Annotated in this window: 105 protein-coding genes and 3 tRNA genes (1 of these 108 running past the window's edge); 58 read left to right on the plus strand and 50 right to left on the minus strand. The window is 36.8% G+C overall.

Annotation, left to right across the window (positions count from 1 at the left end):
• On the plus strand, positions 1 to 592 hold a 592-nt coding region (locus EGI26_RS07495), incomplete at its 5' end, for a transposase (protein WP_255077453.1).
• Positions 593 to 639: 47 nt separating this feature from the next.
• Here the strand turns inward: EGI26_RS07495 and EGI26_RS07500 are convergent.
• A complete protein-coding gene (locus tag EGI26_RS07500; protein WP_255077455.1) occupies positions 640 to 1,260 on the minus strand; it encodes an inorganic pyrophosphatase in 621 nt (206 codons plus the stop codon).
• A 232-nt stretch (positions 1,261 to 1,492) separates the two neighbouring features.
• On the opposite strand from EGI26_RS07500, the gene EGI26_RS07505 reads away from it, so the two are divergent.
• From EGI26_RS07505 to EGI26_RS07515, 3 genes are all read left to right on the plus strand, one after another.
• Positions 1,493 to 1,837 carry a hypothetical protein gene (locus EGI26_RS07505; protein ID WP_255077456.1) on the plus strand — a complete coding sequence of 115 codons (345 nt, stop codon included), beginning with the start codon at positions 1,493 to 1,495 and terminating at the stop codon, positions 1,835 to 1,837.
• A gap of 83 nt (positions 1,838 to 1,920) precedes the next feature.
• On the plus strand, positions 1,921 to 2,349 hold the full coding sequence (locus EGI26_RS07510; protein ID WP_255077459.1) for a thioredoxin fold domain-containing protein: 429 nt from the start codon (positions 1,921 to 1,923) through the stop codon (positions 2,347 to 2,349).
• 165 nt (positions 2,350 to 2,514) lie between these two features.
• Complete coding sequence (locus tag EGI26_RS07515) at positions 2,515 to 3,699, plus strand: thiolase family protein (protein ID WP_255077460.1); 1,185 nt, start codon at positions 2,515 to 2,517, stop codon at positions 3,697 to 3,699.
• On the opposite strand, the gene hisD is transcribed toward EGI26_RS07515, so the two are convergent.
• Together hisD and hisG are read right to left on the minus strand one after the other, a co-directional pair.
• The gene (gene hisD / locus EGI26_RS07520) at positions 3,688 to 4,950 is read right to left on the minus strand and encodes a histidinol dehydrogenase (protein WP_255077461.1); all 1,263 of its coding nucleotides are present in this window, start codon (positions 4,948 to 4,950) and stop codon (positions 3,688 to 3,690) included. The genes EGI26_RS07515 and hisD overlap by 12 nt on opposite strands.
• A gap of 3 nt (positions 4,951 to 4,953) precedes the next feature.
• Positions 4,954 to 5,811: an ATP phosphoribosyltransferase gene (gene hisG, locus EGI26_RS07525; protein WP_255077462.1), complete on the minus strand. Its 858-nt coding sequence runs from the start codon at positions 5,809 to 5,811 to the stop codon at positions 4,954 to 4,956.
• 391 nt (positions 5,812 to 6,202) lie between these two features.
• Here hisG and EGI26_RS07530 point away from each other — a divergent pair, with 391 nt between their 5' ends.
• On the plus strand, positions 6,203 to 7,831 hold the full coding sequence (locus EGI26_RS07530; protein WP_255077463.1) for a S8 family peptidase: 1,629 nt from the start codon (positions 6,203 to 6,205) through the stop codon (positions 7,829 to 7,831).
• Positions 7,832 to 7,900: 69 nt separating this feature from the next.
• Here EGI26_RS07530 and gldC read toward each other — a convergent pair whose 3' ends face one another.
• Positions 7,901 to 8,251, minus strand: coding sequence for a gliding motility protein GldC (gene gldC, locus EGI26_RS07535; RefSeq protein ID WP_255077465.1), 351 nt, complete (start codon positions 8,249 to 8,251; stop codon positions 7,901 to 7,903).
• Positions 8,252 to 8,281: 30 nt separating this feature from the next.
• Positions 8,282 to 8,998, minus strand: coding sequence for a DUF4197 domain-containing protein (locus EGI26_RS07540; RefSeq protein ID WP_255077467.1), 717 nt, complete (start codon positions 8,996 to 8,998; stop codon positions 8,282 to 8,284).
• Positions 8,999 to 9,112: 114 nt separating this feature from the next.
• Here EGI26_RS07540 and EGI26_RS07545 point away from each other — a divergent pair, with 114 nt between their 5' ends.
• The 4 genes from EGI26_RS07545 to EGI26_RS07560 are packed head-to-tail and all read left to right on the plus strand — an operon-like array spanning position 9,113 to position 14,072.
• Positions 9,113 to 10,363, plus strand: a complete 1,251-nt coding sequence (locus EGI26_RS07545) for a competence/damage-inducible protein A (protein ID WP_255077469.1) — start codon at positions 9,113 to 9,115, stop codon at positions 10,361 to 10,363.
• Positions 10,364 to 10,371: 8 nt separating this feature from the next.
• Positions 10,372 to 11,634, plus strand: coding sequence for a dihydrolipoamide acetyltransferase family protein (locus EGI26_RS07550; RefSeq protein WP_255077471.1), 1,263 nt, complete (start codon positions 10,372 to 10,374; stop codon positions 11,632 to 11,634).
• 5 nt (positions 11,635 to 11,639) lie between these two features.
• Positions 11,640 to 13,070 carry an MBOAT family protein gene (locus EGI26_RS07555; protein ID WP_255077473.1) on the plus strand — a complete coding sequence of 477 codons (1,431 nt, stop codon included), beginning with the start codon at positions 11,640 to 11,642 and terminating at the stop codon, positions 13,068 to 13,070.
• Positions 13,071 to 13,073: 3 nt separating this feature from the next.
• Positions 13,074 to 14,072: a hypothetical protein gene (locus tag EGI26_RS07560; protein ID WP_255077475.1), complete on the plus strand. Its 999-nt coding sequence runs from the start codon at positions 13,074 to 13,076 to the stop codon at positions 14,070 to 14,072.
• On the opposite strand, the gene EGI26_RS07565 is transcribed toward EGI26_RS07560, so the two are convergent.
• From EGI26_RS07565 to EGI26_RS07580, 4 genes are read right to left on the minus strand one after another with little or no spacing between them, the layout of a single operon-like run.
• Entirely contained in the window at positions 14,066 to 14,728 is a 663-nt protein-coding gene (locus tag EGI26_RS07565) for a DUF4159 domain-containing protein (protein WP_255077477.1), read from the minus strand. The genes EGI26_RS07560 and EGI26_RS07565 overlap by 7 nt on opposite strands.
• Entirely contained in the window at positions 14,725 to 15,432 is a 708-nt protein-coding gene (locus EGI26_RS07570) for a 16S rRNA (uracil(1498)-N(3))-methyltransferase (protein WP_255077478.1), read from the minus strand. The genes EGI26_RS07565 and EGI26_RS07570 overlap by 4 nt, the downstream gene beginning before the upstream one ends.
• On the minus strand, positions 15,413 to 15,949 hold the full coding sequence (locus EGI26_RS07575; protein WP_255077481.1) for a hypothetical protein: 537 nt from the start codon (positions 15,947 to 15,949) through the stop codon (positions 15,413 to 15,415). Before EGI26_RS07575 ends, EGI26_RS07570 begins: the two co-directional genes overlap by 20 nt.
• A complete protein-coding gene (locus EGI26_RS07580) occupies positions 15,949 to 18,141 on the minus strand; it encodes a glutamine synthetase III (RefSeq protein ID WP_255077483.1) in 2,193 nt (730 codons plus the stop codon). Before EGI26_RS07580 ends, EGI26_RS07575 begins: the two co-directional genes overlap by 1 nt.
• Positions 18,142 to 18,226: 85 nt before the next feature.
• Here EGI26_RS07580 and EGI26_RS07585 point away from each other — a divergent pair, with 85 nt between their 5' ends.
• The 3 genes from EGI26_RS07585 to mtaB all read left to right on the plus strand — a co-directional run bounded on the left by EGI26_RS07585 (position 18,227) and on the right by mtaB (position 22,970).
• Positions 18,227 to 20,065, plus strand: coding sequence for an LTA synthase family protein (locus EGI26_RS07585; protein ID WP_255077485.1), 1,839 nt, complete (start codon positions 18,227 to 18,229; stop codon positions 20,063 to 20,065).
• A 444-nt stretch (positions 20,066 to 20,509) separates the two neighbouring features.
• Complete coding sequence (locus EGI26_RS07590) at positions 20,510 to 21,535, plus strand: glutamine synthetase beta-grasp domain-containing protein (protein ID WP_255048086.1); 1,026 nt, start codon at positions 20,510 to 20,512, stop codon at positions 21,533 to 21,535.
• A 103-nt stretch (positions 21,536 to 21,638) separates the two neighbouring features.
• A complete protein-coding gene (gene mtaB / locus EGI26_RS07595; protein ID WP_255077486.1) occupies positions 21,639 to 22,970 on the plus strand; it encodes a tRNA (N(6)-L-threonylcarbamoyladenosine(37)-C(2))-methylthiotransferase MtaB in 1,332 nt (443 codons plus the stop codon).
• Between the two features lie 162 nt (positions 22,971 to 23,132).
• On the opposite strand, the gene EGI26_RS07600 is transcribed toward mtaB, so the two are convergent.
• The 3 genes from EGI26_RS07600 to EGI26_RS07610 form a co-directional block, all read right to left on the minus strand.
• Positions 23,133 to 24,467, minus strand: a complete 1,335-nt coding sequence (locus EGI26_RS07600) for an ammonium transporter (protein WP_255077488.1) — start codon at positions 24,465 to 24,467, stop codon at positions 23,133 to 23,135.
• A gap of 39 nt (positions 24,468 to 24,506) precedes the next feature.
• Positions 24,507 to 25,679 carry a porin gene (locus EGI26_RS07605; protein ID WP_255077489.1) on the minus strand — a complete coding sequence of 391 codons (1,173 nt, stop codon included), beginning with the start codon at positions 25,677 to 25,679 and terminating at the stop codon, positions 24,507 to 24,509.
• A 570-nt stretch (positions 25,680 to 26,249) separates the two neighbouring features.
• Positions 26,250 to 26,597: a 4Fe-4S binding protein gene (locus tag EGI26_RS07610; RefSeq protein WP_255048090.1), complete on the minus strand. Its 348-nt coding sequence runs from the start codon at positions 26,595 to 26,597 to the stop codon at positions 26,250 to 26,252.
• Positions 26,598 to 26,711: 114 nt separating this feature from the next.
• Here EGI26_RS07610 and EGI26_RS07615 point away from each other — a divergent pair, with 114 nt between their 5' ends.
• Entirely contained in the window at positions 26,712 to 27,737 is a 1,026-nt protein-coding gene (locus EGI26_RS07615; protein ID WP_255077490.1) for an acyl-CoA reductase, read from the plus strand.
• Here EGI26_RS07615 and EGI26_RS07620 read toward each other — a convergent pair.
• Positions 27,730 to 28,533: an esterase family protein gene (locus EGI26_RS07620; protein WP_255077492.1), complete on the minus strand. Its 804-nt coding sequence runs from the start codon at positions 28,531 to 28,533 to the stop codon at positions 27,730 to 27,732. The two genes, EGI26_RS07615 and EGI26_RS07620, sit on opposite strands and share 8 nt — an antisense overlap.
• Positions 28,534 to 28,639: 106 nt before the next feature.
• On the opposite strand from EGI26_RS07620, the gene EGI26_RS07625 reads away from it, so the two are divergent.
• Genes EGI26_RS07625 through EGI26_RS07650 form a run of 6 tightly spaced genes read left to right on the plus strand, consistent with a single transcriptional unit; the run spans position 28,640 to position 34,735 of the window.
• Positions 28,640 to 29,353 (plus strand): alpha/beta hydrolase-fold protein, encoded by a 714-nt coding sequence (locus EGI26_RS07625; protein WP_255077493.1) that lies wholly within the window; start codon positions 28,640 to 28,642, stop codon positions 29,351 to 29,353.
• A gap of 4 nt (positions 29,354 to 29,357) precedes the next feature.
• Entirely contained in the window at positions 29,358 to 30,368 is a 1,011-nt protein-coding gene (locus EGI26_RS07630; protein ID WP_255077494.1) for a RimK family alpha-L-glutamate ligase, read from the plus strand.
• Entirely contained in the window at positions 30,368 to 31,465 is a 1,098-nt protein-coding gene (locus EGI26_RS07635; RefSeq protein ID WP_255077495.1) for a carboxylate-amine ligase, read from the plus strand. Before EGI26_RS07630 ends, EGI26_RS07635 begins: the two co-directional genes overlap by 1 nt.
• A 41-nt stretch (positions 31,466 to 31,506) precedes the next feature.
• Positions 31,507 to 32,337: a type 1 glutamine amidotransferase gene (locus EGI26_RS07640; RefSeq protein ID WP_255077496.1), complete on the plus strand. Its 831-nt coding sequence runs from the start codon at positions 31,507 to 31,509 to the stop codon at positions 32,335 to 32,337.
• Positions 32,338 to 32,341: 4 nt separating this feature from the next.
• Positions 32,342 to 33,541, plus strand: a complete 1,200-nt coding sequence (locus EGI26_RS07645) for a hypothetical protein (RefSeq protein WP_255077497.1) — start codon at positions 32,342 to 32,344, stop codon at positions 33,539 to 33,541.
• Between the two features lie 6 nt (positions 33,542 to 33,547).
• Entirely contained in the window at positions 33,548 to 34,735 is a 1,188-nt protein-coding gene (locus EGI26_RS07650; protein ID WP_255077498.1) for an aspartate aminotransferase family protein, read from the plus strand.
• 52 nt (positions 34,736 to 34,787) lie between these two features.
• Here the strand turns inward: EGI26_RS07650 and trxA are convergent, their stop codons facing one another.
• The 6 genes from trxA to ispG form a co-directional block, all read right to left on the minus strand.
• A complete protein-coding gene (trxA, locus tag EGI26_RS07655) occupies positions 34,788 to 35,111 on the minus strand; it encodes a thioredoxin (protein ID WP_255077500.1) in 324 nt (107 codons plus the stop codon).
• Positions 35,112 to 35,287: 176 nt separating this feature from the next.
• On the minus strand, positions 35,288 to 36,199 hold the full coding sequence (locus tag EGI26_RS07660; protein WP_255077502.1) for an OmpA family protein: 912 nt from the start codon (positions 36,197 to 36,199) through the stop codon (positions 35,288 to 35,290).
• An 83-nt stretch (positions 36,200 to 36,282) separates the two neighbouring features.
• Positions 36,283 to 36,684, minus strand: a complete 402-nt coding sequence (locus EGI26_RS07665; protein ID WP_255077503.1) for a gamma-glutamylcyclotransferase — start codon at positions 36,682 to 36,684, stop codon at positions 36,283 to 36,285.
• Positions 36,685 to 36,702: 18 nt separating this feature from the next.
• Positions 36,703 to 37,059 carry an MmcQ/YjbR family DNA-binding protein gene (locus EGI26_RS07670; RefSeq protein ID WP_255077504.1) on the minus strand — a complete coding sequence of 119 codons (357 nt, stop codon included), beginning with the start codon at positions 37,057 to 37,059 and terminating at the stop codon, positions 36,703 to 36,705.
• A complete protein-coding gene (locus tag EGI26_RS07675; RefSeq protein ID WP_255077506.1) occupies positions 37,056 to 37,250 on the minus strand; it encodes a DUF6728 family protein in 195 nt (64 codons plus the stop codon). The genes EGI26_RS07670 and EGI26_RS07675 overlap by 4 nt, the downstream gene beginning before the upstream one ends.
• A gap of 1 nt (position 37,251) precedes the next feature.
• Positions 37,252 to 39,195, minus strand: coding sequence for a (E)-4-hydroxy-3-methylbut-2-enyl-diphosphate synthase (ispG, locus tag EGI26_RS07680; protein WP_255077507.1), 1,944 nt, complete (start codon positions 39,193 to 39,195; stop codon positions 37,252 to 37,254).
• A 116-nt stretch (positions 39,196 to 39,311) separates the two neighbouring features.
• On the opposite strand from ispG, the gene EGI26_RS07685 reads away from it, so the two are divergent.
• Genes EGI26_RS07685 through EGI26_RS07695 form a run of 3 tightly spaced genes read left to right on the plus strand, consistent with a single transcriptional unit; the run spans position 39,312 to position 41,207 of the window.
• The gene (locus tag EGI26_RS07685; protein WP_255077509.1) at positions 39,312 to 39,935 is read left to right on the plus strand and encodes a 7-carboxy-7-deazaguanine synthase QueE; all 624 of its coding nucleotides are present in this window, start codon (positions 39,312 to 39,314) and stop codon (positions 39,933 to 39,935) included.
• A gap of 19 nt (positions 39,936 to 39,954) precedes the next feature.
• Positions 39,955 to 40,446: a GNAT family N-acetyltransferase gene (locus EGI26_RS07690; RefSeq protein ID WP_255077510.1), complete on the plus strand. Its 492-nt coding sequence runs from the start codon at positions 39,955 to 39,957 to the stop codon at positions 40,444 to 40,446.
• Positions 40,447 to 40,499: 53 nt separating this feature from the next.
• Positions 40,500 to 41,207, plus strand: coding sequence for an endonuclease/exonuclease/phosphatase family protein (locus EGI26_RS07695; protein WP_255077511.1), 708 nt, complete (start codon positions 40,500 to 40,502; stop codon positions 41,205 to 41,207).
• 131 nt (positions 41,208 to 41,338) lie between these two features.
• On the opposite strand, the gene EGI26_RS07700 is transcribed toward EGI26_RS07695, so the two are convergent.
• Positions 41,339 to 42,271 (minus strand): NAD(P)-dependent oxidoreductase, encoded by a 933-nt coding sequence (locus tag EGI26_RS07700; protein WP_255077515.1) that lies wholly within the window; start codon positions 42,269 to 42,271, stop codon positions 41,339 to 41,341.
• A gap of 248 nt (positions 42,272 to 42,519) precedes the next feature.
• Entirely contained in the window at positions 42,520 to 43,737 is a 1,218-nt protein-coding gene (locus tag EGI26_RS07705; protein ID WP_255077517.1) for an RsmB/NOP family class I SAM-dependent RNA methyltransferase, read from the minus strand.
• A 112-nt stretch (positions 43,738 to 43,849) separates the two neighbouring features.
• On the opposite strand from EGI26_RS07705, the gene EGI26_RS07710 reads away from it, so the two are divergent.
• From EGI26_RS07710 to corA, 5 genes are all read left to right on the plus strand, one after another.
• Positions 43,850 to 44,269 carry an Rrf2 family transcriptional regulator gene (locus EGI26_RS07710; protein WP_255077519.1) on the plus strand — a complete coding sequence of 140 codons (420 nt, stop codon included), beginning with the start codon at positions 43,850 to 43,852 and terminating at the stop codon, positions 44,267 to 44,269.
• Positions 44,259 to 45,611, plus strand: coding sequence for an aldehyde dehydrogenase family protein (locus EGI26_RS07715; RefSeq protein WP_255077521.1), 1,353 nt, complete (start codon positions 44,259 to 44,261; stop codon positions 45,609 to 45,611). The genes EGI26_RS07710 and EGI26_RS07715 overlap by 11 nt, the downstream gene beginning before the upstream one ends.
• 65 nt (positions 45,612 to 45,676) lie before the next feature.
• Positions 45,677 to 46,156 carry a hypothetical protein gene (locus EGI26_RS07720; RefSeq protein ID WP_255077522.1) on the plus strand — a complete coding sequence of 160 codons (480 nt, stop codon included), beginning with the start codon at positions 45,677 to 45,679 and terminating at the stop codon, positions 46,154 to 46,156.
• 60 nt (positions 46,157 to 46,216) lie between these two features.
• Positions 46,217 to 47,638, plus strand: coding sequence for an ATP-dependent RecD-like DNA helicase (locus tag EGI26_RS07725; RefSeq protein ID WP_255077523.1), 1,422 nt, complete (start codon positions 46,217 to 46,219; stop codon positions 47,636 to 47,638).
• A 10-nt stretch (positions 47,639 to 47,648) separates the two neighbouring features.
• Complete coding sequence (gene corA / locus EGI26_RS07730; protein ID WP_255077528.1) at positions 47,649 to 48,737, plus strand: magnesium/cobalt transporter CorA; 1,089 nt, start codon at positions 47,649 to 47,651, stop codon at positions 48,735 to 48,737.
• Positions 48,738 to 48,846: 109 nt separating this feature from the next.
• Here the strand turns inward: corA and EGI26_RS07735 are convergent, their stop codons facing one another.
• Together EGI26_RS07735 and EGI26_RS07740 are read right to left on the minus strand one after the other, a co-directional pair.
• Positions 48,847 to 50,208: a hypothetical protein gene (locus EGI26_RS07735; RefSeq protein ID WP_255077530.1), complete on the minus strand. Its 1,362-nt coding sequence runs from the start codon at positions 50,206 to 50,208 to the stop codon at positions 48,847 to 48,849.
• A gap of 28 nt (positions 50,209 to 50,236) precedes the next feature.
• Positions 50,237 to 51,742 carry a hypothetical protein gene (locus EGI26_RS07740; RefSeq protein ID WP_255077531.1) on the minus strand — a complete coding sequence of 502 codons (1,506 nt, stop codon included), beginning with the start codon at positions 51,740 to 51,742 and terminating at the stop codon, positions 50,237 to 50,239.
• A 268-nt stretch (positions 51,743 to 52,010) separates the two neighbouring features.
• On the opposite strand from EGI26_RS07740, the gene EGI26_RS07745 reads away from it, so the two are divergent.
• Positions 52,011 to 52,802, plus strand: coding sequence for a response regulator transcription factor (locus EGI26_RS07745; protein WP_255077532.1), 792 nt, complete (start codon positions 52,011 to 52,013; stop codon positions 52,800 to 52,802).
• A gap of 47 nt (positions 52,803 to 52,849) precedes the next feature.
• Here the strand turns inward: EGI26_RS07745 and EGI26_RS07750 are convergent, their stop codons facing one another.
• From EGI26_RS07750 to EGI26_RS07775, 6 genes are all read right to left on the minus strand, one after another.
• Positions 52,850 to 53,185, minus strand: coding sequence for a LytTR family DNA-binding domain-containing protein (locus EGI26_RS07750; protein WP_255077533.1), 336 nt, complete (start codon positions 53,183 to 53,185; stop codon positions 52,850 to 52,852).
• A gap of 10 nt (positions 53,186 to 53,195) precedes the next feature.
• Positions 53,196 to 54,452 carry a hypothetical protein gene (locus EGI26_RS07755; protein WP_255077534.1) on the minus strand — a complete coding sequence of 419 codons (1,257 nt, stop codon included), beginning with the start codon at positions 54,450 to 54,452 and terminating at the stop codon, positions 53,196 to 53,198.
• Between the two features lie 313 nt (positions 54,453 to 54,765).
• Positions 54,766 to 55,398: a response regulator transcription factor gene (locus EGI26_RS07760; protein WP_255077536.1), complete on the minus strand. Its 633-nt coding sequence runs from the start codon at positions 55,396 to 55,398 to the stop codon at positions 54,766 to 54,768.
• A gap of 58 nt (positions 55,399 to 55,456) precedes the next feature.
• Positions 55,457 to 56,527, minus strand: a complete 1,071-nt coding sequence (locus tag EGI26_RS07765) for a histidine kinase (protein WP_255077538.1) — start codon at positions 56,525 to 56,527, stop codon at positions 55,457 to 55,459.
• 40 nt (positions 56,528 to 56,567) lie between these two features.
• The gene (locus tag EGI26_RS07770; protein ID WP_255077540.1) at positions 56,568 to 57,221 is read right to left on the minus strand and encodes a hypothetical protein; all 654 of its coding nucleotides are present in this window, start codon (positions 57,219 to 57,221) and stop codon (positions 56,568 to 56,570) included.
• Positions 57,218 to 58,045, minus strand: a complete 828-nt coding sequence (locus EGI26_RS07775) for a hypothetical protein (RefSeq protein WP_255077541.1) — start codon at positions 58,043 to 58,045, stop codon at positions 57,218 to 57,220. Before EGI26_RS07775 ends, EGI26_RS07770 begins: the two co-directional genes overlap by 4 nt.
• Positions 58,046 to 58,250: 205 nt before the next feature.
• On the opposite strand from EGI26_RS07775, the gene dapA reads away from it, so the two are divergent.
• From dapA to EGI26_RS07795, 4 genes are all read left to right on the plus strand, one after another.
• Positions 58,251 to 59,138: a 4-hydroxy-tetrahydrodipicolinate synthase gene (dapA, locus tag EGI26_RS07780; protein WP_255077543.1), complete on the plus strand. Its 888-nt coding sequence runs from the start codon at positions 58,251 to 58,253 to the stop codon at positions 59,136 to 59,138.
• 8 nt (positions 59,139 to 59,146) lie between these two features.
• Positions 59,147 to 59,755, plus strand: a complete 609-nt coding sequence (locus tag EGI26_RS07785) for a phosphatase PAP2 family protein (RefSeq protein WP_255077546.1) — start codon at positions 59,147 to 59,149, stop codon at positions 59,753 to 59,755.
• 178 nt (positions 59,756 to 59,933) lie between these two features.
• Positions 59,934 to 62,264: a cation-translocating P-type ATPase gene (locus EGI26_RS07790; RefSeq protein ID WP_255077547.1), complete on the plus strand. Its 2,331-nt coding sequence runs from the start codon at positions 59,934 to 59,936 to the stop codon at positions 62,262 to 62,264.
• Between the two features lie 179 nt (positions 62,265 to 62,443).
• Positions 62,444 to 62,647, plus strand: coding sequence for a heavy-metal-associated domain-containing protein (locus EGI26_RS07795; RefSeq protein WP_255077549.1), 204 nt, complete (start codon positions 62,444 to 62,446; stop codon positions 62,645 to 62,647).
• 14 nt (positions 62,648 to 62,661) lie between these two features.
• Here the strand turns inward: EGI26_RS07795 and ispF are convergent, their stop codons facing one another.
• On the minus strand, positions 62,662 to 63,141 hold the full coding sequence (gene ispF / locus EGI26_RS07800) for a 2-C-methyl-D-erythritol 2,4-cyclodiphosphate synthase (protein ID WP_255077551.1): 480 nt from the start codon (positions 63,139 to 63,141) through the stop codon (positions 62,662 to 62,664).
• 134 nt (positions 63,142 to 63,275) lie between these two features.
• Between ispF and EGI26_RS07805 the strand changes: the two genes are divergently transcribed.
• Both EGI26_RS07805 and EGI26_RS07810 read left to right on the plus strand, forming a co-directional pair.
• Positions 63,276 to 64,511, plus strand: coding sequence for a pitrilysin family protein (locus EGI26_RS07805; protein ID WP_255077552.1), 1,236 nt, complete (start codon positions 63,276 to 63,278; stop codon positions 64,509 to 64,511).
• A 137-nt stretch (positions 64,512 to 64,648) separates the two neighbouring features.
• On the plus strand, positions 64,649 to 65,041 hold the full coding sequence (locus tag EGI26_RS07810) for a hypothetical protein (protein WP_255077554.1): 393 nt from the start codon (positions 64,649 to 64,651) through the stop codon (positions 65,039 to 65,041).
• Between the two features lie 65 nt (positions 65,042 to 65,106).
• Here EGI26_RS07810 and EGI26_RS07815 read toward each other — a convergent pair whose 3' ends face one another.
• A complete protein-coding gene (locus tag EGI26_RS07815; protein ID WP_255077559.1) occupies positions 65,107 to 66,147 on the minus strand; it encodes a N(4)-(beta-N-acetylglucosaminyl)-L-asparaginase in 1,041 nt (346 codons plus the stop codon).
• A gap of 4 nt (positions 66,148 to 66,151) precedes the next feature.
• Entirely contained in the window at positions 66,152 to 67,567 is a 1,416-nt protein-coding gene (locus EGI26_RS07820; RefSeq protein WP_255077560.1) for a sulfatase, read from the minus strand.
• Between the two features lie 212 nt (positions 67,568 to 67,779).
• On the opposite strand from EGI26_RS07820, the gene gpmI reads away from it, so the two are divergent.
• Entirely contained in the window at positions 67,780 to 69,315 is a 1,536-nt protein-coding gene (gene gpmI, locus EGI26_RS07825) for a 2,3-bisphosphoglycerate-independent phosphoglycerate mutase (protein ID WP_255077561.1), read from the plus strand.
• Between the two features lie 503 nt (positions 69,316 to 69,818).
• Here gpmI and EGI26_RS07830 read toward each other — a convergent pair.
• From EGI26_RS07830 to EGI26_RS07840, 3 genes are all read right to left on the minus strand, one after another.
• Positions 69,819 to 70,724, minus strand: coding sequence for a prohibitin family protein (locus tag EGI26_RS07830; protein WP_255077562.1), 906 nt, complete (start codon positions 70,722 to 70,724; stop codon positions 69,819 to 69,821).
• 178 nt (positions 70,725 to 70,902) lie between these two features.
• Positions 70,903 to 72,669, minus strand: a complete 1,767-nt coding sequence (locus EGI26_RS07835) for a RagB/SusD family nutrient uptake outer membrane protein (RefSeq protein WP_255077564.1) — start codon at positions 72,667 to 72,669, stop codon at positions 70,903 to 70,905.
• 26 nt (positions 72,670 to 72,695) lie between these two features.
• Positions 72,696 to 75,953: a TonB-dependent receptor gene (locus tag EGI26_RS07840; protein WP_255077565.1), complete on the minus strand. Its 3,258-nt coding sequence runs from the start codon at positions 75,951 to 75,953 to the stop codon at positions 72,696 to 72,698.
• A gap of 148 nt (positions 75,954 to 76,101) precedes the next feature.
• Here EGI26_RS07840 and EGI26_RS07845 point away from each other — a divergent pair, with 148 nt between their 5' ends.
• Both EGI26_RS07845 and EGI26_RS07850 read left to right on the plus strand, forming a co-directional pair.
• Complete coding sequence (locus EGI26_RS07845) at positions 76,102 to 77,787, plus strand: GMC oxidoreductase (protein WP_255077566.1); 1,686 nt, start codon at positions 76,102 to 76,104, stop codon at positions 77,785 to 77,787.
• Between the two features lie 3 nt (positions 77,788 to 77,790).
• On the plus strand, positions 77,791 to 78,912 hold the full coding sequence (locus tag EGI26_RS07850; RefSeq protein ID WP_255077568.1) for an FAD-binding oxidoreductase: 1,122 nt from the start codon (positions 77,791 to 77,793) through the stop codon (positions 78,910 to 78,912).
• Between the two features lie 2 nt (positions 78,913 to 78,914).
• On the opposite strand, the gene EGI26_RS07855 is transcribed toward EGI26_RS07850, so the two are convergent.
• The 4 genes from EGI26_RS07855 to EGI26_RS07870 all read right to left on the minus strand — a co-directional run bounded on the left by EGI26_RS07855 (position 78,915) and on the right by EGI26_RS07870 (position 81,660).
• Positions 78,915 to 79,397 (minus strand): DUF3575 domain-containing protein, encoded by a 483-nt coding sequence (locus EGI26_RS07855; protein WP_255077569.1) that lies wholly within the window; start codon positions 79,395 to 79,397, stop codon positions 78,915 to 78,917.
• A gap of 105 nt (positions 79,398 to 79,502) precedes the next feature.
• Positions 79,503 to 79,838, minus strand: a complete 336-nt coding sequence (locus EGI26_RS07860; protein WP_255077571.1) for a DUF5615 family PIN-like protein — start codon at positions 79,836 to 79,838, stop codon at positions 79,503 to 79,505.
• A gap of 1 nt (position 79,839) precedes the next feature.
• Complete coding sequence (locus EGI26_RS07865) at positions 79,840 to 80,067, minus strand: DUF433 domain-containing protein (RefSeq protein WP_255077572.1); 228 nt, start codon at positions 80,065 to 80,067, stop codon at positions 79,840 to 79,842.
• A 75-nt stretch (positions 80,068 to 80,142) separates the two neighbouring features.
• On the minus strand, positions 80,143 to 81,660 hold the full coding sequence (locus tag EGI26_RS07870) for an aldehyde dehydrogenase family protein (RefSeq protein WP_255077573.1): 1,518 nt from the start codon (positions 81,658 to 81,660) through the stop codon (positions 80,143 to 80,145).
• A gap of 92 nt (positions 81,661 to 81,752) precedes the next feature.
• Between EGI26_RS07870 and EGI26_RS07875 the strand changes: the two genes are divergently transcribed.
• The 3 genes from EGI26_RS07875 to EGI26_RS07885 are packed head-to-tail and all read left to right on the plus strand — an operon-like array spanning position 81,753 to position 84,344.
• A complete protein-coding gene (locus EGI26_RS07875) occupies positions 81,753 to 82,730 on the plus strand; it encodes a zinc dependent phospholipase C family protein (RefSeq protein ID WP_255077575.1) in 978 nt (325 codons plus the stop codon).
• A gap of 1 nt (position 82,731) precedes the next feature.
• Positions 82,732 to 83,814, plus strand: a complete 1,083-nt coding sequence (locus EGI26_RS07880) for a hypothetical protein (RefSeq protein WP_255077576.1) — start codon at positions 82,732 to 82,734, stop codon at positions 83,812 to 83,814.
• 29 nt (positions 83,815 to 83,843) lie between these two features.
• Entirely contained in the window at positions 83,844 to 84,344 is a 501-nt protein-coding gene (locus EGI26_RS07885) for a nicotinamide mononucleotide transporter (protein ID WP_255077577.1), read from the plus strand.
• Here EGI26_RS07885 and EGI26_RS07890 read toward each other — a convergent pair.
• Genes EGI26_RS07890 through EGI26_RS07900 form a run of 3 tightly spaced genes read right to left on the minus strand, consistent with a single transcriptional unit; the run spans position 84,331 to position 86,959 of the window.
• Positions 84,331 to 84,948: a polysaccharide deacetylase family protein gene (locus tag EGI26_RS07890; protein ID WP_255077579.1), complete on the minus strand. Its 618-nt coding sequence runs from the start codon at positions 84,946 to 84,948 to the stop codon at positions 84,331 to 84,333. The genes EGI26_RS07885 and EGI26_RS07890 overlap by 14 nt on opposite strands.
• Positions 84,945 to 86,057: a glycosyltransferase gene (locus EGI26_RS07895; RefSeq protein ID WP_255077580.1), complete on the minus strand. Its 1,113-nt coding sequence runs from the start codon at positions 86,055 to 86,057 to the stop codon at positions 84,945 to 84,947. Before EGI26_RS07895 ends, EGI26_RS07890 begins: the two co-directional genes overlap by 4 nt.
• Positions 86,054 to 86,959 carry a lysylphosphatidylglycerol synthase domain-containing protein gene (locus tag EGI26_RS07900; protein WP_255077674.1) on the minus strand — a complete coding sequence of 302 codons (906 nt, stop codon included), beginning with the start codon at positions 86,957 to 86,959 and terminating at the stop codon, positions 86,054 to 86,056. The genes EGI26_RS07895 and EGI26_RS07900 overlap by 4 nt, the downstream gene beginning before the upstream one ends.
• Positions 86,960 to 87,040: 81 nt before the next feature.
• Here EGI26_RS07900 and ruvC point away from each other — a divergent pair, with 81 nt between their 5' ends.
• The 12 genes from ruvC to deoD all read left to right on the plus strand — a co-directional run bounded on the left by ruvC (position 87,041) and on the right by deoD (position 102,573).
• Positions 87,041 to 87,613: a crossover junction endodeoxyribonuclease RuvC gene (gene ruvC / locus EGI26_RS07905; protein WP_255077581.1), complete on the plus strand. Its 573-nt coding sequence runs from the start codon at positions 87,041 to 87,043 to the stop codon at positions 87,611 to 87,613.
• Positions 87,614 to 87,971: 358 nt separating this feature from the next.
• A tRNA-Ser gene (locus tag EGI26_RS07910) sits at positions 87,972 to 88,058 on the plus strand.
• A gap of 21 nt (positions 88,059 to 88,079) precedes the next feature.
• A tRNA-Pro gene (locus tag EGI26_RS07915) sits at positions 88,080 to 88,154 on the plus strand.
• 83 nt (positions 88,155 to 88,237) lie between these two features.
• Positions 88,238 to 88,311: transfer RNA gene (locus EGI26_RS07920), tRNA-Arg, on the plus strand.
• A 127-nt stretch (positions 88,312 to 88,438) separates the two neighbouring features.
• Positions 88,439 to 89,344: a phosphatase gene (locus EGI26_RS07925; RefSeq protein WP_255077582.1), complete on the plus strand. Its 906-nt coding sequence runs from the start codon at positions 88,439 to 88,441 to the stop codon at positions 89,342 to 89,344.
• 165 nt (positions 89,345 to 89,509) lie between these two features.
• Positions 89,510 to 91,060, plus strand: coding sequence for an NFACT RNA binding domain-containing protein (locus tag EGI26_RS07930; protein WP_255077583.1), 1,551 nt, complete (start codon positions 89,510 to 89,512; stop codon positions 91,058 to 91,060).
• A 415-nt stretch (positions 91,061 to 91,475) separates the two neighbouring features.
• Positions 91,476 to 94,316 carry a carbamoyl-phosphate synthase large subunit gene (carB, locus tag EGI26_RS07935; protein WP_255077584.1) on the plus strand — a complete coding sequence of 947 codons (2,841 nt, stop codon included), beginning with the start codon at positions 91,476 to 91,478 and terminating at the stop codon, positions 94,314 to 94,316.
• 140 nt (positions 94,317 to 94,456) lie between these two features.
• Positions 94,457 to 96,865 (plus strand): hypothetical protein, encoded by a 2,409-nt coding sequence (locus EGI26_RS07940; protein WP_255077585.1) that lies wholly within the window; start codon positions 94,457 to 94,459, stop codon positions 96,863 to 96,865.
• A 126-nt stretch (positions 96,866 to 96,991) separates the two neighbouring features.
• Positions 96,992 to 98,161: a phosphopentomutase gene (locus EGI26_RS07945; RefSeq protein WP_255077586.1), complete on the plus strand. Its 1,170-nt coding sequence runs from the start codon at positions 96,992 to 96,994 to the stop codon at positions 98,159 to 98,161.
• A 118-nt stretch (positions 98,162 to 98,279) separates the two neighbouring features.
• Positions 98,280 to 99,233 carry a deoxyribose-phosphate aldolase gene (gene deoC, locus EGI26_RS07950; protein WP_255077590.1) on the plus strand — a complete coding sequence of 318 codons (954 nt, stop codon included), beginning with the start codon at positions 98,280 to 98,282 and terminating at the stop codon, positions 99,231 to 99,233.
• 203 nt (positions 99,234 to 99,436) lie between these two features.
• Positions 99,437 to 101,806, plus strand: coding sequence for an aldehyde dehydrogenase family protein (locus tag EGI26_RS07955; protein ID WP_255077592.1), 2,370 nt, complete (start codon positions 99,437 to 99,439; stop codon positions 101,804 to 101,806).
• A 65-nt stretch (positions 101,807 to 101,871) separates the two neighbouring features.
• Positions 101,872 to 102,573, plus strand: coding sequence for a purine-nucleoside phosphorylase (deoD, locus tag EGI26_RS07960; RefSeq protein WP_255077593.1), 702 nt, complete (start codon positions 101,872 to 101,874; stop codon positions 102,571 to 102,573).
• A gap of 33 nt (positions 102,574 to 102,606) precedes the next feature.
• Here deoD and EGI26_RS07965 read toward each other — a convergent pair whose 3' ends face one another.
• The 7 genes from EGI26_RS07965 to EGI26_RS07995 all read right to left on the minus strand — a co-directional run bounded on the left by EGI26_RS07965 (position 102,607) and on the right by EGI26_RS07995 (position 110,408).
• Positions 102,607 to 104,283, minus strand: a complete 1,677-nt coding sequence (locus tag EGI26_RS07965) for a DUF885 family protein (RefSeq protein WP_255077595.1) — start codon at positions 104,281 to 104,283, stop codon at positions 102,607 to 102,609.
• An 18-nt stretch (positions 104,284 to 104,301) separates the two neighbouring features.
• Complete coding sequence (locus tag EGI26_RS07970) at positions 104,302 to 105,063, minus strand: cupin domain-containing protein (protein WP_255077597.1); 762 nt, start codon at positions 105,061 to 105,063, stop codon at positions 104,302 to 104,304.
• A 92-nt stretch (positions 105,064 to 105,155) separates the two neighbouring features.
• Positions 105,156 to 106,127 (minus strand): UDP-glucuronic acid decarboxylase family protein, encoded by a 972-nt coding sequence (locus tag EGI26_RS07975; RefSeq protein ID WP_255077599.1) that lies wholly within the window; start codon positions 106,125 to 106,127, stop codon positions 105,156 to 105,158.
• A gap of 6 nt (positions 106,128 to 106,133) precedes the next feature.
• Entirely contained in the window at positions 106,134 to 107,450 is a 1,317-nt protein-coding gene (locus EGI26_RS07980) for a UDP-glucose/GDP-mannose dehydrogenase family protein (RefSeq protein ID WP_255077601.1), read from the minus strand.
• Between the two features lie 279 nt (positions 107,451 to 107,729).
• On the minus strand, positions 107,730 to 108,515 hold the full coding sequence (locus EGI26_RS07985) for a DUF3108 domain-containing protein (RefSeq protein ID WP_255077602.1): 786 nt from the start codon (positions 108,513 to 108,515) through the stop codon (positions 107,730 to 107,732).
• 140 nt (positions 108,516 to 108,655) lie between these two features.
• Complete coding sequence (recA, locus tag EGI26_RS07990) at positions 108,656 to 109,705, minus strand: recombinase RecA (protein WP_255077605.1); 1,050 nt, start codon at positions 109,703 to 109,705, stop codon at positions 108,656 to 108,658.
• A 115-nt stretch (positions 109,706 to 109,820) separates the two neighbouring features.
• Positions 109,821 to 110,408: a DUF1080 domain-containing protein gene (locus EGI26_RS07995; protein ID WP_255077607.1), complete on the minus strand. Its 588-nt coding sequence runs from the start codon at positions 110,406 to 110,408 to the stop codon at positions 109,821 to 109,823.
• Positions 110,409 to 110,501: 93 nt separating this feature from the next.
• Between EGI26_RS07995 and EGI26_RS08000 the strand changes: the two genes are divergently transcribed.
• The 4 genes from EGI26_RS08000 to EGI26_RS08015 are packed head-to-tail and all read left to right on the plus strand — an operon-like array spanning position 110,502 to position 113,630.
• Positions 110,502 to 111,824, plus strand: coding sequence for a DEAD/DEAH box helicase (locus EGI26_RS08000; RefSeq protein WP_255077608.1), 1,323 nt, complete (start codon positions 110,502 to 110,504; stop codon positions 111,822 to 111,824).
• A gap of 23 nt (positions 111,825 to 111,847) precedes the next feature.
• Positions 111,848 to 112,315, plus strand: a complete 468-nt coding sequence (locus EGI26_RS08005; protein ID WP_255077609.1) for a DUF1801 domain-containing protein — start codon at positions 111,848 to 111,850, stop codon at positions 112,313 to 112,315.
• A complete protein-coding gene (locus tag EGI26_RS08010; RefSeq protein ID WP_255077610.1) occupies positions 112,312 to 112,779 on the plus strand; it encodes an NUDIX domain-containing protein in 468 nt (155 codons plus the stop codon). Before EGI26_RS08005 ends, EGI26_RS08010 begins: the two co-directional genes overlap by 4 nt.
• Before the next feature lie 8 nt (positions 112,780 to 112,787).
• Positions 112,788 to 113,630, plus strand: coding sequence for a DUF3822 family protein (locus tag EGI26_RS08015; protein ID WP_255077611.1), 843 nt, complete (start codon positions 112,788 to 112,790; stop codon positions 113,628 to 113,630).
• A 1-nt stretch (position 113,631) separates the two neighbouring features.
• Here the strand turns inward: EGI26_RS08015 and EGI26_RS08020 are convergent, their stop codons facing one another.
• Positions 113,632 to 113,970 (minus strand): hypothetical protein, encoded by a 339-nt coding sequence (locus EGI26_RS08020; protein ID WP_255077612.1) that lies wholly within the window; start codon positions 113,968 to 113,970, stop codon positions 113,632 to 113,634.
• Positions 113,971 to 114,086: 116 nt separating this feature from the next.
• Here EGI26_RS08020 and EGI26_RS08025 point away from each other — a divergent pair, with 116 nt between their 5' ends.
• A complete protein-coding gene (locus EGI26_RS08025) occupies positions 114,087 to 115,037 on the plus strand; it encodes a ribose-phosphate pyrophosphokinase (protein WP_255077613.1) in 951 nt (316 codons plus the stop codon).
• Between the two features lie 2 nt (positions 115,038 to 115,039).
• On the plus strand, positions 115,040 to 115,343 hold the 5' portion of the coding sequence (locus EGI26_RS08030; protein ID WP_255048448.1) for a 50S ribosomal protein L25. It continues 266 nt past the right edge of the window; 304 of the gene's 570 nt are visible here — the first part of the coding sequence; its start codon is at positions 115,040 to 115,042; its stop codon lies beyond the right edge, outside the window.

Consider the following 115,343-nt stretch of genomic DNA (forward strand, 5'->3'; position numbering starts at 1 on the left):
ACAAACTATGAGCGAGTTTTCTTCTAAGAAAATTGAGTTCGTAGCCAGAGCCAAAGAAAATCGCAAATACGAAGAGCTTTCGTCATTAATAAACTCGAATACCGATTGTGACTTAGGGTCATTAACCTTATTAAAAGATAGTAAGGTCTACCTTTATACAGGAAAACCTATACAAAATAAAAAAGGAAATCTTCATTATAGAGAGGAAATTGTACAGACTCCTTTAAGGTTAATTATGACCGAAAGTAAAAACAATCGAGAGTATAAAATGGCATTTATCACCAATAACTTCGACTTGACGGCAAAGGAAATTACCGATATTTATAAAAAACGTTGGGACATAGAAGTGTTTTTTCGCTTTATAAAACAAGAGCTTAATGTAAGTCATCTGGTTTCACTAAATGAAAATGGAATAAAAGTAATGCTTTACATGACTTTAATAGCAGCAATGCTGATACTTGTATATAAGCATGCCAACAACCTTAGTTATAAAACCGCAAAAAGAAGGTTTAAAATGGAGGTCAGAAACTTGCTGATAAGAGAAATCGTAATCTTATCTGGTGGAAATCCTAATATACACTTTAAAACATAAAAATGGCCGGAATTTCTTCCGACCATGACTAGCTTTCGCTCCTTTTTTTATTTTAATGGATTGAAAATCAAATCCCTGTAATCTTCCATTGATTTTTTAATGACTTCCCCTGCTCCTTCCTTGCCATATTCATAAGCAATTTCACAATGTTGCGGTTCTCCTGGCAGATTTTTATAGGTTAGAAAATAATGCTTCAGCTTTTCAATTACTCCACCCGGCAATTCTGAAATATCGTTAAAATTACCGTAAATCTGATCACCCGTCAGTACAGCAATGATTTTATCATCAGCTTCACCTTTGTCAATAAAACAAAAACCACCGATCGGCTTAGCTTGTAATAATATATCCCCATGAGGTATATGGTGTGATGACAACACACAAATATCTAAGGGATCTCCATCTCCCACTTTAATCGTTGTTGCACCTTTTTCTCTTGCAAATTCAGCTACTTTATCTCCACAATAGGTCTGTGGAATAAATCCGTATAAAGCTGGAACAATATTAGAATATTTTTGAGGTCTATCAATCTTCAAAAATCCTGATTCTTTATCAATTTCATATTTAATGGTATCTGAAGGTACAATCTCAATGAAAGTTGTAACAACTTCGGGAGCGTCTGGTCCTACTGAAATACCATGCCAAGGATGTGCTTTATATACTGGTTTCATTCTGCATTTTTTTTTGCAAATATAAACTTCAATCAGAGTAAAATCAGGAATTAAAAATATAAATATTAAAACCAAAACAACTTTTTTAAGGTTTTGAACGTAAACTCAATTAAAAATTGAAAAATATTTGGACTTAGAATATTTTTTGCACGATTTTAGTGTTTAAATTGAACTATATGATTAATCAGAGTGAGTTTCCGCTCATTCATGTTGTTTTTCTAAAACTAATAAAATGAACAAACCAAAAGCCATCAAAGATTATTCGAAACTTTCGGATGATATGCAAGAAAGAATAAAGTTGTTCTATCCAAATGGATTCTCAGAGCATTTGATAAGATTCACAGACAAAGACGGCAAGTATGTTAGTGCTTTACCTTTTGAGACTGATGATAAGTATTATCTCATAAGAATGACCAACATTCAAGCTCAGAAAATAATCAAAGAAGACACCGATTATGACCAAGAGGGTAATCTAAAAGAAGATGTCAAAGATGACTATGAAGATAAATATACTGACCTAGATACCATGCGTGTAGGAAGCGGAAAGAAGTCTGACGAGGATGAAGATTACGATTAATGTTAAAAAAATGTTAACAAACTAATTGTTGGTTTAATATTTGCCTGTGTAGCGTTGTAGAAATAGAAATTTAAAAATTAACGATGAAAAATATAGTTGTATTGGTATTGTTGGGATTGTCAGCTTCCGCATTTTCTCAAGAGTCTGGAATAAAGTTTGAAAAAACCTCTTGGAACCAGGCACTTCAGAAAGCAAAAGCTGAAAACAAAATCATATTTATGGATGCCTACACAAGCTGGTGTGGACCGTGCAAGTCTATGCAAGCTAGGGTGTTTCCAGATAAAAAAGTTGGAGAGTTTTTTAATGACAACTTTGTTAATGTAAAAATCGACATGGAGCAAGGTGAAGGACCTGCCTTGGGTATGAAATATCCTGTAAGAGGTTATCCGACGCTTTTCTTTATCGACCCCAAATCTGGAAAAATTGTAAATCAGGCATTGGGTTATAAAAGCACGGAGCAATTGATTCAAATTGGAGAGCAAACTCAGCAAAAGAAAAAGTCGTCTATTTGATTTTTATTAATTCGGATATTTAAGGAGTAAACGAAAGTTTACTCCTTTTTTTATGTTCAAATCCTTAATTTTAGTATTCAATAAAAGAGCATTTGCTTAAAAAATATAAATCAATTTTCAAAAAACTAGTCACAAAGCTTATATTTGGGTCAAATTAATAAAAATATGAAAGAGGTATATATTGTCGCTGCCAAACGCACACCCATTGGTAGTTTCGGTGGAGTATTTGCCAATATCCCAGCAGTAAAACTCGGTGCTGAAATTGTAAAAACTACTTTATCAGAAGCCAAAATAATGGCAACTGATATAGATGAACTCTACTTTGGATCTGTTGTCCAAGCAAATTTAGGCCAAGCCCCCGCCACTCAAGTAGCCTTAGGAGCTGGATTGCCCAATTCTGTCCCCACTACACTAATTAATAAAGTATGTGCCTCAGGAATGAAAGCCACTATGCTGGCAGCACAGAGTATTGCTTTAGGGCAAAATGAAGTAGTGGTTTCAGGTGGTATGGAAAACATGTCACAAATTCCGTTTTATCTTGAAAAAGCAAGATATGGCTATGGCTACGGAAATGGAGTTCTAATTGATGGTCTGGCGAAAGATGGTTTGACAGATGTCTATCAACAAAAAGCAATGGGTTGTTTTGCTGATGCCACGGCTTCTGCCTATAACATTTCAAGAGAAGAACAAGACGAGTTTGCGATAAACTCATATAAAAAAGCTGCTTTAAACACCTCAAATGGAAATTTTGCAACTGAAATCTCACCTATTGAAATTACAGACAAAAAAGGAAATGTTTCAGTAATATCAGAAGATGAAGAATTTAAAAAAGTGAATTTTGAAAAAATCCCAAGCCTAAAACCTGTTTTTAGTAAAGATGGAACAGTTACGGCCGCCAATGCATCTACCATTAACGATGGTGCCGCTGCCTTGATACTTGTTTCAGAGGATTATTTAAAACACCATAACATCGAGCCTTTAGCTAAAATTATTTCTTATGCAGATGGAGCAAGAGAGCCAGAATGGTTCACAACAGCACCGATAATAGCTGCCGAAAAAGCACTTAAATCCGCAAATCTTAGCATAACTGATATTGATTTTTTTGAAGTAAATGAGGCGTTTGCAGTGGTTCCGATGGCGTTTGCAAAGCATTTTAACATAGAAAGTGACAAACTGAATATTTTTGGAGGAGCAGTAGCCATTGGTCATCCACTTGGCTGTTCTGGGGCAAGAATCATTGTTACGCTACTCAACGTTTTACAAAATCAAAATGCCAAATATGGTATGGCGGCGATTTGTAATGGAGGTGGTGGAGCCAGTGCAATTATTGTTGAAAATCTACGATTCTAAACGAACGGTCACTGCATTTTTGTGAGCAAACAATTGTTCAGCTTCAGCCATTATTTCAACGTAAGGTCCTAAGTTTTTAATACCCTCTTTACTTATTTGTTGGAGGGTAATCTTTTTGACAAAACTATCCAAAGAGACACCGCTGTAAGCTTTTGCATAGCCGTTTGTAGGCAAGGTATGATTGGTCCCTGAAGCATAGTCACCACAAGATTCTGGTGTGTAATCACCCAAAAATATAGAACCAGCATTGATGATTTTGTCAGCAATTTCTTCTGGATTTGTAACTTGAAGTATCAAATGTTCTGCCGCGTACTCATTGAGAATATCAATGGCAACATCCATATTTTCAACCAAAATTGCTTTTGAATTTTCAAGTGCAAGTTTAGCTATTTCTTTTCTTGGAAGATTTTCTAATTGTTTTTCAACTTCAAATAGAGTTGACTTAATGATACCTAAATCATCAGAAACAAGAATAACTTGGCTATCAGGCCCATGCTCAGCCTGGGACAATAAATCTGAAGCAATAAAAGTAGGATTTGCTCTGAGGTCGGCCAATACAGCCACTTCAGATGGCCCGGCTGGCATATCAATGGCTGTACCAAACTGATTAACCAATTGTTTGGCTGAAGTTACATATTGATTTCCCGGTCCGAAAATTTTGTATACTCTGGGTACAGTATCAGTACCAAACGCCATGGCTGCTATTGCCTGCGAACCTCCTATTCTAAAAACATCTTTTATTCCACACTTACTGGCAGCATAGTAAATAGCAGGGTGATTGCTTGGGGAACACAACACAACTTGCTTACAACCAGCTATCAAGGCAGGTATCCCTAACATTAAAACAGTCGAAAACAAAGGAGCAGAACCACCAGGTATGTAAATGCCTACTTTTTCAATACCCACGCTTTTCCTCCAGCATTTCACACCAGGCATAGTTTCTATTACACGCTCTGTAACCTGTTGAGCTTTGTGAAAAGTATAAATATTTTCAAATGCTTGATCAATGGCTTTCTTAAGATCTGAATCCAACAATTCACCAGCATTTTGAATTTCTGATAAGTCTACTTTAAAATTATCTATAAGAATATTGTCAAATTCTAGAGCATATTTCCTTAAGGCTTCATCTCCCTTATTTTTAACTTCGAGAATGATAGGCCTAACTTTCTGCTCTATTTCATCAAACTCTAAAGTTGGTCTTTTGAGAATATCTGCATACCGTTCTTTACTAGGAAACTCAAAAATATTCATTTATCAAAGTATCATTTTTTCTATTGGAATTACCAAAATTCCTTGTGCACCAGCATTTCTCAAAGCTTCAATTTTTTCCCAAAAAGCCTTCTCCTCTAGTACAGAATGTACTGAACTCCAGCCTTCTACTGCCAAAGGCATAATGGTTGGGCTTTTCATCCCTGCAATTATATTTATAATTTCAGGAAGTTTTTCGTTTGGAGCATTCAACAATATATATTTATTGTCCTGAGCCTTTTGTACGGCGTTAATTCTAAAAAGTATCTTTTCCAAAATACCTTTATTTTCTGCAGTAAGATTTTTATTGCCAATTAAGACCGCCTCCGACTTGAAAATCTCCTGAACCTCTTTCAATCCATTGCTAAGCAAAGTACTGCCAGAGCTCACAATATCACAGACCGCATCTGCCAAACCTATTGAGGGAGCAATTTCTACAGAGCCGCTAATTTCATGAATATTGGCTTTTATGCCATTTTCTTTGAGGTACTTCCCTAATAGCTTAGGATACGACGTTGCTATACTTTTGTCTTGTAAAGATTGCGGTCCTTCAAAACTGTCTTCTCTTGGAATCGCAATTGAAAGTCTACATCGAGAAAAACCAAGTTTTTTTACGAGATTAACTTTTTTGGCAGATTCAACGAGCACATTCTCACCTACTATGCCCAAGTCGGCTACGCCATCCTCTACATAACCCGGTATATCATCGTCACGAAGAAACAAAAATTCAGCATTAAAATTAGAGGATATAGACTTTAAACGTCCCTTACCCATATCTAGTTTTATACCACATTCTTTGAATAAATCTATTGAATCTTCACTCAACCTTCCAGATTTCTGTATGGCTATTCTTATATTCTGCATTAAAATCCCCTGTAATGTTATATTCTGGCACAAAATTAGTTCTGAATTGTCAAAGTAATTTATAAAAAAGAAAATATTTTCTTTCAATTATTTTTGAAAATTCAATTTGTATAAATATCTTTATTGCAAGTTGTGTTTCCTAATAAAAACTATTAAAATGAAAGATCTGAAGTTAAACTATCACAAGGCCAAAACGCCTAGTTCAATTATCAACTATTGGTGGTTCAAAATTTTAAACCTAATGCTCATTATTAGCCTTGTTTTTTTAGGTATAATGAATTTCTGAAAATCATATTCGATTAAACTTTGTTGCTTATAGTCTGAGATTATATCATTTTTCATCTATTTACATCGATTAATTACTATTTTTGATTAATTAATTTAGATTTAAATGAGGAGTCTTTTTTTCTTTTGTTTTTTCAATCTTCTCTGCTCTTACTTTTCATTTGGCCAAAATCGCTATTTTGTTTATCTTAAAGATAAATCGAATTCTGTTTTTAGCATAAACACCCCTGAAAAATTCCTCTCCAAACGCTCAATTGATAGACGTAAAAATCAAAATATAGCAGTTAACTCATTAGATATTCCTGTCAACCTAAATTATATCAATCAATTAAAAACGGCTGGAGCAAAAATAGTTGGTACTTCAAAATGGCTTAATGCGGTTCTGATTGAAACTAATCCTGAAATTCTGGGCAAAATAAGCAAACTAGATTTTGTAAAAAATATAGATGGCAACCAGGACATTAGAGGTGCTAAGCAGTCTGCCACGTCTGAAATGACTAACAAAAGTGATAAATTTGGCAGCTATGAAGAATTTAACTATGGAAACTCTCTGAACCAAATTCAACAATTAGGCGTAGATGAAATGCACAAAAACGGCTTTACTGGAAAAGGAATTTGGGTCGCAGTTTTTGATGCTGGATTTGAAAAAGCCAATACCATGGATGCTTTCAAACATCTTTTTTCAGGTAAAAAAATCTTAAAAACTTATGATTTTGTTTCAAATGATACCACCGTTTTTGAATCGCATTGGCATGGAACAGCTGCTATGAGTTGTATTGGAGCTAAGTTAAATGCTCAATTAGTGGGAACTGCACCCGATGCTGATTTTGCATTATACAAAACGGAAGATATTGCCTCTGAAACAAGAATTGAGGAAGTATATTGGCTTTTTGCCGCTGAAAATGCTGATAGCTTAGGCGTTGACGTAATAAACTCATCTTTAGGTTATTATTCTTTTGACAACCCTTCAACAGATTATAAGTTCGAAGACCTCAACGGTGACAAAACTATTTCAGCACGTGCCGCCGACTATGCTGCTGCAAGAGGCATTATTGTCGTCAATTCTGCTGGGAATGAAGGTAATAATAGTTGGAATCACATAGTTACGCCAGCGGATGCTGACTCCGTTATTTCGGTTGGAGCTGTGGATGCAATAGGAAATACTGTAGGTTTCAGTTCTCCTGGACCCAACGCAAAGAATACTTTAAAGCCGGAAGTGTCTGCTCGTGGGTCTCAAACCACTGTTGCTATTTCGAATCCAAATGCGAGCTTTTCTTCAGGAACATCATTCTCATCTCCACTTATTGCAGGCATGGTGGCGAGTTTAAAGCAACAATTTCCGCAATATAGTGCCATGAAAATCAGAGAACTTTTGATAAAATCGGCCAGTAAGTACGAAACGCCCGATAATAAAATCGGATACGGAATTCCAAGCTATAAACGTTTTGTAGAACTTGCTCAAAATGTGCTGGCTATTGAAAATTATTCTGAAGAAACTGTCGTTTTTCCAAATCCAATAAATGACGAACAAAACATTAATATCAAAATTAACGGAATAGAAGTTTCTAATAATCAGCAAATAGAAGTATTTGATCTGATGGGAAGAAGTATTTTTGCGAAAACTATTTCGATGGATGAGTTCAGAACAAACCTACCTAAACTCGGGACAGGAACATATAATATCAAGATTCAGATTGCTGATAAAATACATACCAAGAAGTTTATAAAACTCTAAGAAACACTCTAAAACCACAAAAAACAAAAAAGCTTCTGTTATGAAGCTTTTTTGAGATTAAGGCATTTCTTAATTCTTTCCTTGATCTTGCTTTTCTTGTTCCTTTAGATGATTGGTCATTTGCTTACAAGCATCCTCCAAAATCGATATCATCTTTGGGTCTTGAGTAGAATCTTTCAGCATTTGTGAAAGATTACCTACAATATCAACCGCAAAATGTCCCATTTCGTCCACTGGCATATCTTTGGTCCAAAGATTTATACCTAGAAGGCCTTTGTGATAATGATCCCAAATGCTGATGAATATCGCTTTTGTTTCGTTTATTCCTTCGTTTGGATTTTCAGTAGCATCCCAGAAAATTTTATCTGGAATCCTGCTTTCGTCCAAATCTATAGAAAAATTAATTTCTGACTTTAACATGTTATTTCAATTCTGATTAATAAATACTGATTATTGGTTACTCCCAAAAACCCTTTTGAGTAGCTCAGTGGTTCTTGCAAGCGGATTTTCTCTAATTCTGGCCTCTTCCTCTGCCACTAACAAAAACAAACCGTCTACAGCTCTTTGAGTAGCATAGCCTTTTAGGTCAGGATTGATTTTCGAAACGAATGGCACTCTGTTATAAACATTGGCTAGGTCAGTGTAATACTTCGTGGCATTAGTATTTTCCAAAGATTTTAGCATGTGAGGCTCGAAAGCCTGAATGAGCTGAGCCGACGTAGTTCTTTTCAAAAACTGGGTAGCGGCATCTTTTTCTCCTCTGAGTATATTTATGGCATCTCTAATAGTCAATTGTTTGATAGCTGAAATAAAGATTGGTTTGGCTTGCTGAGCGGCATTTTCAGCACCTCTATTTAGAGCTAAAATAAACTTATCTACTTCACCTCCAAGGCCAATTCCTCTCAAAGTAGTTTCTACTTTTTGAACCTCAGGAGGAAAAGGAATTCTAATTTTTGGATTCTTGAAGTAACCATCTATGGCAGAGGCTTTGTCTGCTCCTAAATTTATCCCTACGGAAAGAGCTTCCTTCAGTCCCTCTCCTACTTCTGCTTCGGTAAGTGGTGCACCCGCCAAAACAGAATTAACGATTTTTCCAAAATTTATTTTCTGCCCACAAGAAATCAAACCAAACAAAAAGAAAATTGAAAGCAACGCAAATTTTTTCATTTATCTAAATTTTATAAAATTGGATTTGTCCATTTATTTTGAGAAATTCGGACGTCTTTGTATTTAAACGCAAAATTAGTGAATTTTGTAACAGCAAATAATAAACTTTTTTAGATGAAAATAATTTATGCCGAGGTAATAACCATAGGTGATGAAATACTCTACGGCCAAATAACCGACACCAACTCAAAATGGATATCAGAAGAATTGGATAAAATTGGCATTAAAACTATCAGAAAATCTTCAGTAGGCGACCAAAAAAAAGAGATCTTGAATATACTTGACGAAAGCCTACAAAGAGCCGACATTGTGCTTATTACAGGTGGATTGGGACCAACCAAAGACGATATTACAAAAAAAACTTTGGCAGAATATTTTAATGATGAGTTGGTTATAAACCCACATGCAGAAGAGTTTGTAAGAAGTTTTTTCGAGAAAAGAGGAAGGCCGTTTACCGAACTTAATAGGCAACAAGCGGCCATACCTTCAAGATGCACTTATTTGCACAATGCCACTGGCACAGCTCCGGGAATGTGGTTGGAACATAACGGAAAAGTAATCGTATCAATGCCTGGAGTTCCTTTAGAAATGAAATATTTGGTGAGTAAAGAAGTTATACCAAGGTTAAAATCGAAATTTGAACTACCGGAAATTGTTCATAAAATAATTAGGACGATAGGTTTGGGTGAATCTTTTTTGGCGGAAAGAATAGAGAATTGGGAAGATAATTTACCCGAGCATATTAAATTGGCATATTTGCCTAGCTTTGGAGAGGTAAAGCTAAGATTGACTGGAATTGGCGAGAACAGGTCTTCTGTAGAGGAACAAATAGAGGACGAGGTTGTGAAGCTAGTTCCATTGATAGAAGAACACATTTTTAGTTTTGAAAATGAAGAGATTGAGAAGTCAATCGGTCGGATATTGAATGAAAGTGAATCGTCACTTAGTGTGGCTGAAAGCTGCACTGGAGGCTATTTGTCGCATTTGTTAACTTCTATTCCTGGAAGTTCAGCCTATTTTATGGGAGGAGTAGTAAGCTATTCCAACCAAGCAAAAATGGATGTTTTAAAGGTAAAACAAGAAACATTAACTAAATTTGGGGCAGTAAGTGAGCAAACAGTTATTGAAATGGCCGAGGGTGTTAGAAATTTGATGAAGACCACTTACGGAATAGCCACAAGTGGAATAGCCGGTCCAGACGGTGGATCTGACGAAAAGCCTGTTGGAACCGTCTGGTTAGCAATAACTGACGGAAAACAAACATTAACAAAAAAACTTAGCCTAGGCAAGATCAGAATTGTAAATATAGAATACAGTGCCAAAGCAGCCCTTAATTTTTTAAGAATATTAACCAAAGATAAGTAAAGATATTTATGGCAAAAGTAGAGATATTAATGCCCAGTATGGGTGAAAGTATTTTTGAATGTACTGTTCTGAAATGGTTGGTAAACGAAGGTGACCATGTAGACATAGACGATATGATTTTGGAGGTAGCAACAGACAAAATTGATACCGAAATTGGTTCCTCTCATAGCGGTGTCATCACCAAGTTCTTAGTCATTGATGGTGACGTAGCACTTATAGGTAAGCCGATATGTGAGATTGAAACAGAAAGTGATGCCGTTTTTATAAGACCTACAGAAAAAAATCAGGCTACAGAGGATGAATATGTGGATCAAATTGAAAAACACTTCGATGAAGTAATATCGTCACCGAGTTTGGTGGCAAGTTCGAACACCAAATTCTATTCGCCGCTAGTACTAAATATAGCAAAAAAAGAAAATATATCTCAAGCCGAACTAGATAATATAAAGGGAACGGGTTTTGAAAAAAGAGTTACCAAAGATGATATTCTTAATTTTCTCAACTCCAAAAAGCAACCCAAAACATTTATTTCTGAGGCCCCGGTTATAAGCAGAACAGGCGAAGATCAGATTGTAGAAATGGACAGAATGCGAAAAATGATCTCGCAAAGAATGCTTGAGTCCAAAGCTATTTCTCCACATGTGACCTCATTTATGGAGACAGACATGACACCTGTGGTAAACTGGAGACTGAGAATCAAAGATAGTTTCATAAAAGAGTTTAAAGAAAATCTTACCTTCACTCCTATTTTGATTGAGGCTGTTGTAAATGCCATCAAAAAATATCCAGGAATTAATATTCAGGTAAGTGGCGAAAATATCATTTACAAAAAAGATATTAACATAGGTATGGCTGTGGCCTTACCGAATGGCAATTTGATAGTGCCAGTTATTCACCAAGCGGATAAATATTCTTTAAGTCAATTGGCTGTAAAAGTAAATGACTTGGCCAAAAGAGCCAGAAATAACCAACTTAAGCCAGAAGAATTGGCAGGGGGAACATACACCATTACCAATATCGGCACATTCGGAAATCTTTCAGGTACACCTATAATTATGCAGCCCCAAGTGGCCATTATGGCGTTTGGTGTAATCAGAAAATTACCATCGGTAATAGAAACCCCAGAAGGTGACTTGATAGGCATTAGACAAAAGATGGTCATTTCTCATTCGTTCGACCACAGAGTGGTGGATGGTTCATTGGGTGGTTTGTTCTTGAAAGAAGTGTCAGACTTTTTTGAAAACTTTGATACCAAAAGAGTCTTAAATTAAGAGATATGCTTTTTAATTCTTTCGAATTCATACTTTTCTTTCCAATAGTAACTTTTCTTTTCTTTGTATTTCCATACAAATACAGGTGGATGTTGCTTTTGGCTTCTAGCTGTGTATTTTATGCTTTTTTTAAATGGGAGTATATTTTCATACTACTATTCACCATAATAATCGACTATTATGCAGGTATTTGGATACACAAAACGCAGGGAGTAAAACGAAAATGGGCTTTGGCAACTAGTTTAGTGGCCAACATTGGTGTTCTGGCTCTTTTCAAATATTACTATTTTATAATTGACAATTTTAATGCCGTTAGTTATAAAATAAACCAGACGCATTATGATCCGCTTTGGCATTTTATTCTTCCGATTGGTTTATCTTTTCATACTTTCCAGGCCATGTCTTATACCATTGAAGTGTACAGAGGCAATCAGAAAGTGGAACGAAACTTTGGCATATATGCCTTATATGTAATGTTTTACCCGCAGCTGGTAGCAGGACCAATTGAACGCCCTCAGAATGTTTTACACCAGTTTTATGAAAAATTTGATTTCGACTATGAGCGAGTAAAATCAGGTTTAAGACTGATGCTTTGGGGAATGTTTAAAAAAGTAGTGATAGCTGACAACCTGAGCGTTTTCGTGGATCAGGTTTACGGCGACTTGGGCAAATTTCAAGGTATGCCAATTTTGATAGCTACTTTATTTTACTCCATTCAAATTTTCTGTGATTTTTCCGGCTACTCAGACATTGCTCTAGGCTCTGCCAGGGTCATGGGTTTTAATCTCATGAAAAACTTCGATAGGCCTTATTCTGCCAAAAGTATCTCTGAATTTTGGAAAAGATGGCACATTTCGCTATCTACTTGGTTTAGAGACTATTTGTATATCCCATTGGGCGGGAATAGAGTAAGTACGTTTAGAAAATACTTCAATCTTTTTCTGGTATTTATGGTCAGCGGATTGTGGCACGGAGCCAGTTGGAATTTCGTTATTTGGGGGACATTACATGGATTTTACCAGATAATAGGACAATTGACTAAGAACATCCAAACTAAGTTTTTTGGCCTTTTTGGAGAAAAACTCAGTGCTGCTTTTCAAAATATCGTAACTATTGTATTGGTTGTATTCGCTTGGATATTCTTTAGAGCAACAAAATTTTCTGACGCCAAATATGTTATCAAAAACATTTTTGCCAGCAGCAGCCACAGTTTTAAAGAAATCATAGCACTAATAGGTACACAAAACCTAATCGTAGTTCTATTAGGAATTTTGATTCTTGAGTTCGTTCACAGAATGCAAAGCAAGCGAGATATGGGTCTATGGGTAGAAAATAGGCCTAAATGGCAGCGTTGGAGTATCTATTATTTCTTTTTATTCTTTATCATCACTTACGGTTATTTTGGCGAAGTTCAATTTATCTATTTTCAGTTTTAAGACATGAAATTCACTTTTAAAAAATTCATTATAAGACTTTTAATTTTCGGAGGCCCGCTTTGGTTCCTGATAATATCTTATATTGTTTTTGATCCGTTTCATGTAATTTATAGTTATGACAGCTATGGGAGTAACTTCCTAAAGACCTATAACAGAAATAGAATCAGCACAGAAACTTTCTTGAGAAACAATCAAAAATATAATTTCAGCTCATTTGTTTTCGGTAGTTCCAGATCTAGTGCGTTTTTGACAAAAGACTGGGCCACTTACATAAAAGACCCAAATCCTTATCATTTTGATGCTTTCAACGACAATATTTCTGGAATAGCCGGCAAAGTTAAATATATAGAAAAGCAAGGAAATAAAATATCAAATGCCATTTTAGTGATTGATAATGATACTTTTAATGAAAGTTTTGAAAAGTCAGAATCCATCGTGCATCTAAAAGATTATCGTTGGGAAGATTCTTCCAATGTCTTTAAATATCACTTGATTTTTTTCAAAGCGTTCTTCAAAAAACAGTATTTCGTTTCTTTTTTCGATTTAAAAATATTCAACACATTTCGTCCTTACATGGATGAGTTTTTTAAGTTTAAATATTTTTATACAACGCCCAGCAATGATTTTCTTTTCCCAGAAAACATCGAATTATTGAAGAAAGACTCATTGACTTATTATAAAAATGACTGGTTTCCACTTAAACCTGAAAATCCTAAAATGTACGAGGAAAGTATCAAGGAGCATCATCTAAAGGATTTGGAGCTTGTAGTTGATGCATTTAAAAGAAATAATACCAACTATAAAGTCATTATTGCACCGCTTTATGATCAAAGAGCCTACAATTCAAAAGACAAGGCTTTAATAGAGAAATATTTCGGAAAGAACAATGTGTACGACTACTCCGGGAAAAATAAGCTGACGAACTATTTAGGTAATTATTATGAGGGTTCTCACTTTAAACCCGTAGTTGGCAAGAAAATCATGGAGGAAATATATCAATAATTTGAAAAAGCAAATTGAACCAAGTTAGCTCCCATTTTTAAGGCTTCTTGTCTCACACTTTCAGAATCATTATAGACCGAAGCATCTTCCCAGCCGTTTCCTAGGTCACATTCATAGCTGAAGAAACAAACCAGTTTTCCTTCGTGGAATATACCAAAACCTTGTGGTGGCTTGTTGTCGTGTTCATGTATTTTCGGCAAACCTTTGTTAAACTGGTATTTTTGATGGTAAATGGGGTGAGAGAATGGAATTTCGACAAAATCGTGCTCCGGAAATACCTTTTTCATTTCTCTTCTGATAAATTGATTCAGTCCGTAGTTGTCATCAATATGAAGAAAACCGCCAGAAATCATATAATTTCTAAGATTTTTTGCTTCGCCTTCATTAAAAATCACATTTCCATGGCCAGTCATGTGTACAAATGGATATTGAAAAATCTTTTTGTCACCTGGTTCAATAATATCTTCCTCTGGAAAAAGATTTGTTTTAAGATTTTTATTACAAAAATTTATCAAATTGGGCATAGAAGTTTTATTAGTGTACCAGTCTCCTCCACCGCCATATTTCAATTTGGCCACCTTGACAGTATAAACCTGAGAAATCGAGCTAAACGAAATTAAAATCGCAACCGCTAAAAAAACATGCTTTCTTATCATAATAAATTCAAAATACTAACTGCTACAACTCCAGCAGTTTCGGTTCTTAATCTGTTTTCACCTAACGTCACTGTCTTAAAGTTATTTTCTAGTGCTAATTTTAGTTCTTCTTTCGAAAAATCACCCTCTGGACCGATTAATATTAATAGTTCAGCATCCAACTGAGTTTTGGCGATGTCTATGGCTTGTCCGTCCAAATGAGCTATCATTTTTTGAGAAAAACGACTACTTTCTTTCAAAAAAGCATTGAAATTAATCATTTCGCTTATTTCAGGCATGTACGCTTTAAGGGATTGCTTCATTCCCGAAACGGCTATTTTCCTGAAACGCTCTAAATTAATTTTCTTTGGGTAGGTATGTTGTGTTTTTATAAAAAATATGCCACTGATACCAATTTCTACGCTTTTTTCTATAAAATATTCTATTCTATCTGCGTTTTTTGTTGGGCATATCCCTACAAATATCCTTCTTTTTGGAGCTTTATAATCTTTCTCAAAGTCAATAATATCCAATTTACAAACTTTGGGATTGGGGTCTGATATCGAACATCGATACCAACCCCCAATTCCATCAGTTACTTGAATAATATCCCCTTGTTTTTTCCTTAGAACCTTTACTGCATGTAAAGAATCTATGGAATCAAGACATTTAGTTTTTTCAATTTCAGGACTGTAAAACAAAAAATCAATCTTCGTCGAATCCATGCTTGAAGCTGTAGGCTGTCTTATCTAATTTTAAGGTACCGTTGTTAAAATCATTAATAAATTTCTCAATAACCTCAACAGTAACTTCTTCTACATTTAATGCTACATCTAGGCCAATTCCATATTCAAAGTCCATATCAATCTCACAGAATTCGGCCACTTTTACAGTTTCCTCGTCTTCCATTTCTTCAATAAGTTCCTCGATCATTTGCTCGGCCTCCTCATTCACTTTCGAGCCTTCCACCCTTTCTTCAAAAGGCACATAGTCTTTATAAAGTTTAGCCACTTTTGTCTCGGCTTCCTCATACAATAAACTACTGTGGTGAAGCGACAATGTGCTCAAAAGTGCGTCATAAATCACTTCTTTGCCCTCGTGCTTACCGACAAACTGAAAATGGGCAAACTCATTTTCATCAGACATGTCTTCTTCGTCTTCTACCAAGACAAAAATTTGTTCCTCTTCTTCACATTCAGCTTTAAGCTGTTCGATTTCCTCTTCTTTGTATCCGTCGTTCATTATCTTATGTATAAAAGTTCCCTATATTTGGTTAATGGCCAATCCTCATCATCTATAATGAGTTCTAATTTATCTACACTCTTTCTTATCACATCAAAGAAAAGCCTTACTTCGTTGGAGTAAATGTTTGCTTTTTCAATAATATCCTCACAATTATTTGCCTTTTTACGGGCTTCGGTCATGTCTTTAACGTTCTTTGATATTACATTCACATGCTTTGATATTTCTCTGATAATGTTCAGAATCGGCTCAGCTTCTTCTTTCATGTCCATATCTATCAACGACTTAGCCGTTTGCACAAGTCTTGTTTGATATTTTATGGCTGTAGAAACCACATGATTTTGAGCCAAATCTCCGATAACCCTAGATTCTATCTGTATTTTCTTGATATAATTCTCTAACCTGATTTCATATCTTGCATGAAGTTCTCTTTTGTTCAGTACTTTCATACTTTCAAAAAGCTCAACCGTTTGGTCTGAAATATAAGCCTTTAGTGCTTCAGGAACGTCTTTAATATTTGACAAACCTCTTATTGCCGCTTCGTCTTCCCACTCCTTCGAATACCCATTTCCTTCAAAAAGTATATTCTTAGATTCTTTAATATATCTTTTTAGAATTTTCAAGATGATGCCCTCTTTTTTAGACGGATCCTTTTCTCTTTCCAAATCGTATTCTTTCCTGAATGTCTCCAATTGTTTGGCTACAATGGTATTCAAAACCATCATTGGCGTGGCCGAATTGGCCGAAGAACCCACTGCCCTGAACTCAAACTTATTTCCTGTAAATGCAAACGGGGAGGTTCGGTTTCTGTCGGTATTGTCTAACAATATAGACGGAATTCTATTCAAGCCAAGTTTTATGTAGGCATTCTCTCCTTTTTCTATTTCTATAATCTCCTTGTTTTCAATATCTTCCAAAACCTTTGTCATGGCTGTTCCTAAAAACACAGAAATAATGGCTGGTGGAGCCTCGTTCGCTCCAAGTCTATGCTCATTGCCAGCTGTGGCAACCGTTGCACGCAACATATCTGCGTGATCATGAACAGCTTTAACGATATTCACCAAAAATGTCACAAATCTTAGACTTTCTTTTGGCTTTGTACTTGGCCCCAGAAGATTTACACCTGTGTCTGTTTTTATCGACCAATTGTTATGTTTTCCGCTTCCGTTTATACCCGCAAAAGGTTTTTCATGAAACATCACCTCAAAATTGTGCTTCTGAGCTGTTTTTTTCATTACATCCATTAAAAGGATGTTATGGTCACAGGCAAGGTTTATTTCTTCAAAAGTTGGAGCTACCTCAAACTGCCCAGGAGCCACCTCATTGTGACGTGTTCTTACTGGAATTCCTATTTTAAGGGCTTCTATTTCAAAATCCACCATAAAGGCGTTGATTCTTGGAGGAATTGAGCCAAAGTAATGGTCTTCCAATTGCTGCCCCTTGGCTGGAGAATGACCAAAAACCGACCTTCCACACATAATAAGGTCAGGGCGAGAATGATAAAGAGCTTTATCAACCAAAAAATATTCCTGCTCAATACCGCATGTTGCTGTTACTTTTTCTACGTTTCTGTCAAAAATATTAGCTACTGAAGTTGCCGCTTTATCTAAAACAATCGTTGAGTTCAATAATGGCGTTTTGGCATCTAAAAGTTCTCCAGTGTAGGAGAAATAAATGGATGGGATACACAAAGTACCCGTTCCAGAGCTATTGTAACTGATAAATGCTGGTGAGTTTGGATCCCAAACCGTATATCCACGGGCTTCGAAAGTTTCTCTTATTCCACCGTTTGGAAGTGAAGAAGCGTCAGATTCTTGCTGAACCAATGCACTTCCTTTGAATTTTTCAATGGCGTGTCCGTCAAACGAAATATCAAAAAATGCATCGTGTTTTTCGGCAGTGCCACCCGTGAGAGGCTGAAACCAGTGTGTATAATGTGTTGCTCCTTTTGAGATAGCCCAAGACTTCATGGCGGAAGCGACCTCGTCAGCCACGTTACCTTCTATATTATCACCTGTTTTTATTGCATTGGATACCTTTTTGTAAGCATCTGGCGAAAGCAGGGTCTTCATGGCTTCATCTGTAAAAGTGTGAATACCGTAGAAATCAGTTACTTTGCCTTCGGGAATTTGGATAACTGGAATGACGCGGTTTTGTGCCACATCTATCGCTTTCCATCTAAGTTCTGACATATTTGTTAATTTATGAGCTGTACCTTTTATATTTGAAGCAAAATAAGCATTTGTTTTTTTCTTTTTAAATAAAAACCCAAAATAAATGAGAGAAAGGTTAAGATTCATGTTAATATATTTCGCGTTCTGGTCCATATACTTTCTAGCAGCAAGAGTTATTTTTCTTTCTTATCATATCGAGGATTCCAAAACCTTAACCTTGGAAACCGTTTTCGGCATTTTTTGGCATGGATTCCGTATGGATTTATCAATGGCAGGCTACCTGTGCTTATTCCCGTTTTTGTGGGTTACAATTTCTAATTTCCTCAACAAAAGTGTATTTCAAAGTACCATATTTTCTTATACCTTCTTCCTTATATTTATCATTACGCTCATCATTGTAGTTGATTTAGAAGTTTACAATATTTGGTCGTTTAGATTAGATGCTACGCCGCTTGCTTATTTAAAATCTCCAAGAGAAGCTTGGGCATCAGTAAAGAACTCACCGGTAATTCCACTCATTATCAGTACTATCTTGTTAGTGATTGTGGCCAGTTCGATAGTTTATCGTATCATGGCCAACAAAATTTATGATTGGAAACACATCAAAAACTTCCCATTCATTATTTATGGAATATTGATGGTTGGCGTTTTGATTATTCCTATTCGTGGTGGTTTTGGGATTGCCCCGATGAACCATAGCACTGTATATTTCTCGAAAGTCAATTTTGCAAATATTTCGGCTATAAATGCTCCTTGGAATTTTTTCAGATCCATCATTCACAATTCGTCCAACAAGGTGAATCCTTATACTTATTTACCTAAAGAAAGCCTTGATACCACTATAGCCAATCTATACAAGAATGATTTCCCAAGAAAACAGATTCTAACTTTAAATGACAAAAAACCAAATGTCCTTATTATTATTTGGGAGAGTTTTACTAAGAAAGTTGTAGACCAAAAACACAATGAGGTTGAAATAACACCGAATTTCAATAAACTAAAATCCGAAGGCATTTATTTTTCTGATTTTTATGCTATGGGTGATCGTACCGATAAAGCTATTACGAGCATTTTGAGCGGTTTTCCCACCCAACCAACCGAGTCAATCATAAAATATCCTACCAAAACGGCTACACTTCCAGTTTTGAGCAAGGAATTTGGCAAAAATGGATTTTCTACTCAATTTTACTATGGTGGTGATACAGAATTTGCCAATATAAAATCTTATTTGTTCAATGCAAATTTTGAAAAAATTGTAGACATGAACGACTTCCCAGCCGAACTTTCTACCTCGAAATGGGGTGTTCACGATGAGTACATTTTTGATAAATTCTTGGAGGATCATAGAGTAGCTGCTGCCAAGCCGTTCTTTTCCAGCTTATTGACTTTGAGTAGCCATGAACCATTTGAAACTACGCAAGAACCAAAAATAAAAGGAGATGCGACAGTGGATTTGTTCATGAATTCACTGAATTATTCTGACCAATGCTTGGGTAATTTTATAGAAAAAGCCAAGAAAACTGATTGGTGGCAAAATACATTGGTCATCATTGTAGGAGATCATGGCCACAAACTGCCTGAAACCGGAAATCGTGTGGACGACTTCAGGATTCCGATGTTGTGGACAGGTGGAGCCGTAAATACCAACTGGGATTATAAAAATATAGCGTCACAAATAGACATTTCTGCCACTCTACTCGGTCAAATGAACTTTGATACCTCAGCTTTCTACTGGAGTAAGGACTTATTTAAAACCAACACAAAACCTTGGGCATTTTTTGTTTTCAATGATGGATTTGGTTTTATAAAGCCAAAAAAAGAAATCCTTTTTGACAATAAAGGTAGAGTTCTCATTCAAAATCAGGAATTACTCAAGTCCAAAGAGCTCGTGGAAGGCAAAGCATTACAACAAAAAAGCTATCAAGACTTTCTTGCAAGGTAATCCTCAAGTTTTTTTACAAATTATATAATTTTGGTAATTAAAAGTTCCCTTGCTTAAAGGAATGTACGTTTTTTTAGAAAGTTCTAATTTCATTTTTCTTTTTAGGCCAAATGAGAATAATGCAATTTCTAAAAAAATAGCAAAATCCAAATATTATGTTTGTTTTTTGCTTAAATCTGCTGCAAAATTTAGAATTCTTAGGAATATAGATTCAATTTTAAGGGAATTATTACCGCAAAATCATTTTTTACCCAAATTTTAGTTCATTATGAACCTTGTTTCCAATATAAATCTCATTTTTTTTACAAATAGTTGTATTTTTCAAATAAAATAGAATTAAATCGATACTTTTTTTTGATTAAAGAAATAATATTTTGATTTCGCCAATATATTTGTAACATAATTCTTTAAGAAAAACAGAATCAATATAAAATTATTACAAAAATGGCAAAAGCGAAATTAGAGTACATTTGGCTAGACGGTTACAAACCAACTCAAAGCCTAAGAAGCAAAACCAAAATAGAAAACGATTTCTCTGGAAAGTTAGAAGACTGTGATATGTGGTCTTTTGATGGATCATCAACTGAGCAAGCTCCAGGCGGTTCGTCTGACTGTCAACTTAAGCCAGTATATATTTGTAAAGATCCTGAGCGTTCTTTATTAGGAACTCCTTCATACTTAGTTATGTGTGAAGTTTTGGACGCAAACGGCGACCCTCACGAATCTAACGGCCGTGCTACTATTGAAGATGATGACAACGATTTCTGGTTTGGATTTGAGCAAGAATATTTCTTATACGACTGCGACACAAACCTTCCTTTAGGATTCCCTACAAATGGTTACCCACGCCCTCAAGGACCATATTACTGTTCGGTAGGTGCTAAAAATGCTTATGGTCGTCATATCATCGAAGAGCATTTAGAATATTGTTTACAAGCGGGATTAAACGTAGAAGGTATCAACGCCGAGGTTGCTGCTGGACAATGGGAATTCCAATGTTTTGCTAAAGGAGCTAAACAAGCGGGTGACGAAATATGGGTTGCTAGATATTTATTAGAAAGAACTTGCGAGAAATATAATGTTTGGATCAACTACCACTGTAAGCCATTGGGCGACACTGACTGGAACGGTTCAGGTATGCACGCTAACTTCTCAAATACTGCACTTAGAACAGCTGGAGACAAGAATGTTTATGACATCATCTGTCAATCATTTGCTCCATTTGTAAAAGAACACATTGCGGTTTATGGTGCTGATAACCACTTGAGATTAACTGGAAAACACGAAACACAATCTATCGATCAATTCTCTTACGGAGTTTCTGACCGTGGTGCTTCTATTCGTATTCCAATAGCAGCGGTACAAAAAGGATGGAAAGGCTGGTTAGAAGACAGACGTCCTAACTCTGCTGCTGATCCTTACAAAGTTGCGGCTAGAATTATCAAAACTGTAAAAACAGCTAAATTGTAATTCTATTTTTAGAAGGTAAATAGCTCATTTATTGATATTGAACCCTCAGAACTTTTGTTCTGGGGGTTTTTTGTTCGTAATTTTGTAACTTAATTGATTCTTAATGAAGAAAGTTGCATTTTATACTTTGGGTTGTAAGCTCAATTTTTCGGAGACCTCGACTATTTCCAGAACATTTGAGGATAAAGGCTTCAAAAAAGTTGGTTTTCAGGAAAAACCAGATGTGTTTATAATAAATACGTGCTCGGTTACTGAGAATGCGGACAAAAAATGCAAGAAAATTGTTAAAGAAGCTCAAAAAATAAATCCAGATGGTTATGTGGCTATCATTGGCTGTTACGCACAACTAAAGCCTAAGGAAATAGCTGAAATAGAAGGAGTTGACGCAGTATTGGGTGCAGCAGAAAAATTCAGGCTGCATGAATTAATTGGCACTTTTGAAAAGTCTCCTTCTGCGGTAAAACCTGAAGATAAAGTTTTTGCAACTGACATTAACGAAACAGTAGATTATCATACTTCATTTTCTTTAAACGACAGAACTCGGACATTTCTGAAAGTTCAAGACGGCTGCGACTATCCTTGCTCCTACTGTACCATACCTTTGGCTCGTGGTGCGAGTAGGTCAGACACCATTGAAAATATCGTAAAAGCTGCTCAAGAGATAGCCAGAAACGAGGTAAAAGAGATTGTTTTAACTGGAGTTAATATCGGTGATTTTGGTATAATAAAAGGAGAAAGAAAAGAAAGTTTCTTAGATTTGATTAAAGCCTTAGACGATGTTGAAGGAATAGAGAGGTTCAGAATTTCAAGTATAGAGCCCAACTTACTCACCAACGAAATAATTGAATTTGTGGCTCAATCAAAACGATTTGTACCTCATTTTCATATTCCATTACAATCGGGTTCGAGCAAGGTTTTGGCACTCATGAAACGCCGCTACAAGCGAGAATTGTACCAAGAGAGAGTACAGAAGATAAAAGAAATCATGCCTAACTGCTGCATTGGTGTAGACGTAATTGTTGGGCATCCCGGTGAAACTGATGAAGAATTCAAGGAAAGCTATAATTTCATCAACGACTTAGACATAAGCTATTTACATGTATTTACCTATTCCGAAAGAGAAAACACCTCGGCATTGCTAATAAAGCCTATAGTGCCTCAAAACAAGCGTGCTGAAAGGTCTAGAATGTTGCATATTTTGTCCGACAAAAAGAGGAGATATTTTTACGAACAACACCTGGGTTCGGAACAAGATGTTTTATTTGAATCTGAAGAAAACGAAGGTTTTATGACCGGATTTACTTCCAATTATATCAAAGTATCTGCCAAATACGATCCATTGTTGATCAATGACATTAAGAGAATTAAACTCAGTGCTATCAATGCAGATATGCTTGTAGAAATAGAAGAACTGGAAGAGATATTGACACATTAATTATTTTATAAAAACCTTGAATAAGCTACGAATCATCGTGGCTTATTTTGTTTTTGGGCATCGAATATAAAAAGAAAATACCCATCAAAAGACGGGTATTTTGCTGATTGGAGTACAACAAAACCACAATAAATTGTGATTTTTTTGTAAATATAATAAGTTTTAGGCTTCTAATAACTGCTCATCGTGCTGACTAACATCTAATCCCATCAATTCGTCTTCTTCAGAAACCCTCATTGGAACCAAAATGTCTGTCAATTTCAAGATGATAAATGACATGATAAATGCAAATGCTGAAACCAATACCAAAGCTACTAAGTGCTTGATAAAAAGTGTAGTTTCACCAAAGAACAAACCTTGGTTTGAAACCGCCGGGTTAATAGCCGAAGAAGCAAATATACCTGTGAACAACATACCTACCATACCACCAACACCGTGACAAGGAAATACGTCTAAAGTATCATCCAAGGCTGTTTTGGTTTTGTAATGAGCCAAATAGTTTGAGATAATAGATGCTACTATACCTATCACTAATGCGTGAGGAATAGAAACGAAACCTGCTGCTGGAGTGATAGCAACTAGACCAACTACTACACCGATACAGAAACCTAGGGCAGAAACTTTCTTGCCACGAGCGGCATCAAACAGTACCCAAGCTATACCGGCAGCACCAGCTGCAGTGTTTGTTGTAGCAAAAGCCACAGCTGCAAGGGAGTTAGCCCCCAGAGCAGATCCAGCGTTGAATCCAAACCATCCGAACCACAATAAACCTGTGCCTAACAATACGTAAGGAATGTTAGCAGGTGGAAGGAAACTTCCTTCTACATGAGATCTACGTCTTTTCAAATAAATGGCCCCTGCCAATGCAGCCCAACCAGCCGACATGTGTACAACAGTACCACCAGCAAAGTCAAGAACTCCCATTTCGAATAAGAAACCGCCAGATGCCCAAGTCATGTGAGCCAAAGGAGCATAGATAAACAAACTGAATAGTATCATGAATACTACATAAGACTTGAAATTGATACGCTCGGCCATAGAACCTGTAACCAAGGCTGGAGTTATAACCGCAAACTTCAATTGGAAAAATGCAAACATAATAGCTGGGATAGTTCCCCACGGCTTAGCGTCCAAAACACCTTTCATCATGAAGTGAGTAAGTGGATTTCCTACAAATCCTCCTACACTCTCACCGAAAGCAAGGCTGTAACCTACTACCACCCACACTATAGAAATGACTCCCATAGCTATGAAACTCTGCAACATCGTAGAGATAACGTTTTTGGCGTTAACCATACCACCATAGAAATACGCAAGACCCGGTGTCATAATCAAAACAAGTGCCGATGCCACCAACATCCAGGCTGTATCTCCAGTATCTACTCCTTCAGTGATGATCGCACCAGGTATTGAAGGAAATACCAAGGCCAAGACTACTACCGCTGCCAATATGGCTATCGGCACATAAGAGGGTTTAATTTTCGCTGTTTCGCTCATAATTGATAATAATTAAGTGTTGTACAAAAAGGGTTATAATTAGAAATAAAAGATTAGGGCCGCTCCCAATGTCGATTGAGATTTCTTTGTCAAACCGCCGTCTTTGTCATATAATTGAAAAGTACCAGCAGCATTCTTATATGAATCAAATCTATATTCAGGCTTGAATTTTAGATTTGGAGAAACATCATAATTTCCTGTCAAAGTAATTCCAGTTGTTGAAACACCAGCACCGTCAGCATCCACTAAATATATTCCACCCTTGCTGTTGTCAAAATACTCAATACGAGTTCCTAAGCTAAATTTATCCGAAACTTTACCATTTAAATAAAGAGCGGCACCGCCCCAAGAACCTGTAGTATTTTTACCTGTAACGGCGTTTAAGCCAATTAGCATTTTTTCTGTAACTTGATAAGAAGTAGTCAAATCAAACCATGAAGTCATGTTTTTCTCATCTACACCTTCGTCTGAACCGAAATAGTTCAAATAAACGCTCCATCCATCTACTGGTTTAATAGTAATCTGTCCTTGAAAACCTTTGGCTTTGTTGTTGTCGTCTTTGCTATCCAAACCGTTAGTGATGCCCAACATGAACGCAAATTTGTCAGAAGCAGCCACGTCCAATTTCACACCTGTATGATAGAAAGGACCGTTGCCGAACATGTTAGACAAAGAGTAGTTGAAGTTCACAGGAGCATCAATAACCTCGTAACCAACATTGGTACCATACTGTCCACCTGTCAATGAAACTTTGTCCGTCATTTTCCAAGTTAAGTAGGCTTGTTTGATTGCAAAACCTGTACTTCCAAATTCAGCACCTACTGGACTAATAGGATTTCCGTAGTTACCCAAATCTCCGTGATTACCAAAAGTAAGGTCAATTACACCGGTTACTTTATCTGTAGAATAAGTGGTTTTCAACTGAGCCAAACCTACTTGAAAGTTATTAGCTTTTTGGTCGAAAATTCTTTCGAAACCTGAAGCTCCTAAATTAGACTGAACGCCGTTAAAATTTGCGAAATAGTAAGTATCCACATAGCCGCTGAAAGTAAGAGGATTCTTCGCCTCTTCTACTACTGCTTTTGGAGTTTCTACGTTTGCCTCTTTTTGGGCTTGATTTTTCTCACTCTTACTTGGTTTTGTTGGATTTTCGGTTGCCGATACTGCTAGAGTCGAAACAAGGCCGAAAATTGTCAAATACACTTTCTTCATAATTTTCTTTGGTTTAATTAATAAATAAGTATGTTATATTTTTCAACAAACTTCTTTCAAAAAAAGACACAAATCAAATTTTTAAGTGTGAAATTTATTATAATTCTTTAAAAAAAATATATTTTCTTGAAAAAGTGATATAAATATCAAACCATTTCTGGTTTTTTATGCATTTTTATACGAAAACACATTTATTCTGTATTTTCCTTTTTTTACAAAATAATATTTCGAAATAGATTTATTCTAAGAAACTAAATAGAGGAATTTTAGAGTTTATTGTAAACTCAAAATCGTAACAATCTGATTATTTGGCAATAATGCTTTAACAAATTATTGAAATAAGCCAATTTGTGAATTTTGTATACTCAACAGACCAAAATACTCAGGAATTTCAAAGCAGAAAGTGGAATTTCAAAGAATGGGGGAAGAAAAGAAACGATAAAAAGAAAGCAATGTAGAATTTGGAATTGAAAAAGAGATTGTGTTAGATTAAAAATTTACTTTTTCCAAGAATTATGAATTTGTAAAGCCATAAAAAAAGCCGCAAATCAATTTGCGGCTTTCAATATCTTACTCTCCATGGAGCCAAGCTTTTTTGGCTTGCAATGTTTCGAGATCTTCTACATTGTCAGGATCAGGAACGCAACAATCCACTGGGCAGACGGCTGCACATTGAGGTTCTTCATGAAAACCGGTACATTCTGTACATTTATCGCTAACTATATAATAAAACTCATCAGAAACGGGCTTCATGTTTGCCGTTCCTTTAATAATAGTACCATCTCCAAAGTCAACTTCTGAGAGCTTTGTACCACCACCATAAGTCCACTCTATACCGCCTTCATAAATAGCAGTGTTTGGGCATTCAGGTTCACAAGCTCCACAGTTTATACATTCGTCCGTTATAATAATTGCCATCGCGATTGAATTTCTTTTGTTTTTAAACTAAATAACAAATATAATTCTTCAAAGTTTACCATCCTTTGTATTTTTGTATTGAATTTGGGATAAGGGTATTTTTTTATAAAAAAAATGAAATTAGAAGAAAGAATAGTACTATTTAGTGAGTTAGGAAAGTCTCTAAGCCAGAAAATAGAAACCGAAGACTTCCAAGAGGTTTTGACCTATGCAAAATCAAAAAACGGTTGGTTCACAATAGACAATTTAAAGAATTCGATACAGACTATCATTGATAAATATTTAAATGAAAGCGAGTTAAGAAAATTCATAGCTCTTTATCCACTTGAATATTTCGAACCAAATGAACCCAAAAAAGTAGGAATAATAGCGGCAGGAAACATTCCTTTGGTTGGAATTCAAGACCTCATACATGTTGTTTTAGCTGGCCATATCGCAGTTTTCAAAGCCAGTACGCAAGACGAAATTTTGATCCAGTATATTATAAGAGAACTTAAATCTTTCAATTCAGACATTGAGCAATTCTTGGTTTTGGCAGATAGACTCAACAATATGGATGCCTATATAGCAACCGGAAGCGGAAACACCTCAAGATACTTTGATTATTATTTTGCCTCAAAACCACACATTATCCGTAAAAACAGAACCTCTGTGGCTGTATTGAACGGTACAGAAACCAAAATAGAACTTGCGAACCTTGGAAATGACATATTCTCGTATTTTGGGCTGGGTTGTAGAAACATCGCCAAGCTTTTTGTTCCAACTGGCTACGACTTCACTTCATTTTTTGAAGCCATTGAGTATTGGAATACCATTTCTATGCACTCCAAATACAATAACAACTACGACTACATGAAATCTATTTATTTGGTAAACGGGGTTCAACATCTAGACAACGGCTTTTTATTACTTAAAAATGATGAAAATCTGGCCTCGCCCATTTCTACTCTTTTTTACGAGAATTACACCGACTTGGACACTCTTGAGAAAGGATTGACATCTCAAAAGGAGGAAATTCAAGTTATTGTGAGCAAATCACCAATTGCCCAAACCAGTTATGGCTTTGGAGAAAGCCAATCGCCCGGACTAGCAGATTATGCTGATAATGTGGACACTATGAAGTTTTTATCTACTATTTAGTGCTAAAAACCCACTCCAAAAACTCTGGAAAAACATTTTTCCAAGTATTGAAATTGTGTTCTCCACCTTCAATCTCCACATATTTAATGTCAGCAACTTGATATCCTATAGTTTTCAATTCTGTTATAATATCCAAAGTGTCTTCAATTGAATCAATGATGCCGTTATTATTTCTATCCGCGGTTTCGTCAGCTGTTCCGCACTCTAGCCAAAACTTCAATCCTGATTTGTAGCTCGACTTTCGGATTTTGTTGTGCATGATTCTGTCTTGATCGTCGCTGTAGCCTTCTTCATAACTTTTATCTCTCCACCAAAAAGAGCCACTGAAAACTCCAATTTTGGAAAAAAGATGGGGATTTTCCCAAACGATGTCCATGGCTGACAATCCGCCTAATGAAAACCCACAAAAGGTATTATCAATCGCCATTGTCGAGCTGGTGGTTTCTTTTCTTATATAAGGTAATAATTCTGAAACCACGAAATTCATGTAATCCGTCGCTTTTGCACCCCTGTTTTTATAGTCGGCTTGAAAGGATGTTCCGTATTCTGACAAGCGTTTGTCATTTGTATGGATTCCTACAAAAATAAATGGCTGTCCACCGTTATTATAGTGACTTTGAAAGGCCTTTATCGCCTCCAATTGGTCGAAATCCTGTCCATCGTTCATATATATAGTAGGATATGGAATATTTTTATCCATGTTTTTGGGTAGAACCAAATCATAAATTACGTCTCGGTTCAGAAAAGCCGAATGGATGTTTTTATTCCTTAGAATTTCGAATTGAGTCTGTTTCAAATTTTATCTTTTTGTTGATTTCCAAAAAAAATCCAGTGTTTATTTTGATTACTAGAAATTTATTGAGATTTTAATTTTTCAAACTAAAATACAAATTTAAGAAACAATGCAAGAACGACATATACATTTTTATTCGCATATAATTGGAAAGTCGCTCGACCTGTATGTAACTGGGCATTGGGGTCAGCCAATTTTGATGTTCCCTACCTCCATGGGGAGTGCTAATCAAAACCGCGACATGGGTCTTTTAGGCAGTATTGGCAACTTTGTAGACGAAGGCAAAGTAAAAACCTATAACATTGCCAGCATTGATTTTGAAACATTTTATGGCAAAAACATTTCGCCACATGACCGAGCCTACAATTATGAGCTCTACACTCGTTTTTTAGCCTATGAACTTATCCCAGAGATACAAAAAGAAAACAGCGTACATAGGATTGGTTTGGCAGGATGCAGCTTTGGGGCCTATCATGCAATGAATCTGGCATTTAAAAAGCCTGATTTGGTGGATTTCGTAATAGGAATGAGCGGCTCATACGATATTAGAACATTTATGGATGGATATTTTGATGACAACGTGTACTTTAATAATCCTGTGGACTTTGTTCCCAATGCCGAATCGTGGACTTTTGACCACATGAAAGTAATTCTTGGTACTTCCGATTGGGATATTTGCAGAAACGAGACTTTTAGATTTTCTCAAATATTGAACAATAAAAATGTAAACCATTGGTACGATGAAAAAAAATGGGCTAGTCACGATTGGCCTCTTTGGAATCAGGCCTTTCCAGAATATTTATCAGCAATAATTAATCATTAACAATATGAAAAAAGTAGGAATTCTTTTTGGAATGGAAAACACATTTCCGTGGGCATTTATAGATAGGGTAAATCAAAAAACTGGTGGGAGGGGAATTATAGCAGAGCCAGTGTTAATAGATAAAGCAGAACAAGGTGTGGCATCGGAATATGCTGTAATTATAGACAGAATAAGCCAGGATGTTCCATTTTACAGGGCTTTTCTAAAAAATGCGGCACTGTGTGGTACAGCGGTAATCAACAATCCTTTTTGGTTTAGTGCCGATGAAAAATATTTCAACAACTGTTTAGCTGTAAAACTCGGTGTTCCGGTACCAAACACAGTTCTTTTGCCATCGAAAGAAAGACCAGATGATACTGGTGACCAGTCGTTTAGAAACCTGAAAATGCCATTGGATTGGCAATATATGTTTGACAAAGTAAAGTTTCCAGCATATATGAAACCACACTCTGGGGGTGGCTGGAAAAGTGTCTATAGGGTGGAAAACCCAGACGATCTTTGGCATAAACATGGCGAAACTGGGCAATTGGTTATGATGCTTCAGGAAGAAATTATTTTCACTGATTATTACAGATGCTATTGCATTGGTGGAAAATATGTGCATGTAATGCCTTATGAACCACGAAATCCACATCATTTGAGATATGCGACCCAACCCAAAACGCAGGGAGAGGCACACAAAAAACTGATGGCCACCATTACAGACTACGTTTTAAAACTAAACCAAGCACTAGGCTATGATTTTAACACCGTAGAGTTTGCTATAAGAGACGGCATTCCTTATGCTATAGATTTCTGCAACCCAGCACCAGATGCAGATGTAAATTCTGTAGGTCAAGAGAATTTCGAATGGGTAGTAGAAAATGCTGCGAATTTTGCCATAGAAAAAGCAGGAATTCAAGTATTTGGGCAAAATAACTGCACCTGGGGAACTTTTGTAAGAGATTCTGCAATGGAACCAGTAGAAAATTCAAAACCCAAAAAAACGGAAACCATAAAAAAAACTAAAAAATAATGGGATTATTTACGCTGGGAATCGAAGAAGAATTCCAAACTATTGACCCTGAAACTAGAGAGCTAAAATCGCACATGTCAAAAATAGTTGAAGGCGGAAAAACTATTTTGCAAGAGCGAATAAAGCAAGAAATGCATCAGGCCGTAGTAGAAGTCGGGACAAATATTTGTGAGAATATTCAAGAAGCACGCGAAGAAGTTACTTATTTGCGAAAAATGCTTTTGGATTTGGCTCAAAAGCAGAATCTGCACATAGCAGCTGCAGGTACTCATCCATTTTCTGATTGGCAGCATCAGTTGATTACCGAAGACGACAGATACAACAAGCTGATTGACGAAATGCGAGATGTGGCCAGAGGAAATCTGATTTTCGGTTTGCATGTGCATGTGGGCATTGAAGACCGCGACGACGCCATAAATATCATGAATCAAGCTCGCTATTTCTTACCACATATATTTGCCTTGTCCGTAAATTCGCCATTTTGGTGCGGAAGAAACACTGGTTTTCATTCTTATAGAGCCAAAGTTTTTGATAAATTTCCTCGTACTGGTATTCCAGAGCATTTTAAGTCTGCTGCCGAATATGACTCCTATCTCAACTTGCTCATAAAAACAGGTTGTATAGATAATGGAAAGAAAATTTGGTGGGATTTGAGACTACATCCATTTTTTCCTACCATAGAATTCCGAATCTGTGACGTGCCCATGCGGGTGGATGAAACCATTTGTTTAGCTGCCATTATGCAAGCTTTGATAGCCAAATTGTATAAATTGAGGCAACAAAATCTTAGCTTTAGACCATATCCAAGGCATTTGATAAACGAAAATAAGTGGAGAGCTGGAAGATATGGTATCAATTCAAAATTGATAGATTTCGGAAAAGAAGCCGAAGTTCCTTATAATGAGCTAGTTGACGAACTTTTAGATTTCATAAAAGAGACTGCAGATGAGTTGGGTTCAACAAACGAGGTGAATTATGTGCACGAAATACTGAAAAATGGTACAGGAGCAGATAGGCAGCTGAAAGTATTTGAAGAAACAAACGACTTCAATGCGGTGGTAGATTATATAGTAAATGAAACAAAATTCGGACTTTAAGAGTAATTTGACGAAATTTGCGGTCATCTTCAAACAATCGAATGTCAGATTTTAAAATAGCCATATTGGATATGTATGACGACGCACCCAACGAGGGGATGCGTTGTATAAAAACTTTGGTCGAGGATTTTCTTCAATCAAAGGGCATAAGTGAAGCAAGCTATTCAATATTTAATGTAAGAAAAGGAGTTTCTTTACCATCAGTCGCTGATTTCGATGCTTTTATATCTACAGGTGGGCCAGGAAGCCCAATTCTTGAAAATTCTGATTGGGAAACGAACTATTTTCAACTGATAGAGGCATTGTTGGAATATAACAAAAAGTCAGAAATAAAAAAGCAGCTTTTTGCTATTTGCCACTCGTTTCAGTTACTCTATCAATATTTTGACCTAGGTATTATTACCAAAAGAAAATCGACATCATTTGGTGTTATGCCGATTCATAAACTTGAGCCAGCACTACGCGAAAGTATATTTTTTGGATTAGAAGAGCCGTTTTGGGCGGTGGATTCTCGTGATTTTCAAGCCATTGTACCAAATAAAAAGAGATTCAAAGAGATCGGGGCGAAAATTCTTTGTCTTGAAAAAAATAGACCTCATGTGCCACTAGAAAGGGCAATAATGGCTATAAGATTTACACCTGAAATAGTTGGAACACAGTTTCACCCAGAAGCCGATGCAGAAGGTATGCACCGATATTTTAAAACCGAAGAGAAAAAGCAAGCCGTCATAACCAATTTTGGTGAAAAAAAATACCACAGCATGATTGAACATTTGGAAGATCCAGACAAAATTATGCTAACGGAATCGGTTATACTTCCGAATTTTTTAGAGCATGCTTTTCAACAAAAATTTGAGATTATTCTAGACTAAAACTATGGTAAACGAGCCAAGACAATATTTTAATAATTCTTTTTCAGCCGAAAAATACCAAGCCTTGTTGGCTGAAATAGAAAATGAATTTCCGAATACACTTGAGTTTCGAGTGGCAGAATCTCCAATATTTGTAAGTAAAGAGCTTAAAATAAAGATTCTAAGTGCCTGCGGATCTATCATAGATGAAATAAAAAAAGAAGGTTTCAAAGAAAAAACTGAGAGAGCCATACCCTCAGAACATTTTGTACCAAACGAAAACCACAGGCCGGATTGTTTGGCAATAGATTTTGCGATTACTAAAAATACCGAAGGCGAGTTTGAACCACAATTGATTGAACTACAAGGATTTCCGTCTTTATTTGCCTATCAAAGCTATCTTTCGAGTAAATATAAAAAGCATTTTAACGTACAAAAAGGTTACAGCGAGTTTTTTAATAGACTGAACACCATGACTTACATGCAAGAAATGCAGCAGTTTTTTTTAAATGGCAGCCACCCAAAGAATACAATTCTGCTTGAGGTATTTCCAGAAAAACAAAAAACAAGGCTGGATTTTTCTTTGACAAAGAAGTTTTGGGGAATAGAACCGGTGTGTGTGACCAAACTTCGTAAATCTGGTGAGGATTTGTATTACGAACAAGATGGAAAGAAAATAAGTATTGAGAGAATTTACAATAGATTGATATTTGATGACTTGGACAGAAACTACCCAGACTTAAAACTCAATATTGACCTAAAAGAGCCACATTCTGCCAAGTGGATTTCACATCCAAACTGGTTCTACAGAGTTTCCAAATTCAGTCTGCCATTTTTTAAGTCCAAGTACATTCCCGAATCAAACTACCTTTCGGAATTCGACAAAGCTCCCGAAGATTTGGAAAACTATGTATTAAAACCGTTGTTTTCCTTTGCTGGAGCCGGTGTAAAAATTGATGTTACCAAACAAGACTTGGACAACATCAAAGACCCAGAAAACTATCTTCTTCAAAGAAAAATCGCCTACGAGCCCTGTATCAAAGACCTGAATGGTGATGGTATAAAATGCGAAATAAGAATGCTTTACATCTGGCCTGAAAATGCGAGTAGTCCTAAATTAATTACAAACTTGGCTCGATTGAGTAGAGGTAAAATGATAGGTGTGGATTACAACAAAAACTTTGACTGGGTAGGTGGAAGTAGTGCTTTTTTCGAAACAAATTGATAATCAGTGGACAACAGACAATTATTCTTAAACAATCTTGCTCAAACGTCAGACTTTCCATTGGCTTTAGAATTTACCTATGCTGAGGGAAGTTTTCTTTTTGATAAAAACCACAAAGCTTATTTGGATCTTATTTCGGGTATATCGGTAAGCAATGTTGGGCATCGACATCCGAAAGTTACACAAGCCATTAAAAATCAAGTGGATTCCTACCTGCACCAGATGGTTTATGGAGAATATATTCAAAGTCCACAAATTCAGCTTGCTTCTGCTCTAGTAAAGACTCTAGTGGGATTCGATACTTTGGCTGGTGAAAAAATTGATAACGTTTACTTTACAAACTCTGGTACCGAAGCTGTTGAAGGTGCCTTGAAATTGGCCAAAAGATACACCAAAAAGACTGAGATCATAGCTATAAAAAACTCCTATCATGGTTCTACGCACGGAGCATTATCCTTGGGAGAAGAGCATTTCAAAAGAGGCTTCAGGCCACTCCTACCGGGCATAAAAAAAATTGAAAGGAATAATTTTAGTAATTTAGAATTGATAACAAAAAATACGGCTTGTGTTATCATAGAACCAATCGGAGCGGAAAGTGGGATTATTGAAACTGAACTTGATTTTATGCAAAAGCTGGCCAAAAGATGCCATGAGAAAGGTTGTCTTTTGATTTTTGATGAAATACAGACGGGTTTTGGACGCACAGGCTCATTTTGGACTTTAGAGCAATTTGGCTTTGCTCCTGATATTTTGCTTTCTGCCAAAGGAATGGGTGGCGGCATGCCCATTGGAGCATTTATGGCCCCGAAGCGTATTATGTCGGTTCTGAAAGACAATCCAATCTTAGGACATATCACTACATTTGGTGGACATCCGGTAAGTTGTGCCGCATCATTGGCAACACTCATGGTAATTCAAGACGAAATAAACTATGAGGAATTAAACCTGAAATCTGAAAGAATAAAATCGATTTTCTTGAAACATCCTCTGGTGAAATCGGTAAGAGGTAAAGGATTTATGCTGGCCGCTGAATTTGAAAATTTTGAAATTCTAAAAAGAACCATTGATGGATTTATAGAAAACGGACTCATCACCGATTGGTTTTTGTATTGCGACAATGCCATGAGAATTTCGCCACCACTCAATATCTCTGACAAAGAACTGGATTTGGTTGAACAAATCGTCTTAAACTAAAAAAGACTTTAAGATATAAACCTTAAAGTCTTTTTTTTAAATTATCTTTCAATTAAAGTGCTGCCTCTAGCTTTTGAGCCAAAACATGTTTCGGCACTGCACCTACTATTTTGTCAACCATTTCACCGTTTTTGAATATCATCAATGTAGGGATTGAACGAATGCCTAAGCTAGAAGGTGTAACACTATTGGCATCTACATCCATTTTACCAACAATAGCCTTGTCTAAATATTCACCCGCCAGTTCTTCCACAGATGGTCCGATCATTTTACATGGCCCACACCATTCCGCCCAAAAATCAACCAAAACTGGCTTATCAGATTTTATCAATTCTTGAAAATTGGCATCATTTACTTCTATTGCGTTCGCTCCCATTTACTTATTTTTTAGATTATAATTTACAAACATTTCTTTGGTTTTAAATAGTTCCTAATTGAGCTTCATTTTTTTAAAAACTTAGCTGATGAACTAGAAACGCAGCCATATTATACCGAAAAAGCCGCCTTGAAAGTATCAAGAACGGCTTTTTGTTTTAAACAATGTTATTTTGATTATTTTACGTTATCCGGATTCAATAGATCATAAAATTGATCTAATTTTGGCATAAGAATAATTCTTGTTCTTCTGTTAATAGAACGCCCTTCAGGGGTGTCGTTAGATGTCAAAGCACCGTACTCACCTCTACCTGCCGCAATCAGCTTGTTGGCGTCTACTCCAAACTTTGTTTGAAGAGTTCTTACTACAGCTGTAGCTCTTTTAACACTCAAATCCCAGTTGTCATCAATACAATCTGTGCTGATTTTTACGTTGTCTGTATATCCTTCTACCATCATTTCTAGGTCTGGTCTGGCTATCAGCATTTTTGCTACTTTCTCTAAAACAGTGTATGCTTTCGGAGAAATTTTATAGCTTCCAGACGTAAACAACATTTTGTCTGAAAGATTCACCATTACCACAGTCTTGTCAACCTTCACCTCTATGTCGGTATCATCTAAGCCTTCGTTAAGAGATGATTTCAGATTTACCGCAAGGGCGAGATTCATAGAATCTGCTTTTGATTTGGCCGCTTGTAAAAGGCCGATGTATTTGTCTTTTTTCTCTAATTGTGCCAATGTACGGTTAATGTTCTCACTGGCAGTTTGGTTTAAAACCGTCAGGCCACCCACTTGTTGCATTTGTGTATCTCTAACTTTCTGCAAATCAGTAATTTGAGCACGCAAATCTTTCATTTGCTCTTCTTTAGATGCTTGAGCTGCTTTGGCCGCGTCCTCAGCTCTTTGCTTGTCTTGTTCGCAGCTTACTAGCTTGTTTTTAAAGTCATTAACCATCTCGCCACGACGCTCAAGATCGGCTTTTGTACCTGCCAGTTCAGTTTGCAAACCAGCAAATTTCTTCTTAGAAACACAGGAAGAAAAAGCTACTGCCACCGCCACTGAAAAAATTATCTTTTTGGTAATAGTCATAATAAAAATAGAATTTGATGTTAAGGTTCTAAATGAATTTGCAAAAATACATTTTTTAGAAAAAATTTAAAAGAATAATTAATTTAACTTAAAATAAATCGACCATTATTTAAAAATTTTAAATTATCGACTTTCTTGTTGTAAATATAAGTGTGACAATTAAATGATTTATTATTGTCAAGCAGGAAACAATTTTTCAAATCCCTAATATATAGAGAGTTACTCATATTATTTGGATTAAAATCTTCGTATTCATCTATGTCATTAAGGAATACTGAACCACTTTTAAAACTAACGATTTCTCCGAAGACTTTATGATTTTCTGACACAGGATTGTGTATTAAGGCAGGGTAATAATCGACCAAAAATAGTTTTCCGTAGGTAAAAGCCTCTCCAACAAACTTTGTGTTTTTTTCCAAAAGCAAGCTCAACGGATTGTTGATGTATTTTCTCATCAATGTTCCGTAAACAAAAAGGTATTCCATAGGATTTTTACTTCTTGGTTACAACGAGGACAGCTCCAATTGAAGTTTCTTGGTCAATCCCTTAACTACCAAATCATAGGACTCGGTAATCAGTAGCTTAACGAGATTTCTTTTCGTGCTGAATTCAATAATAAAATTGTTCCAATGCGTTTTGTTCATGTGAAAAGCACCCATTATGTTGGGATAGTCACCCCTGAGTTCTATATTTCTTTCAGGTGTGTTTTTTATGGTAATTCGCACATCCTCAACATCCAAAGGTAAAAGCAGAAACATTTTACCCATCACTTTGAATACCACAGTTTCAGGCCCGAAAGGCATTTCTTCCGTAACACCTTTGAAGTTTAGGCAAAAATCTCTGATTTCCTCTATATTCATTCTCTTGTAAAAGCTCGAATAATCATAACAATAACTGCTATCAGAAACAATACTATAGAAATTTTATTGATTCCGTGCATCATTTTCAGATTGGTGCTAGCCGGATATTTTCCGTCCTTATCTTTCTTAAAAACCCTACCAAAATAACTAAAAACTGGCCCAACTTTGAGCATTTCTTGTAATCTTCCCATTTTATTCTTCTATTGTTTCTGGTTCGTTCCAGTTACCGTCTTCTTTTATTAAGTTAATTAACTCATCTACAGCATTTTGTGAAGCAACAGATCGCTTTACTACCTCCTGCCCACGGTAAAGTGAAATTTTATCTTTACCAATACCAACATAGCCATAATCCGCGTCTGCCATTTCGCCAGGGCCATTTACTATACAGCCCATTATACCAATCTTCACTCCCTTTAAGTGGTCTGTTCTTTTTCTGATCAAGGCAGTGGTTTCTTGAAGATCAAAAAGTGTACGACCGCAGGACGGACACGAGATGTATTCTGTTTTTGAAATTCTTGTTCTGGCGGCTTGCAAAATTCCAAACGCAAGGCTGTTGATTTCCTTTGGATGCTCTGTTACTGACAGCATTATTCCATCACCAAATCCATCTAAAAATGCTCCGCCTATATCTGTTGCTGCATGTAATTGAATCTCCTCAAGACTCAATGCATCATATTTTTTTCTAAAAATAACAGGATTTTTAATTCCTTTGTTATCAAAGTCTAATAAAACTTTTCTAAAGTCCACATAGGCATTTGACCTTTTTGAACTTAAAATTATTGATACTTTTTCGTTGGATTTTATCTTTTCGAAAATACTTTCATCAAGCTCTTCTGTTGAAATATTCAAAAAGTTTAAACTTTCCGAGAAATCAACATTTGTCAGAAATTCTGTTTTGCTTATCAAGGGAAAAGTATGCGTCTTATCTTCTGAGGTTTTCCAAATATCAAAATCTAAAATTTCTTTCAGACCGTTTGGAAGCATAAACGTGATTGGCTTTTTGCCGGAATAGACAAAATCTACACCCAAGTCATTCATTTTCCATTTATCGGGTAGCGGTAAATAGAAATGACCAATACTTTTCAAATCTTCAATTTCTATTTTTTCTCTATTCGAGAAGTCAGCAATGACACGAGGGACATTTTGAGAGCCAATATTTGTTACCTCAATCGATTTTCTTTTTTTGTAAGAAAAAGGTTCAAAATTGGTCGTTTCGATAGATTTTAATTCAAAATTACTCGGATTAGGCAAATATCTGTCAATAAGTTTACGAGCAACTGGCGACTCAAATTCAGGATCTTCTGTAAGACTTACCCTCACGGTATCTCCCAATCCATCTTCCAAAAGTGTCCCAATTCCCATAGAAGATTTAATTCGACCATCCTCTCCTTCTCCTGCTTCTGTTACGCCAAGATGTAACGGATAGGGCTTCATTTGTTCGTCCTCTAACCTTTTGGCCAAAAGTCTATAGGCATGAACCATCACTTGCGGGTTCGACGATTTCATAGAAATCACCACATTGAAGTAGTTTTCGTCTTCACAAATCTTGAGGAACTCCAAAGCAGATTCCACCATTCCAGCAGGTGTGTCACCGTATCGGCTTAAAATTCTATCTGATAGCGAGCCATGATTGGTGCCAATTCGCATGGCTGTACCATATTCTTTACAGATTTTTACCAAAGGCAAAAATCGCTCTCTAATTCTTTCTAATTCAAGAGCGTACGAAGCGTCAGAATAATCAATGACCTCGAATCGCTTTTTATCGGCATAATTGCCAGGATTTACCCTCACTTTTTCAACAATTCTAGCGGCCAGTTCAGCAGCGTTGGGTGTAAAGTGAATATCAGCCACTAGAGGAGTGGTGTACCCGGCCAATCTCAATCCTTTTTTTATGTTCTCCAGATTTTGAGCTTCTTTGACACTTGGGGCAGTGATTCTTACTATTTCACAGCCGCTCTCTATCATTCTAATACATTGGTCAATAGAGCCTTGCGTATCCATGGTATCCACAGTGGTCATAGACTGAACTCTTATTGGAAAGTCCGAACCGAGGCCCAAATCGCCAATTTTGATTTGGTTGGTTATTCTTCGAGAATACGAGGTCAATGAAGGACAATAAAGAGGAATATAGGCCATGAAAATGCTTTTTTTATGCAAAAGTAATTCGAAAAATTCTTTTGTGAGCGTGAAAAACAAAATTGCTTACAGTAGATAACACTAAACACTAATTTTCTGTTTAATTTTGTAATGAAATGCAAGAAATTAAAATAGATTTATCGGAAAAGCTACCCATAATGGAGGCTTTTTATACCTTACAAGGGGAAGGTTTTCACAGTGGTAAGGCCGCTTACTTTATCAGGCTTGGTGGTTGTGATGTTGGCTGTGTGTGGTGTGATGTGAAAGACTCTTGGGATGCAAATGCTCACCCGAAAGTAGCTGTAAATGAGCTGTTGCAGAACGCCAAGGCCAATAGCGGAAAATTGGTAGTGATAACTGGCGGAGAACCTTTGATGTATAATCTAGATAATTTAACGGCTGTTTTACAAAGTGAAAATTTCAAAACAAATATTGAAACTTCTGGAGCTCACCCTTTGTCGGGAAGTTGGGATTGGATATGTTTTTCGCCTAAAAAATTCAAAGAACCCTTGCCAGAATTTTATAAGACCGCTCATGAACTGAAAATCATTGTTTTCAATAAATCTGACTTTGATTTTGCAGAAAAACACGCTGAGAGAGTTAACGAAGATTGTATTTTGTACTTACAACCCGAGTGGGACAAACGTGAGCAAATGATGCCTTTGATAGTAGACTATATCAAAGAAAACCCAAAATGGCGAATGAGTATTCAGACACACAAATATTTAGATATTCCGTAAAATACTTATTTTCAATACCATGGAAATTAGAAAAGCACAAACAAAAGACATTCCGAGCATTCAGAAGATTGCTTTTGACACCTGGCCGAGTGCTTATGGCGATATTTTGGAGCAGTCTCAGATTGATTACATGCTGGATTTGATGTACAATTTGGAGGTTTTGGAGAAGCAAATGAACGAATCTCAGACTTTTTTAATCATCAAAGATGAGGAGCTTGATTTGGCTTTTATATCCTTTGAAACCAACTATGACAATCAGCCTCAAACAAAGATTCATAAAATATACATTAGTCCTGCCGCACAAGGAAAAGGCCTAGGGAAAATATTAATAGAAGAAACTGAAAGACAAGCGATTAATAAAAGAAACGAGTGTATTTTATTAAACGTAAATAGACAAAACAAAGCGAGATTTTTCTACGAAAAACTCGGGTTCAAAATTGCCTACTCAGAAGATATAGAAATAGGAAATGGATATCTGATGAATGATTTTGTGATGGTTAAGGAGATTTAAAGTTTAGGATTTAAATAAACAATATTATTGCCACAACGTAAATTAAAAAGAGATTGAAAATAGTAACTTGGAATTGTAATGGTGCATTCAGGAAGAAATTTGATTGTCTTTTGCACTATCAAGCAGATATTTATATTATTCAGGAATGTGAAAACCCCCTAGAGGCTAAACATAGTAAATATCTTGCTTGGGCCAATAATTATCTTTGGATTGGTGATACAAAAAATAAAGGGCTTGGTGTTTTTGCAAATCCGGAAACCAAACTTGAAGAATTAAATTGGACAAATAATTTTAATAATCATTCCGTAAAATACTTTTTACCTTGTAAAATAAACAATGACTTTGACCTACTAGCCGTTTGGACTCATAGAAACAATTCACCAAATTTTGGTTACATAGGTCAACTTTGGAAATATTTACAAGTAAATAAAAACAAACTAAATGGAGCTTTAATCGCAGGAGATTTTAACAGCAATGCTATTTGGGACGAATGGGATAGATGGTGGAATCATTCAGATGTGGTAAACGAGTTAAAAGAATTTGGAATTGAAAGCATCTACCATAAGTTGACTGGTGAACAACATGGTAAAGAATCTAATCCAACTTTGTATTTTCAAAAGAACCTATCAAGACCTTATCATATTGACTATATTTTTGGTGGATCAAAATTCACTGGTGGGATAAAGAAATTTGAAATTGGACAAGCCGACGACTGGCTTAAGCTAAGTGATCATATGCCATTATTTTATGAAACTGATTAGACAAAAAACAACAGCCTGCAAACTCAGTGAAGCAAAATACCTTTTAATTACTTTTTTCAAACATTTTTGAAAAATCCAACATTTAGAATTCTATTAAAATTCTGTAATATTGGCAAACCAAAACCTCTTCCCTACAACCCCAAAAACCTAGCAATCTTATCTTTCAGGACCGTATTAATCCTATTGTAAGATTCGAAAGTCCAGCCTGCGATGTGCGGTGTGATGATAACATTTGGGTGATTTTTTAGATAGTCAAAACTCACTTGTTGAGATTCTGAAAGTTTATTAATTTTCTCATTTTCTAGAACATCCAAGCAAGCTCCTTTTACTTTTCCAGTTTTTAGGGCATCTACCAAATCGTCTTGAACGACCAATTCTCCTCTAGCCACGTTGCAAAAGTAAATGTTCTTTGAAAACTTCTCAAAAAAAGCTTTATCCACCATTTTGTTGGTTTCGGTTGTGAGAGGAATATGCAAACTTAGGATGTCGGCTTCTCTAAATATTTCCTCCAGTGTAGATTCGGTAACATATTGATTTCCAAATCCATATCTATATTTATCGTAAGCCAATATTTTACAACCAAACGCTACCAAACGAGAGGCTGTTGCTTCACCGTTATTACCAAAACCTATTATACCAACGGTCTTTCCAAATAATTCCTCTCCTCTATTTTCTTCTCTTTTCCATAGGCCTTGCTTAATCTCTAGGTGAGATTTTTCTATTTTGTTGAAAAGGCTCAACAGCATACCAATCAAATGCTCAGCAACTGCAATTCGATTCCCTTCATTGGCAGCGAAAATTTCAATATTGCGTTTTTTGCAAGCATCAATATCAATCAAATCCAAACCTGCTCCTGCCCTACCAATGAACTTTAGTTTTGGTGCGTTTTGCAGGAAATCCTCGTCAATAAAAAACTTGCTTCTAATAATAAGACCTTCATAATCAGCTACTTTTTCTAAAACTTCTGACAAAGCAATATTCGGAAAATAATCCACTTCCAGGCCCAATTCCTCGGGCATGTGGACTATAGACTCGTGCATTTCGTCAACTATCAATACTTTCATGAGTATGGCCCTAATACTATTTCTTAAACGATTTAAAAACTTTTTTTTGATAGAAAACTTAGACTTCGGCTCCGCTCAGTCATCGTTCGGCGTTTTCTGTAACCTCTGACTTCGGCTCCGCTCCGTCATCGATAAACATTTCAGTGGTCTCTGACTTCGGCTCAGCTCAGTCATCGGAAAACATCGTCAAACAAACAACCAATAAACCAATAACCAGTCTACCAATAACCAGTCTACCAATAAACCAATCAACTACGCCCAATCAAAGCCATATAAAAACCATCAAAACCATCTTTGGCCGGAGAAACCTTATTCTCTTTTATTAGAAAATAGTCCGGATTGTTGGCCAAAAACTTCTCCACCTGTTTTTCGTTTTCAGACGGGAGAATAGAACAAGTTGCGTACACCATTTTTCCTCCAGATTTCAAAATCTTAGAATAATCTTGTAGAATAGTGGCTTGCACTTGCTTGATTTCCTCTAAAAACTCTAGTTTTAGTTTCCATTTTGCATCTGGATTTCGCTTTAAAACCCCCAAACCCGAGCATGGAACATCGAGCAAAAGTCTGTCTGCGGTATCTCTTAAACGTTTGATAGTTTTTGACTCTATTAACTTAGGCTCTATGTTACTCAAGCCGTTTCTCTTGGCTCTACTTTTGAGTTCTACCAATTTGTGTTCTTCCACATCAAGAGCAATGATTCTGCCTTTGTTTTTCATGATATTGGCCATGTGTAGCGTTTTGCCACCTGCTCCAGCACACGCATCTATTACTCTTTGTTCGGGCTGAATATCCAATAACTCCGAAATCATCTGACTACCAGCGTCTTGAACTTCAAAAAAACCTTTTCTGAACTCCTCCAAAGAGAATACATTCATGCGTTTTTTTAACAAAAGAGCCGAATCAACACCTTCAACCTCAGAGACTTCCACTTCCTTCTCATTCAAAAGTTTTATCAAATCCTCTTTCGATATTTTGGTGGTATTTACCCTTAAAAAGACTTCGGCCTGATTGCTCAGTGCTTCTAATTCTGCTGGCCAAGCCTCTCCTATTTCTTCCGAAATTTTTTCATCCATCCAGTCTGCTACCGAATATTTTATTCTTCGGTCTTTTTCTGCTTCGGCCCTTCTTTCGTTTATTTTTTCTATGTCAATTTTACCAAAAAGCGTACTACTTGACAAATCATAACCTTTGAAAATCAACCATATACCTATTAATTCCCTATAAGTTCCTGTCAGTTTATTGTTGACATCATCCTTGCCATAACAATAATTTATCAGTCGCCAGTTTCTGACTATATCGTAGGTATTTTCGGCAATAAATCCCCTATCTCTTGATCCCCATTTCGGATTTGACTTTAATATTCCAGAAATTGCCTTATCGGCTTTCCGGTTCTCTACAAAAATCTCAACCAAAGCCTTTTCGATGGCTTCTATTAAAGGTGGAAATAATTTTATAACTTTACTCATTATCTAAATTTTGTGCAAATTTACCAATAATAAGCTGTTTTATTCCTCTCAAATCTCAAAATGATTTTGTTTGGTATAGAATCAAAACTAAATTTGCTAAAACATCAACCCTATGATTTCTAAAAAAGCCAAATACGCACTAAAAGCTCTCACCAGACTTGCCGATGGGTACGAAGCTCATAAACCATTGCTAATAAGCGAAATATCAGAAAAAGAAAACATTCCTAAGAAGTTTTTGGAGGCGATTCTACTTGAACTTCGGAACAACGGAATACTCCAAAGCCAGAAAGGGAAAGGTGGTGGTTATTTGTTAAGAATTCCTCCAGAAGAAGTTACACTCTCGAAAGTCATCAGAATTATTGATGGGCCCATTGCTCCAGTTCTTTGTGTTTCCTTGAATTTTTATGGCAAATGTGACGACTGCAGCAATGAAGAAAAATGCAGAATAAGACCCATAATGGCACGCATCAGAGATGCCAATTTATCAGTGTACGACAATGTGACTTTAAAAGATATGTTGAATGATATTTAATAGTGTAAATCCTGCAAATGGGGAAATTTTAGCGAGTTTTGAGGAAGATTTTGATTATTTTTCGAAGATTAGACTAGGAGAAGAGACTTACAGCCGATGGGAAAAAACAGATATTAAAGAAAGAATAGCCTTGATTCTGAGCTTGGCTAATATTTTGGAGACTAGAAAAGTAGAACTGGCAAAAGAAATAAGCCTAGAAATGGGCAAAACGCTGAAGTCGGCCACTGCCGAAATAGAAAAATGTGCCGTTACGGCGAAATACTACTGTCAAATAGCGGAGGAACAACTCAAGTGTGTCGAGATAAATAATTATGCCCACAAGGCCTATTATAAATTTGAACCACAAGGGGGTATATTAGCCGTTATGCCGTGGAATTTCCCTTATTGGCAAGCACTTAGATTTGCCATTCCTACTATTTTAGCTGGAAATGTGGTTTTGCTGAAACATGCTCCGAATGTATTTATGTCGGCCACGAAATTGGAAAATCTCTTTACAGCGGCAGGATTTGAGAAGGGTATTTTTCAAAATCTTTTTGTTGACATTGACAAAATAGAATCTATCGTGGCAGATCCGTTTGTGAAAGGTGTGACTCTGACTGGAAGCAATTTAGCTGGTTCGTCATTGGCGAGTTTGGCTGGAAAGTATCTCAAAAAGTCTGTTCTTGAACTCGGCGGATCTGATCCTTTTGTGGTTTTGGCTGATGCCAATATTGAAAATGCCAGTACTTTTGCTGTAAAATCTCGCTTTCAGAATGCCGGTCAGACTTGTATAGCGGCCAAAAGATGGATTGTGGTTGAAGAGGTTTATGAAGAATTCGCGATGAATGTTTCAGAGAAAATAAACAAACTTAAAGTCGGTGACCCTTTTGAAACCGAAACCGACTTCGGGCCGATAGCAAGGCTCGATTTAGCCCAAAAAATTGAGAATCAAATAACTTTTTTGGTAAACAAAGGAGCAAAAAAGACGATTTCTGGAATAAGAAACGGTTGTTTTTTAGCCCCCACTCTTTTAGAAATCAGTAGAGAGTTGAGCCATTCATTTACCGAGGAATTGTTCGGACCTGTGGCCTGTATTATCAAAGCCAAAGACGCAGAGGAAGCTATAGAAATAGCCAATGAGACCAGTTTTGGTCTTGGAGCGAGCCTTTGGACTCAGAATTTAGAACACGGTGAAATGCTTTTGCAAAAATTTAATGCTGGCAATGTTTATCTCAATTCTATGGTAAAATCCGATGCCTCTATGCCATTTGGGGGTATAAATCAGTCGGGATATGGTCGCGAGCTTGGCGTGTATGGATTGCATGAGTTCTGCAATGTGAAATCATATATTATTGAAAAATAAAATCGTTTGGTCGTTAATAAACTTATGTCTAAATTTAAATTTTAAAATTAAACCCTCTTCTACTTATGGAAAACATTAGGCCTACATTTCTTACTGTCCTTTGCGTTTTGACTTTCTTGGGCAGTGCATTTGGAATTTACAGTGCTATTACCAATTACTCTGCTGCCGATATGGCTTCTGGACTAACACAAGAAGCTATGGAAAACGCCAAAGATCAAATAGAAGAACAAGCGGAAGACGAAAAATCAGCTGAAATGGTCAATAAAATTATGGACTCTGTATCGAACGATATTTCTGAGGTAAAAATTAAAAATGGTGCCATAGCTAGTGGTATTGCCAATATTCTAACATTGCTAGGAGCTGTGTTGATGTGGGGCTTGAACAAAAAAGGATTTTTTATTTATGTAGCAGGTACTTTGGTGGCCATAATAGCACCATTGGTAATTTACGACGGTTTTTTGGGCTTTATAGGCAGCGGAATGATTGCCTTTGTAGGTATTATATTCTGTGTGCTTTACTTCCTAAATATCAAGCACATGGCATAAATTGTTATTGATATTATTCTCCAAAAAGCCTACTCGTTAGGCTTTTTTTATTTTCTTAAAATGGCTAAAATATTGTCCTTCTCTGAATTACTTGCTGAAAACTTCCGACACTCTCCCACTCCGGGTCAAGCGGAGCTTTTTAGCTTGCTAGAAAAATTCATTGCCGACGATGACGAGAGGACAGCCTTTGTATTGAAGGGTTTTGCGGGTACGGGTAAAACGACGATTTTGGGTTCGTTTATAAAAAGTTTACCCAGCCACGGCTGGAAATACGCTCTGCTTGCACCAACAGGACGAGCAGCCAAGGTAATGGCCAACTACACTGGCGGAAAAGCACAAACCATTCACCGCAAAATATATAAACAGAAAGAAGACGCCAACTCCGGAAATTTGGTTTTTGAACTACAGCAAAACAAAGACGAAGGCACGATTTACATTGTCGATGAGGCCTCAATGATAGCCGACACGAGAGAATTTGGCAGCAATGGCCTGCTACACGATTTGGTAAATTTTGTGTTTAGTGGTACAGAAAACAAGCTGATGCTCATAGGCGATGAAGCTCAGCTTCCTCCTGTTTCTATGCCGCTCAGTCCGGCTTTGGATGTGGCTCATATTCAGGACTTTTATTATACCAAAGTCTACACCACCACTCTCAGAGATGTAATGCGGCAGGAGGCTAACTCTGGAATATTGACCAATGCAACCCTTTTAAGAGACCAATTGGGCCTTGAAAAACCAGAAATACAACTTATAACAAGGGGATTCAAGGATATTTTTAAGATGACGGGCGAAAAACTGGAAGACGGTATCAGGTACGCTTATGACAAATATGGTCCTGAAAACACCATTGTGCTGACACGCTCGAACCGCAATGCGGTACAATATAACCGACTGATTAGAAACCAAATAAACTACTCAGACACGGAACTCGACAATGGAGATATATTAATGGTAGTGAAAAACAATTATACTGTTTTGGGCGATGATTCTGAGGCTGGTTTTGTGGCTAATGGCGAGTTTGCGATAGTTAGGCGAATAGGGCGAGAAGAAGAAATGCACGGTTTTCGGTTTCAAAATGTCACGCTTCAGCTGTTAGATTATCCCGATGAACCTACTTTTGAATCCTTGATAATTCTGGACACTTTGTATTCAAATTCGCCCAGTTTGACCCAGGAAGAAAACAAAAAACTGTATGAAAGTGTAGCCAAGGATTATTTTTGGGTGAAATCGAGACGGGAGAAGAGCAAAATGATAAAAGAAGACAAGTACATGAGTGCCTTGCAGGTGAAGTTTGCCTACGCTCTCACTTGTCATAAAGCACAGGGCGGCCAATGGAACGCAGTCTTTATAGATCAAATATATTTGCCAAACGAAGAAATAGACATAGAAATAGTGCGATGGCTTTACACGGCCATAACAAGAGGAATAAGTGAGGTATTTTTTGTAAATTTCCAGTCGGCTTTCTTCTTGGAAAACAAATGATGACAATTTTATGGGAAAAGTAAAACCAAAAAACAGGCCCAAAACACCAAAGCACGAAGTTTTTTCGTCGGCAGGGACGGCCAAGTACATAGGAAAACCCATTGAGGGAGAATCTACCATCACTATTGTGGACTACAGTGTGGAGGGAGTTTTGATAACACAAAATCCTGCAATAGAGGAAATAAAGGGGCTTTTGGATGCCAAAATGAACCACTGGATAGACATTGAGGGTATTCATAACAAAGAAAACATCGAAAAAGTAAGCAAGATTTTTGGTCTGCATCCCTTGATGATGGAGGATATTTTGAACACTACCCAAAAAGCCAAACTCGATCATTACGAAAAAAACAATCAGTTGTTTTTGGTCTTAAAAATTCCGTTCAGAAACAAAGAGACTTCGGAAATAGAAACAGAGCATGTTTCAATTGTTTTAGACGAGGACTTTGCCATCAGTTTTCAGGAATTAGACCACCACAACATATTTAAGCCCATTTTGCTTAGAATGGACAGAGAAAACAGCAAAACTAAAAAGAGCAAATTGGACTATCTTTTTTACTCATTTATAGATATTGCGGTAGATAATTATTTTGTGGTTTTGAACGAAACCGAAGAGAAACTTGAAGAACTCAGCGACCAAATACTATCTAATGCACACTCGGCTCATCAGAATCAGTTGTTTTATATAAAAAGGGAAATAAACGCACTTAGAAAGGCACTTTTCCCTTTGAAAGAGATTATAAATCAGTTGATTAGAGATGACAATAGCCTCATTCACCAGGAAACCAAAGTGTACCTGAAAGATGTGCTGGACCATGTGCTAGAAAATCTCGAAGCCATAGAAACCTTTAAAGACGAAATTGAGAACCTTTTGGTCAACTATCATTCACAGTTGAGTAACCGTATGAACTCCGTCATGAAAACCCTCACGGTTTTTACAGCTATTTTTATGCCTTTAACGTTCATTGTGGGTATTTACGGTATGAATTTCGAACACATGCCAGAGCTCAAAGAACCAAACGGATATTTCTATACTTTAATAGGCATGTTTGTTCTAGCGGTAGGTTTATGGGTGTATTTTAGGTGGAAAAAGTATATTTGAGCTATTTTGACTAACTCATTACCTACTTTGTTAAATTCTTAACGAGTATTTGAAAAAAAACGCAAAGACAGTTCTTTCACCCTTGTGTCTTTCTCTAATTCATTAAAACCTAGAAATGCTTCAAAGCTAGCGTATTCTCTAAAAAAGGAATATTTGCTGCAGGACATTTCGATCCGGGTGTTTTATATTCCTGCATTTTTTCGAAAAGTTTCAAAGAGCCTGAGGTCGTAAGTCCCAAGAAACTGAAATTATAACCAGCTTCTGCTTTTAAGGTAATTCTGGTGCTGTTGCATGGGCCAGGCATAAAAGGCAAACCGCTTTCGAAATAACTTACAACACTTGTATTTGTCAAGAAATACGGAACTACTACTGTGTCAAAAATTCCAATTTCGAACCTTGGAAACTCTAGACCAACCCCCACCCCAACAATTCCTGTTGAGGCCGAACCTGTTTCTCCAATAATTGAGGGATTAAAATTGGCCATAGTTGCTCTTGGAGTCAGACTATTGTTTTCATAGGAAAAGCCATTTGTGCCAGAATAGGCGAGTTTCAGGTTGGCTTGGCAAGTGCTGTTGGCCGAAATTTCAGGATAAACTTTCAAAACACATTTGATTCTGTAAGTCACTGGAATAACTCCGTGAACCACCATCACACGCATAAAATTTATGGGAATTTCGAAAGCTGCATCGGCATTTGACATAGATAAAAAAGCATATTTCGCTTCTATTTCCCCATTGATGTCATTATGACTTTCAGAGTAGGTATTTAAGCGGCTATTTTCTACATTAATCTGGCTCTCTATATTGAAGTTTGAAATGAAACCTTTGAATTCAATTGCACCCAAATTACCCTTTTTGGCTTTCAGATTCAGTCCGAGTTTTCGGTTATCACCCGAAGATTCAGGTGCAAGAGCTAATTCTACCTCCCAACCGCTTATTTCGCCTTTGTAAGTCCATTCTTGTGTACCTTCAATGTGTTTGACTCTGGCACCTTTTTCATTGTTGATGTCTATTATAGAAGAGCTTAGCACCGAACTATTCCATTGAAAAGCTGTTTTGTAATCAATCTTTGCCGATTTATAATAATCCACAAACTTGGCAGCAGTGGTTTTCACTATTATTTTTCCACCTGATTCTGTGACATTACTTATTTTCTTGAGTGAATGCCCCGTAAACAAAACGACTGATCCTGTTTTTAATGACTTTAGTTCACTTGCTCCACTTTTAAATGTCATTTGACCCGTGGCTTTATCAAAACTTTCGAAACTCTCAGTCATTGTTTCCAATGGTACCTCTGCCGTATTGGCCTGTTTCACTACATTAGAAACCGTTCCTTGGTCTGGTTCGAAAAGCCTGTTTTGGCCTATTGTAATGCTCTTTTCTTCAGGAATTACGTCTCCATCTGATTTTTTGCATCTGATGCCAAAGACTGATAGAGCTAGTATGAGGGTGAGAGCTGTTAGTTTTTTCATGGGTGATGATTGTTTTATGGCGTATGAGTCACTGCTTGATAACTAAAATATTGAAAGTGATGCCTACGGGCATGGCTGTATTGTCAGTGAGATGAATTTCCCAGTTGCTTCCATTCCAATAAGTAGCGAATTGTTTGTTAAGATAAGAACCACCAGTATATTCATAAGTTACTATCAAGATGTCAGTTGAACGATTAGCCATGGTAGTATTTACGATACCGAATGAATTACCAGAAATGTAAGTAGATATAGTTACAATCTTAAAAGCTGCTTTGTTTGTGCCTGCTACTTTTATGCCGCCTGTGACCTCTAAGGCCGTTCCTAAATTTGTTAGGTTGACCGCAAGTAAAGCTGAAGATGAAACTGAGTTATTCACTATGGTTAGACCTCTGCCTGTGCCGTTGGTTTGAACACTAACTGCGTCCGAACTGCTCGATGGATTGTTGATAACAAAGCTGGCAGCAGTTCCAACTCCCGTATTCTGACCTAAAATAGCCGCACCCTGATTATTTGAATAAGACCTCAAACTGGGAGTTGTATTTGTAGATTTGGTAGTTTGAAAATAACCCGCCGAACCAACTCCATTCGTAGTTGAATGAATAGTATTACTATTGCTGTTAGCATTATAAATTCCAAATACGCCACCAATGCCAGTTCCAAAGTTGTTAACTATCAATGAGGCACTGCTATTCCCAAGACCAGGAATAGTGAATTCACCGGCTGCACCTGTACCTACATTTTCACTTTTTAAACTTACACCCGATCCATTTGACCTTGAGAAAACAGCATTGCTTGTATTTGAACTATTAACAATCGAAAAATTCCCAGCCCTTCCCAAACCGTTGGTTGTTGCATTCAATGCTTCCGCTCCACTCAAATTATTTGATATTGTAAAAAGACCAGCACTACCATCGCCATAGGTTGTGGACTTTAAAGCTACTCCCGCACCGTAGGTCTCACTCTCCAAAGATGTTTGTCCGTTTGAGCTTACGGGAATCCTAAAAAATCCTGCTTTCCCTTTTCCACCATTTATTGATTCAATGGCATCACCGTTTCCATTAGTTTGGGCAGATAGAGCTGCTGCATTATTGCTTGTGTTTTGAATATAAAAAATCCCTGAACTACCCAAACCACTGCTCTGTGAGGAGATGGTTGCACCACTTCCCCAATTGTTGCCTCTTATTACGGGGTCTGGGTTTGAGGCTATACCAGATTCAAAGGCAGCTACGCTTCCTGAGGTTCCTATATTTCCAATATAAAAAATATCAGAGGAGCCGTTAAAGTTTTGAGAAAACGGCAGTGCTAGACTACCGGAAGTATTGGTCCAACTGGATCCATTATAATACCAATTGGAAGCCGTGGCCATATTATAAACCATCATGCCTTGCTGACCTGTTGGAATTGCTGCTTGAATAGCGATCAAGTCGGCATATCGTGGCAATTTCACAGATTTTGGGTCTATTTCGGAGGCTTGTTGTGCCAAAGTGGGAATAGTGAAAAGGCTTAAAATTAGAATTTTGATGAAGTTTTTCATGTTTTTTGGGTAAAAATCTGGAGACATAACATTTGTATTTTATTTTTTGGAATTTCTACTTTTTTGGCAATCGGAAAATTAGATTGAGGAGGGCATTTTAATTTTTGAGAGTTTCAATAATTTAAGTTTCAAAGTTCGTATTTATGCTTCAGCTTGGAAATGACAGATATCTGTCATTTTTTCCTATATTTGATACTGAAGAGTAGAAAAATATACGCTAAGAGCAAGAAATGACTTGGTAAATGGATAAAATAGAATTAGAATAGTTATGAATGTACTCAGTCCTTTATCTGTCAATGAGTTTATAAATATTGCCAAAAACGAAAATGAAATTCTGATTGGTGATTTTGAGGAGTATTTCGAAAAACAAATAGAAGAAGCCTCCAATTATGCCATAGGGCCGTATTTTTGGTTTATTGGCGATAATTCAACGCTCATGATTACGGCAGCAAGTCAAAACATACGTGAGCTTACACCACATAGGCATGAGGTTTGGACCAAAGGAAACACCCTCTTTTTTGCCGAAAATATTCACCCCGACGATCGTTTTTTTGTTTTGTCGGCTTTTAAACTGGCTGTTGAAAAAATAGAACAGTTACCCACCGAAAGGCAAACCTCGGTTCGGCTGAATATATATGCCAGAATGTTGAACCTCAAAGCCGAATATCGGTGGGTTTTGATACAAATGCCCCGCCTTTATATCAATGAACAAGATCGCACCACCGTCGGTTTTATACTGGTAACCGACCTTTCTCATCTTGAGTTTGTAAAAAGACCAACTTTGATGACCCTTACAGACAAAGTCAATAACCAGAATCAGTATTTTCACATCGCCAGTGACCTCACAGAACTTGTGGTGGTCGATTTGCCCAATATCACTAAAAGAGAGCAAGAAATACTGACCTTAATGGCCAAAGGCCTCAACTCTCCGGCCATCTCCGAAAAACTATGTCTTTCTTATCATACAGTAGAAAACCATAAGCGTAATATCCGACGAAAAACCGAAACCAAGACTTCTGCCGAACTCATTGATTATGTTTGGAGAAACAATCTCATTTAGTCTCTTATTTAATACCCAAAATGTCAAAGAACTCTATTTACTAAACCTTAAGCCAAGCCACTATTTCGCCAGGCTTTTTCCATTCTTCTTGAAAACACTATTTTCCTTTCCCCTGGCAAAAACAGCGTTTGATTTTCTATTTTTTCTACCAAATCAAGATTAACTATACTCTGGCGGTTTATTCTGACAAAATTTTTGAAAGGGCTAAGCCGATTTTCAATGATTTTGAGCGTAGTAGAACTCAATATTTTCTTGCCATTGGCCAAAATAATTTGGGTATAATTCAAATCCGATTCCAAATGCAAAATTTCATTTGGGGCGAGGTATTTGCGGCTGCCCATATGTACTTGCGGGCAGTTTTCTATGTATTTTATGGTTTCCATGGTATTTGATTTATTCCGTGTAGGTTAGCACTACTTTTATAGGTCTGCTAAGTATATTGCCGCTATTTGTCGGGTTGTTGTACACCCTTATGTTTACAGAGTTGATTTCTGTATCAAACTGGCGTTCAGTAAAATGCAGGTGATTGCTTTTTACCCATACTCCACCTCCTACAACTTCCACCAATACTGTGTAATCAATTATCTTGGAGGCAGTTAGTCCATGTGGGAAACTAGAATCGCCACCTTCCAAAGCCGACGTGGTGCTGGTAATTGTCTTCATTTTTATTTTGGGTGCCGAGGTTTCACTTCCCAATTTTGTGTAACCTGCCACTTCAACATTTCCATTGCCTTTCAGGTCTAGAATGGGCGTGGTTCCGTTATAATCAAAGGAAAGAAAGTTATTGGCAGCAGTGCCGCTGTTCAAATTAAAGTATTGTCCAAAATATCTACTTCCCGTTACGTTGGTCATTTTTATCATTCCGTTGTTGGCATCCACGGCAGTTATTAGATTAATATGTGGTTTTACGAAACCGTCCTCTGTATCATGGAATATCTGAAACCTGGCGGTAGGAGCACCACCGAGAAAACTATTAATGCCAACATTTCCAGTTGGAGTAATATTTACCACTGGGGCATTATTTGCTCCTAAAAAGAGCTGCGTATTTTCTTTGTTCATCACCCTAGCGGCGTTGGGGTGTAAGAAGTCAGTATTTGATAAAATTTGCAACTCCAGGCCATCTCCATCAAGACTTTCGGTATTTACAGAGGTTAACTTAATGTTGGCCATGGTTCCACTGTTATTTTCATGAACATGTAGGTTTTTTGTTTCGGTATGAATTCCAACGCCCACTTTTCCAAAAGGATTCAAAACTAGAGAGGGATGGGCAGAAGATCCGTAGGCAAATAGCATATAATCATCAGAAATGCCAGTATCGAAAACATCCCCCTGAATATCCCAATAACGATTATTTGGAGGTGTTGAGGCTGAGCCTATCATTCTAATTCTTGGATAATTGCCCCCTGTTTCTTTAATCAATAAATGCACTTTAGAGTCTGTATTACCTACTCCTGCAATTTCATGAAAAGCGGAAAAATTTGTAACGGCTACACTTTTTGCTCCTAATCCTCTCTGGGTAGAGATTTTAGATTCAGATAGAGATTCGGTGTTTGTATTTGGAGAAACAGTTGAAGTGGCCTCCTTGCTTTGCTGCGAGAAAACAGGCATGGAGAATGAAAGGACGAGCAATGAATAAATAATTTTTTTCATGATACTTAAAAGTTTATTGTAGTACAATACTGATGTTTACTTATCTAATACACAATGACTGATATCTATCAGATAATCAGGGCTTTAATATTTACAATATTCATTTTTTCTGTAGAGAAATGATTCGAGTCTAGCAATGACAAACCCTATTAACAGATGAATAATTATGTCTCAAATTTCCGTCAAAAAAAAACGCCTGTCAATTACATGATGATGTAATGGCCTAGAAATAAATAGCTTGTAGAAATAAAAAAACTCAAATTTCCTTTTTAAGAAAAATGAGTTTTTACTAGAAGGAAGAAAATATTTTGGATCAAATAATTTTTTCGAGAATGGCCTTGGCCACTGCTTCGGTCTGGGAATGTACGTGCAGTTTTTCGTAAATATGCTTTATATGGGCTCTTACAGTGTCTATTCCAGTTCCTATTTGGCCGGCAATCATTTTGTAGCTCAGGCCTTTCACAAGATTCTCCAGCACTTCCTTCTCTCTTTTAGTGAGCTGATAGTCATGCATTTGTACATCTTTGGCAGACATAAACTCTAATACTTTCCTGGCTATGGAAGCCGTCATGGGCACGCCACCCTGATGCACGTTTAGTATGGCGTCTACAATTTGCCCGGGTGGAGTTGACTTTAGAAGATAGCCGTTAGCTCCAAGCTGCAAGGCCTCAAAAATATACTCTTTGCTGTCAAACACAGTCAACATTACTATCTGAATATCTTTTGAATATTTCCTAACAGCCTGAATACCCACAAATCCGTTGGCTATGGGCATATCTATATCCATCAGTATTACTTCCGGACGATGCATTTGTATTTGATTATCAATATCTTGGCAGTTTTCGTAGGCTCCAAGTAACTCCACATCTGGCGTACTCTCTAGCAGAAACGACAAGCCAGATCTTAGTTTCTCGTTGTCCTCAAATAGCATTAATTTGATAGGCATGGCGTTTTTTATTGCAATTTTACAGATATTTTTTCAATTCGGCTATTACACGATGATGTTATACGGGTAGACTTAACATTATCGCTGTACCTTCATTTTTAGTAGAATTTATGGTCAATTTCCCGTTCAATAGGCTTGCTCTTTTCGACATATTGACAATTCCGTTTCCTTTACCTTTGGTTTCTATGTCAAATCCAATGCCATCATCTGTCATTTGTAATTCTAGGTGTTGCTCTGCTCTTAATATACTAACCGAAACATGCCTTGCCTGAGAATACTTAGCCGCATTGTTTACGGCCTCTTTAAAAATCATATAGAAATCATAATATTTATGTGATGCCCACTGAATATTTTCGAGGCTTTTACTCGTTATCAGTTCATAATCAATATCTTTGGGCTCTAGCACTTTACCTAAAAACTCGTTCATTCTGACCGTCAGTTGTTCAAAATTATCGTTCAGTGTTTTGTTCGTCCATACAATATCGCTCATATTGTCCAAGGTTTCCTGGGCATTTTCAGATATTTGGCTCAAGAGTTTCTTTGTCTTCTCAGGAGCTTTCTCTAGGTTGTTTTGTGCAGCTTGGGTTAAAATAGCGATGCTACTGAGGGTTGAGCCGACATCGTCGTGTAGATCACGAGCTATTTTGTCTTGCACTTTGTGGGTTTTCATTTTTTGCCTAAAACGATACAGGAAAAACAAATAAAAAATTAAGCCAATGACCGTAAAAATATAGACCATAATGGATGGGATAAACCACCATTTTTGCCAAAAAGCCGCCTTAATCTTAAATTTAATAGAAGTTTGGGCATTCGTATTTTGGTTTTTTACATGAAAAACATAATTACCACCGTACAAATTTGAATAGCTCATGAACCCTTCAGAGCCGACTGAGATCCAATTGATATTATCCGAGCCTTCAAGTTTGATAACAAAGTTTGGTGTTTTTTTTCCAGAGGAATCGCTGAAATTGATACCTATATGTTGTGGTTTATAGTCTAAAACAATGGGCTTTGAGCAGTCATAAACGGTGCTGTCATCAAATACTTGAAACCGGGTAATTTGTATATTTGGCTGAGAAAAGCCATAAATGTAAGACAGTAAAAGACATACAAAAATTTGGAATTTCATTAAGGTTAGTCTAAGTGTCTAGTAAATTATACAAATGGCTCTAAACCACCAAACTTGCATGATATTTTTTGGTTTTCCAAAACCCAACACACAGCAAAGCTATTTTTATAAATCCAAAAACTGGCGTAATGTAATCCCAAAGAATAAAGAAAAATTGGCGATTGACCGCATAAAGCCACCCATTGGCCACAGCCAGCAAAAAGTCAAATATTACATATATGAGTGTTCCCAAAACAATCCAAAATAGAGGGTAATTTCGCAAGGACTCTACTTTATCATCTTTGAGGATTTGGCTCAAAGTGATTATCAAAAAGACCGTCATCAACAAATCAGAAACACCAAACAGGTACTGGTTCATGTAAATTCCGTGAACGGCAATATCTACACAAATACCTGACAAATAAACAATTAAAGAGGAAACAACTAATCTTTTGTTCCAAACAGAATTAAAAATATAGATAAAGAAGAAGGTTCTGAAAATAAAATTTGTGGCGGCATTGATATAAATCATAAAGTGATTGTTGATACCTTTTTCTCCCAATTTTATAGAAACCAATCCATAAATACTGGCAATAATCATCCCGCCCAAATACCACAGAAGGCCTTTTTCGAGGTATTTTAGATGAAGCAGAGCAATCAAAATAGGCAAGAACTCGGCGTAGGAGGATATTTGATACAGCCAGTCGCTCATCATTGTCTACAATAAGTTGGACACGGACGAGATCCGCCCATTTTTGTTAGCGTTTTTCTCATCGGTTCAAAAACATTGTCATGCAATGCTGTGCCCAGAAACTCTACTGATTTGTTCGTTTTTATGGCTCTGATTAGCAGTACTTTGTTTTTATCTCTCGTAACCCGAACTTCAATTTCCAAAGAAGCGATATCATTTTTGACTAATCCAGATTCCGAAACCAACTTTCGAAATATTAGATTTCTTCCAATATAATATCCTCTAATACCTGCTTTATTAGTCAGTTTTAACAAATCCTTTTCATTTTTTGAAGTAAATGGACTTAACCTATTGAACTGTGCTTTTTCGGTAGAGTTTAAAGTCAAAAAAGATTTATCGATGTTCTTATATCCAACATTTTCTACCAATTCGCCAACCCTAAAAATGTTTAAATCTGTTTTTTCAGTTCCGAATTCTATCATCAGACCCGATATCCCATTTTCTCCCGCGAAGTTAGGATCATACAGAAATTTCGTGAGTTTATCTTTTGTAATTCTGAATGTCGCATCATAAGTAGTAACATCCAAAACATCTCTCTCTATATTACCTCCGAAGTCCAAACCGTTGTTTTTGCTTGAAAAGAGGTTTTCTACATCTGAATCCAGCTTGATTTGTTTTGCCACATAATCGTCATAAACAGATAGGTTCACGCGTTTATTAGCAGGATTAACAACTTTATTTTGATCTTTTACCTTCTGTGCCAAGCCGTCAAAACTCACTATTAGCGTGAGCAAAGTGATACAAAAACTTAATACGATTGCATGTTTTTTGTTAATTTTTATGGTCATTTTTAGTTTTATTTATGGATCAAAATTCGAGTTTTAATCATTAATAGTCAATTACATGAATATGTAAGTCTTTACAATTTATAAAATCGAAATTCAAGAAAAAAAACCAAATTTCCTATTTATTCAAAATATGCATGCTGAGGTTTCAGATTCTTGCCTTATCATTTTAAAAAAATCCTTACTTTTGCAAAAAAAGATATACGAGATGGAACATCGCCTTAAAGGAGTTGGGGTGGCATTGATAACCCCGTTTAATGAAGACAATACAGTTGATTTCGCTGGTTTAAAGAAACTTATCGATTTTAACGCTGAAAATGGCACGGATTATTTGGTGGTAAATGGCACAACTGGCGAGTCTGCCACAACCACAAACGAGGAAAAACACGCCATTCTAGATTTTGTAAAAAAGAATAATTCCAGGCATTTACCGATAGTGTATGGCATAGGCTCAAACAATACCGCCGAGGTTATCAATAAGCTCCAAACAACGGATTTGACTGGTGTGGATGCTATTTTGTCGGTTTGTCCTTACTATGTAAAACCTTCTCAGGCCGGTATTATCGCACATTTTACGGCCATTGCCGAGGCATCACCACTTCCTATTATACTATACAATGTACCCGGCAGAACCGTAACGTCTATGCAGGTAAGCACTGTGATGGAACTCTCACAGCACCCCAACATAATTGGCCTCAAAGACGCTTCGTGTAGCATGGAAATTGCCTTGGAGCTTTCTAAAAAACTACCTGCAGAATTTCTGTTGGTTTCAGGAGATGACAATCTCGTAACTCCGCAAATCAGCTTAGGCTACAGAGGCGTTATTTCGGTTATAGCCAACGGTTTTCCTAAAGAATTCGCTGAAATGGTTCATTCGGCCTTGGATGGTGATTTCAAAAAAGCGTCGAAAATACAAGAACGTTTTCTGGATTTTGATACACTCCTTTATGTCGAGTCCAATCCGGTAGGTATAAAAATGGTCTGCGAAATTCGTGGAATCTGCGACGGAAGGGTAAGACTACCTTTGGTGAAAGCCACTGATGGATTGAAAGCTCAACTCATAGATTCTATGAAAAAAGAAGGTTTCTTAAATTGATGAAGTTAATGTTTATCTTTCTTTTTTGTATTTCTGGCCAGATTTTCGGTCAGAATATCGATATAAATATTCTGAAAGATATAAACCTAAACAGGTACAGCGGTGCTGATGCTTCAATGCAGTTTTTGACCAATACCTCAGACGTGGTGGCTGTAGGTACTCCTTTGGCTCTATTAGCAGTGGGTTTTATAAAAAACGATGCAGCCTATAAAAAAGAGGGCATAAATGCTGCTGTAGCCGTTATAGGCACCTACGGCGTGGGTTATATTCTCAAGAAATCGATCAATCGGAATCGGCCGTACGTAACTTATCCCTTTTTGCAAAACTATAAAATCGAAAACGACAGCTCTTTTCCTTCCGGAAGTACTTCTGTTGCCTTTTCAGCAGCCACCTCATTGTCTTTGAGTCATCCAAAATGGTACGTGATAGCTCCAGCGGCCCTTTATGCCACCGGAGTGGGTTATTCTAGGTTACATTTGGGTGTACATTATCCTTCGGATGTTTTGGCTGGTGCAGTATTGGGAGCTGGTTCGGCCTTTGTGTCAAGACAGCTAAACAAAATCTTGGTGAACGAGTTTAGAAAAAGAAAGGTGAAAAATCAACTTTCTAACAAATAATCTTGTTGATATTATAAATATGGTTAAAAGAGATAAAATAGTAGCATATCTAAAAAAGCTCGGTTGGGCTGGTTTTTTCTTTTTCTTGATAAAAGGGCTAACCCTATATGTGCTGCTACCGTATCTTATAACCAAGGGTTTAATAAACTGTGAATAAAAGCCTTACGGGCTTTGAAATATGACAAAGCACGAAATATTCTTTTCGACTGATATACAAGAAAATCTTCTCGAAACTTTAGATAAGCAGCTTACTTTTCCTCATCAACTGCGTAAAAAGTCATTGACTATCGACACCGACGAACTGAGTGATTTTTTACCAGAAGCAGTACAAGTACTCAGAAATAACGATGTGTCCTTTGAAACTCAAAAAAAGAGTTTCAAGGTATTGGGTTATAGCTGTGCTTCCTGTGCCAACAGTGCCGAAACTGTCCTGAAATACGTCGATGGCGTTTATAGTTCCTCCGCAAACTACGCCAATCACTCTGTAACGGTTGAATACCTTCCGCAGCTCACCAATCCCGATATTTTTAAAAGCAGCCTCAAAGAAATTGGCTTTGACTTGGTACTTGATGATAATTTTGAAAGTGCCAATCAGCAAAGATTCAAAACTCAGAAAAGGGATTTGATTCTTGCCAGTCTCTTTGCTATTCCGTTGTTCATAATTGGCATGTTTCTGATGGAATGGTCTAAGGGACAATATCTTATGTGGGCTTTAAGCACACCTTTGGTATTTTATTTTGGGAGACATTTTTTTATAAATACCTTGAATAAAGCCAGAAGAATGGAAACCAATATGGACACTCTAGTGGCACTTAGTACGGGAGTGGCGTATGTTTTTAGTGCCGTCAATTTACTTTTTCCTCATCTTTTTCATCAACATCACCATGCTCAAATCTACTTTGAATCGGCCGGAATTGTCATATTTTTTGTGCTTTTAGGCAAATATCTCGAAGATTCAGCAAAAAGTCGAGCCTCAGATTCTATCAAAAAACTCATGGAATTGGATGAGAAAAATGTAAAGATTTTGGTGGGTCAGCAAATTATAGAGAAACTTATAGACGAAGTCAATCCCGGCGACATTGTAAGGGTTTTACCAGGTCAGAAAATACCTTTGGACGGAAAAGTAATAGGTGGATTGTCAAGTGTAAACGAAAGTATGATAAACGGAGAACCCCTTCCGAAGACAAAAAATTTAGGCGACATAGTCTTTGCTGGCACCTTAAACGTAGAAGGAGTACTGGATTTTGAAGTGACAAAAGTGCATTCAGAAACTTATCTTGCGGCCATAATAAGTAAAGTTGAAGATTCTCTTTCGTCAAAAGCACCCATTCAAAAGAAGGTTGACAAAATTTCCAGCATTTTTGTACCCATCGTTATATCTGCTGCTGCATTGAGTTTTATGATTTGGTATTTTGTTTTTAACAATTCCAACATGGCTTTGTTGAGCTTCATAACGGTATTGGTAGTGGCTTGTCCATGTGCCATGGGTTTGGCCACCCCAACGGCCTTAATGGTGGGCATAGGAAAAGGTGCACAGAACGGAATTTTGATTAAAAATGCAGAATCACTCGAAAAAACTGGCAAAATAACCGACTTGGTACTCGATAAAACCGGAACAATTACAACGGGTAAGCCCAAGGTTTTGAATGTAATTTGGAAAGATGAATCAAAAAAATCGATTTTAGCTGCTTTGGAAGCCAATTCAAGTCATCCTTTGGCCAAGGCAATTGTTGAATTTCTACCTCAAAAGGACTTCATAAATATTCAGAATTTTGAAAATATTCCTGGAAAAGGAATAAAAGGACTTTTTGATGGTACACTTTATTTGGCTGGAAATAAGCAGTTTGTTTTACAAAACGATATAAAGATATTGAATAACGACTTTGAAGATTCTGAAAATTCATTGGTATATTTTGCAACGGAAAAAGAACTTTTGGGAATTATAGAAATCGGAGATGAACTAAAACCCGAAATCCAAAAACACCTCAATGAAATCACGAATCAAGGAATTAGAATTCATTTACTTTCTGGCGACAATATATTGGCTGTTAAAAACATGGCCCAAAGACTTGGTATTTCTGATTATAAAGGAGACGTTTTACCAGAACAAAAAGCCGATTATATAAACTCATTAAAGGCTCAAAACAAGGTAATTGCGATGGTAGGCGATGGCATAAACGACACCCTAGCATTTACACAAGCCGATGTGTCAATAGCCATGAGCGATGGAGCGGATGTGGCCAAAGAAGTTGCTGATATAACAATTTTGGGCAATGATTTGTCGAGAGTAAAAAAGGCAATAACTTTGTCGAAGAATACATCAGCCACTATCAACCAAAACTTGTTTTGGGCGTTTTTCTATAATGTACTCGCCATCCCGGTTGCTGCTGGAGTATTGTTCCCGAGTACTGGATTTCTGATGCAACCCATGTATGCCAGTGCCGCCATGGCCATGAGTTCGATTAGCGTGGTGGCCAATAGTTTAAGATTAAAATTAAAAAACACATAGGTGTATCGTGAATTGGAACACGGATTACACTGATGGGACATGGATTAACAGAGATTTCTTTTAATTAAAATTCGACGGCCGCAATAAAGATTTTATCCGTCCGGGCCGCCGGTGCGGTCAAATTCGTTAAATCCGTGTTCTATAAAGAAGGGTGTTCCAATATTAAACAGACAAACAAAATGAAATTCAAATCAAATATCAATTGCCAGAACTGCGTAGCTAAAGTAAAAAATACGCTTGACACTCTTGTAGGAACAGACGCATGGAAAGTTGACACAGAAAACCCCGATAAAATCTTGGATATTTCCAGTACAAATGCCTCAGCAGTAGAAGTGGTAAATAAGCTCAAAAGAATTGGCTTTTCGGCGGAATTAATAGATTGAAATTTCTACAAAAATCAGTCTTTAAAAAGTAAACAAACGGCGTGGGCTTCGAGGCCTTCTTTTTTACCAACAAAGCCCATGGTTTCGGAGGTGGTGGCTTTTATGGAAACGTCATCTGGCTCAATATTACAACATTGGGCTATGGCAATTTTCATTTCGGGTATGTATTTACCTATTTTGGGTTCTTCCAAAATCAAGGTACTGTCTATATTTCCTACTTTATAGCCCTTTTCACCTATCATTTCGGTCACTTTGGTCAGAAAAACCTTGCTGTCCATGCCTCGCCATTGAGGATCAGTATTTTTAAAATGCTTTCCAATATCACCTAAAGACAAAGCACCCAACAAAGCATCGCAAATGGCATGAAGCAACACATCGGCATCCGAATGCCCCATAGAACCAACTTTATGCGGTATTTTGATTCCTCCCAAACTCAACTCATATCCTTCTGCCAACTGATGCACATCGTAGCCGTGCCCTATTCTGAATTTCATATTTTATTAATTTAACCGCCAAGACGCTATGTCGGAAAGTATTCTTTTCCCTTCGACCAAATCTACTCGACTGGTTTCTTTTTATTTTTTTATCGTAAAATTAGCCATAAATTTACACCAAATTAAAGTATTTGATGATTCAATTCCAACATTTCGAACTCAACAACGGCCTAAAAGTTTACGTTCACGAAGACCCAACCAGCCCTATAGCTGCTTTTAATATTTGTTATAATGTAGGTTCTAGAGACGAAAACCCTGACAAAACAGGCTTTGCACACTTGTTTGAGCATTTGATGTTTGGTGGTTCTAAAAATATACCTTCTTACGACGAACCACTCCAAAGAGTTGGCGGCGAAAACAATGCTTTCACTTCACCTGATATTACCAATTATTATATTACACTGCCGGTTGAAAATCTCGAAACAGCATTTTGGCTAGAATCTGACCGAATGTTAAGTTTATCTTTCGACCCAAAAGTGCTTGAAGTTCAGCGAAGTGTGGTCATTGAGGAATTCAAACAACGCTATTTAAATCAGCCTTATGGTGATGTTTGGCTGAAACTAAGACCTTTGGCTTATCAAGTACATCCTTACAAATGGGCAACGATTGGCAAGGAAATCAGCCACATTGAAAATGCGACCATGGACGATGTCAAATCGTTCTTTTATTCACATTACTTGCCAAACAACGCCACTTTGGTAGTTGGTGGAAAGGTTACAGTAAGTCAAATAGAGAAATTGGCAAAGAAATGGTTTGGAGATATTCCAGTTGGTACAATATCTCCAAGAAATCTACCGATAGAACCAGTTCAAAACGAGGCTAGGAGATTAGAAACTACCGCCAAAGTTCCTTTAAACGCCATTTATAAGACTTTCCACGTCCCGGGTAGATACCACGACGATTATTATGCTGTCGATTTACTGAGCGATGTACTTGGAAGAGGAAAATCTGCCAGATTACATCAAAAACTAGTAAAAGAAGCAAAACTTTTTAATAATATCTCAGCTTACAGCACAGGTTCTCTAGACCCGGGTATGTTTGTGGTCAGCGGTAATCTAAACCAAGGAATAGACTTAAAAACCGCAGAAGATGCTCTAAATGAAGAACTTGAAAATATCAAGAATGCCAACATAACAGATATAGAACTAGACAAAGTAAAGCACCAAGCCCTTGCCACGGCGGCATTCGGAGAGGTAGAACTGCTAAACAGAGTGATGAATATCGCTTTTGCAGCCAACGCAGGGGATGTTAATTACTGTAATCAAGACAAAGATAAAATAGAAGCCATCACAGCCAAAATGATGCATGAGCAAGCAAATAAAGTGTTGAGAAGCGATAATTGCAGTACTTTGATTTATGGAGTGGAGTAGATAGAACAAGAATATATCTGATTACTAGGCAATTGATAAATCATAATTGCCTGATGAATAAAAACCTTTTAATAAAAAACTTTAGTTTTTGCCTATAAAATTCATAAATTGGTTGTCTAAACAAACCCTAAAAATTTATGAACACTAAAAATTTCTTTACGCTTGAGACTATTAATTGTGTGGTATTCGGCATTATCCTCTTTTTTTTCCCAGATTTCATTGGGCAAGAATACCTTACAAATCCAGATTTGATAAACGAGGCTTCAAAACTTGTCGCTAAAGGTTATGGTTCACTTCTTTTGGCAATGGCCATTGCATTTTGGCTTTCTAGAAAATCAGGGCCATCAATCGCCAGACATGCTATGGTAGTTTTAGCCACTTTCTCAAACATTTTCTTGATAATTATCCATTCTATGGCCATTTTGGGAGGCGTAGAAACTGCAATTGCTTGGGGTACAGTGGTTATGGCTTTAGTATTGGCTATTTGGGGTTTGATGTTAATTCCAAAAGAAAGAGATATTACAGTTTAGTTAAAACCTAGAAACAGATTCAAATTCCTCATTTTCAGATTACGGAGAATGAGGAATTTGTTTTCTCAAGAAAAATGGCTTTTCGCCTTTATAACTTTTCCATTTCCTGGAGCGGTGGTAACCGAAAACACAAAACCAGGATTTACAGCATAAGCACCGTATTGGCCATTTTTGTTTAAGGCAATTAAACCTACTTGGAAATCCTTGGCTTTTTTCGGGTTAATTTTCACCAATCTTTCTACGGCCATTTTGCAAGCCGCCTCTGGTGATTTACCTTGACGCATAAATTCTACCACCATAGCAGCACCAGCAATTCGAATCACTTCTTCGCCTTGGCCTGACCCAGTGCAGGCACCCACTTCGTTATCGACATATAGTCCAGCACCAATTATAGGCGAGTCTCCTACCCTGCCACGCATTTTAAAACCCATTCCCGAGGTTGTACAAGCCCCAGAGAGATTTCCAGAATTGTCCAAGGCCAACAAAGCCATGGTATCGTGGTTAAACTCTCCGTTTTCCAACATCTGCGGAGCAAATGGCCCTTTACCTTTTTGCATGGCTTTGTTCTGCTCTAATTCTATATTTTTAATAGGCTTATATTCAGATTTTTGAAGCCAATTCTTGTAAGCATTTTCTGCATCTTTGGATAGTTTGTCATCTTCTACTTTAAAACCTTTTTCTATGGCAAACTGCCTTGCTCCATCGCCTACCAAAAGCACGTGAGGGGTATCCTCCATTACTTTTCTAGCCACAGAAATGGGATGTTTGATGTTTTCCATAAAGGCCACTCCGCCACAATTCATTTTTTCGTCCATTATACAAGCATCTAAGGTTACTTTACCCTCTCTGTCAGGGTTTCCGCCCAAACCAACGCAACAATTTATGGCATCTTCAATGTTGTTTGCTCCTTTTTCAACGGCATCCAAAGCTCTGCCTGATGAGTTTTTGAGGATTTCCATGGCAGCCTCATTCACAGGAATTCCACTGTCCCAAGTTGAAATCACAATGGGCTTTTTTGCAGCTTTTGTTTGCCCAAAAGCATTCGCCAATGATAAAAAAGGCAAAGAAAACAAGCCTTTTACTAAAAATCCTCTTCTGTTTGTCATGAAATTATTCTTTTATTTTTCCGATAGTTCTTCTATTTTTTCCCTCCGATTTGGTCAAATCATCACCTATATCTTGCCTAGCCTCTTCGGCTATTTGTGTTAGTCTTTTTACAACCTCCGGATTATCGGAGATTACATTATATCTTTCGCCTGGGTCTCGCCTTAAGTCGTACAATCCACCTTGAAAAGTAAAGTTTTCATTTGATCCGCCTGGACTTCCGTCTTTTCCTGCCGAAAAACCTTCATAAGTACGACCAGGATGAGGAAAAACTAATTTCCAACTTTCATCCCTCACTGCTTCCAAGTTGTTTTTTCTGTAATAATATAGAAATGAAGTACGGGGATTGGCTGCTGTATTTCCTTTTAAAACATTGAAAACACTTACTCCATCAATTCGCCTTTTGGGCATTTTAGCACCTGTGGCTTCCACAATAGTAGGTAAAATATCCAAAGCAGCCGAGAGATTATTGGCCACTATCCCTGCCGGGATTTTACCTTTCCAAGTCATCATGCAAGGCACACGTTGCCCTCCATCAAAACTCGTTCCTTTGCCTTCTCTGAGCCCTCCAGCACTGCCAGCGTGATTGCCGTAGTTGAGCCAAGGGCCATTATCACTGGTTACAATGAGTAGCGTATTTTCCTCTAATTTGAGTTTTTTAAGTATTTCTCGTATCTGTCCGATGCTCCAGTCCAATTCCATCATTACATCACCATAAAGTCCTTGCTTAGATTTTCCTTTAAATTTATCAGAAACCGCCAAAGGAACATGTGGCATAGGATGAGCTAAGTAAACAAAGAATGGTTTATCTTTTTTTCTTTTTATGAAATCAATGGTTTTTTCTGTAAAACTTGTGGTGAATTGTGTTTGATCTGGGTTCGTTTGGATGGTCTTTTCTCCCTCAATTAAAGGTAATTCTGGATAATAATTCTTCGTAACTGGATGATTAGGCCACATATCATGCGAGTATGGAATGCCATAAAACTCATCAAAACCGTGTTTGGTGGGCAAAAAATCCGGTAAATGTCCCAAATGCCATTTACCAAAAGCGGCTGTTGAATATCCTTCTGTTTTTAGTAACTCGGCGATGGTTTCCTCTTCTGTATTCAAGCCAATTTCAGCAGTATGATCCAATGCCCCGCTAAATCCAAGCCTATTGGGATAACAACCTGTTAATAAGCCAGCTCTGGAAGCAGTACAAACCGCCTGTGGAGAATAGAATTGCGAAAAATAGATACCATCTTGAGCCAATCTATCAAAATTTGGTGTTTGATACCCCAGAGCACCATTTCTGCTGATGTCACCAAAACCCATATCGTCCATATAAACCAATATTACGTTTGGCTTTGAGGCTGGTTTATCTTTCAGAATAAACGAAAAGAAAATAATGGGTAATGCAACCGCAATGATTTTTTTCAGCATTGAATAATCAGGCTTGGGTTAAATTCTATGGAAACTTCCATTTACTTCACGAAAATAATAAAATATTTTATTAAACATGGTTTTCGATAACGTAAATACTCCATGATCTTTTAAAAACGCTGGTTCGAAAAATATATTAAGCTCAAAACTGCCTCGTTTCACCTAAAAAATCCTTAATTTTGTGGGTGATTTTAACCAAAAACATTAATATTTTGAACAAGAAAGTAATTTTAGCGATACTGGACGGCTGGGGATTACCAAAACCTGGCGAAGAGTGGCGTTCGGCCATAGAAGCAGCCAATGTGCCGTTTTTTAGACATTTAATGGCCACATATCCCAGCAGCACGCTGGAGGCTTGTGGAAGAGCTGTGGGTTTGCCTATCGGTCAAATGGGTAATTCTGAAGTGGGCCATACCAATTTAGGTGCAGGAAGAGTGGTTTACCAAGAGCTCGAAAAAATCAATGTGGCTGTGGAGGAAGGAAAAATCGCCAAAGAAAAAGTAATGGTGGATGCTTTGGCTTATGCCAAGACCAATAATAAAAAAGTACATTTTATAGGCTTATGCTCAGATGGTGGTGTGCATTCGCACATTGAGCACGTGAAAGGTCTGTGCAAAATAGCCGCTGAGGCTGGTGTTAAAGATGTTTTTGTACATGCTTTTATGGATGGCCGCGACTGCGATCCGAAGTCTGGAAAGGCCTTTATTGCTGATTTGCAAAATACTTTAGACAAAACAGGAGGCAAAATAGCTTCTTTGACCGGTAGATATTTTGCTATGGACCGTGATAAGCGTTGGGACAGGGTAAAACTGGCTTATGATGCCATGGTGAATGGCATTGGCGAGTTGCAAGTGTCTCAAGATGAAATTCTTGATAGCATACAAAAGTCTTATGACGCTGACATTACTGATGAATTTTTGAAACCTATTGTAGTGGTTGAAAATGGCCAACCTATCGGAAACATTGAGGCTGGAGATGTGGTGATGTGTTTTAATTTCAGAACTGACAGAGGCCGTGAAATTACCGAAGCTTTGACACAAAAGGATTTCCATGAGCAAAACATGCACGCCTTGGATTTGTATTATATCACCATGACGAATTATGATGAGACATACAAAAACGTTAAGGTGATTTATGACAAGGACAACCTGACCAATACGCTTGGAGAAGTTTTAGAAAAAGCCGGAAAGAAACAGATACGTTCGGCTGAAACCGAGAAATACCCACACGTTACGTTCTTTTTCTCTGGTGGCAGAGAGGAACCTTTTGTGGGAGAAACAAGACTTCTGTCGCCATCGCCCAAAGACGTGGCTACTTATGACTTAAAACCTGAGATGTCAGCCAAAGATTTGGCGGCTAATTTGGTGCCTGAATTGGAAAAAGGTGAAGTAGATTTTGTTTGTCTAAACTTTGCAAATCCGGACATGGTTGGACATACAGGTGTATTTTCGGCCGTTGTGAAAGCTGTTGAAACTGTGGATGCTTGCTTAAAACAAGTAGTGGAAGCTGGCATTGCAAATGGATACACGACTTTGGTAATAGCCGACCATGGCAATGCTGACTATATGCTCAACGATGATAAATCTGTCAATACGGCTCATTCCTTGAATCTTGTGCCATTTATTGTAGTGGATGATGCGTACAAAGGCCAACCCAAAAGCGGGAAACTTGGCGACGTAGCCCCTACCATTCTGAGTATAATGGGCATTGATATTCCGAAAGAAATGGATGGCTATGTATTGATTTAAAAAAGCTTAGATATATAAACAAAAACTCCCGAGTAATCAGGAGTTTTTTTTATGTCTCGATTTTAATAAATTTTTATTACTGGCATCCGAATAAAAACAATTATGATAAAAAAAGCTAAATAAATAACATTCAAGGCCTATTTTTAAAAAAAAAACACTCCAAATCTATACTTTGTGTCGGCTGCCGCCTGGGCGTTCATTTTTTTTCGAAAAAAAACGAACCAAAAAAAACTGCACTCAGCAAACTCACGCAGTCAAAATTCTATATATCAACTAGTTAAAATAAAAATTCTAGACCAGAATTTTGACCGCGTTCAAACAGTGCTGAGCGATATAAGGAATCATTATTTTACCAATATTTTTAGTCGGATGACAGTAAATTTTTATTGCAAACTTCATACTTATTTAATTTGCGGGCTTATTCATAATCAGCTTTTTATAAAAAAATCTCCAAGAATTTATTTCTTGGAGATTTTCAGGACGATGTAAGAAACTTGAGCCTATTAATTTGCGTTTAGCAAAACCTGCGAACCTTTGTTATTTCCCATAATAATGATTTTAGTATTAGGAGAGGCTGCAAGGTCTTTCTGAGCCTTTATTTGCTCGTATTGCAATTGCTTATCAGTCAGAGTTGAGGTTATAATTCGTTGATAATCAGCTATACCCTGTGCCTCCACACGCTTTCTTTCAGCTTCTTGCTTTTCTTTTTGAAGCACAAACTGCATCTTTTGAGCGTCTTGCTCTGCATTAATTTTTGACTCGATAGTTTTCTTTACAGATTCCGGCAAGGCTATGTTCCTAACCAATAGCTGCTCCAAAACCAACCCCCTGTCCTTAAAATCTTTTTCAATGGAATTGAAAATTCGTGTTTGAAACTCTTCTCTTTTTGAAGAATACAATGCTATAGCATCATAATTTGCCGAAATATCTCTGATTCTGGTTCTAGAAAGTGGTCGTACGATAACATCTACATAATCTAGACCAATCTGTTTATAAATAGTAGGAGCTTTTTCTGAAACTATTCTAAAAAGTACCGTTAGGTCTATTGTAACTTCCAAACCGTCGGCAGAAAGTACCCTGATAGCGTCGTCACCCGACTTAGTACCCTCGTCATGTACACCAGACATGGTATAGTTCTGGGTTTTCAGGTCTAATTCTTTTATGTCGGCTAAAGGATTCACGAAGTTCAAACCGCTGTTAAGCGTCTCTTTTTTTACACTACCAAAAATAGACTGAACGCCCACTTTGCCAGCATCTACCTGCACCACACATTTCGAAAGAATACCGAAAACAACTACCACGATTCCAACAATCCGAATCAAACCAGCATTGCCAGAAAGTGGACTATTTACTTTTTTAAGGTTATAGGCAACCAACAACAATACCACACCTACAATAATAATTATCATTTTGTTTATAAGTTTATTTGAACAAATGTATGCTTAGTTTTTGTCATTACTATCAAATATTTATGAATGGATTTTTCAGCTACAATAGCTGTTCAAAACCTATTTAAATTTCTGTATAAACCCTAAATAAAAAAAGCCTGAGCAAAATGCCCAGGCCTCTTAAATATACTATATAATATTAATAACCAGTATTTTGAACCAATGTAGGTTTCCCGTCTTTTTGGCTGTTCAATATTTCGTCTTGAGGTAGCGGGAAGTAATTGTTTTTGCTTGTAAACGTCTTACCAGCCATATAACCTCTTTTGTTGAACACCCTACCCGATGGCTCTTTGCCAGGTACGGCCTCCTCAGCGGCATATTTATTCAACACTTTCTCGGCGATACCCCAACGAACCAAGTCGAAGAATCTGTGGCCTTCCATAGCAAACTCTAGTCTTGTCTCCATGCGGGTTGCATTTCTTGCAAAGTCAGCTCCTTTGGTAGCGAAAGTCCCTGCAGGATATGGCTTCACTACATAGTTTACGCTTGGATCCTGCACACTGCCTTTTTGTGCTCTTTCTCTAACCATGTTTACATAACCCTCAGCAGCGGCTAAATTGCCTAACTCTATTTCACACTCGGCCAACCAAAGAATAACTTGTGACATTTTCAAAAGTCTATAATTATTATTGACATTTCTTTTGCTCGTAGAGTGCGTAGTGCTGTTTTCTTCAGCCAAATAGTACATCCATTTTTTGCCTGTGAAAGGTCCTGCATACACTTGGTCTCTGATCCAAGTAGAGCCCGGCATTCCGCCCCAGTCAAGGAAGTTAACGCCTCTTCTGCCCACTGTCCAGTCTAATCTTGGATCAACAGGAATCGTCTTGTCCAAAGTAAAAGCAGTACCTGCACTGATACCTTGATCGTTCGGCAAATCTACCTTATTGTAGGTATCTTCAGTGCCATCAGCAGCATTTCCAATCAAAGGAAGTCCATCTTCTGATGTTTTGAAGGCATTTACCAAATTGTGTGATGCCTGATAAAACCCGCAACATCCACGTCCTGGAGCTGTTGAAGAATATGGCCAGTTAAGGTTGTCTCCGGCATTTCCGTTGTTACCAGTTGTACCATCGTTTACCGAAAACTGTACTTCAAAAATAGACTCCGAGTTGTTGTTAGTGACAGTTCTGTAGTTGTCATGATAATTGGCCACTAATTTTTTTCCCGAATTTTTGTAAACATCTTCCAATAGCGTTTTAGCATCAGCCCATTTTTTCTGGAAAATCTTCGCTTTCGCCAAATATGCCTTGGCTGCCCACTTTGTAGCTCTACCTTTTTGAGATTGAACCGCCGGAAGTGTATTTGCTGCAAACTCGAAATCCGCTTCAATCTTAGGCCAAATATCCTCAGTGTTAGGCACTTTAGTAGAGCTAGGATCTGAAGCCTTGTAAGTTTTGTCATCTATGTAAGGTACCTTGCCCCACATTTTTTTAGCCTCAAAGTGATAGTGCCCTCTTAAAAAACGAGCCTCAGCTATTACCTGAGCTTTTTCAGCATCGGTCATATCTTTTACATCCGGACTTCCAACGATTTGAATAACCTCATTTGCACGAGCTACTCCGTCGTAAGAATGCCACCATTTACCTAAGAAATAAGTATTGTCTGCCAACCAGTTATATTGCTCAATAAACGACTGCTCAGGTTGGTCACCCGCATCGGTACCTTTTACGGCGTCGTCAGAACTTATACCACCAAAAACATAGTTAGAAATGGTAGATTGGCGGCCAGTATTACCTGCACCCACACCGTCTAAAAGCGAGTACGCTCCTATCAACAAGGCATTTACACCATTTTTTGTAGAAAGTTGAGCTAAGGAAGCTCTACCCTGAGGCTTTAAGTCGAAAAAGCTATCAGAGCAAGAAAAGCTGATAAAAACAGCGACTAATAGTATGATTGATTTCTTCATTTTATTTAATATTTTTATCATTATAATTAAAAACCAAGTCTAACACCTACCAAATAAGACTTAGCTACTGGATAAGCACCTTCGTCTATTCCCATGTGAATATCTTGGTTATCGTTACCTGAAGTTCTCAAGTTAATGTCTGGATCAAGTCCTGTATATTTTGTCAAAGTCAACATATTTTGGCCTTGAACATATATTTGAGCTGATCCCATTTTGGCTTTCTTCATGATGTTTGCAGGAATTGAATAAGTTAACTGCACATTCTTTAATCTCAAGTAAGAGCCGTCTTCTAAGAAATAAGACGAAATTTGCTGACTGGTTGCATCACCAGAGTTTAATCTTGGAAGTTTTGCCACATCACCTTGTTTTTTCCAAGAATCATACAACATTTCTGTAGATCTGTTTCCCTGGAAAGTGTTGAAGTCAGTCCAATATCTTACATAATTAAATATCTCGTTTCCTTGAACCCCTTGACCAAACATGGTTAAATCAAAGTTTTTGTAGCCCAAGTTCACATTGATACCGTATGTAAAATCAGGATGCGGATTACCGATGATGGTTCTGTCTGCGGCCGTAATAATTCCGTCGCCATTTACATCTCTGAACTTAAATGTTCCAGCTCTGGTGTAAGAACCAAACTTAGGAGCGGCAGCTGCTTCTGCATCGTCTTTGATAACACCATCCACAAAATACCCGTAATAACTCGCAATAGGTAAGCCCGCTTTTGTGGCAGAAATCGCAGGAAGACGAGTAGTAAATCCGAAAATAGTAGCATTAGGATCATCATTAAGCTTGATCACTTTGTTTTTATAATGACCAATGCTGAAACCAACTTGGTATCTAAAATCTCCAACTTTATCTCTGTAATTTATGCCCAGGTCAATACCTTTGTTCTGCACTTCACCAATGTTTGTAAATGGAATAGATCCTGTGCCCGCAGTTCTTGGAATGGCGATTTGGGTCAACATGTCAGTTGTTACTCTGTTGTAAACGTCTAAAACCAACTCCATTTTGTTGTTCAACAATACGGCATCTAGACCAATGTTTGTAGAAGTCGTTGTTTCCCATTTACCATTGGTATTACCAAATTGTACCAAGTCAAAACCACCCACTATAGACGAACCTGTTCCGTTAATGTCATAGGCATTATTAGATGGATCAGCAGCATAAAGAGTATAGGCATTGTAAACGTTCGGAATATTCTGATTACCAGTCTTACCCCATCCAAATCTCAACTTCATGTCGTTTACGAACTTCAAGTCTTTCATAAATTCAAACTCCGACATACGCACCCCAACTGAAAACGCTGGGAACACACCATATCTATAAGCTTCTGAGAAACGTGAAGAACCATCTCTACGCAATGTAAAATCTGCCAAGTAGGTGTCTTTATAGCCATAGTTTACTTTTCCGAATTGCGAAAACAAAGCACTCCTTATAGCTCCATCGCCGGCATTGGCTAGTCCTGCTGCCGAACCCGAGTTCAAATAACGATAGTCTAAGTCATCAAAAGAGAAATTACTTCTACTTGCCTGAAATCCAACCGAATAAGTGGTTACAGACTCAGTTCCAGCCAAAATATTCAGTTCGTGTAAGCCCATTGATTTGGTATAATTTAAAGTATTAAACCATGTTGCGGACTTATCAAAGTTATTTATAACATTCAAACTGTTGGCATTTCTGGCCTCCGCCGCCTCAATATCTCTGTGGAAATATTCCGAACGGTTATATTGGTTGTACTCCAGTCCATAACTCGTACGAGCCTTCAAGCCTTTCATGATATCAAATTCAGCAAAAACATTTCCAAAAACGTGTGTTCCTTTGGTTAGGTTATCTTTTTCACGATACAGTCTTGCCAATGGGTTAGGTGCATTTCCAAGGTTTACTCCTTTACTGCCTGCAAATCCATTGTATGGCGACGTATTGGTACCACCCAATTCTGCTGGACCACCGGTGATGTCAAAAACAGGAATAATTGGATGCACACGAATGGCAAACATGATAGGATTTGACTCGTTGTTATTGGTAATTCCTTGTCTTTCATCATAAGAGAAAGTAAAGTTTTCGCCAATCGTCAAGAAGTTTTTCTTAAATTCTGTGTTGGCTCTAACCGAATATCTGTTGTATTTGGTGTATTTCAAAATACCGTCTTGCGAGAAGTAATTCGCCGAAATAGCATATTTCCCAGAATTAGAACCACCAGTGGCTCCTATTTGATAATTAGAAATGGGAGCTGGATCAAAAATAGCATCTTGCCAGTCTGTGCCTTCTTTGTTTGCTTTTGTTATGTTAAAAGCTGTTTTACCCAAATTCGGATCAGCAATATCATTTGTATAGGTGTAATTGGCTGGTAAAGAACCATAAACGTTAGGATAAATATAATCAGCCACAGTTTGCTCACCATTGGCACCAAACTTATACTGTACAGATGGCGATGTTACCGAAGGATTTTTGCCCGCTCCTATGTCTGCTTGATAGAGGTATGAGCCTAACTCTGAGGTGTTCAACAAATCTAACATCCTGCCCGGTCTTTGTGTTCCGGTATAATAGTCAAATGATATGTTTGGCTCACCAGCTTTACCCTTTTTGGTGGTGATGATAACTACACCATTGGCAGCTCTTGCACCATATATAGAAGCCGCAGATGCATCTTTCAAAACCTGCATAGACTCTATGTCATTAGGGTTCAGTTGATTCAAGGTTCCTTGTGTAGGAACTCCGTCGATAACATACAGCGGGCTATTGTTGTTTACAGAGCCAAAACCCCTTATACGCACCATAGTACCACCACCAGGAGAGTTGTCGTTGCCGACCACCACACCAGCAGCTCTACCTTGGAGCATCTGGGTTACACTTGCCGAAGGCGTAGCAGTCAATTCTTTGGCATTAACCACTGTTACTGCACCAGTAATATCTTTCTTACGCTGGGAAGCGTAACCTGTCACCACCACTTCGCTTAATGACTTGGTGTCTAGCGATAATACCAAGTTAATTTCAGACCGAGCACCCACCACTTCTTCGGTAGGATTGTAACCTATAGAAGAGAAAGTCAGTACACTGGTGTTACTTGATACATCAATGGTGTAGCTACCATTGGCATCTGTCGTAGTACCAGTAGATGTACCTTTAACCAGAACTGTCACTCCAGGAATCCCTGAAGTACTTCCAGTTTCGGTTACCTTACCAGATACTTTTCTTTGGGCATAAGCGAAATTAACGGTAACAAGTAGGCTCATCACCATAAATGCTCGACCCAAATTTCGAAAAAGGAGTTTTTTTTGCATACGAGTAGGAGTTTTTGTTAATTTTAAATAGTTTTAAGAAATCGAATAGTTTTTCAAATATAATTAATAATTCAATTAATAATATTTATAAAATTAAATTTTTTTAAAAAATAATACAATTCCAGAAATAGTAAAGTTTTCTTAACAAATGGCTAAAGAAAGTAATGAGTATGATGCAATAGTTATAGGGTCAGGCATTTCTGGAGGCTACGCCGCTATGGAACTTACCAAAAAAGGCTTGCAAGTATTGATGATAGAAAGAGGTAGAAATGTGGAACATGTCACTGATTACACCACAGCTCTCACACCATCGTGGGAAATGCCACACAGAGGCAAAGCACCTTTGGAACTTTTAAAAGACTACCCCAAAACAGCTCGAGTTTACAATAAAATAAACGAGTATTCGGCTCATTTTTATACAAAAGATGCACTCCACCCCTATTTAGAAGACAAGCGATTTGATTGGATAAGGGGATATCAACTCGGCGGAAAATCTATAACATGGGGAAGAATTGCTTTGAGAATGTCTGACTTGGACTTTGAAGCCAATGCCAAAGAGGGAATAGCAATAGACTGGCCACTGAGATACAAAGATCTCGCTCCTTGGTACGATTATGTCGAGAAATTTGTGGGTATCTCTGGAAATGTTGACAAAATACCCCACTTACCAGATGGCATTTTTCAGCCGCCGATGCCTTTTTCATGTGTAGAAAAAGACTTTCAGCAAAAAAATAAAAAGTTTGACGCCAAGGTAATCCATGCCAGGCAAGCACATTTGACACGGCCCACCGAAGAACAGCTTGCTTTAGGTCGTGGAAGTTGCCAATACCGCAATATGTGTGGACGTGGCTGTCCGTTTGGTGCTTATTTCAGTACTCAGGCGGCCACTTTGCCAGTAGCAAAAAAAACAGGAAATCTGACAATTCTCACAAACGCTATTGTAAAAGAATTACAATACGATGAGCTCAAGCAAAAAGCCACCGGCGTTATAGTAATTGACAGCATTACCAAAAAAGAAACAGAGGTTCAAGCCAAAACCATTTTCTTGAATGCCTCTTCTTTGGCCTCAACGCAAATTCTCCTCAACTCAAAATCCAAAAGATTCCCAAATGGTATGGGAAATGACAGCGGCGTTTTGGGACATTATTTAATGGACCATCATTTTGGAGCAGGTGCCACCGCAGAAGTGGAAGGCTTTGAAGACACCATAGAATACGGAAGAAGGCCGAATGGCTTTTATATACCAAGATATAGAAATATAGGTGGTGAAAAACGTGCCTACTTGCGTGGTTTTGGTTACGAAGGTGAATCAAAACGTATTCACGAACATTGCTCTGATGAGTTTGGCGTGGAATTTAAGAAGAAATTCACACGTTTTGGACCTTGGCAAATTGGCCTTTCGGCTTTTGCCGAAACGTTGCCTTATGAAGACAACAAGATTTATCTGAGCCAAGACGAAAAAGATGAATGGGGAATTCCGCTTTTGATTATGTCGGCCGATTACAAAGAAAATGAGACTAAAATGCGGGTGGACATGAAAAACGATGCCGCCGAAATGTTTGAGGCTGCTGGCTACAAAAACATAAAACCTTACGACGAAATAAGAGGATTCGGCAGGTGCATACACGAAATGGGAACAGCCAGAATGGGACATTCGCCGAAGGATTCTATCCTCAACAAAAATAATCAAGTTTGGGGCGTTCCCAATGTTTTTGTGACCGATGGTGCTTGTATGACTTCTTCGTCGGCCGTAAATCCTTCGTTGACATACATGGCTTTGGCTGCACGAGCAGCTGATTTTGCAGTAAATGAACTTAAAAAACAGAATATTTAAGGCATGCTAAGTTACTGGGAACAAGATATTTTCAAGCCAAAGTACGATTACCTCATCGTTGGTTCAGGTTTTTCTGGACTTTGGATGGCGTATTTCTTAAAAAAGCAAAATCCTGAAGCCGAAGTTGCCATTGTAGAAAGAGGAACTTTGCCCAACGGAGCCAGCACAAAAAATGCAGGATTTGCCTGTTTTGGTAGTCCATCAGAACTACTTGAAAATGTGAAAGAAATCGGCTGGAACAAAACCTTGGAAATGACCCAAAAGCGGTTTGAAGGAATCCAAATCATCAAGCAACATTTCGGAAAGGTGATAGACTACAATCCATGTGGTGCGTCTGAACTTTTCAGCGAGGCGAGTATTTTTGAGGAAAATCTCAACCAATTGGAAGTCTTGAACAAAAACTTGTCGTCCATCGTAAACGCTGAGCAGCACTTTTATCAGGACACTCAGATAATTTCTGAAAGCAAATTTGCAGGATTCCGATACGCCATAAGTAATACTGCCGAGGCCTCTATTCACTCCGGAAAGCTTTTTTATGCCCTTTACAAAACATTGGTGAACCAAGACGTGAAGTTTTTCTTTGGAACCGAAGTTGAAAACATAGATACGAGCCAAAAAACAGCCGTTGTCAAAACCAAAAACCTAGGAGAATTTGAAGCCCGACATGTATGTATTTGTACCAATGCCTTTTCCAATATTTTTCTACCTGAACAGAAAATACAACCTGGCCGCGGACAAGTTATCATCACAAAACCCATTGAAGGACTGTCCTTTAACCGCACCTTTCATTTCGACAAAGGCTATTACTATTTCAAAAATGTCGGAAATCGGGTATTGTTTGGAGGCGGAAGAAACCTAGACTTTGCAGGTGAAAATACCGGCCAATTCGGCCATACAGAATTGATTCAAAAGGCTTTACTGAAATATCTAAAAGAATGGATTCTACCCGAATTTGATTTTGAAATAGACCAAAAATGGAGTGGAATAATGGCCTTCAACGAGTCCAAAACGCCAATCTCCAAAATCATTCAACCCAATCTATCAGCCAGCGTCTGTATGAATGGCATGGGTGTGGCATTGGCTCCGTATTTGGCTAGGGAGTTGGTGGGGAAACTTTTTCGCTAGAATTATTTGCCAAATATATAACCAACCGCAATGGTAAGTTTCGGAAAAAAATCAATGTAGCCATCTGGAATAGGTTTTAAGTTTTTGTACATACCGGCATTGATGTCCAATACAATGTGCTTCTTTTTTGAGGAATTATAAACTTGGAAACCCACATTTCCGCCTAAGCTGTGGAGTGGCCAAGAGTTTCCTAAACCAACAAAATAGCCCGGTGCGAGGTAACCTCCTTTTAGTTTATGCTTTGAAAGTATATATTGCCTGTAGTCAATCCATAAAAATTGATCAGGAAAATTTCTTCTAATATTTTTCGAATAACCAAAAACTAATGAACCGTGCTTTGATATTACGGTTTCTAATGTTATGTTCGGATAGGTGACGGCCAGTGCAACCAAATTTGATTTTACAATTACTTTTAGGGTATCTTTCTGTGGAAAAGCCATTGAAAAACAAAGAACCAGCAAAATTGAGAGGATTAATTTTTTCATGTTAAGTTGGAGTGAGTAATTAAAAAACATATTACACTTATTGTAATCATTTATCATAGCTGCAATGTCTCAGAAGTTTCTTTTTAGAAAAAAGTTTGTGTTCAATTAGAATAACTCCAAGACTCCAAATTCTGTTTGTTTCGAAAATTCCTCCAGTTTTGAAATGCATGAAAGCAGTAGTGATTCTAAATATTTTGAAGACTGGTTTCCGGTTTTAAGAATTACCACCTTTGGCGGAAAGCCTTTGAAGTTCACCAAATCAACGAAATCTTCATCATTGGATATAATGATACAATTATTTTTATGTACAAAATTCCAAATTCCTATATCTTTTGAAGGAACTTCTAAACCAATTTTTTCAACATGATTACAATCAAAACCCAATTTGTTTATAGATTTTGCTAGTCTCCAAGACAAATTTGCATCCAAAAGTAATTTCATTTCAGACTATGATTGTTTTTATCATAGCTTCTCTATTTGCAGAAAAAGACAAAGCCGCAAAAATGGCTTCCTCTGATAAAAGTGGATAGTCATTTAATATTTCTTGATTGGTCATACCCGATGCTAGCCATTCCAAAATGTCGGTTACACAAATACGTGTACCCTTGATGCATGGCTTTCCGAATCTGATTTGAGAATCTATGGATATTAAATTAGAATTTGCTACCATATTTAAACTTTAATTTTTAAAATTACGCACATTGTCAGATTATCCAAATAAAGTATTCTAAAAATCCATTAATCTTCAAAAATCAAACTTAATCCCCTGAGCCAATGGCAAAGTTTTGCCATAATTAATGGTATTGGTTTGACGACGCATATAAGCTTTCCAGGCATCTGAGCCGCTTTCTCGGCCACCGCCGGTTTCTTTTTCACCACCAAAAGCTCCGCCAATTTCAGCTCCTGATGTCCCGATATTTACGTTGGCTATTCCACAGTCTGAGCCCGCATTTGACAAAAAACATTCTGATTCTTGCATGTTGTTGGTAAATATGGCAGATGAAAGCCCTTGAGGTACAGCATTTTGTAAGATTATGGCTTCCTCCAATGTTTCATAACCTATAACATAAAGAATAGGTGCAAAGGTCTCATTACAAACCACTTCTATCTGTTCTTTGACTTCAATTATTGTTGGCTCTACATAACATTTGCCCAAATTTTGAAGAATATTTCCACCATATTTTAGTTCTCCCCCATCATTTATAGCTTTCGTGATAGCATCCAAATACATATCTACTGCTGCTTCATCTATCAATGGCCCGATGTGATTTTCTTTGTTCAGTGGATCGCCTATTTTCATTTGACCATAAGCCGAAACCAAACTTTCTACCAATCTATCTTTCAATGAATTATGCACAATCAAACGCCTTGTACTAGTGCATCGTTGCCCAGCAGTTCCTACCGCTCCAAAAACTATGGCTGGCACGGCTAATTTCAAATCAGCATCCTGTGTAACGATTATCGCATTATTTCCTCCTAATTCCAACAAGCTTTTTCCTAGCCTGGCTGCTACATTTTGTGCCACAGCTTTGCCCATTCTTGTACTTCCAGTAGCCGAAACCAAAGCTACTCGTGGATCTTTCGACATCAACTCTCCAATACTTCTATCACCAACTATCAGGCAAGACACGCCTTCAGGAACTTGATTGTTTTTTAGTACCTCTGTAATGATATTTTGACATGCAATACCAGATAGCGGGGCTTTTTCTGATGGCTTCCAAACACATACATCACCACAAATCCAAGCCAACATCGCATTCCATGACCACACAGCCACTGGGAAATTAAACGCTGAGATAATTCCAACAATACCAATTGGGTGCCATTGCTCATACATTCGGTGCATAGGTCGCTCAGAGTGCATGGTGAGCCCGTATAATTGTCGTGATAAACCAACCGCAAAATCACAGATATCGATTATTTCTTGTACCTCGCCCAAGCCTTCTTGTAAGCTTTTACCCATCTCATAGCTTACCAAATGCCCCAAATCAACTTTGTGTTTTCTGAAAGCATCACCCATTTGTCTTATTATTTCTCCCCTTTTGGGAGCTGGGAAAGCCTTCCATTCTAAAAAAGCTTGTTCGGCCTTTACTATTATTTTTTCAAAATCTTGTTCAGTTCCTAAATTTACGGAAGCTATCAGGCTGTCGTTGGTGGGCGAAAACGAGTCTATCTTTTCACCTTTCCCTTCCCAAAAATCCAATCCTGTAGAAATTCCTTGGTTATAATCATTTATGCCCAAGCGGGCTAATACTTCTTTCATTTGTTGACGAATGTTAATTCACAAATTTATTAATTATTCTTTTAGATTTCTTGTTTAAAATTATTAGGTTTGAAAAACTAAATACCAAATCAATGCTTTTAAACATAATCCTCACGATTCTTACGTTATTTTATTCTGAAAAAACAGCAACAAATCCACCAGTCTGGGGATTTTATTCACATAGTCTAATAAATAGATTAGCAGTCTATAGCTTACCTCCAGAAATGCTCGGTTTTTTCAAACAAAACATTGATTATGTGACAGATAATGCGGTAAATCCTGACCAAAGAAGATACGCAGTAGTGGGCGAGGCTCCTCGTCACTTTATAGATTTGGACGATTACCCAGATTCTGTAAAAGTCATTTTGCCCAAACTCAATTGGAATCAAGCGGTGGAAAAATTCACAGAAGATTCGCTCCTTGCACATGGAATAGTGCCTTGGCAAATACAAAGAATGAAGTACCAACTTACTCAGGCATTTATAAAAAAAGACAACAAAGATATATTGAGAATAGCGACTGACTTGGGTCACTATATTGCTGATGCCAATGTTCCGCTGCATACCACCCGAAACTATAACGGCCAACTAACCAACCAAGTAGGTATTCATGGTTTTTGGGAATCCCGACTGCCCGAACTGTTTAGCAAGGATTACGATATGTTTATAGGTCAGGCAGAATATGAAAACAATATTCAAAAACGATCATGGAGTGCGGTTCTGAATGCCAATGCTGCCTTAGATTCCGTTTTGCTTTTTGAGAAAATTCTAACTCAAAAAATGGATGAAGAAAAGAAATTTACAATAGAAGAGAGAAATGGTGTTACCGTAAAAACATATTCTAGGAATTTCTCGAAAGAATACCACAAAATGCTTGATAATCAAGTAGAAAGACAGATGAAAGCTTCTGTAAAAATGATAACTGATGTGTGGTTTACTGCATGGGTAGATGCAGGTCAGCCAGACTTAAAAACCATACCTAAACTTGAAATAGACGCAAAAGAAGAACAAGAAGTAATGAAAGCTTGGTTGCAGCGTTTATTGAATGTAAGAAAAGAAGCCGATAATTGATTTGAAAACTTTCCTCATTTTATTTTCTATATTTTACTGCCAAAATGCTGCTTTGGGTCAATATTCCTTTGTCCTAAACAAAAAAAATGTAAACATAAAAAACTCTGATTTTGAAGTAATTAGTATAAAAAATGACACAAAGAACAACTCGAAGTATTTTGGTGAGCTTTATATAAATGATAAACAGAAGCAGAAAATTGGTTTTGAACAAAGTATCGAAAAAAGCATCGAAAATTATTATAAACTATATAATTCTGGCTCAAAAAAAGTAAAAGTCTTGGTCATTATTAAGCATTTCGCGATAACGGAAACTTTTATAAACAGCAATCAGATTTCTGGAAATATAAAATATGATATTGAGGCCTATTTTGTTGACAATAAAGACACTACGAAGTTTTGCAACTCAAGAAATTCTGCTAAATATAATCGGACGATTCAAACTTCCATGTTACCCAATGTGGAAAAACAGATTATTGAAACACTGGACAACGGCTTGAAATACATTATTGGATATATAAAAAATTCGAAAGGAAATCTTGAGGCATTTGCTACGGATTCTAGAGTTATAATTAAGCCATTCTATGTAAAGCCAGCTATTGATACAGTCTATTATCAACAAAGAAAAGTTAATTGGGCCGATTTTAATGGTCCAATTAGAGGAGGCAACCAGTATGGAGCAGCAATATTTACCAGTTTTGGATTTGACAGCAAGCTTTCTGTAGAAAATAATATAATTACTGCCGAAATAACCCCGAAAGTATATACCGACAAAAATATGTCTTGGGCAAAGTCAGAAGTAAAAACGCCTTATGCACTTGCACACGAGCAACTTCACTTTGATATTTGCTATCTAAACACACTCAGATATTTACAAAAAATTAAAACCTTAAAGGAAAATTCTCGAGATGACCTCATCAGCAGAATTCAGTATGAATATCTGGAATTCTACAAAACTACGCACACCATGCAGGCTCAATATGACGACGAAACGAACCACAGTCTGGTAAAACATAAACAACGAGAATGGGAGGAAAAAATCAAGTCGGAAATCAGGGAAATAGATTTGCAGAAAATCTTCAATTAATACTTATTTTTGAGAAAACTTAATGCTTTATGCTGCAAATAGCCGTAGCAGTTCTGTATTTTATCAACAAAGTACTTCTGAGTCTTGACAAAAAGTTGGGTTGGCAAATAGGTATCGCCGCTTCGCTTTTGGCCTTTATTTATTTTTTCACACTTAAACTATACATATTAGTCGGTTTGGAGACAGGTTTTTTCGGCATTCAGTTTTTTGGGCTTATCAACCACAAAAAGGAGATGAAATACGAAAACCTTTTGTATGCAATAATGGTTGTGCTGCTCCTTTTCTTATATTTTGTGCTAAAAAATAGCTCAATTCTTGAATTTCTAATTTCTGCTGATTTTATACTGGCTATATTTTTATTAGCCAAAAGAAAAACAATTCTTGGCTGGATATCGATGTTAATCGGCCACTTGATGATGGCTTATTTTACCTATCAAAACCAACAATTTTTCTTTGCTACCATGCAAGTACTCTCAATAGTGGTTTCTGTTTTTGCTATTTATCGAAATCGCTCATTTACAAGTCAATAGCACAAAACGCATAACCTTTTTTTGAAAAATACACCAAATATTTCGGCAGCACATAATAAAGATTTTTCTGAGCTTTTAGGCTGTCATGAAAAAGAACTATTGAGCCAGATTTTGTTTTTCTGATAGCATTTTCTAGGCATTTTTCTGCATTAAAACTCTTATCATAATCTCTTGTTAAAACACTCCACATTAATATTTTATGTGTTTTTAAAATCTCTTTCGCTTGTGTTGGTTTTAATTGACCGTAAGGTGGCCTGAACAATTGTGTTTGTGCTTTATTTATTATTTCTATAGAATTCTGAAATTCTGTAAAATTCTTTAAATATGCGTCATTTTCTGTTTTCCAGCCCTTTAGGTGATTCTGTGTATGATTTCCTACAGCATGACCAGCTGCTACTACCTTTTCATATATTTCATGATGTTTCAAAACGTTCTCACCAACGCAAAAAAAGGTTGCTTTGGCATTAAATATTTTTAATTGTTCCAAAACCCATTCCGTAACTTCTGGAATAGGGCCATCGTCAAACGTCAAATAGATTTTCTTTTCAGCAGTTTTTATTCGCCAAATGTATTTTGGAAACAGTATTTCAAATAACCTCGTCATTGTAATTTTCTTCCTTTCCAATTATAGTTTTTGTTCATAAACAATGAATTCAACCCAAAAAACACCACATATAGTGGATAAAATATTTGAACTATCAGTATAAATAAAATACTACTTTTCTTCTTCAAAAAGCCCAAAACTAATGCTAAAAAGATAAATTCAAAAACATATCTTATCGCCAATATAGACCATAATCCACTTATAGTTAAATATATAGTGAATAAATTCACAACGAAAACAAACATTGCAATTAACTTAGGCAAATAAGAATCGTACTTTGTCCATTTGCTGGCCCACCGTTTTCTTTGGTTGTAAAAAGCCACCACTGACTCGCAAGTATTAGTTTCAACAATGGCTTCTTTTGATTTTGCAAAAAAGACCCCATCTGTGTACTTATGCTGTATTTTATGCATCAAAAACTCATCGTCACCTGAGGCCAGCTCGTTATTTCCATCGTAACCATTTACATCCATAAATGCACTTTTTCTGTAGGCAATATTTGCACCACTACACATGTTTGGTTTTCCTAAAAATATTGACACCGCTGCACTTCCAACCAACGATGCAAACTCCACAATTTGGACCTTTTCCCAAATTTTATTAAAAAAACCACCCCCACTTTCAAAGAAAGTAACAGGCCCAGAAATTAACTTAATACGCTCATTATTAAATATTTCAGCATATTTAGCAAGGAGCTTTGTCGGCAATACACAATCTCCATCTGTGCAAAAAATCAAATCATGCTTAGCTACACCAATTGCTTTGGTAATTGCATTTTTCTTTGGAGCGTTTCCTCGCTCTTCATTTGAAAGATATAGTATTTTCAAGTCTAACAAAGCTAAAAATGCTTCTGCTATTTTCACTGTGTCATCTTCAGATGAGTCATCTATAAGTATAACCTCAAAATTCTTTTCATTCTGATTTACAATGCTTTCGAGCAGTTTTCGAACGTTTTTAGACTCATTTCTCACTGGTATTATTATGGAGAATTCAGTATTTGACGGATTATTAAAATGATTAACTTCAAAACTTTGATTCTTCCAAATCACAATAAACACCACCATAAGTATGGAATAAACCAAAACAAAAAATATAGCTATAAAAATCATTCTTTAGGTTTAATAAAAAATCCAATCAAAACAGGCAGAAAAATATTGAAAAGCCAAACCACAAAAGTCGCAATTAAAATTAAACTTCCTTCAACATGATACAATCCAAAGAAATTGATACTAATAAATTCTCGAAGCGTTAAATCACCAAAAATGTTTAATCCACCACCTACTGTCTTAACCAAAAGTATAAGATTCACTCCAATGAATAAGACTAAGATTGGCAGGTGAATACCTAAACTAACATAAAATAGCCAAAATTGCACATTATAAACCAAAGTTCGAGCAATTGACAGTGCCAATATCCCAATTCTAAACTTATTATTAATATTTAACCCCAAAACAGACGTTTGCAAATAAGGTTTGATGAAATTTATTCTCTCTAAAAACTGCCACGAAATTTTCAGTCTAAATACAAATAAGAAACCCAAAATACTTACCAGAATAAAAATCAGTACAGGAACAATGAGCAAATTATGCAATCTATCTTCGGAAATAATCCACCAAAATAGTATAGCCACGCTTCCAAACAATAAAGTCACATAAGTTTGACATACACTATTGAAGAAATTTAAAGCCATCACCTCAGTTCTATTTTTTTTCTGAAACCCAACGCTTCTTCCCAAAAAATCACCCAACATCAACGGAGTAAATAAACCCACACGAAGCCCTTTCAACACATCAATGGTTGATTGTCTGAATGTTCGAGCCTGCACCTGTTTTGTAAGTAAGTTCCATTTCAGGATTTCAAAAAAATAATTAAGAAAAAGCAGTGCAATAGCAGCCAAAAAATAAGCTAAATTGCCCTCCAAAGTATGAATTATTTTAAGCAAGAGAGATTTTGACAAAGTCAAATTAGTAATTTGCCTATACAAAAGGACAAATACAGCTACCAAAAACACTAATTTCAATACTTTCCTAATTCGATAGGAGGATACAAAAGACTTTATGCTTTGGTTTTTAAAAATCAATATTATTAAAATTTGGAAGCAAATTTAACTGAAAAAATCATACTTGGTGTCGATCCAGGCACACGTATTATGGGTTACGGGGTTATCTCCGTGAAAGGTTCTAAACTCGAAATTGTCCAATATGGCGTTTTGAAATTGGAAAAATTGGGGTCGCACGAACTTAAACTCAAAATGATTTTTGAGCGAATAACCCAGATTATCACCGAATATTTGCCGGATGAGATGGCTATTGAAGCTCCGTTTTATGGAGTAAACGTACAATCTATGTTAAAACTTGGTCGAGCTCAAGGCGTTGCTATGGCCGCTGCATTGGCCAAAGACATCAATATAGTTGAGTATTTGCCAAAAAAAGTAAAGCAAAGCGTAACTGGAAACGGAAATGCAAGTAAAGAGCAAGTGGCTTATATGCTCGAAAAGCTCTTTAACCAAACACTTGAAAAGAAAACATTGGACGCGACAGATGCATTGGCCGTAGCCGTTTGTCATTTCATGCATGCTAAAACCAAGGCATTAACGGGCAACAATTCTAAGAAAAAAGGATGGTCGGCTTTTTTGTCAGAAAATCCTGAACGCTTAAAGGATTAAAACTTAATTGTGTGCCTTTCGAAGATGAATAAAATCTCCATTTTCTGACTTGGGTTGAATGAGTATTTGAAAATCAAAACCAGAAAAGTTGGTGGCAGAATAGATTTCCAAGCAAAATTTATAAAATTCCAAAAACCACAATAATTTGTGCAATACCTCTAAACTGTTTTTTCAGTAAAAATCTATTTTACGATAGAAATGAAAAAAATATCTAAAAAAACATCAAATAGTAAAGTATTATCTTTCAATTATTTAAGAAAAAAGGTGCGTTTTTATTCGAAAAAACTAGGATTATTTTCAATCCAAGTTTTGCTAGTAAAAAAAAAGGGTCTATATTTGCAAACCTTTTCGGAGAGACGGAGAGATGGGTGAGTGGCTGAAACCACCAGTTTGCTAAACTGACGTACTGGTAACGGTACCGCGGGTTCGAATCCCGCTCTCTCCGCTGATATTTTTGAAGGCACCTCGGGGTGTAGCGTAGCCCGGTCATCGCGCCTGCTTTGGGAGCAGGAGGTCGCAAGTTCGAATCTTGCCACCCCGACAAAAAAGCAGCTTATGCTGCTTTTTTAAATTAAAAAGGTTTCGTTTTTAATTACTTTCTAAGTTCTTGAAAACGTCCAAGACGGTTCCATAGCTCAGCTGGATAGAGCAACAGATTTCTAATCTGTCGGTCGAAGGTTCGAATCCTTCTGGGATCACAAAAGCTCAAACTTTGGTTTGGGCTTTTTTTGTTTTCATACAAAATCAATAACATGGCCTAGTATCTAGCAAAATTTACTGAACACCAATTATTGAATTTATGGAACTATGCATAAATGCCTAATTATGAAAAAAGCAATCATCGACCTCGGTACCAATACTTTTCACCTCATGATATTTGAAGGTGAAAACATATTTTTCAAAACCTCGATTGCATCTAAAATTGGCCAGGGTGGTATCAATCAGAATGTGATTACTGAAGTTGGTATTCAAAGAGCTTTGAATGTTTTGAATATTTTTAAAGAAAAATTAATTGAGTTTGAGGTGAAAGTTGAAAATATTCTTGCTTTTGGCACAAGTGCAATCAGGAACGCCAGCAATCAAAGTGAGTTTTTAGAAAGAGTTAAAAATGAAACGGATATAAATATCACGGTGATTGATGGTGACAAAGAAGCCGAGCTCATATATAAAGGTGTAAGCCAGGCCGTAGAGGTTGATAAAAATGCCTTGATTGTAGATATTGGTGGTGGAAGTGTAGAGTTTATATTGTGTAATCCCGAGAAAATTCTTTGGAAAAGGAGTTTTGAAATTGGAGGACAACGTTTGATGGAGCGTTTTATGAAAAAAGATAAAATTTCTCAAACAGAAATTAGCCGTTTGGATGAGTACCTCCGACAAGAGCTTTTACCACTTACCAATGCTGTTCATCAATATCAGCCAGAAGTATTAATAGGGTCGTCTGGTTCGTTTGATACATTGAACGACATGATACATTGGAAAAACACCGGTAACTTTGCTCCTACTGAAATTATTGGTTTTGATTATCCGATCTCAGAATTTTGGATAGCCTTTGAGCAATTGGTCTTTGCGAATCATGAAGAAAGAATGCAGATTGGTGGTATGATTCCACTCAGGGTAGATATGATTGTAGTGGCAGTTTGCTTGATAAAATTCGTTTTACAAACTTACAACATTAAAGAAATCAAGATTTCCAATTATGCCTTGAAAGAAGGTGCATTTTTAATGTGCTAATTTGAAAATTAGTTAATTAGCTAATTATACATACTTAAAAACATTAACACCTCACAATTCAATCACCGAATTAAAACATTAACCGATTACGAATTAAAACATTAACCGATTACCGAATTAACCCATTACCGAATTATCACATTAGCAAATTAGCACATTAAACTCATGCATAACAATTATCTATTTCTGAAACACTTGGCTGCTGAACTTAAAGTGAAACTTTTGGGATCAGAATTGATTTCGTGTTTTAGTCAGGAAAAAGATGAATTGATGTTAGGCTTTAGTACAAACGGAGCAGAAATATTCTTAAAATGCACACTAAAACCCGATTTTTCTTGTATTACGGTTCAAAATGAATTCGCCCGGGCGAGAAAAAATACTGTAAATCTTTGGAGTGAAATTTATGGTTTAAAAGTAACAGACCTTTGTATTTTCGAAAATGAAAGAGCTTTAAAAATCTACTTAGAGAATGATTATCTACTGATTATCAAGCTATTTGGCAATCGTCCTAATCTTTTGATTTATAAAAACAATGAGCAAATAGCTATTTTTAACAATTCCTTGCTTTCTGATAAATTACTGACGGTTTCAGATTTTGAAAAAATAGCAGATTTTAGTTTTGAGAACTTCCAAAAACTGGAGGGAAACTACAGAAAAGTATTTTTTACGTTTGGAAAGAATCTCTTTAATTATCTAGATGCCATTATAAAGGACTATTCTATTCAGCAAAAATGGGATTTTATTCAAGATTTCTTGCAAAAACAAGAAAATCCAAAATATCAAATTGGCTTTTATAAAGACATTCCGAGTCTTTGTTTGTTTCCTTTTGAGAATTATAAATTTGAGTTTACAAATGCTATTGAAGCGGTAAACGCTTTCTATTTGTTTTACCAGAAAGAATTCAGCTTCTCCAACCAAAAGCACATGTTGCTAAGTGCACTTGAAAAGGAAAAACAAAAGACCGAAAACTACCTCCAAAACACACAATCGAAATTAGAAAACCTGAAATCTGGACAGTCAAAAGAAATTATCGCCAATATATTAATGGCCAATTTACATGATTTAGAAGATGGAATTTCCGAGGTTGAATTGCTTAATTTTTATACGGACCAAAACATTACCATAAAGCTAAAAAAAGACCTTTCTCCGCAAAAAAATGCTGAAAACTATTACAGAAAAAGCAAAAACGAGCAGATTGAGGTTGAGGCAATAAAGAAAAACATAGCAACTGCGTTTAATAAGATTATCGAAATCGAAAGTCAAATTGAAAGTGTGAGTGCCGCTGAAAATTTCAAAGAACTCAAATCTTTTGTTAAAATTCAAAAGAAAGTTTCTGAAGAAATGGAAAGTCCAAAGAGCCTTTTCCGTGAATATGTATTTGAGGGAACTCTAATTTTGGTTGGTAAAAACTCCAAAAACAACGATACTTTAACTTTAAAACATGCCCAAAAAGAAGATTATTGGCTGCATGCAAGAGATTGTGCGGGTTCACATGTAGTCATAAAGCGAAAAAATAAGGAAAATCTTCCCAACCATATAATCGAATTTGCTGCAAGTTTGGCCGCTTATTATTCTAAAAGGAAGAACGAGGGCGTTGTACCAGTTATTTTTACGCAAAAGAAATTCGTTAGAAAAACCAAAGGACTGCCGGATGGCCAAGTGATTGTGGACAAAGAGTCTACGATTATGATTGAGCCTTTTAAACCGGAAGCTTAGTCTAGCCTTTTAACAGAGAGTTGCACCGAGTTTTCTTTTTCACATATTTTGTACTTTTGAGTTTCTCAGAGTTTTCGCTTCGCTCTTTTGTTTTAACATGGAGTGGCACCGAGTTTTCATTTTTACTTGTTTTGCGTCTCTGAGTTTCTCAGAGTTATTCTCTTTCCTCATCCTTTGCAATTCATAGCATTTAAGTGTACTTATCTTGAAGGCACTCAATAGACTTTACTAAATCCCCTTGTTATTTTTACTTAAAAATCCTTGTCATTCAAAATCAAGAAATATTAAAATCAAATCTACAAATCTTACAAAAAAGCCAAAAACCTTTCCAATTATATAAAATATTTTATGCCAGTTTAATCTTTCTGTATTACCTTTGTTCTTCGATAATCGAATCGAAACTCTCCAAAAAAAAATGCCAAAAAATTCTAGCATTAAATCCGTCCTAATCATCGGTTCAGGACCAATTGTTATAGGCCAAGCATGTGAATTTGACTACTCAGGGTCGCAAGCAGCAAGATCAATCAGACAAGAAGGAATAGAAGTTGCCTTGATTAACTCAAATCCGGCTACTATCATGACTGACCCAATGAACGCTGATTTTGTGTATCTTAAGCCTCTCGAAAAAAAATCTATCAAAGAAATATTGGCAAAACACCAAGAAATGGGCAGGCCAATCACGCACGTTTTGCCAACCATGGGTGGCCAAACTGCTCTAAACTTAGCAATAGATTGTGAAAATGCTGGTGTTTGGAAAAAATACGGTGTAGAAATCATCGGTGTGGACATAAAGGCCATAGAAACTACCGAAGACCGTGAACTTTTCCGTACCAAAATGATTGAAATCGGTGTGGGAGTTTGCAAAGGCCGTACTGCCAAATCGTTTTTAGAAGGAAAAGAAATCGCTCAAGAAATCGGCTTCCCATTGGTTATTCGTCCATCTTACACTTTGGGTGGAACAGGTGGTGGTTTCGTAAATACGCCTGAAGAATTTGACGCCGCCTTAAATAATGGTTTGCATGCTTCGCCCGTCCATGAGGTGTTGGTAGAGCAATCAATTATGGGCTGGAAAGAATACGAACTTGAACTTTTGCGTGATCACAACCAAAACATTGTGATTATCTGTACAATAGAAAACTTTGACCCAATGGGTGTGCATACGGGTGATTCAATCACTGTTGCACCGGCCATGACCTTGCCTGATACGGTTTATCAAAAAATGCGTGACATGGCCATCAAAATGATGAACGCCATCGGTCAGTTTGCAGGCGGATGTAACGTTCAGTTTTCTTTGAATCCTGATACAGACGAAATCATAGCGATAGAAATCAATCCAAGGGTTAGTCGTTCGTCAGCTTTAGCTTCAAAAGCTACAGGTTATCCAATTGCGAAAATCGCTGCCAAAATGGCGATTGGCTACAATTTGGATGAGTTGATTAATCCAATAACTGGTTCTACATCAGCATTCTTCGAGCCAGCGATAGATTATGTAATCGTGAAAGTTCCGAGATGGAATTTTGACAAATTCCCTGGTTGCGACCGTCGATTGGGTCTACAAATGAAATCTGTAGGTGAAACGATGGGTATTGGTCGTAACTTCCAAGAAGCTTTGCAAAAAGCATGTCAATCGCTTGAAATCAAGAGAAACGGATTGGGAGCAGACGGAAGAGAAGAAAGAGATCAAGAAAAACTAAAATATAGTTTGGCAAATCCATCGTGGGATAGACTTTTCCACGTTTATGATGCCTTCAAGGCAGGTTTATCGTTCAAAACGATACAAAACCTGACTAAAATAGACAAGTGGTTTTTGCACCAGATAGAAGAAATGATTCAGCTGGAGCATAAAATCGAGACTTTCAGACTGGATTCATTACCTAAGGACTTGTTGGTGTCAGCCAAACAAAAAGGCTACGCAGACAGACAGTTGGCCCATTTGCTGAGATGCAAAGAAAGCGAAGTAACCTCGAAGCGTAAAGGAATGGGTATCAACAGAGTATTCAAATGTGTAGATACTTGCTCGGCTGAGTTTGAGGCCAAAACGCCTTACTTCTACTCTACTTTCTCCGCCTCAGAAGAAAATCCTGACAATGAGTCGATTGTAACAGATAAAAAGAAAATTGTGGTGCTGGGTTCAGGTCCAAACCGTATCGGACAAGGTATCGAATTTGACTACTCTTGTGTGCATGGTGTGTTGGCAGCCAAAGAAATGGGCTACGAAACCATCATGATCAACTGTAATCCAGAGACGGTTTCTACAGACCCTGATATTGCGGATAAATTATACTTTGAGCCTGTTTTCTGGGAAAATGTTTTCGATATCATCGAACACGAAAAACCAGAAGGCGTAATTGTGCAATTGGGTGGACAAACAGCATTAAAAATGGCTGAGAAATTCACGAAATATGGCATCAAAATCATCGGCACTTCTTACGAAGCCCTCGATTTGGCCGAAGATAGAGGTCGTTTCTCTGAGAAATTGAGAGAATTGGACATTCCTTACCCGCCATTTGATACAGTAAGAACAGCCGACAGAGCTGTTGAAGTTTCCAAATCGCTTGGTTTCCCGCTTTTGGTACGTCCAAGTTACGTATTGGGTGGTCAAAGTATGAAAATCGTCATCAACGAGACGGAACTGGAGCAACACGTAGTGAAAATCCTGAACGATATTCCTGATAATAATATCCTTTTAGATCATTTCCTTGAAAACGCCATAGAAGCCGAAGCAGATGCCATTTGTGACGGAACTGATGCCTATATCATCGGTATCATGGAGCATATCGAGCCTGCAGGTATTCACTCGGGTGACTCTTATGCAGTATTGCCAGCCTTTGATTTGAGCGAAAACGTTATAAAGCAAATAGAAGAATACACCAAGCGTATCGCTATAGCTCTGGACACTAAAGGACTTATAAACATACAGTTTGCCATAAAAGACGAGAAAGTATATGTGATAGAAGCTAACCCAAGAGCCTCACGTACGGTGCCGTTTATATGCAAAGCTTACCAAGAGCCTTATGTAAACTACGCCACCAAAGTGATGTTGGGAGCCAAAGTAAAAGACTTTAATTTCAAGCCCGTAAAAGAAGGGTACGCCATCAAAATTCCGGTGTTCTCGTTCAATAAATTCCCGAACGTAAACAAAGAACTCGGCCCGGAGATGAAGTCAACTGGCGAAGGCATCTACTTCATAGAAGACCTCACCGACGATTTCTTCCTACAGGTATACTCTGAAAGAAATATGTACATGAGTAGATAAGAATCTATTTTATGATATTTAGAAGCCCCTTGGTATATGCTGAGGGGCTTTTTTGTATCGAGATATTTTATATTATTAGTTTCTTTCTTTTTTTAAAATTAAGTTTGTTTTAAGTAACAATTCAACAAAGTTTTTTGTGAATGAAAAAACAAATAATAAGCCACAATAATTTTACTACCTTAATTTATTCGAATGGAACCAACCATATTGAAAAAGGCCACATTTCAGTATCAAAAAATGAAATAATCGATATACTTAATCAATTCAATGTAGATTTTGATGAGGTTTTGATCTATAAAAACTACTTGATTGAAAGAGACCATATCAGTCATAGTGAGTATGCATTTGGTCATTACCATTCAACTATTAAAAATTTAATTTTAAAAAATTGTGACTTTGATACCTCTGTGGTTTTTGACTTGAGTCTGCAAATAGAAACGATAATGTTTATTGATTGCAAATTCAAGGCCTCTCTTAAAATCAATAATCCCAAGTGTAAAATTTTCTTAGAAAATGTAAAAGTAGAAAATGATTTTTTACTTGATGGAGATAGTAGAGTTACTGAAAATACTGTAATTATCTCTAACACGACAGTGAAAAATCACCTGATTTTTAAAAATTTTCAAAAGTTTAATTTATTGAAAATTATAGGAGAAAAAAGTTATGCCAAGAAAACTGTAATTTCAAATGTTAATGGAAAAAATATTGCGTTCAAAGGAATTACAAAGAATGGAAATTTAAATTTAACTTGGGATGAAAATAAGAATATTAATAATGAAATAGAAAATCTTCTCTTAGAATCAACAAACTTTGAAATTATCGACTTATTTCAAACTACAATACATGGCTCGCTAAAAATCAAAAACGTACAAATACAAGACAATTTAATTGTTAAAAGTTGCTTAATCAGTAACATCCAAATTAATTCATCCATCGATATTAAATACTCAATTATTGAAAACTCAACAATAAAAACGATAAATTTTCTTAATTCACAATTTACAAAGTCTAATGAATTTGTACTTGCCGAAAATACAAAAATTAATAGCTTTCAATCAATATCCTCAAGATTGGGCGAAATAGTAATTAAGTGTAAGATAGAAAGTGTAGAGTTTATTTCTAAAGGCAAAAAGAACAATGAAATGGTGAAGTTATTGATTATAGAGTCTGTAATCGATTATTTATCACTAAAAAACGTAGTTATTCACAAAGAACTGAATATTTCAGGAAACATAGAACATATTTTATTTGAAAATTCGAATTTCAGAGAATATGTTGACATTAGTTTGAAAACCATCTCCGATCAAGTTTCAAATTCTTCAATTAATTTAAGGTGTAACATATTCCATCAATATTTCTCAATCAATGATTCTTTCCTACATGAATTTGAATTCTTTCAAAACACTTTTCTCGACATTTTTGAATTAAATTACCTAACACTAACTGAGAATTTAAGTATAATCGATTCCATGTTTTTTGGTGAATTAATTATTAATAATAAATCAGAATTAAATGCATTTCTAATTGAGAACTCATTTCTAAAGAAATTAACTATTACAAATAATTGCAATATTGACTCAATAAAAGTCACAAAAAAATCACTTATTCATTTCTTTTCGCCTTTTGATAAAAAAGATTTTGAATACTACTTTGAGAACTCAATAATAAATTCAATTTCCTTTGAGAATACAAGTTTATCCAAAAATTCAAGCTTTAACTTCAGTGATTGCCAAATAAATTTCATAGAATTTTCATCTGTTAATAACTATGGTTTTATTTATTTCAGAAACAGCAAGCCCATTTTTTTTTATTTAGATATGGTAATTGCCAAAAGTGCCAAACTCCTTAATTTATCAATCTCAGAAATGGGAAAGCAAGAATTTATTAAAAATATAGGACCCAGTTTATACAAAGCTGAAATTTGTTTTTTAAATAGTAGTTTAGGAAATATTGAGTTCATTGGTTTCGCCTTCTCCCAATACAGTTTCAAATTCTTAAACTCAAAAATGCTAAATCTATTTATTGCAGGTGACGAGTTCCCTGAAATAATTGAGGTTTCAGAAATTGACAAGAAAAATCAAACAAAAGCAGATTATAATCAACTAGTACTAGCTTATAATCAGTTAAAAAAAATAGCTGAAAATAATGGAGACATAATCAGAACATCTTTAATGCATGCTAAAGCTCTAAAATTTCAACATAAGGTATTGAAAAAGACTCCAAATACTGGGTATGAAAGAGCTGTCTTCTTATTTAATGGACTTTCAAATAACCATGGAGAAAGTTGGGGAAAAGCATTTTGGTTCATTATAATAAGTTCAGTTAGTTTATTCACACTGTTCATTATTCCAACCTCGAAATATGCAATAGTCGGAAGTTTTGATAATTCAATTATTACCGATTATTTGAAATTTATTGATCCCTTTCAAAAAAACAATTACGACGAATTTGGATGGTTTTCAAATTTGATTTATTTCCTGAACAAAATTGTCTTTGGGTATGGTGTATTTCAGCTCGTAACCGCGTTTAGAAGACATGGAAAAAAATAAAAATCCGTTCAAATCCGTCCAATCTGTGTCATCCATGTTCCATCACCACAACGAAAAACCCACAATTCTACCCACCAAACATAAAATTCATTATTTTTACCGTTTAATTCTTCAACAAACCGAATTGTGAAACGAGTAATATTAATAGTACTGGATAGTGTTGGTATTGGCGAACTGCCTGATGCAGCCAAATATGGAGACATAGGTAGCAATACTTTGGGGCACATTGCTGAACAATGTCCTGATTTACAGCTACCTAACTTGGTAAAACTGGGCCTTGGAAACATAGATTTAAGCAACAAAATTGGTAAAACCGAAAGCCCTACCGCTGCTTTTGGAAAGGCTGCTGAAGTTTCCTCGGGTAAAGATACCACCACCGGCCATTGGGAGATTTCAGGAATTATTCTTGAAAAGCCTTTCCCTACTTTTACCGAAAATGGTTTTCCACAAGAATTTATTGAGCGTTTCGAAAAAGCCATTGGCACCAAAACTATAGGCAATATTTCTGCTTCTGGCACTGCCATTATTGATGACTTAGGAGATGAACATGTGAAAACTGGATTTCCAATTGTCTATACCTCAGCAGATTCTGTATTTCAAATCGCTATGCATGAAGGCGTGACACCCATTGAAAGACAATATGAAATCTGCAAAATAGCCCGTGAAATGTTGGTAGGCGAATATGAGGTGGGAAGAGTAATTGCTCGGCCATTTGAAGGGGAGTCTGGAAATTTTCGCCGAACCAGCCGCAGGAAAGACTACGCCATTTTACCGCCTGAAACGGTTTTGGATGTTTTGAAAGAAAACGGAAAAGGTGTTTATGCTATTGGCAAAATCAATGATATTTTTGCAGAAAAAGGCATAACGAGATATAAAAAGACTGCCACAAATCTGGATGGCATAAAAGATACCATAAAGGTCATCAAAAATCCGAGCGAGAGCTTTGTATTTACCAATTTGGTAGATTTTGATATGCTTTTTGGGCATAGAAGAGACGTGGTTGGTTATGCCAAATGTTTGGAAGAATTTGACAGTTATTTGCCTGAAATCTTGGAAAACTTGCAGGAGGATGACTTACTCATCATCACCGCTGACCATGGAAACGACCCGACGCATCATGGCAATGACCATACGAGAGAATACATTCCGATACTAAACATAGGTAAAAACATAAAAAAAGGCGTTAATTTTGGTGTAAGAAACTCCTTTGCCGATATCGCAGCCACAATAGCTGAGTATCTCGAAGTAGAATATAAAACACAGGGTGAGAGTTATTTAGGATTAATCTATGTGTAATATTTGAACACAGATGACACTGATAGAACGGATTATCACCGATTTTTATTGACAATATCTTCATCCCTAGCAAGGATGTCTATAAAAATTATTAAAATGTTATCTTAAAAAGATAAAAATGACAGAAATAAGAAATGAAGGAATACCCTTCGACACCAAATACTTCGAAAACATTAACGTCAATCGCTCTGCGGTAGAACGAAGAACCGCAAGCTTAGGTGGACGAAGAACTGTAAAAAAAGAATTTCAAGCCGCATGGCTTCTAAAAGCCATCACTTGCATAGATTTGACCACTTTGGCTGGCGATGACACCGCTGGAAATGTGGAACGTCTTTGTGCCAAGGCTATTTCTCCTGTTAGAAAAGACCTTTTGGAGGCCATGGAAATGGCCGATGCGAACATTACCACAGGTGCAGTTTGTGTTTACCACAATATGATAGCGGATGCAAAAAGAAGTTTGGGCAATTCTGGAATTCCAATTGCAGCAGTTTCGACTGGCTTTCCTGCTGGCAAAATCTCTTTTGAACAGAAAGTCGAAGAAATCAAAAAATCAGTGGAAGCTGGTGCTACTGAAATTGACATTGTGATCAGTCGTGAGTTGGTAATTAACTCCAAATGGGAACAACTTTATGAAGAAGTAAAAGCTTGTAGAGCCGCCTGTGGCGACGCACACATGAAAACGATTTTGGCCACAGGCGAAATTCCGACTTACACCAAAGTAGCGAAGGCAAGCTGGGTAAGTATGATGGCCGGCTCAGATTTTATAAAAACTAGTACAGGAAAAGAAGTCGTAAACGCAACATTACCAGTGAGTTTGGTTATGATAAGAGCCATCAGAGAATATCAAGAACTTACAGGAATAAAAGTGGGCTACAAGCCAGCTGGAGGAATCCAAAAAGCCAAACAAGCTTTAGATTGGTTGATTTTAATGAAAGAGGAATTGGGCGATGAATGGTTACAACCCAATTTGTTTAGATTCGGAGCTAGTAGTCTTTTGGGAGATATCGAACGCCAATTAGAACATTACGTAACAGGCAGATATTCTGCGGGTTATCGTCATGCTATGGCATAAAAATCAGATTTAGAATAACATTAAATAACCCAAATTCATAAAATATGTTGCCTTCGACTTCGCTAGGCCAACGGTTTTATAGGTTTTAAATCTGTTGCCTTCGGCTCCGCTCAGTCAACAGTTTTTTTTGGTGAAATGAATATAAGAAATAGACAAAGTCCAAACTTTAGTGTCTTTGCGACTTTGCGAGAAAAAATATAGAAATGAAAGTAAAAGAAATATTTAATACGATGGCTTACGGTCCAGCTCCAGAGAGTACAGCTCAAGCAAATGAATTTCTTGATGCCCATGGTAGAACTTTTGAATTGTTTATCGGTGGAGAATGGAAAAAAGCCGAAAAGCATTTCGAAACCATCAATCCATCGAGCATGCAGGTTTTGGCCAATATAGCTGAAGCTTCAGAAGGAGATGTAAATGAGGCAGTTACAGCAGCCAATAAAGCATTAAAGGACTGGGTGAAAATCGGAGGAAGAGCTAGAGCGAGGTATCTCTATGCGATAGCTCGTCAAATCCAAAAGCATTCTAGATTATTTGCAGTTTTGGAAGCTCTGGATAACGGAAAACCCATCAGAGAAACCCGAGACATAGATATTCCATTGGTAGCCAGGCACTTCTATCACCATGCTGGTTGGGCCCAATTGATGGATACGGAGCTGAAGGATTACAAAGAAATAGGAGTAATAGGCCAAATAATTCCATGGAATTTCCCGTTATTGATGCTTTCGTGGAAAATAGCTCCTGCCTTGGCCATGGGAAATACCGTTGTTCTGAAACCTGCAGAATTCACTTCTTTGACAGCACTTTTATTTGCTGAAATTTGCCAAAATGTTGGTTTGCCCAAAGGCGTTGTAAATATTATTACTGGCCCAGGTTCAACTGGAGCTGCCTTGGTAAATCACAAAGATGTAAATAAGATTGCTTTCACGGGTTCTACAGAGGTGGGTAAAATCATTAGAAAAGCGATTGCTGGTACTGGCAAAAAAGTTTCGTTAGAATTGGGTGGAAAATCGCCTTTTATAGTTTTTGAAGACGCTGATTTGGATTCTGTGGTCGAAGGAATTGTGGATGCGATCTGGTTTAACCAAGGGCAAGTTTGTTGTGCTGGTTCTAGACTATTGGTGCAAGAAAGCATCCAAGACAAGCTTTATGACAAAATAAAAGCCCGCATGGAAAAGCTCCGAGTGGGTGATGCAATGGACAAATGTATTGACATTGGGGCTATTGTGGCCCCGATTCAAGTTAAAACCATTGATGAATTGGTTCAAAAAGGTATCGCTGAGGGTAACCAAATGTGGCAACCAAGTTGGGAATGCCCGAAAGACGGCTGTTTTTGTCCGCCTACCCTATTTACACATGTTTCGCCTTCAAGCACCATTGCTCAGGAAGAAATTTTTGGGCCAGTTTTGGTGGCCATGAGTTTTAGGTCACACCAAGAAGCCATAAAATTAGCCAACAATACGAGATACGGCTTGGCGTGTAGTATTTGGACAGAAAATATCAATTTAGCATTGGACGTAGCTCCAAAAGTAAAATCAGGAACTGTTTGGATAAACTCTACCAATGTTTTTGATGCAGGTTCAGGTTTTGGTGGCTATAGAGAATCAGGTTTTGGAAGAGAAGGTGGAAAAGAAGGTCTTTTTGAATATATGAAACCTCGAATAGAGGAACAGTTTTCTGAAAAACCTATAAAACCAGCCGTTCAAAAAACTAAAATTGCAATTTCTGAAGGAATAGACCGCACGGCCAAAATGTATATTGGTGGCAAACAAGCTCGACCAGATAGTGGTTACAGCATTATCGTTAAAAACCCGCAAGGCGAAGTAATTGGTGAAGCACCAGAAGGTAGTAGAAAAGATATCAGAAATGCAGTAGAAGCTGCTCATGCCAATGGCAAATGGGCCGAAATGACTGGACATGCACGAGCACAAGTTTTGTATTACATCGCCGAGAACTTATCGGCTCGTAAAGCAGAGTTTTCAAATAGATTGATGCAAATGTGCTGTTACAGCAAAGCTGACGCTGATGCAGAAGTGGAAAAGTCTATTGATAGAATTTATACATACGCCGCTCATGCTGATAAATATGATGGGCAGGCCCACCAAACCATTCAAAGAAATGTAACTTTGGCCATGCCCGAGCCAGTTGGGGTGATGGGAATCGTTTGCCCTGAAGAAGCACCGCTTTTGACTTTTATTTCAACAGTAATTCCAGCCATAACTTTAGGAAATAGCGTAATCGTAATTCCTTCAGAAACGGCACCTTTCAGTGCGACTGATTTTTACCAAATATTAGATACGTCTGACGTACCTGGCGGAACGGTTAACATCATCACAGGACCAAAGGAAACCTTGACAAAAGAATTAGCCAAACATTATGATGTGGACGGGCTCTGGTATTTTGGAAGCAAAGAGGGGTCAAAAGACATAGAAAGTCTTTCAGCCGAAAACATGAAAAGGACTTGGGTAAACTATGGGAAATACCGTGACTGGATGAACAATGAGCAGTCTGAAGGCACAGAATTCTTGAGACATGCTTCAGAAATTAAAAATATTTGGATTCCTTATGGGGCATAAAATATTCATTTAACCCAATATTATTAAAAACAAATTCAAAAACAAACACATATAAAACATTACAAATGAGAAGTTTACACTTAGAAGCTGAAGTAGGAGAAATAGCAGAAACAGTATTATTACCTGGAGATCCATTAAGAGCGAAATTTGTGGCCGAAAATTTCCTAACAGACGTTGTCTGCTACAATAAAGTAAGAGGAATGTTCGGATTCACTGGGAATTATAAAGGCCAAAAAGTCTCGATACAAGGCACTGGAATGGGTATGGGAAGTGCGGGCATATACATCCATGAATTGATAAATACCTACAAATGTCAAAATTTGATTCGTGTCGGTACTTGCGGCTCTATCCAACCAGAATTAGACCTTGGTCAGGTAATTTTGGCTATGAGTGCGTCAGGAGACTCAGATGCCAACAGCCTGTTATTCAAAGGAATGCATTATGCAGCCACGGCAGATTTTGATTTGCTTTACAGAGCACATCAACTAGCTATTGAGCTAAAAATCAAAACACATACAGGCTCAGTTTTTAGTACCAATACATTTTATGACCTTGAACCTAACCGTTGGGAAGTGTGGCAAAGGCATGGCGTTTTGGGCGTAGATATGGAATCCCAAATATTATTTACCATAGCAAGTAGATTTGGTGCAAAAGCTCTATCTCTTTTGACAGTGAGCGACAACATTATCACAGGAACTGCCTCATCACAACAAGAAAGAGAAAATACTTTCAATGATATGATGAAAATTGCCTTGGGATTGGCTTAGATAAATTATTGAGGAATAGATTTCTACTATTCCTCAGTTCAAAAATTTCCAGTCCGCTATTTTATCTTTTTTCAAATCCTCACTTTTTAGTAGAGCTTTGACTAATTCTACTGGCATCGTGTTATTTTGTAGAATGGTATCATGAAATTGCTTCTCAGGCATTTTTCCTCCATCTACCAATTCCTTCTTTAGGCTATAAAATTGCAAACCACCAATCATGTAAGCTATCTGATAAAGAGGGCCATATCTACCTGTAAACGAACGCCTTACTTCTGCTTCAGCATTGGCTCTTTCGTGTCCAACTTTGTCAACCAAAAGATCAATACATTGCTGCGGAGTCATTTTTTCCAAATGATAATTCAGTGAAAAGATGATTCTTGCACAACGGTGCATTCTCCAAAACAACATACCAATTTTCTCCTCAGGTGTTCTTGGAAAACCTTTATCCCAAAGATTAAATTCCCAATACAGAGCCCAACCTTCAGTCCAAAATGGCGTACCAAAAGTTCTTCGATAAGGTTTATAACGTTGATTCATAAACTGTTGTAGATGATGACCGGGGATTAATTCATGCTGCACAGTCGCTCTTGAAAAATATGGATTATTGCCTCTCATACTCATCATTTTATCATCATGGTCCATAGCTGCAGTTGGGTAAGACACCATAATTTGTTCGCCACCCAAGAAAAAAGGACTTACCTTTTGTGCTTCTGCTGAGAGCATTACCGTTCTCCAAGTCTCTTTTGCCAATGCTGGAACTGTCACCAAATCACGATCCTCAACATATTTTATGGCTTCCCAAGCCAATTTATTCACATCCTCTTGCCACTGACCGGGCGGCACATAGGTTTGTTTTACATGTTCCAAAGCCTTCTTCCAGTCATTTCCGTAACCCAGTTCATTAGAAGCCTTGAGCATCTCTTTTTCGCACCATGCAAATTGATTATTGGCTTCTGATATCAATTGTTCAGGTGAATAGGTTATAAATTCAAAACTGAGGTCTTTTAAAAGTGCATCTCTACCCAATGGTTTTCCAATTATTCCACTACCATCATCCTTTACCAAGGTGTTTGAAAAATGCTTTCTGAGCAAACCCTCATACTCTTCAAAAGTCTTCATTAATTTTTTATGAGGAGCCTGTATCCACCAATTGAACTCCGGATTGTACTCGTAATAAAACTTGTATGATTCTTCTGTTGCCCTTATGAGTTCCTTTACAATATCCGCTGCCAATTCGGCCTTTTGCCAACTTTCGTAAGGTTTTTTAGTCTTTAAGGCTACTATTTCGGCTCTAATTTCCTTTTCTACTTTATTAAAATCAGCGGCTAGCTTATCAGATTTGGGATTGACGCCAGTCTTTCTATTTTCGTTAAAATCATAAATAGGCTGTGCCCTTTCAATGACATTCTTCACTTCATTGAATGCCTTAAACTCTAAGCCATGAAAATAAATACTCTTGTCAATTTGATTCCTAAGCAGCACATAATCAACCTTTTGTTCTTTAGTTAATCCATCAAAAGCCATTTTATCCAAGTCTTTTCTGGCATCGGCATAAAATTTTGTAAATCTTTCAAAATAAACTTCAGAAAGGCTATTGGGATATTTTCTTTGCAAAGCTCCTTTATCTGCCTGATAACTTGAAACAATTTCATTAAAATCTGTTGCATAAATACTTAAACTGAATAAACAAAATAGTAAAGTAAGTTTCATTTGATGAGCCTTTTAAAATTAATTGAATTGAAAAGCAAAATACGTGGTTGAGCCTTTTCCGATATTTATAAGATTATGCAATTGATTGGATGGCAAAAAGAACAAATCACCTTTTGAACCTTCATAAAAATTCTCTCCTATTTGCATTCTAGCATTTCCATTCACCAGCAATATCATTTCTTCAGCGATGTGTTTATGCGGTGGATGGCTGTTCAGACCCTCATTGAGTGTTGTCACGTGCATTTCTACTCGGTTAAACATGGCAGTTGGTCTGTCAAAAAAATCTCTCCTTCCACCTTTATCATGAGGTTTAAATGCAACAGTATTCCAATCAATCATTTGAGATTTAGCAATCTCCTGATTTGTTTTTGGTGTTTTTGATTTGTAAATCAACACATAATAACTCACATCGCTCTTGCTCAAATTGTTCATTTGTTGCATATCCTTAGGCATAATGAGTAACACACTGCCTGCACCAAGTTCTTTTGTTTGATCATTTATGGTCACTGTGAGTGTTCCTTCTTGAATTATTATCAACTCTTCGTCACTTTCTTGAGCGTGTGCAGGTCTCAATTTATGTCCAGGCTTGAGAGTTGAATGATGTATACTAATCTTTTCCATAAAATCAGTTCGCTCATTCTTAATAATTTGCCTGAAAACTCGACTTTCATCTTCGTTTTTTTGCAATGCATTTAAGTTAAAAACTCTCCCTTGAAGGGCATTTTGGGCAAAAATTTCTTGCATAGTTAGTGTAAAAAGTAGAATTATTAAATATTTCATTTTTTTGGTTGATAAACTTAACCAAAAATATAAAAAAATCCCACAAAGTCATTAAACCTTGTGGGATATATAAATGCTGCTACGTTTTATTCTTAGAATTCTCTGTGAATGGCCTCGTCAAAAAGACGCTCCTTGGGCAAATTCCTGAAATAATCGTAGGTTATTTTCAAGCCTTCTGCCCTATCTACTTTAGGTTCCCAGCCTAAAATTTCTCTTGCTTTAGTAATGTCAGGTTGTCTTTGTTTAGGATCATCTTTTGGCAAATCCAAATATACCACTTTCTGAGTTGTTCCTGTAAGTTTAATAATCTCTTCAGCAAAATCCTTAATGGTGATTTCTGAAGGATTTCCAATATTAACTGGTTGAGCATAATCTGACATCAACAATCTGTAAATACCTTCTACCAAATCATCTACATAACAAAACGATCGTGTCTGTGAACCGTCACCAAAAATTGTAATATCCTCACCACGAAGGGCTTGACCAATAAAGGCAGGCAATACTCGGCCATCGTTCAGCCTCATTCTTGGTCCATAGGTATTAAAAATACGTATTATTCTAGTTTCCAAACCATGGTAGGTATGATAGGCCATGGTCATGGCTTCTTGGAATCTTTTTGCTTCGTCATAAACTCCACGAGGACCTACTGGGTTTACATGTCCCCAATATTCCTCTGTCTGTGGATGCACCAATGGATCACCATAAACTTCTGATGTAGAAGCTATTAAAACTCTCGCTCCTTTTACTCTAGCCAATCCCAAACAATTGTGAATACCCAAAGAGCCTACTTTTAAGGTCTGAATAGGTATTTTAAGATAATCTATTGGGCTGGCTGGCGAGGCAAAATGCAAAATATAATCCAATTGACCGGGCACATGAATAAACTTACTTACATCATGGTGGTAAAATTCGAAATTGGGCAATTTAAAAAGATGCTCTATATTTCTTAAGTCACCAGTAATAAGGTTGTCCATTGCAATCACATGAAAACCCTCTTTAACAAATCTGTCACAAAGGTGTGACCCTAAAAAACCTGCTCCTCCAGTTATTAGTATTCTTTTCATATAAAATTAAGATGCTTTAATTGTATCACGACCAATTGAATAATAATCAAAACCCAATTTGTCCATGTCTTTCAGTTCATAAAGATTTCTGCCGTCAAATATAACTTTATTATTCAATGCTTCGCCCAATTTCTCAAAATCTGGTGTTCTAAATTCTGGCCATTCGGTCATAATCATCAAAGCATCGGCACCTTGCACTGCATCATATTGACTAGTGGCATATTTTACTTTCTTACCAATCTCTTTTCTAACATTAGCAATAGCCTCTGGATCGAAAACTACCACTTTAGCTCCAGCCCTTTTTAAGGCTTTTATGTTATACAATGCTGGTGCTTCCCGAATATCATCTGTATGTGGCTTAAAGGCTAATCCCCAAAGTGCAATAGTTTTTCCTTTCAAATCTCCACCAAAATAAGCCTTCAATTGTGGTATCAATTTGGTTTTTTGACGGTCATTAACGAACATTACTGATTTCAAAATCTTGAAATCATAACCATATTCCTTAGCCGTTTTGCCTAATGCTTGTACATCTTTAGGGAAACATGAACCACCATAACCAATACCAGGAAATAGAAATCTTTTACCAATACGACTATCTGTACCAATACCCTTCCTTACGTTGTCAACGTCTGCACCTGCCAATTCGCATAGGTTGGCTATTTCGTTCATAAAGGTAATTTTCATGGCCAAAAATGAGTTAGCTGCATACTTGGTCATTTCTGCCGAACGCTCATCCATAAAAATAACCGGATTACCTTGACGCACCAATGGAGCGTATAATCTTTCCATTATGGCTTTTGCTCTTTCTGATTTTGTGCCAATAACTACCCTGTCCGGCTTCATAAAATCATCCACCGCGACTCCTTCCCTCAAAAACTCAGGATTAGAAACCACATCAAATTCTACTTTCGCATTCTCAGCAATTTTTGCCGAAACTTTCTCTGCTGTTCCTACTGGCACCGTACTTTTATCTATAATTACAGCATAATGATCCAATATCTTTCCTAGATGCTCCGAAACACCAATTATATATTTCAAATCTGCAGAGCCATCTTCTCCTGGAGGTGTAGGCAATGCCAAAAATATTACCTCAGCATCTTTTATTCCTTCAGCTAATTCCGTAGTAAATGTCAATCTACCCTCCTTTCTGTTTCTTTCAAACAAAACTTCTAGGCCAGGTTCATAAATTGTGATCTTACCTTTTTTAAGACTCTCTACTTTCTTTGTGTCAATGTCAATACATGTTACATAATTACCTGTTTCTGCAAAGCAAGTTCCGGTAACCAAGCCTACATACCCTGTTCCAACAACAGCTATTTTCATATTCTATAATTTTAATAAATGGAATGTTTCACAAAGGTATTACAAAAGAGATACCCAAAAACACTTTCTACTTATTTTCTTACACAAATACATAAAATAATAGACATTTTTAACAAAAACTACCATTAAGTGCCATTTTTTGAATGAACCATGTAAGGTTACGAGGTTAAAACAATTTATTTAATTCCAAAAAATGGAAATAAAAATTGTATTTTGGAAAATATTTTTCCCAAAACACCCATAAAATAAATAGTAATTTTGATGATAATTAGGCGTAGACTAAGCAACTTTCCAAATAAAAGGATACTTAACACCCTTGTAGTTTTTAATCTCCATATCGATGGTTCCAAAAGAAAAATCAACCTCAATTTTCAAAGGCACTCGATTTCTATCATCCGAAACCCAAATACGAATTGCATTTTCTCCTTTAAAAAGGTCATTTTTGGGCAAGATTGGATTAAGCTTCAACACACGAGTTTTACCAAATTTGGTATGTATAACACCCTTACCCGCATACTTTATCTTCATAATGTATAAATCCTCGTCGAAGAACAACGGTGAAGAAATAGATTGTCCTATGCTAAACTTTGAGAAGTCGATAGTTCTTAGAAAGTAATAGCCAGAAATAACATCTTGAATATTATTTGGTACTGCAAAAGTTTTGGATTGTTCTTTTTCAACTTTTATTGCCTCATTCTTGTGGTGATCAAAATTAATGATTTGATCTCTTTTGTAACTATTTTCTCTTGCACTGTAAATAAATTTATGTGGTATAAAAGCCAGTGTATCCACATAACTTCTATATGTATTTCTCACTTTAAATACATCTGTAAGGCCGGCTGTTTTGCCTACAACATTAACTTTAAAGCAAGGTCTATTGCTAACGGCGTATATTTTATCATCTACATCAACTTGTGCTTCACCTATTGTTAAAAAACCATATTTTACTTTATAATCATACGACTCTCCAGCTCTAAAACTATCGTTTTGAATAGTCCTGAAATCTTCAACAAACGTAAATGAGCAGAATAATGAAATTAAAATAAAGTACTTAAAACTCAGCATTAACCTAGGATAATTTAAAAGAAACGCACAAAGTTAAAATTAAATATTGAGCTCTTGAGCAAAATTTATGATTTGAAACATTCTTATATAAAAAATGCCTCATCCGAGGCATTTTTTATATATAATAATTAAGCAATATCCTAAACATTCAAATCTGCTTCGCTAATATTTTTATCCATCAATGCATCAGAATTTCCAGCAACAGTAGCTTTAATTTTCTCTTCTATATCTGCCATAAGTTCAGGATTGTCTTTTATCAATCCTTTTACTGAATCTCTTCCTTGCCCTAACTTATTTTCAGCATAAGAAAACCATGAGCCCGATTTTTTTACGATTTCTAGATCTACTGCCAAATCAAGCACTTCGCCAGATTTTGAAATACCTTCACCATACATAATGTCAAATTCTATAACTTTGAAAGGAGGTGCAACTTTATTTTTTACAACTTTTACCTTTGTTCGGTTACCAATTATGTTAGCATCGTTATCTTTAATCTGCCCAATTCTCCTGATATCAATCCTTACAGAGGCATAAAATTTCAGAGCATTTCCACCAGTCGTTGTTTCCGGACTACCAAACATCACGCCTATTTTATCTCTTAGTTGGTTGATAAATATACAGCAACAACCTGTTTTGTTAATTGTACCAGTGAGTTTTCTCAGTGCCTGAGACATCAACCTAGCCTGAAGACCCATCTTACTATCTCCCATCTCTCCTTCAAGCTCAGCTTTAGGAACCAATGCTGCTACAGAGTCAATTACGCATATATCAATGGCACCTGAAGATATAAGATGTTCTGCGATTTCTAAAGCTTGCTCACCATAATCTGGCTGAGAAATCAACAAATTCTTCGTATCTATTCCTAATTTTTCGGCATATCCTCTATCAAATGCATGCTCTGCATCAATAAATGCAGCAATGCCTCCTTTTTTCTGTGCTTCAGCTATGGCGTGCATAGCTAAAGTAGTTTTGCCAGAAGACTCTGGTCCGTATATCTCTACGACTCTACCCTTAGGAAATCCTCCAACACCAAGTGCCAAGTCTAATCCCAAGGAGCCTGTAGATATAATAGGAACATCCATCACTTTGGTATCACTAAGTCTCATAACGGTACCTTTACCGTAAGCTTTATCTAATTTATCTAATGTAGATTGTAATATTTTTAGTCTATCCGAGCTTTCAGCCGCCATTTCTTTAAATTTAAAGTTCAGTACAAAGTTATATGATTTTTTTAGTAAATCTCTGCTATAAAAATTAGCAATAACTACATCTTACTAATAACAAGCCATTTATGAAGTATAAAATTTATATTTTAGTTATTTTAATCTTCTTCCATTCCACTCTAATACCACCTCCATCGTGAATTTGCAAAGCTATTTTGCCATCTACTTCACCTATAGCAGGATCGTTTAGATAAATCATTTGCTTACCATTCACCCACGTAGTAACTTCTGTACCTACTACCTTTATTTTCATGGTATTCCATTCGTTCATTTTTACGTTATCTATTTCCTTAGGCGGTTTTATCAACCAACCTCTTTTGTAAGACTCATAAATGCCGCCAGAAAAACTTCCAGGAGGTGCTACTTCTGCTTGCCATCCAGATACTTTTGTGCCCACAATATCAGAATGAAAAAACACGCCGCTATTTCCGTTGGCCAAGGGTTTAAACATCAACGTAAGCTCAAAATCCTTGAACTTCTGGATTGTCCCCAAATACCCATACCCTTTGTCAGGGCCGCTTTCGCATACCAAGTTCTTGTTTTCAACATACCATTTTTCGGTACCGAAAATCTCCCACCCCGACAAATCTTTGCCATTAAAAAGGCTAATGGGCTTTGACTTTTGAGCAAAACTAAAAATTGGAATTAGTAGAAATAAGAGTTTTTTCATTATATTTCTTATGGTTTAATTTCTTGAAGTTTAAATTTAGGCAAGAATTTTAAATCTAAAAATTACTTTTGTATTTAAATATCAAAATAAAAAATGAAATTCATTGATTTGAATCTTAACAAGTCTTTACTAAATGCATTGGAAGACCTCGGTATAGATTCTCCAACATCTATACAAAGCAAAGTATTTTCTATAGTGATGTCGGGCAAAGACATGGGCGGAATAGCACAAACAGGTACAGGAAAAACCTTAGCATATTTACTTCCATTGATGCGTATGTGGACGTTTTCAAAAGACAAACTTCCACAAATTGTCATTTTAGTACCAACCAGAGAGCTTGTTGTTCAAGTTTTGGAAACTGCGAAAAAACTTGCCACCTACATAAGCTTTGATTGTGTGGGCGTTTATGGTGGCGTAAACATCAAGACACAAGTATTGGAGCTTGCTCAAGGTTGTGATTTATTGGTGGCTACGCCTGGTCGATTTATTGACTTGGCAGCGAGTGGTGCATTAAAAGTGAAAAACATCAAAAAACTGGTTATAGATGAGTTTGATATGATGCTCGACTTGGGCTTTAGGCCTCAATTGCAAACCATTTTTGATAAAATTCCAGAAAAACGTCAAAATTTGCTATTTTCAGCAACTATTTCCGAAGAAGTAGAGGATTTATTAGGAGACACTTTTAAATCACCCGAAATAATTGAAGATGTAGCGGTAGGCACACCACATCAAAATATAGAACAAAGAGCTTATCTCATTCCAAACTTCCAAACCAAAATAAATTTCTTGGAAGTTCTGCTGGCAAACGACAGCCAAATGACAAAAAACCTAGTATTTGTATCAAATAAGGTTCTTGCAGATGCACTTTATGAAGAACTAAAAAGGAGGGAGGTTGAAAGCATAGAGGTGATTCATTCTAATAAATCACAAAATTATAGATTTAGAGTGTTGGAAAGCTTCACAAAAGGAGAAATCAAAACCTTAATAGCAACAGATTTGGGATCCAGAGGCTTGGATATACCTAAAATTAGCCATGTAATTAATGTTGACATTCCGGAAGTGGCCGAGGATTATATTCATCGCATTGGCCGCACTGGAAGAGGCAATGAAAAAGGCATTTCTGTCAGTTTCATTTCTAAAAAAGAGCAGGAACAATTTGAGGAAATAGAAACACTGATGAACTATAAAGTAACCATTGGTGAGACTCCCGTTTATTTGGAGATTTCAGATAGCTTGATGCCTTTTGAAATGGAAAAAATCGACATGAAAATCTTAGCTCCAAAGAAAAAAACGGAAGTTGGGCCTGCATTTCACGAAAAAGCTGACAAGAACAAAAAGATAAACAAAAGACGGGATATTGAGGCCGAGAAAAAAGCGAAATACGGTAAAGCTTATAAAAAAGAAAGGAAACTTTAAACGTTTACAAAACTGTCCACTTTATGAAAAACTCAGCAAATTCTGTAGATGAATACGCAGCAAATGTTTCAGAAAACTATCGTGACTCAATTCAAAAACTACGTGAAGTAGTGAAAGAGAACATTCCGGAGGGATTCGTAGAAATGCTCAATTACGGTATGAATGGCTTTGTTGTTCCCCATGAATTATATCCAAAGGGCTACCATTGCGATCCAAAACTCCCGCTTCCATTTATCAATCTTGCGGCACAAAAAAACTTCATCAGCTTTTATCACATGGGCATCTATGCAGTACCAAGCCTCTTAGATTGGTTTGTGAAAGAATATGCTTCAGTGGGTACTCAAAAGCTAGACATGGGCAAAAGCTGTATAAGATTCAAGAAAGCCAACGATATTCCTTATGAATTAATTGGAAAATTGACAAAGAAAATGACGGTTGAAAATTGGATTGAAGTTTACGAAAACGCTTTCACTTCGAACAGAAAAAAATGATGAATTATTCTGAAGAGATTAAAAGAATTTATGGCAACAAAATCAGAATTCGGGTGTGCGGGATTCTAGAAAAAGATGGCAAGTACTTATTGGTCAATCACAGCAAACTGAATGATGACAATATTTTTTGGAATTTCCCTGGTGGTGGAGTAGATAAAAACGAATCCATAGAAAATACACTCATCAGAGAATTCAAGGAAGAAACCAACTTGGACATAAAAATCAGTAAGTTCCTGTTTATCAATCAAATGATTAACTCTTCACTTCATTCCATAGAATTATATTTTGAAGTACATTCCGATAATTTTGAAAATAAAACCGGATTCGACCCTGAAATTAATATCATTACAGAAACAAAATGGATGGCAAATGAACATATACTGAACCTCCCTCCTAGCCACAAACCCACATTCTTTTCAAATTTAAAATCAATAAATGATTTAAAATTTCCGAATCAGGCTTAAATTTGTTTATGGCTGTTGCAAACGTCTTCAAAATAACCGATGAAAGATTTTCAATTGAAAGAATTGAAGATTATGACTTATTGATTGAGGTTCAACAAACTCGCTTAAAATTTCTATTGAGAGAAACTAATTCCAAAACCATCATTTGGCTAGAAGATCACTACTTAGGTGCAAGCGGTAGTTCAGCTTCCTTCGAACTAAAACTTAAAAATATCTACAGTCAACATGAATTTTTGAAGGCTAATTTTTGGAACAAAATAGAAATAACTATTCATTTTCCTTTCTACGCTGTAATACCGAACGATTTTTTCTCAAGAGAGTTATCTGAAAAATACTTAAAAATACAATATCCTGAACTCGACTTCGAAAAATACAAAATCGAAGAGGTTTTAATAAAAGACGAAAATTTTTTATTTCTAATTCCCAAAGAATTAATTTCAATACTCCAAAATTATTATCCTACCAAACAGGTCAGATTCTCCAATACTTTAGCTAATGCCATAAAATATTTCGAGACTCATGAGCGAATTCAGAACAAAAACCTGATAATAATCAACGATAGTTGGCTAGAAGCCATATACATTGAACCAAAAACAGGGATCATTAAGACAGAAGCCGTTTCTTTAAAGTCAAAATTATTGGCTACAGTATTGAGTGAAATTGAAAAAAATGGGCAATTGAAAACATTAATTTTTGGAGAAATAACACCTTTTTCAAGTATCTATCGCCTCATTAAAAACAAACTTAAAGCTTTAGAATTTGGGGGAATTCCAAGAAACTGCAAGTTGAGTCAATATTTTTCTGAAGTACCTGAGCAGCGTTACTTTACATTACTCAACAAAGAGTTCTAGATTATTTCCTTAGAAAATAATCAAAACCATATTGAACCTTTAGATTATAATCAAAATATTCAATCGCTCGTTGAACGGTCTTGCTGTTTTTAGCTATAAAATATGGGCGTTTCCCTTTCTTGTTAACCAACTTAGTATCTACCTTATAAATCGTACCTTCGGGGTATTTTGCGATAAATTTACTAGGAATAGCAACCTTTAAATCTTCGGGAACTTGCTGGCCATTAATCGTTTTCAACTTCATTTTATCTGCTTTGACATCATACATAGCCTCGGCATAAACATCGATAAAATAAGATTTTGTAAATTCCGGCACCTCATCTATTAGTGACAACTGCATAAGATTTATTTTTATTATAGATTCTGATGCAAAATAATAGCTTTTTTTTGAAATAAAATATGAATGAGAAGTATTTATTTGTACTTTTGCGGAACTTTTCGGAGAAATAAATCAAAATGGCAGAAGTAAAAATATTCTCAGGCACCAATTCCAAATACTTGTCTAGCAAAGTAGCCTACTATTATGGAAAAGAACTCGGAAAAATCTCAATTCAGCGTTTTGCTGATAGCGAAATTTCGGTTAATTTTGATGAATCAGTAAGAGGTTGTGACGTTTTTCTTTGTCAAGCCACTTTTCCGAATGCAGACAATCTGATGGAATTGCTCCTTATGATTGACGCAGCCAGAAGAGCATCCGCTCATTATGTGGTAGCTGTTATTCCTTACTATGGCTATGCACGTCAAGATCGTAAGGACAGACCAAGGGTAGCAATCGGAGCCAAATTGGTGGCCAACATGTTGAGAGCCGCTGGTGCAGACAGAATCATGACCCTAGACCTTCACGCTGGACAGATTCAAGGTTTCTTCGACATTCCAGTAGATCACTTGGAGGGTACTTCGGTTTTTGTACCGTATTTGAAGACCAAGAATATTGAAAACCTAATTTTTGCATCGCCAGATGTAGGTGGTGTATCTAGAGTAAGAAAATTTGCCAGTTACTTTGAAGCAGATATAGTAATCTGTGACAAACAAAGAAAAAAAGCCAACGAAATAGCAGGAATGCAATTAATTGGTGATGTGAAAGACGCAAACGTAGTTTTGGTTGATGACATGATTGACACGGGTGGAACGATTTGTAAAGCCGCGGAGTTGATTATGGAGAAGGGTGCAAAGTCGGTACGTGCAATATGTACGCATGCAGTACTGTCTCACAAGGCACATGAAAACATTACAAATTCAGTATTTGAGGAAGTCATTGTTTCGGATTCTATTCCATTGAAGCAAGACAATCCAAAAATCAAAGTAATTTCGGTAGCCGAGCTATTTGCCCACGCCATCGGAAGGATAAGAGACAACGGATCTATTAGTTCATTATTTATAAATTATCAACATCAAATTACATTTTAATTATGAAAGTAACTGAGATTGTAGGGTTTAAAAGAGCGAATCTCGGTCGTCAGGCTGCTCAAGAATTACGTGCTGAAGGCATGGTTCCTGGTATTCTGTATGGCGGAGAAGAGCAAGTATCATTTTATGCACCTGCGTACCTGTTCCGTCCATTAATTTTCACTACAGAAGCTTATGAAGTGAAACTGACGATTGATGGCAAATCGTATACTGCGATTCTTCAAGACAAGCAATTCCATCCAGTAAATGACCTTTTGGTTCATGTGGATTTGTTAGAAATCACTCCTGACAAAATTATCACTACTT

Origin of the sequence: Lacihabitans sp. CCS-44 (assembly GCF_024343735.1) — a bacterium.
GTDB lineage: Bacteria > Bacteroidota > Bacteroidia > Cytophagales > Spirosomataceae > Leadbetterella.

What these genes read in the sequence shown, in the direction of transcription:
- EGI26_RS07500 (WP_255077455.1), bottom strand. Translation starts at nt 1,260, where the DNA reads ATGAAACCAGTATATAAAGCACATCCTTGGCATGGTATTTCAGTAGGA.
- EGI26_RS07505 (WP_255077456.1), top strand. Translation starts at nt 1,493, where the DNA reads ATGAACAAACCAAAAGCCATCAAAGATTATTCGAAACTTTCGGATGAT.
- EGI26_RS07510 (WP_255077459.1), top strand. Translation starts at nt 1,921, where the DNA reads ATGAAAAATATAGTTGTATTGGTATTGTTGGGATTGTCAGCTTCCGCA.
- EGI26_RS07515 (WP_255077460.1), top strand. Translation starts at nt 2,515, where the DNA reads ATGAAAGAGGTATATATTGTCGCTGCCAAACGCACACCCATTGGTAGT.
- hisD (WP_255077461.1), bottom strand. Translation starts at nt 4,950, where the DNA reads ATGAATATTTTTGAGTTTCCTAGTAAAGAACGGTATGCAGATATTCTC.
- hisG (WP_255077462.1), bottom strand. Translation starts at nt 5,811, where the DNA reads ATGCAGAATATAAGAATAGCCATACAGAAATCTGGAAGGTTGAGTGAA.
- EGI26_RS07530 (WP_255077463.1), top strand. Translation starts at nt 6,203, where the DNA reads ATGAGGAGTCTTTTTTTCTTTTGTTTTTTCAATCTTCTCTGCTCTTAC.
- gldC (WP_255077465.1), bottom strand. Translation starts at nt 8,251, where the DNA reads ATGTTAAAGTCAGAAATTAATTTTTCTATAGATTTGGACGAAAGCAGG.
- EGI26_RS07540 (WP_255077467.1), bottom strand. Translation starts at nt 8,998, where the DNA reads ATGAAAAAATTTGCGTTGCTTTCAATTTTCTTTTTGTTTGGTTTGATT.
- EGI26_RS07545 (WP_255077469.1), top strand. Translation starts at nt 9,113, where the DNA reads ATGAAAATAATTTATGCCGAGGTAATAACCATAGGTGATGAAATACTC.
- EGI26_RS07550 (WP_255077471.1), top strand. Translation starts at nt 10,372, where the DNA reads ATGGCAAAAGTAGAGATATTAATGCCCAGTATGGGTGAAAGTATTTTT.
- EGI26_RS07555 (WP_255077473.1), top strand. Translation starts at nt 11,640, where the DNA reads ATGCTTTTTAATTCTTTCGAATTCATACTTTTCTTTCCAATAGTAACT.
- EGI26_RS07560 (WP_255077475.1), top strand. Translation starts at nt 13,074, where the DNA reads ATGAAATTCACTTTTAAAAAATTCATTATAAGACTTTTAATTTTCGGA.
- EGI26_RS07565 (WP_255077477.1), bottom strand. Translation starts at nt 14,728, where the DNA reads ATGATAAGAAAGCATGTTTTTTTAGCGGTTGCGATTTTAATTTCGTTT.
- EGI26_RS07570 (WP_255077478.1), bottom strand. Translation starts at nt 15,432, where the DNA reads ATGGATTCGACGAAGATTGATTTTTTGTTTTACAGTCCTGAAATTGAA.
- EGI26_RS07575 (WP_255077481.1), bottom strand. Translation starts at nt 15,949, where the DNA reads ATGAACGACGGATACAAAGAAGAGGAAATCGAACAGCTTAAAGCTGAA.
- EGI26_RS07580 (WP_255077483.1), bottom strand. Translation starts at nt 18,141, where the DNA reads ATGTCAGAACTTAGATGGAAAGCGATAGATGTGGCACAAAACCGCGTC.
- EGI26_RS07585 (WP_255077485.1), top strand. Translation starts at nt 18,227, where the DNA reads ATGAGAGAAAGGTTAAGATTCATGTTAATATATTTCGCGTTCTGGTCC.
- EGI26_RS07590 (WP_255048086.1), top strand. Translation starts at nt 20,510, where the DNA reads ATGGCAAAAGCGAAATTAGAGTACATTTGGCTAGACGGTTACAAACCA.
- mtaB (WP_255077486.1), top strand. Translation starts at nt 21,639, where the DNA reads ATGAAGAAAGTTGCATTTTATACTTTGGGTTGTAAGCTCAATTTTTCG.
- EGI26_RS07600 (WP_255077488.1), bottom strand. Translation starts at nt 24,467, where the DNA reads ATGAGCGAAACAGCGAAAATTAAACCCTCTTATGTGCCGATAGCCATA.
- EGI26_RS07605 (WP_255077489.1), bottom strand. Translation starts at nt 25,679, where the DNA reads ATGAAGAAAGTGTATTTGACAATTTTCGGCCTTGTTTCGACTCTAGCA.
- EGI26_RS07610 (WP_255048090.1), bottom strand. Translation starts at nt 26,597, where the DNA reads ATGGCAATTATTATAACGGACGAATGTATAAACTGTGGAGCTTGTGAA.
- EGI26_RS07615 (WP_255077490.1), top strand. Translation starts at nt 26,712, where the DNA reads ATGAAATTAGAAGAAAGAATAGTACTATTTAGTGAGTTAGGAAAGTCT.
- EGI26_RS07625 (WP_255077493.1), top strand. Translation starts at nt 28,640, where the DNA reads ATGCAAGAACGACATATACATTTTTATTCGCATATAATTGGAAAGTCG.
- EGI26_RS07630 (WP_255077494.1), top strand. Translation starts at nt 29,358, where the DNA reads ATGAAAAAAGTAGGAATTCTTTTTGGAATGGAAAACACATTTCCGTGG.
- EGI26_RS07635 (WP_255077495.1), top strand. Translation starts at nt 30,368, where the DNA reads ATGGGATTATTTACGCTGGGAATCGAAGAAGAATTCCAAACTATTGAC.
- EGI26_RS07640 (WP_255077496.1), top strand. Translation starts at nt 31,507, where the DNA reads ATGTCAGATTTTAAAATAGCCATATTGGATATGTATGACGACGCACCC.
- EGI26_RS07645 (WP_255077497.1), top strand. Translation starts at nt 32,342, where the DNA reads ATGGTAAACGAGCCAAGACAATATTTTAATAATTCTTTTTCAGCCGAA.
- trxA (WP_255077500.1), bottom strand. Translation starts at nt 35,111, where the DNA reads ATGGGAGCGAACGCAATAGAAGTAAATGATGCCAATTTTCAAGAATTG.
- EGI26_RS07660 (WP_255077502.1), bottom strand. Translation starts at nt 36,199, where the DNA reads ATGACTATTACCAAAAAGATAATTTTTTCAGTGGCGGTGGCAGTAGCT.
- EGI26_RS07665 (WP_255077503.1), bottom strand. Translation starts at nt 36,684, where the DNA reads ATGGAATACCTTTTTGTTTACGGAACATTGATGAGAAAATACATCAAC.
- EGI26_RS07670 (WP_255077504.1), bottom strand. Translation starts at nt 37,059, where the DNA reads ATGAATATAGAGGAAATCAGAGATTTTTGCCTAAACTTCAAAGGTGTT.
- EGI26_RS07675 (WP_255077506.1), bottom strand. Translation starts at nt 37,250, where the DNA reads ATGGGAAGATTACAAGAAATGCTCAAAGTTGGGCCAGTTTTTAGTTAT.
- ispG (WP_255077507.1), bottom strand. Translation starts at nt 39,195, where the DNA reads ATGGCCTATATTCCTCTTTATTGTCCTTCATTGACCTCGTATTCTCGA.
- EGI26_RS07685 (WP_255077509.1), top strand. Translation starts at nt 39,312, where the DNA reads ATGCAAGAAATTAAAATAGATTTATCGGAAAAGCTACCCATAATGGAG.
- EGI26_RS07690 (WP_255077510.1), top strand. Translation starts at nt 39,955, where the DNA reads ATGGAAATTAGAAAAGCACAAACAAAAGACATTCCGAGCATTCAGAAG.
- EGI26_RS07700 (WP_255077515.1), bottom strand. Translation starts at nt 42,271, where the DNA reads ATGAAAGTATTGATAGTTGACGAAATGCACGAGTCTATAGTCCACATG.
- EGI26_RS07705 (WP_255077517.1), bottom strand. Translation starts at nt 43,737, where the DNA reads ATGAGTAAAGTTATAAAATTATTTCCACCTTTAATAGAAGCCATCGAA.
- EGI26_RS07710 (WP_255077519.1), top strand. Translation starts at nt 43,850, where the DNA reads ATGATTTCTAAAAAAGCCAAATACGCACTAAAAGCTCTCACCAGACTT.
- EGI26_RS07715 (WP_255077521.1), top strand. Translation starts at nt 44,259, where the DNA reads ATGATATTTAATAGTGTAAATCCTGCAAATGGGGAAATTTTAGCGAGT.
- EGI26_RS07720 (WP_255077522.1), top strand. Translation starts at nt 45,677, where the DNA reads ATGGAAAACATTAGGCCTACATTTCTTACTGTCCTTTGCGTTTTGACT.
- EGI26_RS07725 (WP_255077523.1), top strand. Translation starts at nt 46,217, where the DNA reads ATGGCTAAAATATTGTCCTTCTCTGAATTACTTGCTGAAAACTTCCGA.
- corA (WP_255077528.1), top strand. Translation starts at nt 47,649, where the DNA reads ATGGGAAAAGTAAAACCAAAAAACAGGCCCAAAACACCAAAGCACGAA.
- EGI26_RS07735 (WP_255077530.1), bottom strand. Translation starts at nt 50,208, where the DNA reads ATGAAAAAACTAACAGCTCTCACCCTCATACTAGCTCTATCAGTCTTT.
- EGI26_RS07740 (WP_255077531.1), bottom strand. Translation starts at nt 51,742, where the DNA reads ATGAAAAACTTCATCAAAATTCTAATTTTAAGCCTTTTCACTATTCCC.
- EGI26_RS07745 (WP_255077532.1), top strand. Translation starts at nt 52,011, where the DNA reads ATGAATGTACTCAGTCCTTTATCTGTCAATGAGTTTATAAATATTGCC.
- EGI26_RS07750 (WP_255077533.1), bottom strand. Translation starts at nt 53,185, where the DNA reads ATGGAAACCATAAAATACATAGAAAACTGCCCGCAAGTACATATGGGC.
- EGI26_RS07755 (WP_255077534.1), bottom strand. Translation starts at nt 54,452, where the DNA reads ATGAAAAAAATTATTTATTCATTGCTCGTCCTTTCATTCTCCATGCCT.
- EGI26_RS07760 (WP_255077536.1), bottom strand. Translation starts at nt 55,398, where the DNA reads ATGCCTATCAAATTAATGCTATTTGAGGACAACGAGAAACTAAGATCT.
- EGI26_RS07765 (WP_255077538.1), bottom strand. Translation starts at nt 56,527, where the DNA reads ATGAAATTCCAAATTTTTGTATGTCTTTTACTGTCTTACATTTATGGC.
- EGI26_RS07770 (WP_255077540.1), bottom strand. Translation starts at nt 57,221, where the DNA reads ATGATGAGCGACTGGCTGTATCAAATATCCTCCTACGCCGAGTTCTTG.
- EGI26_RS07775 (WP_255077541.1), bottom strand. Translation starts at nt 58,045, where the DNA reads ATGACCATAAAAATTAACAAAAAACATGCAATCGTATTAAGTTTTTGT.
- dapA (WP_255077543.1), top strand. Translation starts at nt 58,251, where the DNA reads ATGGAACATCGCCTTAAAGGAGTTGGGGTGGCATTGATAACCCCGTTT.
- EGI26_RS07785 (WP_255077546.1), top strand. Translation starts at nt 59,147, where the DNA reads ATGTTTATCTTTCTTTTTTGTATTTCTGGCCAGATTTTCGGTCAGAAT.
- EGI26_RS07790 (WP_255077547.1), top strand. Translation starts at nt 59,934, where the DNA reads ATGACAAAGCACGAAATATTCTTTTCGACTGATATACAAGAAAATCTT.
- EGI26_RS07795 (WP_255077549.1), top strand. Translation starts at nt 62,444, where the DNA reads ATGAAATTCAAATCAAATATCAATTGCCAGAACTGCGTAGCTAAAGTA.
- ispF (WP_255077551.1), bottom strand. Translation starts at nt 63,141, where the DNA reads ATGAAATTCAGAATAGGGCACGGCTACGATGTGCATCAGTTGGCAGAA.
- EGI26_RS07805 (WP_255077552.1), top strand. Translation starts at nt 63,276, where the DNA reads ATGATTCAATTCCAACATTTCGAACTCAACAACGGCCTAAAAGTTTAC.
- EGI26_RS07810 (WP_255077554.1), top strand. Translation starts at nt 64,649, where the DNA reads ATGAACACTAAAAATTTCTTTACGCTTGAGACTATTAATTGTGTGGTA.
- EGI26_RS07815 (WP_255077559.1), bottom strand. Translation starts at nt 66,147, where the DNA reads ATGACAAACAGAAGAGGATTTTTAGTAAAAGGCTTGTTTTCTTTGCCT.
- EGI26_RS07820 (WP_255077560.1), bottom strand. Translation starts at nt 67,567, where the DNA reads ATGCTGAAAAAAATCATTGCGGTTGCATTACCCATTATTTTCTTTTCG.
- EGI26_RS07830 (WP_255077562.1), bottom strand. Translation starts at nt 70,724, where the DNA reads ATGATAATTATTATTGTAGGTGTGGTATTGTTGTTGGTTGCCTATAAC.
- EGI26_RS07835 (WP_255077564.1), bottom strand. Translation starts at nt 72,669, where the DNA reads ATGAAGAAATCAATCATACTATTAGTCGCTGTTTTTATCAGCTTTTCT.
- EGI26_RS07840 (WP_255077565.1), bottom strand. Translation starts at nt 75,953, where the DNA reads ATGCAAAAAAAACTCCTTTTTCGAAATTTGGGTCGAGCATTTATGGTG.
- EGI26_RS07845 (WP_255077566.1), top strand. Translation starts at nt 76,102, where the DNA reads ATGGCTAAAGAAAGTAATGAGTATGATGCAATAGTTATAGGGTCAGGC.
- EGI26_RS07850 (WP_255077568.1), top strand. Translation starts at nt 77,791, where the DNA reads ATGCTAAGTTACTGGGAACAAGATATTTTCAAGCCAAAGTACGATTAC.
- EGI26_RS07855 (WP_255077569.1), bottom strand. Translation starts at nt 79,397, where the DNA reads ATGAAAAAATTAATCCTCTCAATTTTGCTGGTTCTTTGTTTTTCAATG.
- EGI26_RS07860 (WP_255077571.1), bottom strand. Translation starts at nt 79,838, where the DNA reads ATGAAATTACTTTTGGATGCAAATTTGTCTTGGAGACTAGCAAAATCT.
- EGI26_RS07865 (WP_255077572.1), bottom strand. Translation starts at nt 80,067, where the DNA reads ATGGTAGCAAATTCTAATTTAATATCCATAGATTCTCAAATCAGATTC.
- EGI26_RS07870 (WP_255077573.1), bottom strand. Translation starts at nt 81,660, where the DNA reads ATGAAAGAAGTATTAGCCCGCTTGGGCATAAATGATTATAACCAAGGA.
- EGI26_RS07875 (WP_255077575.1), top strand. Translation starts at nt 81,753, where the DNA reads ATGCTTTTAAACATAATCCTCACGATTCTTACGTTATTTTATTCTGAA.
- EGI26_RS07885 (WP_255077577.1), top strand. Translation starts at nt 83,844, where the DNA reads ATGCTGCAAATAGCCGTAGCAGTTCTGTATTTTATCAACAAAGTACTT.
- EGI26_RS07890 (WP_255077579.1), bottom strand. Translation starts at nt 84,948, where the DNA reads ATGACGAGGTTATTTGAAATACTGTTTCCAAAATACATTTGGCGAATA.
- EGI26_RS07895 (WP_255077580.1), bottom strand. Translation starts at nt 86,057, where the DNA reads ATGATTTTTATAGCTATATTTTTTGTTTTGGTTTATTCCATACTTATG.
- EGI26_RS07925 (WP_255077582.1), top strand. Translation starts at nt 88,439, where the DNA reads ATGAAAAAAGCAATCATCGACCTCGGTACCAATACTTTTCACCTCATG.
- EGI26_RS07930 (WP_255077583.1), top strand. Translation starts at nt 89,510, where the DNA reads ATGCATAACAATTATCTATTTCTGAAACACTTGGCTGCTGAACTTAAA.
- carB (WP_255077584.1), top strand. Translation starts at nt 91,476, where the DNA reads ATGCCAAAAAATTCTAGCATTAAATCCGTCCTAATCATCGGTTCAGGA.
- EGI26_RS07940 (WP_255077585.1), top strand. Translation starts at nt 94,457, where the DNA reads ATGAAAAAACAAATAATAAGCCACAATAATTTTACTACCTTAATTTAT.
- deoC (WP_255077590.1), top strand. Translation starts at nt 98,280, where the DNA reads ATGACAGAAATAAGAAATGAAGGAATACCCTTCGACACCAAATACTTC.
- EGI26_RS07955 (WP_255077592.1), top strand. Translation starts at nt 99,437, where the DNA reads ATGAAAGTAAAAGAAATATTTAATACGATGGCTTACGGTCCAGCTCCA.
- deoD (WP_255077593.1), top strand. Translation starts at nt 101,872, where the DNA reads ATGAGAAGTTTACACTTAGAAGCTGAAGTAGGAGAAATAGCAGAAACA.
- EGI26_RS07965 (WP_255077595.1), bottom strand. Translation starts at nt 104,283, where the DNA reads ATGAAACTTACTTTACTATTTTGTTTATTCAGTTTAAGTATTTATGCA.
- EGI26_RS07970 (WP_255077597.1), bottom strand. Translation starts at nt 105,063, where the DNA reads ATGAAATATTTAATAATTCTACTTTTTACACTAACTATGCAAGAAATT.
- EGI26_RS07975 (WP_255077599.1), bottom strand. Translation starts at nt 106,127, where the DNA reads ATGAAAAGAATACTAATAACTGGAGGAGCAGGTTTTTTAGGGTCACAC.
- EGI26_RS07980 (WP_255077601.1), bottom strand. Translation starts at nt 107,450, where the DNA reads ATGAAAATAGCTGTTGTTGGAACAGGGTATGTAGGCTTGGTTACCGGA.
- EGI26_RS07985 (WP_255077602.1), bottom strand. Translation starts at nt 108,515, where the DNA reads ATGCTGAGTTTTAAGTACTTTATTTTAATTTCATTATTCTGCTCATTT.
- recA (WP_255077605.1), bottom strand. Translation starts at nt 109,705, where the DNA reads ATGGCGGCTGAAAGCTCGGATAGACTAAAAATATTACAATCTACATTA.
- EGI26_RS07995 (WP_255077607.1), bottom strand. Translation starts at nt 110,408, where the DNA reads ATGAAAAAACTCTTATTTCTACTAATTCCAATTTTTAGTTTTGCTCAA.
- EGI26_RS08000 (WP_255077608.1), top strand. Translation starts at nt 110,502, where the DNA reads ATGAAATTCATTGATTTGAATCTTAACAAGTCTTTACTAAATGCATTG.
- EGI26_RS08005 (WP_255077609.1), top strand. Translation starts at nt 111,848, where the DNA reads ATGAAAAACTCAGCAAATTCTGTAGATGAATACGCAGCAAATGTTTCA.
- EGI26_RS08010 (WP_255077610.1), top strand. Translation starts at nt 112,312, where the DNA reads ATGATGAATTATTCTGAAGAGATTAAAAGAATTTATGGCAACAAAATC.
- EGI26_RS08015 (WP_255077611.1), top strand. Translation starts at nt 112,788, where the DNA reads ATGGCTGTTGCAAACGTCTTCAAAATAACCGATGAAAGATTTTCAATT.
- EGI26_RS08020 (WP_255077612.1), bottom strand. Translation starts at nt 113,970, where the DNA reads ATGCAGTTGTCACTAATAGATGAGGTGCCGGAATTTACAAAATCTTAT.
- EGI26_RS08025 (WP_255077613.1), top strand. Translation starts at nt 114,087, where the DNA reads ATGGCAGAAGTAAAAATATTCTCAGGCACCAATTCCAAATACTTGTCT.